This is a genomic window from Mesorhizobium sp. P3_A8 (assembly GCF_056402995.1).
This window is the reverse complement of sequence record NZ_JBFUGI010000009.1, coordinates 168,730-282,385: the sequence shown is the minus strand read 5'-3', so window position 1 is coordinate 282,385 and position 113,656 is coordinate 168,730. Positions and strand designations below refer to the sequence as shown.

Below are 113,656 nucleotides of genomic sequence, written 5' to 3'. Positions count from 1 at the left end.
CGCCATGATCGAGGACGATGCCTGGCCAAGCGCACAGGCCTTCACATCATGGGCGAAGTCGGTGACCACGCCGTCTTCCATCTTGAGGTCGACGGTAACGGTCGAACCGCACAGCTTGGAATGCGCCTTGGCGGTCGCGTCGGGATGATCGAGCCGGCCGATGCGGGCGATGTTTCCGGCAAAACCGAGAATTTTCGCATTGTAGACGTCGTTGATCATATTTTTCCAATCCGTCGCCGCCAAGCGAACAGCGATTGCCGCTGCTGCGTCTTCCTTTCGCTCGCTACGATCTTATATAATGCTGGCAGTCCGGTAACGACAAGGCGATGAGCGCCGCTGTCCTAGCCGGGAAGTTCACGCCGCTTACGGGGCTGGAAACGGGGCGAGTTTCCGACACCGAAAGGTCGTGGTCCGTTCAACTCGTTCCTCCTTGGAGAGGAACTACGGGAGACGCCTTTTATGGATGCCGTCATCAAGAAACTCATGCCCCAGTCCGCCTATATGGAAAAGCCGGTCACCGACCGTCCGAGCGAAGCCGAAGTCGAAGCCGCCGTGCACACGTTGCTGCGCTGGACCGGCGACAATCCGGACCGCGAGGGGCTGATCGACACGCCCAAGCGCGTGGCCAAGGCCTACCGCGAAATGTTCGGTGGCTACGACATGTGCCCGGCCGAGGAACTCGGCCGCACCTTCGAGGAGGTTGCCGGCTATGACGATCTCGTCATCGTCAAGGACATCCAGTTCCATTCGCATTGCGAGCACCACATGGTGCCGATCATCGGCAAGGCGCATGTCGGCTATCTGCCTGACGGCAAGGTCGTCGGGCTGTCCAAGATCGCGCGCGTCGTCGATATCTTCGCCCACCGCCTGCAGACGCAGGAAGCGCTGACCGCGCAGATCGCCGGCGTCATCCAGGATGTGCTCAACCCGCGCGGCGTCGCCGTCATGATCGAGGCCGAGCACATGTGCATGGCCATGCGCGGCATCCGCAAGCAGGGCTCCACCACGTTGACCTCAACCTTCACCGGCGTCTTCAAGGATACGCCCGAAGAGCAGGTTCGTTTTGTCACCATGGTGCGCGGCGGCAGGGCGTAAGCCCCCTGCCGGCATCACGGTCAACAGGAAAATAGACCGCGATGTCGGCACTGGAATTTCCCAAAGCTTCGTCAGACAAGAAGGCCGTGGAAGAAGGCGCGGTGTTCTCACCGCGCTTCGACGCCACCGGTCTTGTCACCGTCGTCGTCACCGATGCAGAAGACGGCATGCTGTTGATGGTCGGGCATATGAATGCGCAGGCCCTGGCGTTGACGCTGGAAACCGGCATCGCGCACTACTGGTCGCGCTCGCGCAATGCACTTTGGAAAAAGGGCGAAACCTCGGGTAATTTCCAGCACGTCATCGAGATGCGCACCGACTGCGACCAGGACGCATTGTGGCTTCGCGTAAAAGTGTTGGGCCACGACGCAACCTGTCACACAGGCCGGCGTTCATGCTTCTATCGGACGGTGGGGCTGGTTGACGGCAAGGCGACGCTTGCCGACGATGGCAGCAAGCCGCTGTTCGATGCGGAAACCACGTATCGGAAACCATCGTCTTGAACCTTCTGTCTCACACCAACCACACAGATTCATCTTTTCGATACGGCCCGTCCGTATATTAGCCTTGGGACAAGGGAGATCGTGATGCTCGAGTGGGCGTCATTGCGTAACAGACCGGATGTAAGGGAGGCCAACGGCCCCGCTTCGTCGGGCGGCGCGTCCGAGCAAAAACCGGCAAAGAAAACAGGCATTTCGCTGGCCCTGGGTGGCGGCTGCGCGAGAGGCTGGGCCCATATCGGCGTGCTGCGCGCGCTCGATGAAGCCGGCATTGAAGTTTCGATGATCGCCGGCACCTCCATCGGCGCGCTGGTCGGCGGTTGTCATCTCGCCGGCAAACTGGATGAGCTCGAAGAATTCGCCCGCAGCCTGACCAAGCGGCGCATCTTCGGCCTGCTCGATCTCAATCTACGCGGCAGTGGCCTGTTCGGCGGCATGAAGCTCGATGCGCGTCTGCGCGAGCATGTGGCGGGCATCCGTTTCGAGGACCTGCCCAAGCCGTTCGTCTGCGTCGCATCGGAAATCCGTACCGGTCACGAGATCTGGCTGTCGAGCGGTTCGCTGATCACGGCCATGCGCGCATCCTACGCGCTGCCTGGCGTGTTCGAGCCGGTGAATTGCAACGGCCGCGTGCTGGTCGACGGCGCGCTGGTCAATCCGGTTCCGGTGTCGGTCTGCCGCGCCTACGAACAGCCGCTCGTCGTGGCGGTCAACCTTCACTACGACCTGTTCGGCCGCGCCGCCGTGATAAAACACAGCGCCGGCGAACTGATGGTCGAAAAGGATGCGCCGCGCCCCGGCCAGGTCGACGCCGGGCACCAGTCGCATCAGACACGCCTCGGCATCACCGGTGTCATGATCGAAGCCTTCAACATCATCCAGGACCGCATCTCGCGCGCCAGGTTGGCCGGCGATCCGCCCGACATGTCGCTGCAGCCCAAGCTCAGCCATATCGGCCTCACCGAATTCCATCGCGCCGACGAGGCGATCCAGCTCGGCTACCAGGCGACGATGGCGCAGATCGGCGAACTGAGCCGGCTGCAGACCGTTTTGGCTTAGCCAGCCACTCTCTACGCCCGCGCCGCATCGACAATGCGGAACTGCACCGTGCGGTTGCCGTTCCAGTAATTGCCCGACAGCGAGCCGGCGACATGCACGGTCTTGCCCCGGTTCTTGAACAGGAATTCGCCAAGTGCGGTGTCGACGGCGCGAAAGGCGATCGCCTGGATGCGGCCGCCGCTGTCCGACTGCAATTCGCAGCGGATATGGTTGGTGCCGACCGGCCGGGCGTCGGCCAGCCGGTGACGCGGCAGCACGAAGACCGGCGCGACGTGGCCGGCGCCGAAGGGGCCGGCTTTTTCCAGCGCATCGAGCAGGCCAAGCGTCGCGCCTTCGGCGGCAAGCGCGCCGTCGATCGCCAGGCTCTCCTCGTCCTGCAGCCGAAACACGTCGGCGGCCGCCCGCTCCTCGAAAAACGCCCTGAGTTCGCCGAGCTTGGCGCGCTCAACCGTGATGCCGGCCGCCATGCCATGGCCGCCGCCCTTGACGATCAGCCCGGCATCGGCGGCTTCGCGCACCAATCGGCCGAGATCGAAACCCGACACCGAACGGCCCGACCCGGTACCGATGCCCACGGCATTGAAGGCGATGGCGAAAGCCGGCCGGCGCGCATGATCCTTCAGCCTCGAGGCGAGCAGGCCGACAATGCCGGGATGCCAGTTGTTGCTGGCGGTGACGATGATCGCCGGTCCGTTGCCACCGGCAAGCTCGGCATCGGCCTCGGCACGCGCCGCGGCCAGCATCTCCTGCTCCATCTGCTGCCGTTCCTGGTTCAGCCGGTCGAGCGTCTCGGCGATGGTCCGCGCCTCGACCGGATCGTCCGTCGCAAGCAGCCGGCTGCCAAGGGCGGCATCGCCGATGCGCCCGCCGGCATTGATGCGCGGCCCGATCAGATAGGCGAGATGGAAGGTGCTGATCGGCTCGCCGATGCGCGAAACACGAGCCAACGCAGCAAGCCCTTCGTTCTTCTGCTGGCGCGCCATTTGCAGGCCCTTGACGACGAAGGCGCGGTTGACGCCGGTGAGCGGCACCACGTCGCAAACGGTAGCAAGTGCGGCGAGATCAAGCAGCGAAAGCAGGTCGGGCGGCGCGACATCACTCAGGCCACGCAGGATTTTTGCGGTCTGCACCAGGGTGAGGAAGACGACACCGGCGGCACACAGATGCCCCTGCCCGGAAAGATCGTCGTCACGGTTTGGATTGACGACGGCAATCGCCGCCGGCAAGGCGCCGCCCACCTGATGGTGGTCGAGCACCACGACATCGGCGCCGGCTTCGTTGGCCGCATCGACGGAAACGGCGCTGTTGGTGCCACAATCGACAGTGACGATCAGCGACGCGCCACGCGAGACGAGTTCGCGCATGGCATCGGGATTGGGACCGTAGCCCTCGAAGATGCGGTCCGGGATATAGATTTCCGACGGTATGGAGAAATGCGTCAGAAACCGCTTCAGCAAGGCCGACGAGGCGGCGCCGTCGACATCGTAGTCGCCGAAGATCGCCACCTTTTCCCGCGCCATCACCGCCGCGGCGATGCGGGTGGCGGCCTTGTCCATGTCGGTCAGCGAGGCCGGATTCGGCAACAGGTCGCGGATCGTCGGGTCCAGGAACCGCTCGGTCTCGTCGGCGGTAACGCCGCGTCCAGCAAGAACGCGCGCGACGATGTCGGGCACGCCGTGGCCCTGCGCGATGGCAAGCGCAACCATGTCCTGCCGTTCGGTCAGCCGATGCTCCCAGGAGAGACCGGTCGCCGACTGCCTGACATCGAGGAAGAGGCGCTTATCGCCCATCATGCGCTTTGCCAATTCATGGTTGGCCGCAGGATAATGCATGTCGCCCAAAACTGTGCATCGCGGCGGGGGGCATCGCGGGAAAATTCAAGAAGAACTACGCTTTCCGCTTTTCAGCCTGGCGCCGGATCCATTCGTCGGCTGCATCCCCCATCGTCTTTTCCCGGCCGTCCTTGAGCCAAGCCATGAAAGACCGGTCGAACCTGAACGTATCGCCGCATTCGCGGGTGAGAAAGCGGCTCACATTCTGGGTGTTGCGGTAGGATTTCGTGATGGGCGTCGCACGCGAAATCGGATCCGCGTGCCAGTCGAACGCATTCATCGTCAATCCTTGCACGGCCAGGGTTTAGATGCAGCCAAGGGCTAGCAACTGCGGCCCGGCTTCGCAAGCTGATCTAGAACTTATCCCGATCCTGGTGCCGGGCCTTGATCTCGCGCACGGTCCGTGACGAGGAGCGCAGCACGATCGTGTGCGTGGTGATATAGGTGCGGCCGAACTTGACGCCGGCCAGCATGTTGCCGTCGGTGACGCCGGTGGCGGCGAACAGCACGTCACCGCGCGCCATGTCTTCCGCATGATAGATCCGCTTCGGATTGGAAATGCCCATCTTCGCCGCGCGTGCGACCTTTTCCGGCGTATCAAGGATCAGCCGGCCCTGAATCTGGCCGCCGGTGCAACGCAGTGCAGCCGCGGCAAGCACACCTTCCGGCGCGCCGCCGGTGCCGAGATAGAGATCGATGCCGGTTTCGTCCGGGTCGGTGGTGTGGATAACGCCCGCGACGTCGCCGTCGCCGATCAGCCGGATCGCGGCGCCCGTGGCGCGCACCGCCTCGATCAGCTTGGCGTGACGCGGCCGGTCGAGGATGCAGGTGGTGATATCAGTCACCGCGACGCCCTTGGCCCGCGCCAGGCTGGCGATGTTCTCGGCTGGCGAGGCATCGATGTCGATGACGCCTTCGGCATAGCCCGGACCAATGGCGATCTTGTCCATATAGACGTCGGGTGCGAACAGCAGGCTGCCCTTCTCGGCGATGGCGATGACGGCCAGCGCGTTGGGCAGGTTCTTGGCGCAGATCGTCGTGCCTTCGAGCGGATCGAGCGCGATATCGACGGCGGGTCCTTTGCCAGTGCCGACCTCCTCGCCGATATAGAGCATCGGCGCCTCATCGCGCTCGCCTTCGCCGATCACCACCGTGCCCTTGATGGCAAGACGGTTGAGTTCCTGACGCATGGCGTCGACAGCGACCTGGTCGGCCGCCTTCTCATCACCGCGGCCGCGCAGCCTGGCCGCTGCCACAGCTGCCCGTTCGGTGACGCGCACCAGTTCCATGGTGAGTATCCGGTCAAGACCGGCGACAATGTTCTGGGCCACATTCATTTTCGGGAAATCCTCGTTCGCACGTCGCCTCCCGCCGGAGGCGCGCCTGTTTTGTCAAACGAGCATGACAACGGCAAGACCTGCCGAATGTTTTATCGAAAAGTCAGCAATATCAATCGATTGAAGCGCATTCCCAACAAGATTGCGGCCCGGTCGCAAACGACCGGACCGCCTTGTAGATGACCAAATTGTGGGTCTCGCGACCTAGAAAACCGCAAGGTATTTGAGCAGCGAAATGATGCCGATGATGATGACGATAACCTGCACGATCTGCCGCATCTTGGCGTCGAGCGGCAGGCGCTGCACCAGATAGAGAACGAGAATGATGACGAGAAATGTGATCAGAATGCCGATCAGCATGGATGAAGCCACGATGCCCTCCTAAAAATGATTTCTTGAAACGGGAGCCGGCAACGCCGGCTCAAGGCCGACACGCTCAATACCAGCGGCGCGATGTGTCGTTGTTCAACGACTGGCCGACGGCAATTCCGGCCAGAAAGCCGAGCAGGCCGATGACGCCGACCACGGCGGTCGTCGTGCCCGGATTGTCGCGCGCGACGTCCGAAACCGCCTGGGCCTGGCTGCGCAGCTGCTGTGCCGTCCGCGATGCACGCGCCGACGCCGTCTCGTAGAGATCCGACGCCTGTTCGCTGGCGTCATCAAGCATTTCCGCGCCCCGTGCCGAAATGCTCTTGTTGATCTTGGTGATCTCCTTGCGCAGTTCAGCGATCTGTTTTTCCAGCGTTTTCTGGATATCGTCGATGTGAGGGGTGTCGGACTTGTTGCTATCGGCCATGAAGTGGCTCCCTTGGTTACTGACCAAGAGAACGGTGCCGCAACGATTTCGTTCCGGTCTATTCGCGGCTCGTCGCCAATCGGATCGACCGCTAGGCCGGCGGGGATTCTTCCTTCGGGACGGAGCTACCCTGCCCGCTCGATGCGGATGACCTGCGGCTTGTCGGTCAGGTGACCGTCCTTGGTGATGCCGTCGACGGCCTTGCGCACGGCGGCCTCGGTGGTTTCGTGCGTGACGAGGATCACCGTCTTCTGCACGGCGGCCTCACCACTGACCGCGTGCTGGACGATCGATTCCAGCGAAATATCGTTGTCGGCCATGCGCTTGGCGATTGCGGCAAAGACGCCGATGCGATCATGCACGGTCAGCCGGATGAAATAGCCGCCGGCATGGCTGCGCATCTGCGCCTTCTTGTAGGGCCTGAGCTCCTTCGCCGGTCGGCCGAAGACCGGACCATGCTGGAAGCCGGGCCGGCTCTTGGCGATATCGGCGACATCGCCAATGACGGCCGAGGCGGTGGCGTTGCCACCGGCGCCGGGACCGGAGAGCAGCAGTTCGCCGAGAATGTCGGTCTCGATCGCCACCGCATTGGTGACGCCATGCACCTGCGCGATGACGGAGGCCGTCGGCACCATGGTCGGATGCACGCGCTGCTCGATGCCGCTTTCGGTGCGCTGGGCAACGCCCAGCAGCTTGATCCTGTAGCCGAGATCGCCGGCCGCACGGATGTCGGCCTGGGTGATGTTGGAAATGCCTTCCATGTAGATATCGTTGGCGGCGATCTTGGTGCCGAAGGCAAGGCTGGTCAGGATCGACAGCTTGTGCGCCGTGTCGTGGCCCTCGATGTCGAAGGTCGGATCGGCCTCGGCATAGCCCAGCCGCTGCGCGTCCTTCAGGCAGGCATCGAAGGAGATGCCCTCGGCTTCCATGCGGGTCAGGATGTAGTTGCAGGTGCCGTTGAGAATGCCGAACACGCGGGTGACCGAGTTGCCGGCCATCGCCTCGCGCATCGTCTTGATGACGGGAATGCCGCCCGCCACCGCCGCCTCGTAGTTGAGCAGCACGCCCTTCTTCTCGGCGATCTCGGCCAGCGCCACGCCATGCTTGGCGAGCAGCGCCTTGTTGGCGGTGACGACATGGCGGCCAGCTTCGAGTGCCGCCTTCACCGATAACCGCGCCGGCCCTTCGTCGCCACCGATCAGTTCGATGAACACGTCGATATCGGCGCTCTGCGCCATCTTGACCGGGTCGTCGAACCATTTTGCCGAACTGACATCGACGCCACGGTCGCGCTTCGGGTCGCGCGCCGAAACCGCTGACACGACAATGTCGCGCCCGCATTGCCGGGTCAGCTCAGCCGCCTTGTCGCGCAGCACGCGCGCCACCGACGCACCGACCGTGCCAAGACCGGCAATTCCAACACGCAATGCTTCAGCCATGGAAGGCGACGTCCCTCAAATCAGATCGAATTTTTGCTTACCGGTGGGCGGACAGCGGCACCACATTGTTGGGCTGCTTGGCGCTGGTCGACAGGAAGCGCTTGATGTTGCGCGCCGCCTGGCGGATCCGGTGCTCATTCTCCACCAGCGCCACGCGCACGAAATCATCGCCATGTTCGCCGAAGCCGACACCGGGCGCCACCGCCACGTCGGCATGCTCTATGAGCAGCTTGGAGAATTCGAGCGAGCCGAGATGCTTGAACGGCTCGGGGATCGGCGCCCAGGCGAACATCGAGGCCGCAGGGGCCGGAATGGTCCAGCCGGCGCGGCCGAAGGCATCGACCATCACGTCGCGGCGCTTGTGGTAGATGTCGCGCACCTCGGCGATATCGGCGCCGTCGCCATTCAGCGCATGCGCCGCCGCCACCTGGATCGGTGTGAAGGCGCCGTAGTCGAGATAGGATTTCACCCGGGTCAGCGCCGAGATCAGCCGCTCATTGCCGACCGCGAAACCCATGCGCCAGCCGGGCATGGAGAAGGTCTTCGACATCGAGGTGAACTCGACGCAGACATCGATGGCGCCTGGCACCTGCAGCACCGAAGGTGGCGGATTGCCGTCGAAATAGATTTCGGAATAGGCAAGGTCCGACAGGATGATGATGTCGTTCTTCTTCGCGAACGCCACCACGTCCTTGTAGAAATCGAGCGAAGCGACCAGAGCCGTCGGGTTCGACGGATAGTTGAGGATCAGCGCCAGCGGCTTCGGGATCGAGTGACGAACACCGCGTTCCAGCGCCGGGATGAAACCATCATCAGGCTCGACCTGCAGCGAACGGATGACGCCGCCCGACATGATGAAGCCGAAAGCATGGATCGGATAGGTCGGGTTCGGGCAAAGGATCACGTCGCCCGGCGCGGTGATCGCCTGCGCCATGTTGGCGAAGCCTTCCTTCGAGCCAAGCGTGGCCACCACTTGCGTGTCGGGGTTGAGCTTCACGCCGAAGCGGCGGGCGTAGTAAGCGGCCTGCGCGCGGCGCAGGCCCGGAATGCCGCGCGAGGAGGAATAGCGATGCGTGCGCGGATCGCGCACCACTTCGCACAATTTGTCGACGATGGCCTTGGGCGTCGGCAGGTCCGGATTGCCCATGCCGAGGTCGATGATGTCGGCGCCGCGCGAACGGGCGCTGGCCTTGAGCCGGTTGACCTGCTCGAACACGTAAGGCGGAAGCCGGCGGACCTTGTGAAACTCTTCCATGGCAGTTCCAGACAGCAAAAGGAGTGTTGGGCGCGCGCTATATACTCATTTGCAGGTAGGGTCGAGGGCGGGGTCGCATTTGCCTTCGATCTGCTTCAGCGTCTGCGGGCCATGCTTCTTGGCCAGATCCGTCAGCGCCGCCTGATTGCTGGCAGCGCCACCACCGCGTTTGGCGCCCTGCGCGTTCTTTTCGGCCTGGAGTTCGGCGAGCTTGGCCTTGCTCTCGGCCGCGGTGAACTGCGGCGCGGCCACTTGCGGTTTTATGTTAAGGTTCGGAAACGAGCCGGTATCCTTCGGCCCCGCGTCCACGGCGATAGGCGTCGGCCCGCTGGTATTGCTGCTCGAACACCCGGCAATCCCCAGCAGAACAATCGCCGCGCCGATGCGGGAAAACCGTGCGGCGCCAAAAAAAACAGTCTCGCCAATATTAATCGTCATATTGTTTCCTTGGCAGCCGAGGTAGAGCGAGATTGGACCCTGTCGGATGTCCCATGTTAATATGTCAAGAAAACGCTTCGGGAGGAACCCCGCGAACCATGTCCAAAACACCCGATTCGGGCAAAACGGAAGATGACGAGCCTTCGACCGTCGAGCAATATCTGGTTAAGGACCCGGAACGTTTCGCGTTGAATATGGCGCGCATGGTCGAGCAGGCCGGCAAGGCGGCGTCCGCCTGGGCCGAACCGCGCGAACGCGGCGAAGTGCGCGACCACGTCGCCGAGCCGGTCGTCGACATGGTCAAGACCTTCTCCAAGCTCAGCGAATACTGGCTTGCCGACCCGCAGCGCGCGCTGGAAGCGCAGACGCGGCTGTTCGCCGGCTATATGACCGTGTGGGCGAACGCCATCCAGCGCGTCAGTCCCAACGCCGAAGGTCAGGATGTCGCGGTCAAGCCGGAGCGCGGCGACAAGCGCTTCCAGGATCCGGAATGGGGCCGCAATGCCTTCTTCGATTTCCTCAAGCAGGCCTATCTCGTCACCTCGCGCTGGGCGTCCGAACTGGTCGATCACGCCGAAGGTCTGGACGAGCACACCCGGCACAAGGCGAGCTTCTACGTCAAGCAGGTGTCCAACGCCATCTCGCCGTCGAATTTCATCTTGACCAATCCGGAACTGTTCCGCGAAACCGTCGCGTCGAACGGCGAGAACCTGGTGCGCGGCATGAAGATGCTGGCCGAGGACATCGCCGCCGGCAAGGGCGACCTGAAAATGCGCCAGGCCGACTATTCGCCCTTCGAGATCGGCAGGAACATCGCCACCACGCCCGGCAAGGTGGTCGGCCGCAGCGATGTCGCCGAGATCATCCAGTATGATCCCTCCACCGAGACCGTGCTGAAGCGGCCGCTGCTTATCTGCCCGCCCTGGATCAACAAGTTCTACATACTCGACCTCAACCCGCAGAAATCCTTCATCCGCTGGGCGATTGAGCAAGGCCACACCGTCTTCGTCATCTCCTGGATCAATCCGGATGAACGCCACGGCGCCAAGGGTTGGGAGGCCTATATCCGCGAGGGCCTGCAATACGGCCTCGACACGATCGAGAGGGCCACCGGTGAACGCGACGTCAACGCGATCGGTTATTGCGTCGGCGGCACGCTTTTGGCGGCGGCACTGGCGCTGATGGCGCAGGAGGGCGACGACCGCATCAAGTCGGCGACCTTCTTCACCACGCAAGTCGACTTCACCTATGCCGGCGACCTGAAAGTGTTCGTCGACGAGGACCAGGTCGCGGCGGTGGAAAAGTCGATGAACGAGAAGGGCTATCTCGACGGCACCAAGATGGCGACAGCCTTCAACATGTTGCGCTCCGGCGACTTGATCTGGCCGTATGTCATCAACAACTACATGCGCGGCAAGGATCCCCTGCCCTTCGACCTGCTCTACTGGAACGCCGATTCGACCCGCATGGCTGCCGCCAACCACTCTTTCTACCTGCGCAACTGCTATCTCGATAACACGCTCTCGCAGGGCACGATGGAACTCGCCGGCCACACAGTCTCGCTGGGCGACATCACCATCCCGGTCTACAACCTCGCCTCGAAGGAAGATCACATCGCGCCGGCGCTGTCCGTCTTCCTCGGTTCGAAATATTTCGGCGGCAAGGTCGACTATGTGATGGCCGGATCCGGCCACATCGCCGGCGTCGTCAATCCGCCCGCATCCAACAAATACCAATACTGGACCGGCGGCACGCCAACAGGCGATTTCAACCAGTGGATAGCCAGCGCAACCGACCATCCGGGCTCGTGGTGGCCGCACTGGCAAAGCTGGATCGAGGCCAAGGACAACACCCGCGTGCCTGCCCGCAAACCCGGCAAGCATATGAAAACCTTGGGGGATGCTCCCGGCAGCTATGTGAAGGTGCGTGTGTAACGGATTGTAATGTGTGGTGAGTTGACGGCCCGGTAAAAGCGGGCGAAATGGTGTCGTCAACCATCAAGCAGCCGTAATTCGGCAATCACTGCAAAAATACTTTCAGGCTTGCGGATTTGACACAGGTCTCGTTTCCGGATCGGAGACAACGGTCACCTCGACGCACATCTTGGTTCTGCGTCAAGGACATACCGACCGGACATCGAGGGGGAATTTGACTTTGAAATCAGCAGGATGGAGCCTCGCAAAGGGAGAACGCCGCGCCATCGTGGCAGCGCTCTGCTCCGTGCTCCTGGCCTCCTGCACCTCGGCCGGCGACCCGACAATGTCGGTCGGCATGCCCGGCTACAATGCCTCTGCCTCGAACATCAATGCGGCCGCCACCGGCAAGCCGGTCATGACCGCCGATTCGTCGTCGCAGACGGCGACCGAGCAGACGACCGTGATGACGGCAAGCGATACGGCGCTGCCCGAAAAAGTCGCCTACGTGCCGATGGCCAAACCCCAGGCCGCCTTTCCGCTGACAACGCCAGCCGGGGCTGAGACGATAGTGGGACAAACGCCGCAGGCCTTGCAGCAGCCGGTCCAGACGGCGCAGCAGACCGACCCGGTCGCCCAGAAGATCGCCGCCGCCGATGCCACCGTGACGACGCCGAAGCCGGCCGCGGCACCGGTGATGAACAATCCGGTCTATGTGACATCAGGCGAGGCGCCGCAAGCCGAGGCGCCGAAGAAAAAAGGCTTCTTGGCCTCGATGTTTGGCGCCACGCCCGCTTCGGCAACGCCCGCGCCCCTGGTCAACACCAGGTCGGGCGAACAGCCGGCCGCGCAAGCCAAGCCGGCAGCGGCGGCAAAGCCGATCATCACGCTGGCCTCGGCCGACTCCACGGCAAAGCCGATACAATTGGCCTCGACCGGTGACGAAGCCGGCCACATCACGGGCGGCGATGCTCTGCCCGGCGTGCGCCAGACGGCGCTGTTTGAGATCAAGCGCAAATCCGGCCTCGACGACGAAAGCGACGTCGACCTCAATGAGGACGAGGGTCCAATCGGCGGCAGCTATCAGGTTGCGTCCGCCGCCGGCATGGCTCGGCTCGCGCCCAACGGGCTGCTGAAGCAGAACGAGACCGTCGACGTCGCCTGCCTGAAGCCGTCGCTGGTGCGCGTGCTGAAGACGATCGAAGGCCACTACGGCCGCAAGATGGTGGTCACCTCGGGCTATCGCGACCCGGCCCGCAACCGCCGCGCCAACGGCGCCAAGAATTCGCTGCACATGTACTGCGCCGCCGCCGACATTCAGGTGCCCGGCGTCTCCAAATGGGAGCTGGCGAGCTACATCAGGACCATGCCCGGCCGCGGCGGCGTCGGCACCTACTGCCACACCGAATCGGTCCACGTCGACGTCGGCCCCGAGCGCGACTGGAACTGGCGCTGCCGCCGGCGCAGCGGCGGTGGTGATGGTGGTGGCGACGGCTAACGGCGTGCACGCGCATGAGCCCTTTTAGCAGCCAGGAACCGTTCGCTGATATCGCTCCCGCCTGCTGAGTTTAGCCGAAGCATCCCCGACTTCGTCATCCACGGGCGTAGCAGGAGCGAAGCTCCGTCGCGAAGACCCGAGGATCCATGCCGCGCCCCTGGCCGACGCGCGCAGCGGAACAGAATTCTGCACCGCTGCGGCGTTCAAAAGTCGCGGCATGGATTCCAGGGTCTGCGCCGCGTCGCTTCGCTCCTTGCTCCGCCCTAGAATGACGAAGCGATGGATATCGCCGCTAATGATCAGCCGTGCAGCCGTGACGAAACACCCGTGTTTCCATAGCCCGCAAAAAAGTTGTCCAAGGCGTCAACTGACGGGTTGCCGGTTATGCTCAACGTGAGTATAAGCCGCTTCGTCTGAGCGCGCCCATCGTCTAGCGGTTAGGACACCGCCCTTTCACGGCGGTAACAGGGGTTCGATTCCCCTTGGGCGTACCAGACTTTTCAAGCACTTGGCTGGTTTGTTGATTGACACATCGAATATGGGGCGAATAAACGCCCGCGAACGTCCATGAACGCCAGCAAAGAAAAGCCAGCCACCGAAGCAGCGGGCCAACCATAACGCCCGCCGTTTGGCCGCGTGCCACTGCCACGCGGACGGCTCGGCAACAAAGTCGCCACCGTGGCGAATGCCCTGTTGCAGACCTTAAGCTGGGATCAAGAGTGCAATTCGATGGATGCCAACCACGTTGCTGATGTTGGTGGCTTTGTCCGACTTTCCCTTGCCGCAGCTGTAGATGCCGCCGTCCTTGACGGTATATGCTGGAATACCTTTCTTCTCTATTTTGAACTCACCGGCAATGATGTGACAGACCATGTCCATGTCCATCATAGGCTGGTCGTCTGGATCGGAAGCTCCAGGTTGATAGATCACATCGATTATCTTGATGCTCTTGTAAGCACTGATCTGCGATTCCTGCTCCCCGACCTCCACCATCCGTCGCCCATGCCCCATATCCATGCCATCTGTGGCGCTATAGGTGGGAGCTGCCGCCCCCGCCGGCGCTGCCAATACAAAAGCGGGTGTCGCGGCAGTCGCTGCGAGACCAAATTTAAGGGCTGATCTGCGATTAAGGTGTTCCATGTGCGGTCCTCCCTTTGAGCAGTAGTACGATTAATTCGCGGGGGGACTCGGCGCTTAAGTTCGAAAGCTGTCAACCGTTTCTCTCTTCGTCGGGAAGACGCTCTATGAGCCGCTGGAGGCAGAGACCGAGGCGACGGCCCTACAATTTCGCCCAAGGAAATAAGACGCCGCCAGCGCGCGTTCACCCTTGGGCGCTGTTCAGACCGTATGCGGCCCATGCGTCTCCAGGTGGCTCGCTGTGGCCTCCAGGCAGCGTTTTTGCACTCGTTCCACGTACTGTCGAAAAATTCCGATCGATCAGAGATCAATTACCGGGACAGGGTGAAAAATATATATCGGGTTATACCGCAGTGACGTGCAATAACACTGAGCTGAACGGCGCCTTGCAGGGATGGCAAAGGGAGCTTATTATCGTTTAACGGGGAACTATTTGCGGCATGGCTTGGGGAATATGCTATGCGTAGGATCTTGCGCGAATTCTGGAATGATCAGCGCGGTATCGCGATGCTGCTGGTTGCAATTATGCTGCCGGTTCTCATAGGCTTTTCTTTGCTGGCCTTCGACATGAGCCGCGCTACAGGGCTTCAACAACAGCTCCAGAAGGGTATCGACGCCATCGCTCTGGCCGCTGCCGCGGAACTGGATGGCAGATCGGATTCGATCACGCGGGCCAACCGCGCAGTGACGACCCTTATTGCCAACCAGACCCTGTATTCGGACGTGGCCGGTCATACACTCGTTCCAGCAGACGTGACCGTCACGTATTTGACCGGAATACCGGCCAGTGACGAGACGACATTGACCGCAGCAGGCGTCGATGCCAACAGCGTGAACTGGGCCAGCACCGATCCTAAAGTGGTGTCTTTCGCCGAAGTGACGATAAATGCATCCGGCGTGGCGAAGGGTGCCGGGGCATTCGCAACCATCTTCCCGGCAAGCCTCATCGGCAGCACTGACACGATGGACATCCGGCCCCAGGCGGTGGCCGGTTTCGTTCAGTCGATATGCGAAACCGTCCCGCTATTCATGTGCAACCCGTTCGAGACGACTGACCCGCTGACCAGCAAGACGATCCAGCAGTCCTTTGCCTCGGGAGACACCTACGCCCGTGAGTTCCGCGTCCTCAAGGTCGATTCCAACCCCGGCCCAGGCAATTTCGGACTGATCGACAACAATCTGAGCTCGCTGCGCGATGCTATCGCCATCGGAAACTCCGGCACCTGCTACAACCGCGATGCTCTCACGACGAAGACGGGCGTCACGCTTGGCCAAGTCAATACCGGCCTCAATGTCCGGTTCGATCTCTATAGCGGCTCGCTGAACAAGTACAATAAGGACTTCAATTATCGCCCTGCGATGAATGTCCGAAAGGGTCAGAAAAACGGCTGCAGCAAGTATGACCCGGTCACTGACAACACAGCGCTGCCCCTGCCGCCAGGAACCAACTATGTCGACGCGAAAGGCATGTCCGACGCGATCGGTTCTCAAGGCTTTTGGACGAACTATTGGCAGATCAACCACGGAGGGACTTATCCCAACGTCCCGAGCGCCACCAACCCGACAGGCACCAAAACCGCTCCAGCTTCCCGATATGACGTCTACAAATACGAGCTCTCGAACGGATCCTACAAGGACAAGTCGAAGGCGCCGACAAAGGAATCTGGAGAGACGGCCTGCTTCAAGGGGGACACACCAACGCTAGATCCTGACCGCCGGCTGCTCAACATGGCAATCGTCAACTGCATCGCCAACCAAGCGAAGCTAAACGGCCACGTCCAAATCAAGCCTGACGGGTATGCAAGCGTTTTCATCAACACGCCAATCCAGAAGCAGGACAACAGCAAGGACGATGAGGACAGTTCAGCAAACGAAAAGCCCATTAGCCTTGAGATCGTAGACGTCGACGGCGGTTTCGCCAACAACACCCTTGTCGACAAAGCTTTTCGCAACGAGGCGCAGCTCTATCGATGAGACGCCTTGCTCTGGCTTTCCTGCTGATCTCAAACCCCGCTGCCGCTGAGATGTCCGTGACAGGTTGCAATGCCCTAAGCGATTCTGCCGGCGCGGCAGCTCTGCAACTGCGATCCACTGTCAGAGTCGTCAAGGGTGAAGCTTTCCATGAAGCAGTGCCGATGATGCCTGCAAGCGCTAGAGATGAGGCGGCCGATCTGGAAGATGCCAGAATTGGTGCCGAGTCCGCACTTCGCGAGTATGGGCTGTCTCTGGAGGCCTTTGCAAAAGCGATAAAGGATTGCGGCAACTAGAGCAATTCCAGGAAAAGTGCGATCGGTTTTCCGTCCGGAATTGTGTGAAAACAAAGAGTTAGAGCAGTTCATCGTTTCCGTGAAACGGTGAACTGCTCTAGAACGGCTGTGCAGCAGCGTGACCAGACGAGCCCTTAAGCCGTTGGCGTCGGCATCGGGATGGCGATCGCCGGTTAGCCAGCCCCGATCAGGTAAACCAAAGCGCTGACTACCGCTGCGATTGATGCCCCAGCTATCAGCATGAGGCGGCGCTGCCGTTTGCGCCGATTGACGGGCTTCTTTGTGTCCGCCGGAGCATAGGCGCTGTAAATGCGCCTTCCGTCCTCTTCGAACCGATCGCTGTTCGGGTAAGCCTTCTTCGGCTTAGGGCGCGGTCGAAGTATTTTCATCGCCCTGCCTTAATGTTGAGCCTTCATTCGCGGCAGTTTAGCGACCTCTCACATATGGACTCAAGCGCTGATTGGAAGCATTCGTCCGTCGCTTGGCACAGCAGATGCGCAGTGGTTCCTCCCACGGACGTGAAACCCTTGCCAGGGCGCGCTATCAAGTCGCTGTCGCGCACGCCCGCACCTCGCTGAAATAGCGGGTTATATCGATAGCCATAGACCATGGTCGCCTTTTGGCCTCCTGTCGCCTCGGCTTGCCTCTATGGTTAAGTCGCTAATATGTGTCGCAAAATCATACCCTTACCGTTCTAACCCAGCAACGCGGCAAGTCTTCGCGGTTAACTTTCCGTTAAATCCCTTTGACATAACCATATAAGCAAAGGCTAATAATCATCGACCGGGTGGCTTTGGGGGCATCAATTGCCGGCAACTCCGGGGGTTCGAAGTCAACAAAAGGGGTAATTACATGCGTAATATGATGAAGCAGTTCCGCGATGACGAAAACGGCGCCGCTATGGTCGAATACTCAATCCTGATCGGCATCATTGCCGCAGCATCGATCGTTGCGGTTATCGCCATCGGCGGATGGGTCGGCAGCCAGTTTACTGGCCTTTGCGCGAAGCTGAACACCAAGGGTCTTTCCGCAACAGGTACTGCCGGCGGCACTTGCTAGTCTTCGATAACGCGCCTCTCAAAGCAAGGCGCCTTGCGATAGCGGATGGTCTCATTCTTAGAGGTTAGCGACCATCATCTGTTATCGGTCTAGAAGGGGCTGGTGTTTGTCGCGCCGGCCCCTTTCGTTACGCCCTCGGGAGCGGCAGGGCCGGCACCGTGACACCGGCATCGCTACCGCACCGGAACTGACCCTTGGTGATGCGGACATCCGTTGAGGTCCCATCCGCTCATTCCAGCGGTCAGGAGACTGCCGATTGCCAATGTATGCGGCCATAACCGGTCTGGCAGTCATGCTGGCCGTACACGTTGAAGATAAACCCGTTCCGCCAAACGGCGAAGGAACGCCCGATCAGACGCCGGGCCCGGAGATCCAAAAGGTCAAGTAAATGGCTTCGGCCAGTTTCTGAGATTCCGTGAGAGCCGAGAAACCCGCACTGGCCTTGGATCAATCCGGAACCATCGGTGCCGGCTCTTCGCACCGGTACACCATGCACTGGCCGTCACTGGCCGGAACATGGTCAACCATCGGCACGTAAGGACGATCGCACTCATTGCCGAACTGGCGGACATAGCGATCATAGGTGTTCGGTCCGGTGCTCAGCACAGCGGCATGTTGGCGCTGAATCAGGGCCTCGGTCTGCGCACACGTCATTTTGCGCGTGTCAGGCCGAGCGTTGGCGAAACTTGTAGCGGCAATCACCATCGCTGCCGTGCAAAGCATAGTCCTGCATGTGGGCATCATGGCGTCCTCGCAAAATCCGGTACCATCCAAATTCGCATCTTGCGACGCAGTTCCGCAACCGTGGTGCTGTCACGATGCAGCGAGCGAGCCGCCATCGCCTCGATTTCGGCACGGCCTGAACTTCCACCGCAGCGACGAGCCGATCAGCTTCATTCCGGACCACATTTGGTCATGGACGAGACTGCGGAGGAACCATCAGCGCCTGCTTGCGCAACCACTCCCATGCCCCCCGCACATCGACATCCCGCAACCGATCCTGCGTGGAAATCGCATACCATCCGCGCCCCGCATCAAGGACATGCTCGTATGGCTGCACGAGGCTCCCCGAAGCGATCGCCTCTGCCGCCAAAGTCAGGCTGCCCAGCGCCACGCCCTGGCCTTGTTCGGCGGCCGCGAGCGCCAGGTCGCTGTCGCTGAAATTGGTTCCGTGCCAGGTGCCGTTCGGCTCCATACCGACACTGCGCAACCAGTCCGCCCAGCCAGTCGGGCGCTCGTCATGGATGAGCGAAGCGCCAAGCAGGTCGGCGGGTGTGCGCAGCGTCCTGGCCAGATCCTTCGCCGCAACGGGTGACAGAAAATCCCTGGCGATCAGCAAGCTTTCGCAGCCTTCAGGAGGCGCATCCGCGTAGACGATGGCCAGATCGAGCTCCATGGTCTCGAAATCGACAGGCGTGCCGCTGGTGTCGAGCCATGGTTCACAGGCCGGAACCGCCGCCCGCAAAGCCGGCAGGCGATGCAGCAGCCAGCGCCGGCTGAAATCGCGCGGCGCGTAGATCACGACGCTGCCGGGTTTTCTATAGGGTTCCAGCCGCCGGTAGCCCTCCTCCATCATTTCGAGGCAGCGGCGCACGGTGCGCTGATAATCGCGTCCGGCATCCGTCAGCCGCACCTCGCGGCCGAAGCGCATGAACAGAGGCTGGCCGATATGGCCTTCGAGCAAGCGCATCTGGTGGCTGATCGCCGACTGGGAGAGGCCGAGCTCTTCAGCGGCGCGGCTGAAGCTTTCCAGGCGCGAGGCGGCCTCGAACCCTTTCAGGAACTGCGTCGGCGGAATATGCCGGAACTTCACCATTCATGAATTCCATTCACTGAAGTCAGGAAACCTTCTCAGTTGTACGGCGGCTGGCGTCGATTAACAATGAGTTCGATACATGAATGGAGAGTTTGATGAACGCCATCGAATGGCCGGCGCAGCATTTGAAGATCCGCCGTCCGGCGGAGTTCGAGCCGCATGCCAGGACATGGATGGCCTGGCCGCATAGGCGCGACATGTACGGCGCCACCTTGCCCGCCATGCAAGAGGCCTACGTCGATGTCGCCCACGCCATCGCTGAGTTCGAGCCTGTCACCATGGTGGCGCATCCTGATCATGCCAGCGGCGCTCGTGCCCAGCTTGGAACGCGGATCGAGCTGGTCGAAATTCCGATCGACGATTGCTGGATCCGCGATTCCGGCCCGACCTTCCTGAAACTGGCCGATGGGAGCCTGGCCGGCGTGTCCTGGCGCTTCAATGCCTGGGGCCGCAAGCATGAACCCTATGATCAGGACAACGCGCTGGCCGAGCGGTTGCTGGCTCGCGAGGACGCATCCATCCTGCGCTCCTTCCTGCATTGCGAAGGCGGCTCGCTGACGACCGATGGCCAAGGCACGCTGATCGCGACCGAAACCAGCCTGCTCCATTCCAACCGCAACCCCGGCATCTCCAAAGCCTGGGTGGAGAAGGAGCTCATACGCATGCTCGGCCTGAAAAAGGTTGTATGGCTGCCCGGCGATCCGCTGGATCTGGAGACCGACGGCCACGTCGACGGCATGTGCTGCTTCGTCAGGCCCGGCGTGGTGATGTTCGAATTCAATCCCGACCCGTCCGACCTGCACGGTCGCATCCTTGCCGACAATCTTGCCGCACTTGCCAGCCAGACCGACGCGCACGGCCGCAATTTCGAAGTCATTCCTATCCCCGAAGCCTATGACGTCGAGGCGACCAGTGCTGTCTTTGCCCGCTCCTACATCAATTTCGCGCTCGCCAATGGCGGCGTCGTCATGCCTGGGTTCGGGCGCCCGTCAGGTGAGGAAGCCAAGGCTGCGATTGCCCGCGCCTTCCCCGATCGCCGCATCGTCACCGTCGATGTCGGCGCCGTCGTGCCGGCAGGCGGCGCCATCCATTGCATCACCCAGGAACAGCCGGTGTGATGAGATGGACACGACGTCAAATCATCATGGCAACGGCAGGGTGGGCACTCATGCCTGAGATTGCGATCACCGCAGCCAGGGCCGAAAGCTGGAAGGTCACCGTGCCTTCGGAGGCAGAGCCGCATGCCGGGACCTGGATGGCCTGGCCGAGCACGCCGGCCGTCTATGGCGGACCGGGAGCCTATTACGAGAGCGTGCAGGAAACGCTGGGCCGGTTGGCCGCGGCGATCGCCGAGAACGAGCCGGTGACGATGGCTGCCCCTGCAGCCGAACATGAACTGGCGGCAAGGTTGTGCGGTCCAAAGGTCCAACTCGTCGATATCGCGACCGACGACATGTGGATGCGCGATTCCGGCCCGGTGTTCGTGCGCGCCGACAACGGCGCCATCGCCGCCGTGGACTTCGGCTTCAACGGCTGGGGCGACAAGCAGGCGCATGCCAGCGATGCCGGGATCGCCGCCAGGGTCGCGCAACACCTCAATGTGACCCGCCATCGCGCCGCGATCCGTGGCGAGGGCGGCGGCATCGAATATGACGGCGACGGAACCTTGCTGCTGGCCGAAAGCTGCTGGGTCAACGACAACCGCAATCCAGGTTTCTCCCGCGCCGATATCGAGCGGCATCTGAAGTCGATACTCGGCGTCGAGACGGTGATCTGGGTTCCCGGCGTGCGCGGCCTCGACATCACCGATGGCCATATCGATGGCTCGCTCCGTTTCGTCAAACCGGGCCTGCTAATCGCCAGCAGCTTTCCCGGCGACACCTCCGAATGGGGCCGCGCCCATGCCGAAGCGCTTGCCATCCTGGCGAAGTCCAGGGATGCGCGCGGGCGGAGCTTCGAGGTGGTGTCCATCCCAGCCGCCACCGACGTGCGCTCGACAAGCGACGACTTCCTGACCAGCTATGCCAACTACTACATCGGCAACGGCGCGCTCTACACGCCGCAGTTCGGCGACAGAAAGGCCGATACCCTGGCCAAGGAAACGCTTGGCCGGCTGCACCCGGACCGCCGCATCGTCGAGCTCGACATGGACCGCATCTACGAGAATGGCGGCGGCATCCACTGCGTCACACAACAACAACCCAGGTGAGGTGACCCATGCGCCAACTGATCGCCGCCGCTGTCCAGATCTCCTGCACCGATGAGGTCGAAAGCAATCTCGACAAGCTCGAAAACCATGTCCGCGAAGCCGCAAGGCGCGGCGCCGGGCTTGTCGTGCTGCAGGAACTGTTCGAAGGCGTCTACTTCTGCATGGATGAGGATATCAGCCATACCATCCGCGCCCTCCCCCTTGAAGGACACAAGACCATCGCGCGCATGGCGGCGCTGGCGCGGGAGACAGGCGTCGTCCTGCCGGTCTCGCTGTTCGAGCGCGACGGCTCGAGATTGTACAACACGCTGGTCATGATCGACGCCGATGGCACGGTGCTCGGCCACTACCGCAAGAGCCATATTCCGAACAGTCCGGGCTATTCGGAAAAACTCTATTTCGCCGACGGCGACACCGGCTTCCGCGTCTTCGAAACCGCCGCCGGCAAGATCGGTGCCGGCATCTGCTGGGATCAGTGGTTTCCCGAAGCCGCCCGCGCCATGGTGCTGATAGGCGCCGAGGTGCTGATCTATCCCACCGCCATCGGTTCGGAACCATCCTTTCGCGGCTGGGATTCCCGCGACCATTGGCAGCGCGTGATGCAGGGCCACGCCGGAGCCAATCTGACCCCGGTGATCGCCGCCAACCGGGTCGGCGTCGAGACGGGCGAAGCCAACGAGATCGTCTTCTACGGCTCATCCTTCATTGCCGACCACACCGGCGCCAAGCTGGCAGAAGCCGACCGCGTCAGCGACGGCGTGATCACGGCGGCACTCGACCTCGACGAGATCGCCGCCGCGAGGCGCAGCTGGGGCGTGTTCCGCGACCGGCGTCCCGATCTCTACGGTGTGCTGCTGGAGCCGACGCCGGATCGCCTGCTTGCCAAAAATGCAGCCTGACTGAACAGCCCCGCCCGGGGCCACCAACGGAGGACATGATGAAACATTGGCTCGCGCTCGCCGCGGCATGCCTTTTTGCGACCTCGGCCCAGGCCGAGGAAAAGATCCTGCATCTCTATTCCTGGGAGTCCTATTTCGGGCCTGGCAGCATCGAAAAATTCGAGGCGCAGACCGGCATCAAGGTCACCTATGACATGTTCGATTCCAACGACATGGTCGAAACCAAACTGCTCACCGGCGGCTCGGGTTACGACCTCGTCACCATCAATCTCGCGCCGCATCTGCAGCGCGAGCTGCCGACAGGCGTCTGGGCGGCTCTCGACAAGAGCCGCCTCTCCAACCTCGGCAATCTCGACCCCGCCGTCGCCGCCCGCCTCGACGAGGTCGACAAGGGCGGCGCGCACGGCGTGCCCTGGATGTGGGGAACGACCGGTGTCGGCTACAACGTCGAGAAGATCCGCGCGATCATGCCCGATGCCCCGGTCGACTCGCTGCGCATGCTTTTCGACCCTGAAATAGCCGCCAAATTCGCACCGTGCGGCATCACCATGCTCGACGACGCCGAGCAGGTGCTGGGCCTGGCTCTGATCTATCTCGGCCTCGACCCGGACACCACCAATCCCGACGAGTTGCAGAAGGCGGTGGACGTGGTCGCGAAGGTCCGCCCCTACGTGCGCAAGTTCCACAGTTCCAGCTACATCAACGACCTCGCCCAAGGCGATGCCTGCCTGTCGCTCGGCTTTTCCGGCGACATGCACATCGCCGACATCAGGGCCAAGGAAGCAAAGCGCCCGTACTCCATCACCTATCGCCTGTCGAAGGAAGGCAATCTGGTGTGGGCCGACATATTGGCGATACCGAGCGACGCCCCGCACCCGGAAGCCGCGCACGCCTTCATCGACTTTGTGTTGCGCCCGGAAATCGCCGCCTCAGCCGCCACGGATACCGGCTTCTCGACCGCGAACAAGGCGGCCCTTCCACTGCTCGACGAGGCATTGCGCGCCGACCCCAATCTCTATCCCTCGGAGGAAGCCCAGAAGCGCTTGCATCTGCCGAAAGCGCTCGACCAGAAAGCGCTGCGGATGTGGTCGAAAGCCTGGGACCATGCCAAGGGTCTTGAATAGTGAACGAGATCGCGGCCGGCAGGCCTAACCACCGACCAACGGCACGGTAACGGTGGTCGCGTAATTGATCGGAAAGGCGCTGAAATAAGGGAAGTCGATAACGAAGGCGTAGGTGGCGGTCAAATGTGCCATGCGGAAGCCCCCGCTCGCCGGATCGATGGCGATCGTCACGTTCACATCCTTCAAACCCAGGGCCTGCAATTTCTGCGTGGCGATCGATTGGATGTCGGCCTGGGTCAGCGTGTTCTGAAGCTGCAGCGAGCGCGATGACGTCTCCAGCGTATAGCGGACGCTGGAGACGGAGTGCATCGACCAGCCCAGGGCGAAGATCCCGAACAGCAGTATCATGAGGAACGGCGCGATCAGCGCGAACTCCAACCCGGCCCCGCCTGATCGATCCCGCCTGAACGCGCTTGCCCCAGAGCTAGCGGACACGGATCACCTCCAGGTGGCCAATGACGCTTGGAGCAGAGAAGACGCCGAAGGTGAAGGGCGGTGTCCAGGTGGCCGATGCCTGGATCTGAACAAAGACCGACGGCACCTTTGGCCCACTGCACAAGGTGGAAGCGCCGACCACGGTCGTCCCGCACATATAGATCCGGCTTAGCGTGACCTGGCCGTCCGACGGCCGCTTCTCCCAGCTCGACATGGCCACGGCCTGGGTCGCCGTATCATTGGTCGATCCCGCCATCACCAGATTTGCCGCTGTCTTGACACCGGCGCGCATCGACAGCGAGCTCGTCACATAGGACCAGCCGTCGATGATACCGAGCAGCGCCGCGCACAGGAAGGGCAGGACCATCGCGAACTCGACCGCGGCAACGCCCGCTTTGTTGCTCAAGATCGGCACAGATCGGAGTTCCACGGAGGCTACTCTACCAGCGCCACGGACTGCCCCGCCGGAATGTCGCGCATTCCGAGGCTCGTGCAATCCTGATTGATGGTTGTGCTGCCGGACCATTGAATCGTATTGGCGACGACCTGGGTGCAGCCGCTGTTGCCCGAGAAGTTGCCAAGATAATTCACTTGCTGTTTGGGGAAATAGATGGCCCCGGTTAGCAGCGAATCCGCTGTGCCATTGAATGTGCTGGATGCGCTGCTGCCGGTCCTGTCGCCGTAGAACAGCACACCGGAATAGGTGCCCGAGGTCGGCGCACTGAGCTTCACGGAGGCGTTGCCATTCAAGCTGACGGTCGAACTGCCCGACATGAAGATCGTCACACCGCTGCCGATGACGGCCGCGTTGGCGTTTACCTTGAGATCGCCCTGAACGACATAGACGCCGGGCGAGAGGGTGACATTGCCCTTCAGCGTCATGCCGCTGCAATAGGTGCCTGGGCTCAGCGTTGCCTTGTTGTCGTTCTGGCAGGGGTTCGAGGCCGCCGGGGTCGGCAGGTCCGCAAATGGATCGGCGGCGGGCAGCGCTTGCGTGATCGGGGCCGCGCAAATGGTCGTGACGGGATTGCTGAGAGAGACACCGCCACCTGATATCAGGCAATCGGCCTGAAGGCCCGCCGAGCCCTGAAGCTTGATGGCGTCCGAGGCGATCGAATTGGCCATCACCGAGCAGCCTGTGATTTTCACGCTGGTGTTGCCTGAAAACAGCGCCGCCTGCGAAGCGGATGCATCGAGCGCGAGCACGCAGGCCTTGGAGGCATTGATGATCAGGGCCACCGCCCTCGCCTGCTCGGGAACCTTGCCTTGCGTGAAGATCGAGGTGAAAATCCGGTCGAGCTGCTGGCCGACGATGACTTCGACCGCCTTCTTCGCCGTGTTCGGTCCAGACGCCGGCGGCGTGTTGACGACGATCGTGCCCGAGCCCAGCCCATTTGTCGCCGCCGACTGGGTCGCGGCCGCGACGATCGTCGGCTTGTCGGAACCTGAAATCTGTTCAAGCGCCCCGGCATAGGCCGCGGCATCGGCCGTCGCCTGCAGTTTCAGGCTGCTATAATACCAGTATGAGGTCTCCACACCGAACCCCGCGGCGCCGACAACGATCGGCAAGGTCAGAGCAAAGATGGTGGCAACATTTGCGCTGGCACTCCGGCGGATACCGGTCGCCATCAGCCGAATTCGGGTGAAGCAATTGAAAGCCATAGCTTAAATTAGAAAGCATGCATATATGAAGGAACGGCTAAAAAGTTCCGTTCATTTTTTGAATTGGCTCCAAACAGCCGGACGTTGGCTGATCGATGGCCGCGCAGCGACGGCATCGACGCTTGCCTCCGCTGCGCGGCTCCCGGGTCACTTGTCGCCTGCCGCGCAATGGTGCCGTCAACGAACGCTAGGCCGCTCCGCCGCACCCGGGCGCGGGTTTTGTTCATCGCGATGTCTGCCTGCACCGATAGGGTCGCCGTGTATTTACCGGCGAGCTATCCTTACCCCCGCCTACCAGTTCACCCGGAACCCGACATTGCCGCCATAGGTCTGCACCTTGTCAGCGAACTTGCCATCAAAAGTGGCGAACACCGACGTGTTGGAGCTCCAGTTCAGCTTGACGCCGGCGTTGACGGCAACCGCGTCTTCAGCGGCCGCAGCGCCCTGAACGACGAAGGAATAGCCGGGCGCTGCCTGGAAGCCCGGCTCGACCGAGCGGTCCGGCTTGAAGTCGTGCACCCAGGCCGCGCGGCCCCAGGCCTGCAGCGTCTTGCTCTCGCCGATAGCCACCGTGGTGTCGAGTTGCAGGCCGAGCGAGACCGGCAGCGAGATGACCGTGCGGCTGTCGAAATCGAGGCCGAGCGCTCCGTCGCTGGTCGACTTTTCCGAGAAGGCCTGCATCGCCAATGCCTGGAACTGCAGCCCGGCGAAAGGCGTGATGGCGCCGGCGCCGAATGGCTGCCGCCAGCCGGCTTCGAGGCTGGTGCCGAAGCCCGCGCTCATGAAATCGCCGGTCCAATGTTCCCTGGTGATGGCCGGCACCGGATTGAGCGGATCGGGCGCGCCCGGAACCGAGGTGTAGCGATCGGTCGTGTTGCTGTACAGGTCCATCGCCAGCGAGCCGTTGATGTAGAACTGGCCCCATTTGCGCGCGCCATAGGCGCCGGCATGGCCACCGATGATGTTGCCGGAGGTTTCGCGATCCGGCACGGCGAAGGATCCGGCGACGCCGCCCAGCGCGAAGCCCATCAGGACATCGGGATCGCCCTGTGAGTCCAAGCCGACGGCGAAGTTGCCTGACTTGTAGCCAAGGGTCGCGCTGCCGACCACGGGATCGCCGGAAGCTACGCCCGAATTGCCGCCAGCTGTCGCCCAGTAATTCCAGCGCTGCTCGTTGGGCGCCTTGGTCAAGGCATCGAACGCGTTGGCCTTGCCGGGCGGTTCGGCATAGGCCGCCTCCGGCACTTTCAGCGACTGGCTCATCGGATCCGTCGCCATGCCCATGCGCCAGGTGTCGGCCTGCCGGTTCATCTGCCCCAGGAAGGTGCTGTTGGCGTCGAACTCCGGTTGCTGGAAGCCGCTGATGCCCTCGCCCGAGATCGTGTCGTAGACGGCGCCGAGCTGGTCGAGGGTCGGGATGTAGAAGATCGCATTGGCGATCTTGGTAAAGTTGGGCGATGTCAGATCCGTCTGGATCGCATTGATCGCCGAGCCCACCGCGGTCTGGTTCTCGGTCAGGCCGGTACGGGCGAAATTGATGTCGACATTGAGGATGACATCCAGGTTCGTGTATTTCAGCGAATACTGCGCCACCGCGCTCGGGATGGTGTCCAGCGCCAGCCCATAGTTGGTGACACCGCCCTGCGCTTCCAGGATGATGTAATCCTTGTTGCCGGGCGAGGCCGCGCCGGGGTTCATGATGTTGATGCTGACCAGGCCATTGACGTCGGCGGTCCCGCTCACATTGATGCGGTCCGCCTCGGGATCAAGGTCCAGGTCGAGCAGATAGACGCCGCCGAGCGACTGCGACCAGTTGCCGGTGACTTCGGTGGTCATGACGCGGTCGAGGTCGCCAGGCGCGACATAGCCGTCATTGCTGAACTGGCCGGTCAGCCCAAGACCGACTGTGTCGCCCATCCGGTAGATGGCGCCTTTCTCGTTGTTGAAGGCATTTTGGCCGTCGCCGAGGGCGATGGAGCCCATCGTGTCGTTGAAATTGTTGTACGTATCATTGCCGACGCCGCCGCGCATGGCATAGCCGTCGATCTTGCGCACGCAACCTGTGTCGACCCCGGGGATGCAACCATCAGCCCCGGTGACCGCGCCGACGAAACCGTTGTTGGTCAGCACATTGTTCCTGCCGTCCAGGTAGCTGACACCAGCGCCGGCGCCTGAGCCGCCGATGATCATCACGTCCTTGGCGATGGTGACGTTGATATCGCCATTGTCGGCGATATCGCCACTGCCGCCGGAACTCTGTTCCATCAGCGCCGAGGAGTTCTTGCCGGTGACATAGAGGTTGGCCGTCTGCTCGAACTTCACGTCACCACCGACACCGCCACCGCCGGCGCTACCCATGAACCCTTGCGGTGTTGCGACCATGGCCATCATCATCATGCTGCTTGCAGCCGGTGCCTGGTCGAGGCCGAGATAGTTGCCGGAGAAGCCGCCGACACCGCCGCCGCCGCCGATGCTCTGGCCGAAGACGCCGACAGAGTTGTCGCCGGTGATCAACATGGCAACGTTGCTGTTGATCGTCACGACGCCGCCATCGCCCTTGCCGCCGTTGACTGCCTGGATGATGCCATCGGTGCCCGCCGTCACCACGCCGCCGCCGCCGCCGACCGACTGCGCGAAGATGCCGACCGAGCCGTTGCCCTTCAGCACGATCTGTCCCGTATTGGTGACGGTGACATCGCCACCCTTGCCGGTCGCGCCGCTATCGCCACCGATAAACACCGGCGGGCCGATGGTCGCCGCGATCGCAGTGCCGCCGCTGCCGCCGCCACCACCAACCGATTGCGCGAAGATCGCCACCGAATTGTCGCCGTCGAGCTGCATCTGGCCATTGTTGACGACGGTGACCACACCGCCGTCGCCGCCGGCCGCACCCTTGCCGCCGAGCGCGAGCGAGAAGCCGGGACCGCCACCGGCCACCGAATAGGTAGCGCCGCCATTGCCGCCACCGCCGCCGACTGACTGTGCCATGATGCCGGTCGAGCCGAAGCCCTGCGTGTGGATGAAACCGTCGCTGAAATTGGTGACGTTGACATTGCCGCCCTTGCCATTGGCGCCGCCATCGCCACCGATGCCGAATGTCAGGGCACTTGGGCTCAGAGCCGCGGCAATGCTCATGGCGCCATTGCCGCCGCCGCCGCCGATCGATTCGGCGAAGATCGCCACCGATGCGGCGGACACGGTCGTGATGTCGCCATGATTGTTGACGGTGACCACACCGCCATCGCCCGAACTGCCGCCGTTGCCGCCAACGCCAACCGAGGTCGGCACGATGCTGGCGCCAATGCCACCGCCGCCGGAACCACCACCGGCGCCGATCGATTGCGCGAAGATGCCATGCGCGCCGACGCCTTCGACCGTGATCGTGCCCGCGGCATTGTTGTTGACGGTGACCGTCCCGCCAGAGCCGGTGCTGCCGGCCGTGGTGCCGTCGCCGACATCGCCACCTTTGCCGCCGACCGCTATGAAGCCGATCGCGCGGCCGCCGGAACCACCGCCGCCGCCGATCGACTGGGCGTTGATGCCGTCGGCGCCGGCGCCGTAGGTGTGCAGGCTGTTGTTGTTGGTGACATTGACGATGCCGCCGATGCCGGACGAGCCGCCGGCGCCGCCGATCGAGATAAGGGCCGGGATCGAGCCGGTGATGCCGCCATTCTTGCCACCGCCCGAACCACCGCCGCCACCCACCGACTGCGCCTGGATGGCGTAGGAATCGATGCCGTGCGTCTCGATCATCGCGTCATTGATGACATCCACCTGGCCGCCGGACCCGCTGGCGCCGCCCGAACCGCCGACCGCGATCGCGCTGATGCCGAGTGTGCCGCCCGCGCCACCGCCACCGCCGATCGATTGCGCGAAAATGCCAACCGAATCATCGGCATGGGTGAGGATGCCGCCATAATTGTCGACCGTGACGTGACCACCGGTGCCGCCGGCCTTGCCGGAGCCGCCGAGCGACAGCAAGCCGCCGGCGCCACCGCCGGTGCCGCCACCGCCGCCGACCGACTGCGCAAAGATGCCGGCCGAATAACCCTGCTCCGGATCGGCGCTTGGGGCGCCGTCCGCTGGCGGGGTCGGCGATGTGCCGTGCGTCTCGATGATGGCCAAGCCGGTCTGGCTGAGGTCGGTCTTGCCGTTGGTGACGGTGACCGAGCCGCCATTGCCGGCGGCTTTGCCCTGGCCGCCAATGCCGACCGTGCCAAGCACGCCGGCCTGGCCGTCGCCGCCGTCGCCGCCGCCGCCGCCGATCGACTGGGCATGGATACCGTCGGACTTGGTGCCGAAGGTGGTGATGACGCCTTCATTGGTGACGATGACAGTGCCGCCATTGCCGCCGCCGGCGCCATTGCCGCCAATGGCGACCGCGCCGGAGCGCGTCAGGCTGGAGGTGCCGAGCGGCTTCAGGAGCAGCGTCGGGTCGACCGGCACATAGGGTATGGCGAAAAGGCCGCCGGTGCCCATATAGGCGTCGCCGCCGATGCCGCCGCCGCCGCCGATCGACTGCGCCACGATGCCGGACGACTTGTCGCCATTGGTGGTGATGAAATCATAATTGCCGACATCGACCTGAAGGGCGTCATTGCCGGTTCCGCCGCTGCCACCGACCGTCGCCTGCAGGTTCCAGTTCGGCTTGCCGCCGGCCGGTTCGCAGACCTTTGGCAGGGTGCATCTTGCGCCCAACTGCAGCGAGATGGAATTGGCGCGACCGCCGGTGCCGCCGCCGCCGCCAATCGACTGCGCCAGGATGCCGAAGGCGCCCATGCCGTTGGTCTCGATGCCGCCATACTGCCTGATGGTGACGTTGCCGCCCTTGTTGCCGTCGCCGGCCGCGCCGCCGACCGCGACGCTGACATTGACCTGCGTGCCCTCGTTGTTGCCGTTGAGGCCTAGCAGACCGGTTATGGCGTTGCCGCCGGAACCGCCGCCGCCGCCGATCGACTGCGCGAAGATACCGTAGGCGCCGTCGCCATTGGTCACGGTCTGGCCGGCGGCGAGCAGGCCTGTCTGCAGCAGGCCGTGATTGGTCACGAAGACGTCGCCGGCAAAACAGGCGTCACCGCCCAGGCCACCGACGCTGACGCCGACATTGAAATTGGATCCCGTGCCAAGCGAACCGACCGCCGCCGAGATCGCCATGCCGCCATTGCCGCCACCGCCACCGATCGACTGCGCCTGAATGGCGTGCGATTCGAGGCCATAGGTCGAAATGGCGCCGGTGTTGTCGATCGTCACCTTGCCGCTGTTGGTGCCCGCACCGCCGAAGCCGCCGACGCTCGCCGACAGGGTCTTGGCGTCAGTGCCGGCGATCGCGCCGGAGATCGCCATGCCGCCATTGCCGCCGCTGCCGCCGACCGACTGCGCGAACAGGCCGACCGACTTGTCGCCGGTGGTGATCGTCGCGCCGTGCCGTGTCAGTTGAACCTCGCCGCCCGTGCCGCCACCGCCACCCTCGCCGCCGACCGCGACGGTGATCTGGTTGCCACCCTCACCGAGATTGAGGGCCGCCGCGACGCTCAAGCCGCCATTGCCGCCGCCGCCGCCGATCGACTGCGCCAGGACGCCAAAGGCCTGGCTGCCGCCGGTCTGGATGATGCCGGTGGAATCGACCGTGACCTTCTCGGCGTCGCCGCCGGACCCGGCGCCGCCGCCGAGCGACACCGAGACAGCGCCATTCTTGCTCGGATTCTTGCCGAGCGAGCCCTTGATCGTCGCGGCGAAGGCGAAGCCGCCATTGCCGCCACCGCCGCCGACCGACTGCGCCAGGATGCCGTTCGCGCCGGCGCCTTCGGTCAAAATGTTGTCCACCGAGGTGACGTTGACGGTCTTGCCGTCGCCGGAGCCCGCGCCTGAGCCGCCGATGGAGACGCCGATCGCAGCCTTGGCATTCTGGCCGGTGACCGAGACAGCGCCGGAGAAGCCGCCATCGCCGCCGCCGCCGCCGACCGATTGCGCGAAGATGCCGTTGGAATCGCCGCCGACGGTGTGGATGGTCTCATTGTTGTTGGCGAGTGTGGTGCCGATATTGCTGTTGACGACGACCTGGCCGCCATCCTGGCCGGCGCCACCAGTGCCGCCGACGCTGACAGCGGCGCCACCGGCGCCGTCGACGACCATCTCTCCAGAAATGGCGAAGCCACCGGTGCCGCCGCCGCCGCCGATCGACTGGGCAAGGATACCGTTCGACTTGTCGCCGGCCGTCGCGATCGTGCCGATATTGTTGACCGTGACCAGTTGCGAAGTGCCGCCCTTGGCACCGCTGCCGCCGACGGAAACCGCCGCGGCTGCCTGCTGCGCGGAGCCGGCGATGGTCACGGCAGCGCCGCCATTGCCGCCGCCGCCGCCAACCGATTGCGCCAGGATGCCGTTCGACGCGTTCTTGATAGTGACGATGTTGCCGGTCGAGGTCACGGTGACCTTATCGGCATTGCCGCCGCCCGCGCCGGAACCGCCGACACCGACGCTGACCGCGCCCTGCCCCGCGGTGATCGCGAGTGCGCCCGAAAAGCCGCCATTGCCGCCGCCACCGCCGATCGACTGTGCCAGGATGCCGTCGGCCTTCAAACCTTCGGTCCTGAGATCGCCGGTCGAGGTGACGGTGACCGCTTTGGCGTCGCCGCCATTGTCACCCGAGCCGCCGACACCGACTGCCAGGCTGCCGGTGCCTTGGCCGGTCAGGGTGCCGGCCACGGCGCCGCCGCCATTGCCGCCACCGCCGCCAACCGATTGCGCGAAGATGCCATGCGAGCCGTCGCCCGTGGTCTTGATGTTGCCGGTGCTGTTGACGGTGACGATCTGGGCATTGCCGCCGCTTGAACCGGAGCCGCCGACCGAGACGCTGGCCGCCATATCCTTGCTGCCGGACAGCGCGATGGCAAAACCGCCATTGCCGCCGCCGCCGCCGACCGACTGCGCCAGGATGCCGAAGGAGTCTTTTCCTTCGGTCAGGATGTTGTTGTAGCTGGTGACGGTGACCGTTTCGGCATTCGAGCCGGATCCGGCGCCGCCGCCGATGCTGACGCCAAGCCCGCCACCGCCGAGACCGACGCCAAGGCTGCCGGCAAAACCGCCTGAACCGCCGCCGCCGCCCACCGATTGCGCGAAGATGCCTGACGAATCGTCGCCCTTGGTCCAGATCGAAATCACGTTCGAGGGCGGCGCCTGCAGCACAGGATTGCCGTTGGAGTCGAGCAGGCTGTAGCTGTTGACGATAACCTTGCCGGCAGTCGAGCCGGTGGCGCCGGAACCACCGACACCGACGCCGATGCCGGCATTGCCTGTCGTCGCCGAACCCGCGATGGCAAAGCCGCCGGTGCCGCCACCGCCGCCCACCGACTGCGCCAGGATGCCGTTGGAGAACTTGCCGGTGGTGATGATCCCCCCGGTGCTGGTCACCGTTACGTCCTTGCCGACACCGCCGACGCCGCCCTTGCCGCCGATGGCGACCGCGGCCGTTGCCGCGTCGGGATCGCCGATCGCGCCGGAAACCGCAACGGCAAAGCCGCCATTGCCGCCGCCGCCGCCGATCGATTGCGCGATAATGCCGGACGAATTGTCGAAATTGGTCGAGATGTTGCCGGTGCTGGTCACCGTGACGATGTCGGCGCTGCCGCCGCCGGCGCCGTTGCCGCCGAGCGAGACGCCGACCGCGATCGACTTGCCGCCGCCGAGCGATCCGGCAAAGCCGCCATTGCCGCCGCCGCCGCCGACCGACTGCGCCAGGATGCCGGCGGCACCCGTGCCGCGCACATCCCCGTCAGTGAAGCCCGCGCCGGTCGAGATGTCGCCGGTCGACACGACCGTGACGTCGAGGCCGTTGCCTGCCGCGCCACCCTTGCCGCCAAGACCGACCGCGATGCCGGCGTCCAGCCCGAGCGCAAGCGCTACGGACGAACCGCCATTGCCGCCGCCGCCGCCGACCGATTGCGCCAGGATGCCGATCGATTGGTCGCCATAGGTGGTGATATCTCCGGTCGAGGTGACCTTGACCGTCTTGGCGCTGCCGCCGCCGGCGCCGTTGCCACCGAGACCGACCGCTGCGGCCACGCCCTGCAGCGTGATCGCGCCGGAACCGGCAAAGCCGCCATTGCCACCGCCACCGCCCACCGATTGCGCCAGGATGCCGGCCGACTGATCGTCATGCGTTTCGATGTTGCCGGTCGAGGTGACCGTGACTGGGCCCGCGTTGTTGCCCGTACCGCCGCCGCCGCCGACGGCGACCGAAGCGCCGAAGGCGCCGGTGGTGAAAGTGCCGGCGACGCTGAAACCGCCGTTGCCGCCGCCGCCGCCGATCGACTGCGCCAGGATGCCTGCCGACTGTTTGCCGTAGGTGGCGATGTTGCCGTAGTTGGTGACGACAACGTCCTTGCCGATACCGCCGCCGGCGCCTTTGCCGCCGATCGATACCGATGCCGCGCCGCCGGCGCCTTCGACCGAGCCGGAGCCGCTCAGCGCGATTGAAAATCCGCCATTGCCGCCGCCGCCGCCGATCGACTGGGCGAGGATGCCGATCGAATTGTCGTCGATGGTCAGGATGCTGTTCTGCGTGACCGTGTTGCCGACCTTCTTGCCGTTGTTGACGGTCACCGTGCCGGCGTCGCCGCCGCCCGCGCCCGTGCCGCCGAGGCTGACACCCGCGCTGGCGACGCCGCCAAGCGACAGGCTACCCGCAAATCCGCCATTGCCGCCGCCGCCGCCGATGCTCTCGGCCTGGACGCCGGCCGCGTTCTTGCCTTCGGTAATGAGGTTCCATGTGCCGGCATAGCCGGCCTTGGTTATGATGTGGCCGGCGCCGTCGGCACTGACAGTCACGTTGCCGGCACTGCTGCCCTCGGAACCGGCGCCACCCAGCCCGACGCTTGCAGCCGCGGCACCAAGCGAGGCCGAAACGGAGAAGCCGCCATTGCCACCACCTCCGCCGATCGACTGAGCGAGAATGCCGGCCGAGTTGTCGCCTTGCGTATGGATCGAGCCGGAGCTGCCGACGATGACGTCCTTGCCGGCGCCACCGCTAGCGCCCTTGCCGCCGATGCTGACGGCAAGCCCGATGCCGCCGACCGCGCCGCCGATCGAGTAGCCGCCATTGCCGCCGCCGCCGCCGACCGACTGCGCGACGATGCCTTGGGCATTGTCGCCGCCAGTGAAAATATCGCTGAGACTGGAGACGGTGACCACGTCGGCGTCGCCGCCCTTGCCGCCTGTGCCGCCGATGGCGATCGCCGCGGCAAAACCGGTGCTGTTGCCAGCAATCGCGATCGCCGCGCCGCCATTGCCGCCGCCGCCACCGATCGATTGCGCGAAGATACCGCGCGAGCCCGCGCCATAGGTGGTCAGCGTGCCGGCTGTCTGGACGGTAACCGTGCTGCCCTTGGCGCCGTCGGCGGCATTGCCGCCCGTTGACAGCGCAAGCGCACCGGCGGCAGCCGAAACCGCGAAGCCGCCATTGCCGCCACCGCCGCCGATCGATTGCGCGAAGACGGCATCGGACTGGTCGCCATGGGTGATGATGGAATAAGCGGTGTTGTTGGCGTCGCGCAGCACTTCGACAGCGCCGGCTGCCCCGCCGCGGCCGCCGGAGCCGCCGAGCGAAACGCTGAAGCCGACGCCGCCGGAAAACGCACCGCCGCCATTGCCGCCGCCGCCGCCCACCGATTGTGCGAAGATGCCCGCAGAATTGATGGCATCCGCCGATGTGTGGCCAAACTGGGTCGCCAGCAAGCCGGTCTCGATATCGCCCGCATTGATGACAGTTACGAGAGCGCCGCTGCCACCCGCACCACCGCTGCCGCCGGCCGAGAAAAGGCCGCCGGACACGCCGCCATTGCCGCCGCCGCCGCCGACCGATTGCGCAAATATGCCGGCCGACTGCTTGCCGTCGGTGAAGATGGAGCCCGCGGCGGTGTTGGTTACCTGGACGATACCGCCATTGGTGGTCGAGCTGCCGCTGCCGCCCAGCGAAACGAGGCCGCCCGAACTGCCGCCATTGCCGCCACCACCGCCGATCGACTGAGCAAGGATGCCGTTCGATTCCTGGCCATGCGTGGTTATCTGGCCGGAATTGGTGACGCTGACGCTCACGATAGGAGGAGAATTGGCTGGCGCCGTCGGACCGCCATTGCCGCCGAGACTGCCGCTGCCGCCGGAGGCGAACAGGCCGAAATTCGAGCCGCCGTCGCCGCCGCCGCCGCCGATCGTCTGGGCGAGAATGCCCTGTGAATTGTTGCCGTAGGTGGTGATATTAGCGTTGTTGATGACCTGGACGATGCCGCCATTGCCGCCATTGGCGCCGCTGCCGCCGGACGAGGAGAAAAGCCCGAAGCCGCCGGCGCTGCCGCCGCCGCCGCCACCGATCGACTGGGCGACGATGCCGTGAGAATAGATGCCATGGGTGACGATGGTCGTGCCGACCCCGGTGAAGACGTTGGCGTTGCCGCCGGCGCCTGCCGGGCTGCCGCCGCCTGGATTGAAGACCAGCCCGCCACCGCCGCCGCCATTGCCGCCGTGACCGCCCTGGCTGATGGCAATGATGCCGGCCGAATAATTGCCCGTTGTTTCGACGCTGCCGGCATTGAAATTCACCGCGGCGGTGCCGCCGCTTCCGCCCAGGCCGCCGTCGCCGGCATCGCCGGAAATACCCTTGGCATCGCCGCCGTCGCCGCCATCGCCACCAACGCTGCTGGCTACGATGCCGGCATCCGCGCAAACTGTCGGAAGCACGCAATTGTTGCCGGTCTTGACGGCGCCGCTGACATTAACGGTGATCGAACCGCCATCGGCGCCGTTGGAGCCGTCACCTCCATCTGAAAAGACATAGCCGTTGCTGCCATTGCCGCCGCGGCTGCCATTCGAGGCACCGACAACACCGATGGTGCCCGTCGCGATCACCGCGCCACTGTTGGGGGTATTGGCGTTGGCTGTGGGCTGATTGTAGTTGACCACAAGCGTCGGCCCGGAATTGCCGGAAGGTCCGCCAGCGGCCTTGACCGGCGGCGCCACGCAGCTTGTTCCGGAAGGCGCGCCATTGGCGACCGCGCAGCTCTCGGCCACGGCGGGATTGCCGTTCTGGGCGGGTTTTTCCGGGGTGATGACGCAGTCGGCCGCGTTGCCGGTGCTGCAGGTGTAGTGTTGGATTTCCGTTGCCGCTGACGGGCTCGCGCCCGAACCGGTCAGGGATATCCGGCTGGGATCGATCGTCAGCGTGTTGACGTTGAGCGTGGTAACGCCAGGCGCGGTGTAGCTGATATCAGACTGTGTTCCGGCCCCCGCGCAATTCTCGACGCCACCACTTGGCCCCGTGCAAGTCGCTTCGGCAGGGCCCGTCGAACCGACGAACAGCGTCAGCGCCATGAGCATGGCCGCTACCGCCACGAATGATGAAAGGCCGAAAAATCTCTGCTTCAGCCACCCAGAAACAAAGCGAGACTCGGCTGCGCCCCCCCGAACACGAGTCATCGTCATCCCCCCTGACCCGCACCGCAACGGCGCGAATCTCCCCTTGCTAATGCAACCTATCAGATTGCAATGGCGATGGGGGCTCCTAACAATAAAGGTGATGCAAATTGGGTGCACTGTTGCCGTTAAAGCACAGAAACCCACAAGAAAACCCAGCGCTTACGCGCTATTGGAGTAAGCAGCGTAACGTCCTAGAACAATATTTGCTTTCAGGCGGAAAGAACTGGAGCCGGCTCAGCGACCACTCTAGTCGAAAGTTCTCTCTGTACGGCCAGGAAAAACCTGCGTACTTCATCACTGGCTGCTGCTCTGTCTCTGCCTGACCCGACAGCGAGGTCAAGCAACTCGGCTGCTTTAGCCCTCCAGAACGAGGCTGCGGGTTCGCCATGCAGATGGTCAAGCTTGGCTGCAACTTCTCTGACTAGGAATAGCTGACGATCGATCGGGAATGCACGGACTTTTTCTGGGGACATCTTCCAAACCCTGAGACTGACGCAACGAATCAACCATCGCCGAACAAGCAATGGCGTAGCCGCCAAGGTGGAAACGGAAGCTTAACGCCGCCGTCGGTGCGTCGTCATGGAAGGACACGCACGCAATGATCCGCACACGAGATCATCACGCGTTCAGGCAAAGTTGGTTGAGAGGCGAGTTGGTCGATTGGGCAGGCGAAAGCGGCCCTCAGGCCTGCAGCACCCTCGCCTCGCCGCCACGCTTGCGCGGCGCCATCATGTCACTGGCCATCAGTCCGGTGACACGGCAGAACGCCATGAACGCGCGGCAGGCGTCCTCTGTCTTGACCACGTCCACCGTGGCGCCAAAGCAGGCATTGAAGGCTTTCTGATACATCGGCCCCTGCCGGCGCGCCGGCCAGTCCTGGAGAAAATCCAGCGCCTGCTCGACGCTGTAAATCTCCTCGACGGGCAAGCCGGGGCCTTGCGCAATGCGCACCGGCACCTCGAATTGCAATCTGTCCATCAGACATCTCCCGAACTGGCGTCGCCCAAGCAACGCCGTTCGTCATCAAAAGTTGCGTTGCCCGACTTATGGCACGCAAATGTGTCGTCACTGCGGAAACCGCCGTTTCTGCTGCAAACGGGCCAAGGAAAGTTCTGCCGGCACCAGGTGGTCCGGCAGCACTTTCCAAGTTGGCGACGCGATTACTGGTTGGCCGGGTCGGTCTCCGCCTCGAAGGCCATGCGCACCACCATCAGCAGAACATAGGCCGACGGCAGGGCGAACAGGGCGCCAAGGACGAGCGCTCCGCTTCCCGACAGATAGAGCGTCTCGGCGATCGCCCAGTACACGGTTCCGATACAGATGAACGTCTGGACGGACAGAAACGAAGCAGCCGATACGGCGCGCGACAGGCTTTTGAATGTCTTGATACGTTGTTGCATTGCAATGATCCGAAAATGGTGCGCCACGCCACGCATGCGCGGCTGATGGCCGCCGCACGGGTCACGACGCGAATAGCTTCTAAAGAAGGGTGAAGGGTGCGGTCCTGGACCGCTCAGGCCTGCGTGAACGGCGGCGCACGTGGCTGGTTGGTGCTCGCTCTAGGGGCGGAGACCGTGCCAGATCCGGCAACAACCACCTCCGGCGACATCGGAGCGAGCCAAGGGAAAACAGCTTGCGGCACCGGTAGCGCCGGATGACCGCCGGCGAACTTGGCCAGCACCGCCCGGGCGGTGCGAATCTCCAGGGCCTGGGCCTTGTTGGTGACGCGCAGCAGCGCCGCGACCTCACCCGATCGTTCCAGGCCAACGCTGGCGCCGCCCTGGGCAGGGTCCGCGAAGGCGGGCACATCAGGCCGGCCGAGACACAGCATCGCCAGCAGCACCAGGCCCATCAGACATGAGCAGGCTGCCGTCAACGGCGCTTCAAGCGATCTGGCGCGCTTTTGGGCTGGACGCGATCTCCAAAACATCGTTCCGCCCTAGCGCACGATGGCTGGAAAGGAAAGCAAACCGTGCAAAAACCGACCAGAGATCGCCCCGACGCGACGAATATCGCGACGGCTCGGGCCGCATCAGGCAGTTCTTCCTTGAACCTTTTGCCCTCAAGTGCCAAATCTGGGGAGATTTTCACGCCAGCACTCCTGCAGCGCACACCTTTCTACACGGACAAAATGGTCACCTATCTCGACGCCGCGACGGCCCCCCTCAGAAACACCGGCCAGATCCGCCTCTATGGCGAGGACGGTTTTGCCGGCATGCGCAAGGCATGCGACCTCACCGCGCGTTGCCTGGACGAACTGGCGCCGATGGTCGCGCCCGGCGTCACCACCGACGCCATCGACCGTTTCGTCTTCGAGTTCGGCATGGATCACGGCGCGCTGCCGGCGACGCTCAACTATCGCGGCTACACGAAATCGTCCTGCACCTCGATCAACCATGTCGTCTGCCATGGCATTCCCGACAACAAGCCGCTGAAGGATGGCGACATCGTCAACATCGACGTTACCTACATCCTCGATGGCTGGCACGGCGATTCCTCGCGCATGTATCCAGTCGGCACGATCAAGCGCGCCGCCGAGCGACTGCTCGAGGTCACCCATGAATGCCTGATGCGCGGCATTGCCTCGGTCAGGCCGGGTGCCCGCACCGGCGCCATCGGCGCCGCCATCCAGACTTTTGCCGAGGCGGAGCGCTGCTCGGTGGTGCGCGACTTCTGCGGCCATGGCGTCGGCCAACTCTTCCACGACGCTCCGAACATCCTGCACTACGGCAGCGCCAATGAAGGCGTCGAGATGCGGCCCGGTATGATCTTCACCATCGAGCCGATGATCAATCTCGGCCGCCCGCATGTGAAAGTGCTGTCGGATGGCTGGACGGCGGTGACGCGCGACCGTTCGCTGTCGGCGCAGTACGAGCACACGATCGGCGTGACCGACACCGGCTGCGAGATTTTCACGCTCTCGCCCAACAACCTCGACCGCCCCGGCCTGCCGGCCTGATCGATCCCCTTTTGCACGAACAGTCTGCCGCGCACCACAGCACAGCAAGTAATTGCTGCTTTGCTGTCAGCGATATCTCTTTGCTTGCAAAGAGAACCGACTGACGTAAGGTCATGCAGGCAAAAGCAAGCCACGTTCGGTGAATGTCGAGGCGACCAGATGAGCGATCGCAAGCGGGTCGTGGTGACGCTCCATGGCATCAGGACTTTCGGCGAGTGGCAAGACCGGCTGAAGAATTTGCTCGTCGCAGCCGATTCATCGACAATCGTCGCGACCTATAACTATGGCTTTTTCAGCGTAGTGGCATTCATCTTGCCGGTGTTGCGTTGGCTCGCGGTGCGGACCTTCCGGAAGCAGCTCGAGAGTCGGATAAGAAGCAATCCTGGCGCACTCTTCTCCTTCGTCGGTCATTCATTCGGTACTCATTTGCTGGTCCACGGGCTGCGAGGGATCGACACAGATCTCATCAAGACCATCGAAGTCGACACGATCATTCTCTCAGGCAGCGTACTGCGCTCGCGCTTCGATTGGGACCATTTTCTGGAACGGATACCGGCGCGTCGGGTTGTCAATGATTGTGGCCTCAACGACGTCGTCCTGATCCTCAGCCAGTTTTGTGTGCTGTTTACGGGTATGGCCGGGCGCTCGGGCTTCTATGGTTTCACCGGCATCGAGGTGGTCAATCGCTATTTCGCTGGTGGCCACAGCCATTATTTCCAGCCCGCAGGCCCCGACCCCGATTCGTTCATGCGCCAGTATTGGCTGGAGATACTAGCGCGCGGCGCAGATCCGGAAAATGTCACGCCAAGGGGACCGCCAACGCTGCTCACCGGCATTGTAGCGACGCTGTTGCCGTTTATGGATGTCGCCAAGCTGGTGGTCTATGGACTGATCGCATGGCTTGCGCTCGACGCGCTCTACCTTAGGCCCCGAGCCGATGCGCAGACTGAGCGCGCGACCCGCGAAATCGCTTCAGCGGCTAGCCTGTTCGAAGCCGACAGCCTTGTCCCCAGCGCCTACTCGTCTCTTGCCAGATTGATCTCGACCAATTCCATTCCGGATGACGCCCAGAAACAGCAGGCGCTGAGAATTGCGGGTTACACCCTCCAGCGACTTCTGACATTCGATCGGGCCTACGCCCAGGTAGCGGGTGGCAGCTTGTTCCGGTGGGAAGGCGCCATCTATCTGAAGGCGGATAGTCCGGTTCACCTCGACACGCCGAAAGCGTTCTCCTACGCATCGGTTCCGGCGCTCAAACGCATCGTGGTGGTCGAATCCGACACCACCGTGAGCATACTCGACGCGCGATCGGGTGCCGTCATCGCACGCAAGACGTTCGGTCGCACCGGCGAACCCATCGACGCCTTGGATTATTACCTGCTGCCCAAATCGCCGACCAAGATGGCAGTCTACTTTCACGAGCCAAATAACGACCAATTCGGCGGTTTTTCGCATTCGGTGGTGATCGACGTGGCGGAAGCGACCTTCAACGAACTGGGTCACGGATTCACGACCACGACCGATTGCAGGGAATTCGTTTTGCAAGTCGTCGACGACACTTTTCCGGACGATCTCGAAGAGGACGAGCAGTCAAAACTAAATGAAGAAACAAGACAGCTTGCGGCCTGCACGATTCCAGCTGAACTAAAGATCAACGCATTTGAATTGCCCGCGACAAGGACCGAGGGCAATGTCTGGATAAGATCGGGGAATTCCCATCCCCTGAAATCCGACAAGCCGGCTGATGATCCACAAGATTGCAACCGCTTGGTTAGCGCCGTTCACTTCCCGCATCGAATAAGGCGTGATGGCCTCTCCCTGGATTTCACTCAGCTCGACCAGACAGATTCTTCACCAGGTCGCGAATGGGTCGAGGGCTTTTTCGTGAACCGCCTCTCCGGCGAGCGCCGTTGCTTTGCCGAATTCAGCGGTCTTCAGGAGCGGCGCTTCATTGTAGCTGAACCTGACATCGACGCGGATGGCTACCACAGCATGTTGTGCGAAGTTGTTGGAAGCACTCGGGTGCGCCGTTGTTGGCATCTTCTGTATTCCTTGGACAGCAGTGGCGGTCTGTGGCTGTCGCCGGACCGAGCCCGTCTCGCCTTCGCAACCGATCTGGACGGAGGCTGGGAATGGATTGGGCTCGACAAGCTGGAAGCAGCCCCCATTGCCGGGGAGATGGTCAGAGGAATTGCTTCAATCGCCATCAACCAATTGGCTGATCAGGTCATGGTCGCAAGCCTGGTTGCCGGTCAGCCGGGTGCGATTGAGATTTGGGCTTATCGGGTCGGCGATGGAGCCGGACTGGCGGCGCGCAGAGTATTCGACATGCCTCACGGATTTGCAGCACCGACCCGACAGGATCCAGCCGTGGCCGCGATGCTGTTCGTGGCGGACAATCAGTTCTATTTGGCCACGCCTTTCGAGCAAGTCTTTGCGCTGTCGCTCAGCGATGACAGCGTATTGCCACGCTGGATACGAGACCTTTGGCGTGGATGGACAAACGGGGAGAGGATACGCGAAACAGTAGGCTTGGTATGGGCAACACCATCCGCCGGGTTTGGCACGAGGGTACAGTACACGCCGTCGCCGGAGACGGAGGTCCTCGCCGTGTATTCGAGCGACAACTTGCGACTTCTCAATCTGGCGGACGGGCGTTTTCTGACGCCGATCATCCGCCTCAACGATCTTGCGCGATGCCATGGAACGGTCAGCAAGATCGAGCTGCCGTCCGACGGGGCCGTCATCGCCCAAATTGCAACCACGCCTGACAAGCCAGAATCTGATCGTTGTGCGATCTGGCGTCCTGCACCACCGCCGCAAGCTTTGCTGCTTGATCTGATCAATGACGACAACGACAGCATGTATTTCGGAGAAGGACCACCCTGGGCGCGCAAGCTGCCCGGCGAGATCGCGGCGCCTCACTAGCCGCCAATCGGCATCCTTTGATCGGTGGCGCGAGGATTTTCAAGCGCGCCGGCAAGCGAGATGGCTTGGCTAAGGTAACCGCCTCCCCCCTCACGAAAAGCCCTTCAAAGCTGTCGACAAAAGACCTCGACCGCCCCATGCCCGCCGTCCTAGTATTCTGTCGATCTGGGGCAAGTATATTGCCTAGGTTCGTACTTTAGCACAGGCGGGGGTATGGCGACATCAGGCGACGACGACGAGCGGAGTTTCTTCTCCGAGGTGCCGATCCGGCCCGCGGCGAAGGCGAGGCCGGCTCCAGCCGAAAAGCCTAGCTATCTCGGCCATCGCGACCGCTTGCGCGAGCGCTTTGCCTCGGCGGGTCCAGACGCCCTGCCCGATTATGAACTCCTCGAGCTCTTGCTTTTCCGGCTGATCCCGCGCGCCGACACCAAGCCAGCCGCCAAGGCGCTGCTGGCGCGCTTCGGCACGCTGGCCGAGGTACTCGGCGCACCTATCAACCTGCTGCAGGAGGTCAAGGGCATCGGCCCGGCGGTGGCGTTCGACCTTAAGGTTGTCGCTGCGACGGCGCAGCGCATGGCGCATGGCGAGGTCCATGGCCGCGAAGTCCTTTCGTCCTGGACGCAGCTTCTCGCCTATTGCCGCTCGGCCATGGCCTTCGAGGCGCGCGAACAGTTCCGCATCCTGTTCCTAGACAAGAAGAACGCGCTGATTGCCGACGAAGTGCAGCAGACCGGCACTGTCGACCACACGCCCGTCTATCCCCGGGAAGTGGTCAAGCGGGCGCTCGAACTCTCGGCCACCGCGATCATCCTGGTCCACAACCACCCCTCGGGCGACCCGACGCCATCGCGCGCCGACATCGAGATGACGAAAGAGATCATCGAAGCCGGCAAGCGGCTGGGTATTTCCGTTCACGACCACATCATCATCGGGCGCAAGGGATACGCCAGCATGAAGGGGCTGCTGCTGATCTAGGGCCTCGGTCTGCCTCTCGAAATGCCATCAAGCCCTTCTTACGCATCCCTAAGAGCAGAAGAAATTCATCTCCGCCAATGGGCTTTCGTACGGTCATTTCATCTGGCTAATCACCTAGAAAAAGTTGCAGAGAGTGTTTGCGAAACTTGGTAGCACCCGCTTTCTCGCGGGAGCCGAGCAGACACGATTCGCCGCGCAGCAATTGCGGCGCACCTGACACGGCCATTCTGTTGCACAGACTGGACCTGAGGGCACCCGCCGACAATGAAATCTAATGGGGAAAAGTATTCCCTACGCCATCTCCTTTTTTTCTTCAAAACTCTCTATCGGCTTCTTCCAAGGCGAGCATTCGTCAGGTAATTTGCAACCGAGTTCGCGCGCTACATTGTGCAAACGACAAGACCATCGGCCGTACTTCGGGGGAACGCTATGGCAGCTGTGAGGACGGCCATCATCGCCATCCACGGCGTGGGGGAACACATCAACGGCCAAACAGCGAAGGCCGTCGCACAGCAACTACAGCGTAACGCACCTACCATATATCCTGGGCCCGAGTTGACCTCGATCTCAATTCCAGTGACCGGAAGCAACCTACCGATAGAACCGGATAAATCCGTGGAGTCGCGGAAAGCCTGGAGGCTTCGCTTGGGTATGGGATCGCCATTCAGGGCCCGTGCAGAGAATGCCGGCCCAGATGTCGATGTTGAATTCTCGGAATCCCTTCTCAAGGGCGGCACGACTTACAACGAGATTTACGAAACCGTCCGATACAGCATGGCGCCGGGCGACACGAGAGTCGAAGTTTTCGAGCTTTACTGGTCCGACTTGTCCCATGTTGGCAAGAATGCAACCGCATTGATCGGCGAGATCTTTCAACTTGTCATTCACCTTGCGAGCCTTGGCCGGACGGCGGCGATAACTGCCTTCCCGGCCGCCGAAGCGTGCGGGATCAAGAATTCGTGGAACAGATTCTATGGGCTGAATGCTTTTTCGTACTGGCTGCTGGCAACACCGATCGTCCTCGGAAACCTGGTCCTTGTGCTGCTCGGGCTCTTGACCGTGCCGGCGCTGCTGCTGTTACCGAAGAGCGGCCTGGACATTCTCACGAATGCCTCCGTGCAGGCGTTCGCCTGTCCAGGCATCGTCGCCTTGTTGGTCGCCGCACTGTCCATGCGCTTGTGTATTGGCAACCACAACTACACCTCATTTTCCAAGCAGTTCATGGTGGTCCTGCCCTTTGCTCTGGGAGCAGCGGCGGGAGCCATATTCTACGGCCTTCAGGGCTGGCTCTCAAATGCACAGGTGGGCTTTCCCTATATCCTCACCGGCTTGGTATTCTGCCTGCTGGCGGTTGCAGGTGACACTGCCATGAAGGCTTATGACCGAATCCGGCCCGGCGTGCTTTTTCTCTGGCGCATCGTGGGGGTTGTGTTGGTCTTTTGGATGGCAGGGGTGGCCTACAAGCTGCCTCTGTTCACGACGGATCCGGTGCCGAGCCTGTTAAGTTGGATCGGCCACAGCGCCGAAGGTCCTTTCGTTGTCCTCGTTCTCGTCTGGAGCGGGCTCTACATAACAAACTTGGCGATGTTCGGCTTTGGATGCGTGATCCCATGGATATTCTCGAAGGCAGCCACCGCGGGTAACCGCGCAGTCCTCAAGCGCTCAATTCACACTTCTTTTATCGCGGCGTCGCTGCCAGCGCCTGTCTTCCTTGCAGTGGTTCTGACCCTATGGGCCGCAGTTTACAACATATTCAAGACGCTCCTGCCGAACTATCCATTTCAGCCATGGGCGACGTGGTTTCTCGGCAGCGAAACGGTGCCCATCGACAAGTTCGTCGTCAAGCTCATAGATCTCAGCGCCAACTCCCTGTTTTTCATTTATGTTTTAGCGATGCTGCTTGCTGGTCTGGTCGCTTTTTGGGGACTCGCACCCTCCATTTTCCGTGAGCTTTTTCCAGGCGATCTGTCAGAGGCGAGGCCGTCTGCGGGGCCAATGCAACGTCTCAGCCTGTGGCTCGACGGGGGCTACTCGCTCCTGGGGGTAGCCGCCGTCCTCGCCGGAGCTGGATTTTTCATTATTTTCCCCTGGGGATCGCTGGAGGCCTTCTGGCACGTCAGCGTTATCGGCGACGATCTGGGCACTCAACCGCCGCTATGGAACTCTTTCGTTGCTCTCGCCCGGATTTTCGCTGGTGGCGCCGCTGTTGGGCTTATTGCTGCGTCAAAGGGTCTGCTCCAGCTTTTCGGCGACTCTTTAAGCATCAAACCGTCGCCATGGTCCTCTTTCGCCACTTTCGTCGGGATTTTCGTTGGTAGTGTGACTGTCGGATTTATTGCCGCGTCAAAGCTCCTGCTCAAATCCTTCACTGAGACGATTAATCGCTTTCGAGTTTTGATAGACGTCGCGCTCGACGTCGATAATTGGTTGCGGGAGAGGCCGCGCGGCAAGACGCCCCGCCTACGGATTTTCGCGCGCTTTGCTGCTTTGCTGAATTTCATCGCGGAAAACAAATATGACAGGGTGATCATTGTAGCTCACAGCCAGGGCACGGTCGTCGCGACAGACTTCCTTCGCTATATGAAGGCGAAGAAATGCCTCTCCAGATATCCACCAATCGATCTGCTCACCCTCGGATCGCCGCTCCGGCAGCTCTATGCATGGCGCTTTCCTGCCCTTTACCAATGGGTCAACCGTCCGGTCACGCAAGGCCAGCCCGATGCAGGTCCCGTTCCCAAAGACTGTGGCCTTGGGAAATGGATAAATATCTATGGCAGCGGCGACTACGTCGGACGCGAGTTGTGGAATGGCGAAGGATCGATCGACGGCACCGGCTTGGAAACCTGCATCGGAGCGGAAGCCCACACCCACTATCTCGATCAGAATTGCAAGGTGGTCGCCACTCGGATGGCTGCGTTGATATAGCGACTAGGCAGCCGAGCCCAAGGAGTACGCCAGCATGAAGGGCCTGTTGCTGATCCAGGTGACGACCAATAGGGCGACCAAGTCGTGATCGCCAAGAGGAAAGCTAGGGCGTTCTCGCTTGATGCATCTGGCCATGATTTCGTCATCGACTTCCTTATTTCAAAGCCTTTCCGATAAACCACTCGACCACGTTGGGTTGACAGCCAGGACCATGGTCTTGGCCGGCATGGGACTTCAGTGCCATGGCGGTCGATTGGCGTTGATTTATCTGGGATATCAAATGCTTACGGATCTCGCGGCTACCAGGCTCGCGTATTGAGACTGTATTTGTCTAAAGTTTACTCTGTACCGTTAGCGATTCCTCATACGACGCTTCCTTAGCTGTCGGGCGGATGGCGATTCCCCGAGGAGGTTACCCCATGACAAACCGAAAAACTCTGTTCGCCGCACTTGCCGCGTTGGCGCTTCTGGCATCTCCGGCACTCGCCGGAGCCGGCGGCAACGGGCACGGGGGTGGCAATGGTGGCGGCAACGGCAATGGCGGGGGCAACGGTAACGGCGGGGGCAATGCTGGCGGCAATGGCAATGGCAAAAGCGGCGCTTCGCACGGCAAATCGTCGTCAGCCCCGGGACAGGTGGCCAAGTCGGAGACGGACACCACGGTCGATACGACCGAGGTCTCGTCCGTGCACAAGGAAAAGAACATCCACGCCAAGCTTGGCCGGCTGAACTCGCTGCAGCGCAACTTCAACGCCTATATGAACTCGAAGAGCAAGAAATTCGCCGCCATTCAGGCCTATGCGACGCAGTCCGCGAAAGCCAAGGTCGCGCAGGCAACGGCCGCCGCCGCCCAGGCGCAACTGGCTACGCTGAAAGCGCAACTGACCGCGCTGCAGGCAGACTCGACCGCCACTGCCGCACAGATCCAGGCTGTGCAAGATCAGATCACCGCTCAGCAAGCCGTTGTCGATGCTGACAACGCGGCGGCTGCCGCTGCGACTGTCGGCACAGACCAGGCATCGCTCGATGCAGCGCTGACGGATATGGCCAACAAGCCGGTCGATCCCGAGGTCACGGCCTGGGCCCAAGGCGTCCTTGCCGGCAAGATCGATCAGATGGCTACCAAGATCGAAGCGGAGACGACGCCTTAAGCGTCGACTAAAACGGCAGCAGCCGATCGAAGAAGAGCCGCCGGGCACCACCCGACGGCTTTGCTATTTCTTGACCATCGAAGAAAGCCGGCCTGTTGCGGTCTCCGGCGCCCTCGGTCCTGCCCGGCACGAAATGGAGATCGGCGCGCACGACATCATCGTCGGCCGGAAAGGCCATTCCAGCATGAACGGCCTGCTGCTGATCTAGCCTCGCATCACTTCAGCCCGACCAGCCGCCTCAGGCGCCGACGCAAGCTCATTGCAATTACTTGGCGACGAAGGCGGTCGATTTCGGCGTTGAGTCCGGCTCGCTCTGCGGCGTGCGCCGCTGCGGCCGCACTCAGCTCTTCCTGACTGACCCTGGCCCGATCGAGCGCTGCATTCGCGGCGAGCTTTTCCTCATTGATCCCTGCGTCCTGGATTGCCGCATTCGCGGCCAGCTTTTCCTGGTTGATCCTGGCTCGTTCGAGCGCCGCATCTGCGGCCAGCTTTTCCTCTCGAACGCTGCGGAGCTCGCGGCGTAACGCAATATTGTCTACCTCCACAGGGCTCGGATATCGGATTTGCGGCTGGGGAATCACTGTACCCGCTGCCGATAGCCCTTTTTGTGTTGCAACCTCGTCGCCGATCCTGACCTTGGCAAGCGAAGCAACGCTGGCATGTGCCTCACGAGCAGTTTGCGGAGATACGTCTATGGGCAGGATGGGTTTCAGCGTGCGGTAGAGATATTCCCAGTCTTCGACCATCCGCGGGAAGACTGGAAAAACCAGTGGGATTTGGGCCTCGGCGGCACGATGAACCAACCTGTGGAAGCTGACGGCCAGCAGTCTGGCCTGATCGAGCGGATTGAGTGAAAAAACCAGCCCGCCGGGGGTCACCCCGGCTACTTCCCAGGTTCGATCCAGCTTGTCCGCAACCCACGGCTGGGTCTGATGAATCGATCGATACTCCGCCACGGCGCGGCTGGTAGCGGCCTCGACAAGATCCCGAATAGGAACCACCAGCGCATCGATCGCAAATCGCTTGCTGCCCAGGATCTCCTCAATATATTCCCCAGCCCACGGTGACTTGAGGACATAGGGCAGATCCTGGTCCGGCTGGACCAGCAGCATTTGTTCCAACCCGGCATTGGCGGAAGAAGACCAGCCAGCCCCCGCTTCACCGTAGCGTCCGAAGCTGGTGTCCAGACCAAGGGCAGTCAGATACTTGACGAGAAAGCTTGTCCCAGCCCGGCCTGTTCCAGCAATCAAGAGATGACGCCGGGGCGACGCTGGTTCGGCACCTGAACTGGTAGAGGTCTCGGTCATCGCGAAATTCCGATCTCACGTCTGTTGTGAATCGCCATGCCGTTCTCAGGCGTCATTTTATCGACGCTGGAGCCGTCATGGGCCGACTCCGGACGGCAAACCTTCAGCAGCAGGGTCATAAGAAGCCGATCCGTTGGAAACAAGAAACTCTACGGCAATTGCAGCAACTGGAATTTGTCAGCTACGTACCAACCGGATTTGAATGTGGCAACGCCCTCAAACTTCAGTCTCGGGCGTCGAAACCAGAGAACGCGCCTTGCCCATAAAACGCGCCGCGTCTCGGTTTCTGTGGGCCGCTTGCGGCTGACGAAATGGCAGCTGCGCCGAGCACCGATCAGGCTGGCCGGCCAAACAAAGTGCAAAAGATGCGAATGCACAATCTTTTTGCCGAAAATTGAAAAACGTTCAAATTTGGTAACGCGAATTCGGGTTTCGGCCACATCATGGTTTTGGTTTCTAAATCCAGACCTACACTACCCGCTTTTTGGAAGATAATTCCGTTGAGGTGTCGCATCTCCCCTGTTACCGTTTGAAACGCTTCAATCGGAACCAGGCAATTGCAACGCAAGCGCCCTACCATAGCGGATGTCGCACGAACCGCCGGTGTCTCCATCGGCACGGTTTCGAACTTCATCAATGGCACTGCCGGCCTTAGGGAAGACACCCGCGACCGCATCGAGAAGGCGGTTGCCGCGCTGATGTACCGGCCGAGTTCGTTCGCCCGTTCGTTGCCAGGCCGAGCACCCCGCAGGCCCAAAAATCTCGACCACCTGCCAAGGCTTCTGGTCGCCGGACGCGTCAGCGTCGACTTCCTGTGCCGCGTCGACGTGCTGCCGCATCGAGACGACCGCATCACCGCCAGCCATATCGAAAAGGCGCTGGGCGGACCGGCGGCCAATCTCGCGGTTGCCGCGGCTGGCGTTGGGGTGCCCTATGCCCTTGACGTGGAACTGGCGACTGCGGTCGGCAGGGATGCAGAGAGCGACTGGGCGCTGGGCGAGCTCGCCAAACTCGGTGTCCACGCCCTCCCCATCCGCAGCACGCCCAACAACCGGCTTTCGCAGGCGATCGTCATCATCGAGCGCAATGGCAGCCGCACCATCATCAGCGAACCATTCGAACTGGGTGAGGTCGACCTGACCGCCAATCTGGACATCCAGCCCGAGCAGCGCCCGGCCTGCCTGCATATCGAGGGCTTTCACTATGAGACGATGACCGCCTCCATCGCGCGCTTTCATCATGCCGGCTGGAAGGTGAGCCTGCATTCGGCCGGCCTGCCCAAAAGCGCGCGCACGCCGGAGGCTTTTGCGCAGATGGTCAGGCAGATCGACCTGACCTTTATCAACGACGTGATGATGCGGGAGATTTTCGGCTTTCGCACCGGGATGGCGACCATGATCGAAGAGGTGCGGTTGATGCTGTCGCGCATCAAGCCGCGCGGAACGGTCGTGCTCACTCTTGGCGAGTTTGGCGCGGTCGTCTTCCCGTCGGGCGGCGGCCCACAGATCGAGGTCCCGGCACTGCCGGTCAACCGCGTCGACGCCACCGGCGCCGGCGACAGCTTTGCCGGCATCTTCCTGAGTCTGTGGCTGCATGGCGCGTCGCTGGATGCTGCCGCCCGCTATGCCGCGATCGGTGCGAGCCTGACGACCACCGTCGAAGGCGCGCAGGGCTACATAGCGGATTTTGCGACCCTGAAGGCCACCGCCTTGGCGAACGACACTGTGATGGCGAGTTAAATCAAAGACTTATCGATTTCCAGACACCCGCCCATGGGCGAAATCAGGAGAATATGATCATGGCGAAAGCAAAAGTCCTTCTGGTCGGCGAGAGCTGGATGAGCTCGGCGACCCATTACAAGGGCTTCGATCAGTTCGGCAGCGTCACCTTCCATCTCGGCGCAACGCCCCTCGTCAATGCCTTGAAGGACAGCGAATTCGATCTCGACTACATGCCGGCCCACGAGGCTGTTGAAAAGCTGCCTTTCACCATGGAGGGCCTGTCGCAATACAAGGCGCTCATCCTCTCAGACATCGGCGCGAATTCGCTCCTGCTCCACCCCGATGTCTGGCTGCACGGCAAGACGGTCCCCAACCGGCTCAAGCTTCTGCGCGACTGGACGCTGGCCGGCGGCGGCCTGATCATGATCGGCGGCTACTTCTCCTTCCAGGGCATCGACGGCAAGGCGCGCTGGCATCGCACCGCGGTCGAGGATGCGCTACCGGTGACCTGCCTGCCCTACGATGACCGCCTGGAAGTTCCCGAGGGCTTTCGGCCTGAGATCATTGCCCCCAGGGATCACCCGCTCTTTGCCGGTATCGACGGTGAATGGCCCATTCTTCTCGGCGCCAACGAAGTCGTTGCCCGCGACCGGGACGACGTCGAAGTCCTGGCACGGCTGCCGCAGGACCAGGGCGGCCACCCGCTGCTGGTCACGGGACGCCATGGCGAAGGGCGCACCCTGGTCTGGACATCGGATATCGGCCCGCACTGGCTGCCCAACAGTTTCGTCGAATGGCCCGGCTATGCCCGCCTTTGGACCAATGTGCTGCGTTGGGTGAGCAAGACCATCTAACCGATCCGCAATCGCTGGATGACCGTCATGACAGAACCCTTTCTTGTCGCCAGGAACATCGCCAAGCGCTTCGGCGCGCTGACGGCGCTTTCAAATGTCGACCTGGAAATCCGCTCCGGCGAGGTGCTGGCGCTGCTCGGCGACAATGGCGCGGGCAAATCGACCTTCATCAAGATCCTAGCGGGCGCCCACCCGCCGAGCGACGGCGAGCTGGTCATCGAAGGCAAGCCGGTCGCGTTTTCCTCGCCCAAGGATGCGGCGTCATCGGGGATTGCCACGATCTTTCAGGAGTTGGCGCTCTCGGAGAACCTGTCGATCGCCGAAAACGTCTTTCTCGGCCGCGAATTGAAACGCTCCATTTTGGGCATTCCATTTCTGAAGCGTCAGGAAATGCGCCAGCGCGTCGATGGCCTGCTGAAGGAGCTCGATGCTCATATTTCGGATCCGGAAGCGCCTGTCGGCAGCCTGTCGGGCGGTCAGCGCCAGGCCGTCGCCATCTGCCGGGCGCTCAATCTGAACGCCAAACTGGTCATTATGGACGAGCCGACGGCGGCTCTTGCCGTCGCCGAGACCCGCAAGGTCCTGGCCTTGACGCGGCGGCTTGCCGCGCGCGGCTGTGCCGTCGTCCTCATCAGCCACAACATTTCCGAAGTCTTCGACGTTGCCGACCGCATCGTCGTGTTCCGGCGCGGCCGCAAGGTCGCCGAACGGCTGGCGGCCGAGACCAATCACGAGGAAGTCGTTTCGCTCATAACAGGCGCTCATCCCGACGTGCGGGCGCTCGAAAAAACAAACTGAAACGCACGTCATTTCCAGAGAGGATCAAACCACAATGCTTTCACAGTTCAAGAAAGTGCTCGCCGCCTCCGCCCTGTCACTCGTCATTGCCACGGCAGCGCACGCCGCCGACAAACACAAGGTCGCCTTCGTCCCGCAGTTGATCGGCATCCCTTATTTCAACGCCATGGAAGCCGGCGGCAACCGCGCCGCCAAGGACCTCGGTGTCGATTTCATCTATTCCGGCCCCGTCGACACCAACCCGGTCGACCAGTTGCAGATCGTCCAGAACCTGATCGACCAGGGTGTCGAGGCGATTTCGGTCAGCGTGCTCGATGCCTCCAGCATCGCCCCCGTTGTCGAGAGCGCCAAGGCGAAGGGCATCAAACTGTTCACCAGCGACAGTGATGCGCCCGACAGCGGCCGCGCTGTCTATGTGGCCCAGGCGACCGACGAAGGCCTCGGCACCACGATCATCGACGAACTCGTCAAGCGCGTTGGCGAGGACGCAACGATTGGCATCGTCTCCGGCGAGGCGACGGCGTCCAATCTCAATGCCTGGATCGGCTTCATGCAAAAGCAAGCCACCGCCAAATATCCGAAGCTGAAGCTGCTCGCGCCGCAATTCGCCGGCGGCACGGCCGAACGCGCCGCGCAAATCTCCGGCGATCTCATGGCCGCCAACCCCGATATCAAGGCCATCATTGCCGTCGCATCCTCGACCTGCCCGGGCGTTGCCCAGGCCATCGAAACCGCCGGCAAGATCGGCTCCGTGATCGGCGCCGGCTACTGCAGCCCGAACACGGCGCGCTCCTACCTGAAGAGCGGTGCCTTCGGCTTCACCGTGCTCTGGGACCCCGAACAGCTCGGCTATCTCACGGTCTGGGCCGGCAAGCAGCTGATCGACGGCAAGGCCTTCGAGGCGGAGAACAAGATCGCCGGCCTGGAAAAGCCCGTCACCTACGATGCCGCCAAGGGCATCCTGCTGCTCGGGCCGCCGGCTGTCTTCACCAAGGACAATGTCGACAAGTTCAACTTCTGAGCCTGACATGAGCGCGGTGCGACAGTCTGCAAACGGTGTCTTCTCCATGAACGGACGCGAGTGGTCTCTGCTTGTCGCCTGTTTGCTGGCGATCATCATCTTTTCTGTCGCATCGCCCCACTACGCCACCTCAGGCAATGCGGCGACGGTGCTGCGCAACAGCGTCGAACTGTTGCTCATCGGCCTTGGCATGACCTTGCTCCTGGCCATGGGCGGCATCGATGTGTCGATCGGCATCGTCATGGGGCTCGCGGCCATCGCCATCGGCCGCGTGCTCGGTGCCGATGGCAATCCGGCGCTGGCAATCATTGTCGGCCCGCTGGTCGGGGCATTGCTGGGATGCGTGACGGCAACCGTCGTCGTGCTGGGCCGCGTTCCGGCCATCGTCGCAACGCTCGGCCTGCTCGGCGTCTACCGCACCGCCGTCTTCGTCCTTCTCGGCGGGCAATGGCTTTCCGGCCTGCCATCGAGCCTCACCAATATTCTTGCAACGACCGTACTCGGTGTCCCCGTTCCTGCCCTGGTGATCGCCATTGCCTATCTCATCGTCTGGCTGGCGTTGCGGCGAACGCCTTATGGGCTGAATTTGCTGGCGATCGGCAATTCGGAGGAAAAGGCGCGGCTGTCCGGCATACCGGTCATCAAGACCCGCTTCATGACCTTCCTCATCAGCGGCTTTCTGACCGGCATTGCCGCCACTTTCTATGTCGCCACCTACCGCAATGTCGAAATGACGATCGGCAGCACGCTGGCGCTCGATGCCATTGCCGCGGTCATTCTCGGAGGCACAAGCATATTGGGCGGCAAATGCAGCCTGATCGGCACGGTGCTCGGCGTGCTTCTGTTGCGAATCCTGCAGAACGGATTGCTTTTGATTGGCGTCCCCTCGCTCTGGCAGCCCGTCGTCACCGGTGTTCTCATCATCGGCGTGCTTGGCTTTGAGGCTGTCTCCAACCGATTGTCGCTTGGCCTGATACAGCGAGCCCGCGCATGAAAACGCTCCGCAACCTGCAGGGCCCAGCCCTCACCTTGGCCTTGCTCTGCGGGCTCTGGCTGATCGTGATTGTCGGCCTGTTGGCGCTCCGGCCTTCGGTTTTCAACCTCGGTACTGTCACCACCGTCCTTCAGTTCTCGACGATCCTGGCGCTGGTCGGCCTTGGCCAAGCGCTGGTCATCCTGGCTGGCGGCGCCGGCATCGACCTGTCGGTCGGCGGCGCAGTGTCGCTCTCGGCCATCCTTGCCATGCTTTGCATCAAGCTGGGCTTGCCGCCTGTCCTGCTGCCGGCCGTCTGCATCCTGGCAGGCGCCCTGCTCGGTGCGTTGAACGGATGGCTGGTGAACGGGCTCGCCCTTCTCCCCTTCATAGCAACGCTCGGCACATTCTTCGTCTATTCCGGCGCGGCACTTGCCGTCACCGGCGGTGGAGCCCAGGCGGGCGTGCCTTCCTGGCTGCTTGCGTGGGGGCGTGGCGTTGTCATGGGCATTCCCATGCCTTTTCTCACCCTCGCCATCCCGTGCTTCGTGCTGGCCGGCCTGGTGCTGATCTCGACGGCCTGGGGGCGCTGGATCTATGCCATGGGCTTCAATGAACGTTCGGCCAAACTGGTCGGCATTCCGGTCGATCGCGTGCGCTTCATTCTCTATTGCTTGAGCGGCGCTCTCGCTGGTGCTGCCGGCCTCGTTTCGCTCGCCTGGCTCGGCAGCGGCCGGCCCAACATCGGCCAGAACCTCGAACTGGAATCGCTCACCGCCGCCATGCTCGGAGGCATCGTCATCACCGGCGGCCGTGGCGGCGTCGGCGGCGTGTTCGCGGCCGTCCTGCTGCTGGTCACGCTGAAGACCGGCCTTCTGCAATTGAACATCAACACGGTTTGGCAGGTGGGGATTGTCGGCGCCCTTCTGGTGTTCGTCCTTCTCGCCGACCGACTTTCCCAACGTTGGAGATCATGATGCCGTCCAAAGAAGAGATCATCGCCGCGCGCGTCGAGGCAGCCGCCGACCGCATCGTCGCAACGCTGAGCGATCTCGTCGCCTTCCCCTCGATCGTGAAATCCAATCCGAAGGAGGCCGGCCCCGGCGAGCGTGATTGCCAGCTCTATCTGCAAAAGCGCATCGAAGCGCTCGGCTTCTCGACCGATCTCTGGGATCCGGACGGGCCGGCGCTCTACGAAAAATACAAGGGCCGCGCCGGCGCCAACAAGGGCAGGACTTTTGAAGGCCGGCCCAATCTCGGCGGCGTCCTGAAGGGTACAGGCGGCGGACGCTCCATCATGCTCACCGGCCACATCGACGTCGTCCCGCCGGGCGCCGCCAGCCACTGGACGACCGACCCGTTCCAACCCGTGCTCAAGGATGGCTTCCTGCACGGCCGCGGCACGGTCGACATGAAAGGCGGTGTTGCCTGCATGCTCATGGCCGTCGAAATCCTCAGGGAACTCGACATGCCCCTGTCCGGTGACATCGTCTTCACCACCGTCGTCGACGAGGAAATCGGCGGCATGGGTTCGCTCGCCATGGTCGATCGCGGTTTTCACGCCGACGCCGGTATCATGACCGAACCGACGGCAAACAAGATCGCGCCGCTCTGCCACGGCATCCTGTGGGGCAGGATCATCATCGACGGCATAGGCGGCCATGCCGAACTCACGCCGAATGCCTGGTATTCGAGCGGCCCGGTCGATGCCGTCCAGCTTTGCCGGCAAATCCTCGACGGTATCGACATTCTCAACCGGCGCTGGATGTTTGATCCCCGGAAAAACCATCCGCTGATGGACCTGCCCAACCAGATCATCGTCACCCAGATCAATGCCGGCGAACACCCCTCCTCCATGGCAGGACGCGGCGAGATCATCATCGACGCGCAATATCTGCCGAGCGAGCATGACGAGTTCAGGCTGGGCGGCAACGTCAAGCGCGAGATCGAAGAGCATATCGCCAATGTCTGCCAGGCGGATCCCTACCTGCGAAAACACCCGGCCCGTATCGAATGGATTCTCGACGCGGACTGCGCCGAGATCCCGTCGGACAATCCGTTCGTCGGTGTCTTTCAGCAGGCCGTCGAGGAAGCCAATCTGTCGCCCGTTCTCAGTGGTTTCGGCGCGCACAGCGACATCGGCCTGCCGACCGGCCTTGGCAACACCCCGACCGTCAACTTCGGCCCGGGCGACCCGGCGCAGGCGCATCAGCCGAACGAACGCGTTTCGGTGCGCGATCTCGTCGATTGCACGAAGGCGATTGCGATTGCCGTCGAGAAATGGTGCCGCTGAACTCGCAGCGGGTTGAAGTCACCCGCCAAACCGCGGCTCCGGAACACCGGTCACCCCCAGGCCTGTAATCGCGAACAGGCTGCCGCGCAGCACACCGTCGCCGGGAAAGCGCGGCAGCGGCGGCTTGGCCATCGAGGTGACGTAGAGCGTGTCGAGCTTCGGCCCGCCGAACATTACGCTGGTGATCTTCTTCACCGGCATGTCGATGATGCGATCGACGGTACCGTCAGGCGCATAGCGCACCAGGCGGCCATCATAGACCAGCGCATTCCACAGATAGCCCTCGGCATCGACGGTCGAGCCATCGGCCGCGCCGCCCTTGCTGGTGTCGACGCGCACAAAAGTACGGCGGTTGGTGGCCGCACCGGTGGCGATGTCGTAGTCATAGGCCCAGATCTCGCCGGTCCAGGTGTCGGCGAAATAGAAGGTGCGGTCGTCGGGGCTCCAGCACGGACCGTTGGAGCAGATGATGCCGGAATCGATCCTGGTGACGGAGAAATCCGGATCGAGCCGGTAGAGCCCGCCTGATGGCCCCTCCTCCATCGTGTCCATCGAGCCGGCGAAGAAGCGGCCGCGCCGGTCAACCTTGCCGTCATTGAGGCGGTTCATCGGCCTGTCCGGCTCCGGATCATGGATCAAGGTCACATCGCCAGAGGCAAAATCGAGCAGATGGAAGCCGCGCTGCAGCGAGACGACCGCGCCGCTGCCATCCTTGCGCAGCGCCATCGAGCCGATCTTCATCGGCACGTCCCAGGAGCGTATCTCGCGCCCGTCAGCGGTGGCGCGGAACACGCGGCCGTCGAAACTGTCGATCCAGTACAGGCGCTCCTGTTCGACGTCCCATAGCGGGCCTTCGCCCAGCGTCGTCTTCACGTCCACCACGACTTCGATCTTCATGCCATCCTCCTCTGTTTCGACGACTGCAGCGACTGGTCAGAAGGCGACCTTGTCGCCGCCCTTCAGCGACAGCATCTCGCGCGCCTCGTCCGGCGTCGCCACCTCCATGCCAAGCCCCTCGATGATCTTGCGCGCCAGCAGGACCTGCTCGGCGTTCGACTTGGCGAGCTTGCCCTTGCCGGCCCACAGGCTGTCCTCCAGCCCGACCCGGATGTTGCCGCCAAGCGCTGCCGATTGCGCTGCGATGCGCAACTGGCTGGCGCCAGCGCCGAGCACCGACCAGCGGAACTGGTCGCCGAACAGCCGGTCCGCGGTGCGCTTCATATGGGCGACGTCTTCGGGATGAGTGCCGATGCCGCCGAGCAGGCCGAACACCGACTGCACGAAGAATGGCGGCTTCACCAGCCCGCGATCGGCGAAATGGGCGAGGTTGTAGAGGTGCGCAATGTCGTAGCACTCGAACTCGAAGCGCGTGCCATTGTCGTAGCAAGTCGCCAGGATGTACTCGATGTCCTTGAACGAGTTGCGGAAAACGAGGTCGCGCGTCGCCTCCAGATGCGGCTTTTCCCAGTCGAACTTGAAGGTCTCGTATTTGTCGGCGAGGTGATAGAGCCCGAAATTGATCGAACCCATATTGAGCGAGGCGACTTCCGGCTTGAACTGGGCAGCCGGGCGCACGCGCTCCTCGACTTTCATGTAGGGACTGCCGCCTGTGGTGATGTTGATGGCGGCATTGGTGCCTTGCTTGACGCGCGGCAGGAAGCGGGCAAAAGCCTCCGGCGTCTGGTCGGGCTTGCCGGTTTCCGGGTCACGCGCATGCAAATGCAGGATCGCGGCACCGGCCTCTGCCGCGGCGATCGCCTCCGAGGCGATCTGATCCGGCGTGATCGGCAGATAGGGCGACATGGTCGGCGTGTGGATCGCGCCCGTCACCGCGCAGGTGATGATGACTTTGCCCCTGGTTGCCGTGGCGCCGGGCTTGCGGCTGGTTTCTGTCATTGTCCGAACTCCTGATCCGATTTTTTCTTGTGCGCCGCCAGCGCCATCAGCCGGCGATCCCGCCACACCTGCCGCTCACCCAGGCCTTCCCTGGGCAAGCGCTTGCCGCGCTCGGCCTCGACGGTTTTCATGACCTCGCCGGCCCAGTCGACCCGGCGCAGCATTTGCGGGAAGATGTTGGAATAGATGCCCTGGTAGCGTTCAACATAATCTCGCACGCCGCCGGGCGCATTGAGGTCGATGGTTTCGAACGGACCCATGAACGACCAGCGCAGCGCCAGCCCGTCGCGGATGCCGATGTCCACATCCTCGACGCTGGCATAGCCATCCGCGACAAGCCGGAAAGCCTCCTCCAGCAAGGCGCCCTGCAAGCGGTTCATGATGAAGCCGTCGAGCTCGCGCTTCATCACCAGCGGCGCATGGCCGGCGTCGATGAGGAAGGCGCGGGTTCTTTCGAGCGTCTCGGCTGAGGTCCACGGCGCCGGCACCACCTCGGCCGCCGGAATGAGATAGGGCGGGTTGATAGGATGCACGACCAGGCAGCGGTGCCGCCCTTGCAGATGGTCGGTGAATTTCGACGGCAACAGCGCCGAGGTGGAACTGGCAATGACCGTATGCGGGCCGGCAAGGCCATCTATCAGGGAGAACACCTGCCGCTTGATCTCGAGGTTTTCAGGCGTGTTCTCCTGGACATGGACTGCATCGGCCAGCGCCTCCGCCAGCTCCGTTACGATGGCGATGCGGCCAAGCACGGTGTCGACGGATTGCCCGCGCAGCAGATCGTTCGCGGCAAGGTCGCCGAGCACGCCGGCAATATAGTCGCGCGCACCACCCGTCGCGGCAGGCGACTGGTCCCACATGCGTACATCATGGCCGGCGCGGGCGAAGCTGATCGCCCAGGCCCGCCCGATGAACCCGCTTCCGACAATCGCGACATTGGCCATGGATTGTTCCTCAGAGTGTTTCGACGTTGCCGTCGACGCCGAGCGACTGGCCCGAAATGTTGATGCCTGCATCGGACAGCAGGAACGCCACCATCGAGGCCACGTCATAAGGACTGGTCATGCGGCGCAGCGAGATGTTCTGCAGATAACGCCCGGTCATCTCCTCGTGGCTGATGCCGACCTGCTTGGCACGTGCCGAGATGACGCCTTCGATGCGCGGTCCCTCGATGATGCCGGGCAGGATGGCATTGACCCTGATGCCATGCGGCCCGAGCTCCTTGGCGAGGCTCTGCGTGAAACCGATGACGCCGAATTTGGCCGCAGAATAGGGCGTGCGGAACGCATAGCCGTGACGGCCGGCCGCCGATGACATCGACACGATCGAGCCGCCGCCCGCCGCCTTGATCAGCGGCACGGCGCGCCGCGCGCACAGGAACTGGCCGGTCAGGCAGATATCGATGCAGCGCCGCCAGTCGTCCGGCTCGATCTCGTCGACGCCGCCGGTCGGTCCGGCAATGCCGGCATTGTTGATCAGCGCGTCGAGCCCGCCGAGCTTCTCCTTGACCGTCTCGAACAGCCGGTCGACATCATCGTCGCGCGAGACATCCGCCTTGACCGCCGCAACCAGGTCGATCTTGCCCGGCGCGGCGGCCAGCGCTTCGTCGGAAACATCGCAGACGACGATGCGTGCGCCGAGCCGCGACAGCGTGTCGGCGATGGCGAAGCCGATGCCGCCGGCGCCCGCCGTCACCAGCACGCGCTGGCCTTTCAGCCCGGCCAGAAATTCGTCCGCCGATGCGGGTGCCTTTGTGCTCATCGTCCTGTCCTTTTCAATGCAGCCGCCGTTCGCGCAGCGCCATGACGGCACCCAGAACGACCAGCCCGTAGAGAATTGCCCTTGTGGCGTAGGGGAGCGTGGTGCCGGCCAGCAGCATCTGCAGCGCCGTCAAAAGCAGCACGCCGCCGAGCATGCCGAGATAGTGGCCGCGCCCGCCGGTGATCAGCGCGCCGCCGACCACCACCACCGCGATCGACGGCAAGAGATAATCGTCGCCCATGCCAAGGCTCGCCTGGCCGGAAAAGCCGGTCAGCATGATGCCGACGATAGCCGCGCAAACGGCCGACAGCATGTAGACCAGGATCAGTGTGCGCTCGACGCCGATGCCGGACAGCCGCGCCGCGCGCAGCCCGTTGCCGATGCCGTAGACCCGGCGCCCGAACGGCGTGCGTCCGAGCAGCAGCACCGCCCCGACCACGAAGACGACCATCAGCAGGACGATCGGCGTAACGAAACCGAGCTTGGCTGTCATGAACCAGCGCAGCATCGGCGAGGAGAACCCGGCCGGCGTTCCCTGCGAATAGATCAGCGCGAAGCCCTGCAGAATGCCGTTGGTGGCGAGCGTCATGACGATCGGCGAGATGCCGAGATAGGCGATGCCGAAGCCATTGGCGAAGCCGATGGCGCAGGCCATCACCAGCACAACCGGCAAGGCGTAGAGAAGCGCCGAGTCGGAGCCATTGACCATGCCGGCCAGGATGATGCCGGAAATGCCGATCGTCCACGGTACGGAAAGATCGAGGCCGCCGGTCAGGATGACCGTCCCCTGCCCCAGCGCCAGGACGGCGAGGAAGGACGACAGCACCAGCAGGGAATTCCAATAACCCGGGTTGAGGATGGCACGGCCGAGCCAGATTTGGGTGACGATGACGATGATGAGCAGGCAGACATAGGCGGGCAGCGCATAGCGCAGCGTCTCGGCGTTGCGCAGGCGGAAAGCCGGGCGCGGCGCTGCCGAACCGCGCTGGCCTTGCGAAGGCCCAGTGATCTTCAGCCGCCGGTCGATCGGTTCGAGCTGCGAGGGCAATATGCCGGCGCGCCAGGCGGCGATCCGCGCTCGGGCCGCGCGCAGCTGCACGGCAAGCACCGACGCGTGAGACAAGGATCCGGCAAGGGCCGCCAGCACCAGAATGGTGCCTTCCGCGATGGTCGCATAGTAGGCCGATACGTTCAGCACCAGCAGGATGTTCACCACCATCATCAGGATATAGGCGCCGAAAACGCTGCCCACCAGACCGCCCTGCCCGCCGCCAAGGCGCGTGCCGCCGACCACCACTGCCGCGAACATCGACAGCAGCAACGGATTGCCGACCAGCGGGTCGCCACTGCCGGTCTGCGCGCTGATGAACACGCCGGCAAGGCCGTAGCAGCCGCCGGCGATTACATAGACGGCAAAGCGCACCAGCACGACATTGATGCCGACGGCAGCCGCCGAATCCGGGTCGCTGCCGACGGCATAGAGCGCTGTGCCGAAACGGGTTCCCTTCAGCCAGAACCAGGCGAGCAGGACGACGCCGATCACGACCAGCGGCATCGGCAGCCAACCGGTGATCGCGTCGCCCAGATAGAAGGTGCCGAGATCGGGCGAGACGAAGCCGCCGGGCTTGTCCATCACCAGCAGCGTCACACCTTGCAGGATGAACATGGTGGACAGCGTCACCACGATCGGCTGCATGCGCAGCACCGCGATGAAGAAGCCGTTGAAGGCACCCACCGCCATGCCGACGCCGATACCGACCACGCTCCACAGCAAGATGCTGGCGCCCGGCGCCATCGGGTCCATGCTCGATGCCAGCACGGCGTTGACCAGCGAGATCACCGCGCCGGCGGACAGGTCGAAGCCGCCCGACAGGATGACGATGGTCTGGCCGATCGCCGCCAGCGCCGAGGTCGCGCCGCCGCTCGACAGAAACGACACGTCGAAATAGGTCAGCGGACCGGCACTGATCCCGTCAACGATGAAAAGCAGGTTCGCAAGCACGGCTGCGGCGATCAGCGCGCCGCGATTGCGCATCAGCGCTCGGCGCAACCCGAAACCAGCGGAAGCAGGAGGTGAAACGCTGCTCATGCGGCTTCTTCCCCGGCATGGCCGAGCGCCGGGCGCATGATGGCGGGCTCGGTGATGGCGTCACCTTCGAGCTCGGCCGCGATCCGCCCGTCATAGAGAACCAGGACCCGGTCGCATTGGTGGACGAGTTCGGGAATCTCGGTCGAATGCAGCAGGATCGAGCCGCCGCCGGCGACGTAGTTTCGCATCATCACATAGAGCTCATGCTTGGTGCCGACATCGATGCCGCGTGTGGGGTCGAACAGAAGCAGGATGCGGCTCTGCGCCACCAGCCATTTGGCAATGGCGATCTTCTGCTGGTTGCCGCCCGAAAAAGCCCCGGCCCGTGTCCACAGCGCGCGGCGGTCGACCTCGACGGTGGCGAATGCCTCCTCGACGGAGCGGGTCTCGGCCGCGGCATCGACAAGGCCGAAGCGTGTGAAGCGCGACACCACGGGCAACGTGGCGTTCTGGCTGCCCGACAGTTTCAGGAACAGGCCTTCGGATTTACGGTCTTCCGGCACCAGGCCGATCGCCATATTGGGCCGCAAGGCATCGGCAGGCGAGCCGAGCCAGACCTTGCGGCCGTCGACAAGGACGTCGCCACGGATGATTTCGGCCATGCCGAAGCAGGCCAGGAACAGATCCTGCTGACCCATGCCTTGCAGTCCGGCAACGCCGAGGATCTCGCCCCGGCGAAGGTCGAAGCGCGCGCCGTCGAGCTTGCGTCCGACCTTGAGGTCGCGCACGCCCAGAACCGGTGGACCGAAGGCCTGGGCGCCGTCGGGTTTGGGCGGGAAGGTCTGCTCGATGCTGCGGCCGATGATCTTCTCGATGACATCACCGTCGGTGACATCGGCAACCGGCGCGGTGACGATGTGGCGGCCGTTTCTCAGGATCGTCAGCGTGTCGCAAAAGGCGCGCACCTCGCGCATGCGATGGGTGATGAAGACGATGGTCGTGCCCGCAGCCTTCAGCCTGGCGATGATGTCGCCCAGCCAGTCGACATCGCGGCCGGCGAGCGTCGAGGTCGGCTCGTCGAGCAAAAGGATGCGCGGCTTGCGGTAGACGGCACGCGCAATCTCGATCTTCTGCCGCACCGAAAGCTCGAGTTCGCTCACCTCCGCGTCGAGATTGACGGAAAAACCGAGCTCGTCGATGTGGCTGCGGACTGCCTTGCGGGCCGCATTGCGGCGGATCAGGCCGGAGACGCCGACGGGAGCGTAGGGCAACAGCATGTTGTCGAGGACCGAGAGATCGCGCACCAGGGTCATCTCCTGGAAAGCCGTCTGCACGCCGAGCGCATGGGCCGTGCGCGGCGCGCCGTAGCCGATCTCCTTGCCGAAGACCCTGATATGACCCGCACTCGGCCGCACCAGTCCCGACAGCAGTTTCACCAGTGTCGACTTACCGGCGCCATTCTCACCCAGCAGCGCATGGACGCTGCCGGGCGCGATGCGGAACGATACGCCGTCCAGCGCGACTGTCGCGCCGAACGCCTTGCCGATACCGTCAATCTCGATGGCGGGGAGCTGTTCTGTCATATCCTCGATCGCAGGCTGCGCACTTTTGGGCGCCACGCATTGGCGCCGATCGACGATGCACGGACAAGATATCCGTGCATCGTCGCGATTGGCCTTGGGAGGCTCAGTTCTCCGGCTGTCCGACGAGCGCGGCGTTCAGGCCGATCTCCGGCGTCTGGTCGGAAAAGATCGAAGCGAACCAGCCGGGATTGGACACCAGCGACGGCTTGAAGACATTGCAGCCGGCCTTCATCTCCGCCCATGTGCCTTCGTCGCATAGCTTGATCGTCTCATTGGTGACGAGCGGCAGCGGCAGGATCGTGGTCTTCGGCACGTCCTTGCCTTCGATCGCCTCGACGGCAAGTTTTAGCGCCAGCGCACCGGAATATGGTGGAGAGGCATAGGAAATGCGTTGCGCGCCCGATGGTGCATAGGGCGGAGCCGCACCCTCGACGTCGGTGCCCTCCGGCAGCATCTGGATGCGGCCGCCATTGGAGCCTTCGCCGGCGCACGGCAGGAGTTCGCTGGCCTTCTTGCCGGCCTCGAGCTGCATTGAGTTGGCGGTGAAGCAGCCGACCTGCATCCACAACCCGTTGATGTCGCCCCAGCTGCGCGTGGCGAGGATCTTGGAGAGCTCGGTGCGGGCGACTGCCTGGCTCCACATGCCGACAGCCTCGCCGACAATCTTGATGTCGGGATATTTGGCAAAGACTTCCTTGGCGGCCTTGGTGCGCTGGTCGTCGACCGATGTGCCGGGAACGCCCGTAATGGCGATGATGTTACCCTTGCCATTGAGCTTCTTGACCAGCCATTCGGCGGTTACCCTGCCCGCTTCCAGCTGGTCGATGTGGACATTGTAGGCACAAGGTTCGGTGATCTCGGCGTCATAGGCAAAAACCTTCACGCCCTTGTCGCAGGCATTCTTCACAACCTGATTGAGCGCGGTCGGCGAGATCGGATAGACGACGATCGCCTCGGCGCCGCTTTGCACCATGGCGTTGATCTGCTGGATCTGGCGTTGTGCGTTGGGCCCGGCGACCTGGACCTGCAGGTCGACCTTGTCGGCAAGGCTCTTGTGAGCGGCCATGGCCTTGACCATGTTTGCCGCCTCGGCCTGCCAGTCATTGCCGATGTAGCTCATGCTGAGAAAGATCTTGTGCTTTTCAGCGGCTTGCGCGCCCGACATGCCAACGGCGCAAGCAGCCATGCCCGCCAGCAGCGCGAGCCGCCGGACTTTCAATCCGATACCCATGTGAATTCCTCCCGAAACGAACGACCGAATGCCTCCCGAGGACACGAAACGTAGCCCTCGCCATCCGATGTCGATGACCCTAACATCATTTGATCAAAGATCAATGATGAATTCACTTTGTATCAAAACAACGATTGCCAGCGCTTGACGCCGCGGCGGGAACCTTGCATTCCGGACACGGGTGATGGCGCAGCCTTTGCGCGGGAAGGTTGACGGGAGATGACTGGATCGGCGTTCAGGAAGCCCGGTGTCGAGATCGTTCCACTGTCCAAGGAAACTCTGCAGGACAGGGTTTATAGTCAGGTCACTGAACTGATCCTCGACGGCAGCATCGTACCTGGCGAAATGGTCACGGTGCAGAGTCTCGCCGACGCGTTTGGCGTCAGCCCGATGCCGGTCAGGGAGGCGCTGCGGCGGCTGACGGCCGCCAACGCGCTGACAGTGGTGTCGGGGCGCTCGATCGGTATTCCGGCACTCAGCCGCGAGCGGCTCACCGATTTGCGCAATGTGCGTTTTGAGATAGAGGCCATCGCTGCCGGCTGGGCCTCGCAGAAGCGCAGTGAGGCGGACCTTGCGATTTTCGCGCGCGATCTGGACTCGCTGGAACGCGCGAATGGCGCGGACGACGTAAAGGCTTATCTCAGGGCGAACTACACCTTCCACTTCGCGATCTACCGGGCGGCAGGCTCCGAGACCCTGCTCAAGATCATCAAGGATCTATGGCTGCAGATCAGCCCCTATTTCAACATGCTGCATGGTTCCTACTCGACCGCGAACACGTACCATAAACAGATGTTTGCTGCCCTGCGCGACCGGAATGAGGAGGCGGTGCGGATCGCGATCCGCGCAGACATCGACGCGGCGTTCGACGTGCTGGTCGATCTGCTGAAATAGGATTGCTAAGCCGGCTAAGGTGTTTTGAGATTCAGATCAGGCCGAGCCGAAAATGGTGGCTTGCGAGAACCGGAGCGGAGCGGACATTTGGGTCCGTGAGCACCGGAAGCGCAGAGAGCCGCCATTTGCAGGCCGGCATCACCTGAATATCAACACACCTTAAAATAAGCGCATGCCTCCGCTCACATTCTCCTCGAGCGCGGTTCGGAATTCCCGCTCGAACGCCTGCTGCAGCATGGAAGAAACCTGGGCTCTGTTTCTGACCATGTAGATGTCGCAGAGAAGATCGGGGCTGAAGGGGCGTATCGTCAATTTACCGGCCCATCGTGCCGCCGAGAACGGATCGACGATCGACACGCCCAGGCCCTGTGCGACCAGCGCGCACGCCGTATCGGCGAACGGCGTTTCGAAACGGTGGTCGACGGCAACGCCGGCATGATCCAGAACACGCTCGATATCCTGCCGCGTGCGGTCCTCGCGGCCAAGCGCGATGAATTCCTGACCTTCAAGCTGGGCTGCGAAAATCACGCTATCATTGGCGAATGCATGGTCGAGCGGCGCCACGCAGACGCATTCCGTCTGGAAAATCAGATCGCAGGCAATGGCTGGATCCACCACCGGCATCTGAATGAGGCCGATGTCGATCTCCTTGTTTGCCGTCAACTCCGCGATCCGCAGCGAGGCCGCCGGAAAGATGCTCATGCGCGCTTTCGGGTGATGCCCGGCAAATGATTTCAGGAAACGGGGCAAGACGATGCTGGCAAGCGCCGGATAGACACCGATCATCAGCCGCCCGGCTTCCAGTTGCCTGATATCTCCTGCCAGGCGCCGTATCCTTCCCATTCCCTTGACGATCCGCCCGACCTCTTCGTTGAGAAGCATGGCTTCCGCCGTCGGAACCAGACGTCCCGCCCGACGAATGAACAGCGGGATTTTCAGCGCATGTTCCAGGTTCGAGATATGCGCGCTGACCGAAGGCTGGGCGATGTGCAGAATCTCGCTCGCGCCGGTCACCGTTCCTGCCTCCATGACCGCCCGGAATGCTTCAAGCTGCTTGTAGTTCATCAGCGACCCCCAGCTCGATTGAGGCAAAACCTATAGGAAAAAGCTATATTCCGCGCAACATTTCATATTGGAATGCGTCGGAAGTTTCCTTTCTAGTCGAGCGAATAGCCTGCCCCAGTCTGTTCTGGATAGGCATTCGCCGACAGCGGAAAAAATCGATACCCCCGCCTGCCCTGTGTGAGGATATCGGTTTTTCCTATCGCCGGCGGTGAGGCTGCGGGCGTTTCAAAAACAAGAGAGGGAGCTTCAAATGATCAGAAACACCATCCTGGCGGCAGCGCTATCGCTGGCTGGCCTTTACTCCTGTGGTGAGGCGTTGGCGCAGGACGCGCTCCACATCCGCATCGCAACCGAAGGCGCCTATGCGCCGTGGAACTATACGCTCCCCGATGGCACGCTTGCCGGCTATGAGATCGACCTAGCCAAGGAATTGTGCAAGCGCATGAAGGCGCAATGCGAGATCGTCGCGCAGAACTGGGACGGGATGCTGCCGGCACTGAACGCCGGAAAATTCGATGCGATCATCGCCTCCATGGGCGTCACCCCCGAGCGAGCGGAAGTGGCCGCATTTTCGGATCCCTATTCCACCGCGCCCAACGCTTTCCTGGCGCTTAATGGCAGCGGTTTGGCTGAGGCTCTCCCCTGGCATGACAAATTCGATCTCCGCGACAAAGCCGCAGGATCAAAGGACATTGTCGAAAAGCTCGACGCGGCGCTCAAGGGGAAAGTCCTCGGCATCCAGGGATCGACGACGGCAGGCAAATTTGTCGACGAGTATCTGAAGGACGCGGTCACGGTCAGATCCTACAAGACGCAGGATGAAGCCAATCTCGATCTTCTGGCGGGCCGCATCGATCTCACCATGGCCAACATCACGGTTCTCGCCGAGGCGCTGAAAAAGCCTGACATGGCCGAGGCGGAACTCGTAGGACCGACTTTTCTCCTGGCCAGCGGAACAAGCGTGGCCTTTCGCAAGAGCGACACCGCGTTGAAGGACAAGTTCAACGCTGTGATCCATGAAGTCAACGCCGACGGTTTCAACAAGGCGCTGACGGAAAAATGGTTCGGCGTCGATATCTCCGTGAACAATTGAAACGGACGAGAGCGGGCGGCTTTGCGCCTGTCCGCGATTGTCGCCACCTCACGCGATGAGCGACCCGGCGGCGGGTCGCTCACTTCGTACCTCCCATGCAGCTGGTTTCAGGGATGTCAGCCCGCAATGACAGCTTTCGATTTCGTTCTGGGATTTGGTGAGGCCGGCTGGGGACCGGCACTGCTTCAAGCCGCGATGATGACGCTCGCCGTGGCATCGACAGGCTACGCCTTCGGCCTCCTGGTTGGCAGCTTCGGCGCGTGGGCAAAGATCAAGGGTGGCGTTCTTCCGCGGTTGCTCGCCGACGCCTACACCACGGTGCTTCGCGGCATACCAGACATTCTCGTCATCTATCTCTTCTACTTCGGCTCAAGCGCGGTCCTGACACCGTTGGCCGGCCTGTTCGGCATTTCGGGTTTCGTCAGCCTGCCCGGCTTCATGGCCGGTGCATTGGCGATCGGGCTGGTGTCCGGCGCCTATCAGGCTGAAGTCATGCGCGGCGCCTATCGCGCGGTCTCGCCCGGAGAGATCGAAGCGGCGATCGCCGCCGGCATGTCCCGCCTGACGATGTTTCGCCGCATCATCGCTCCGCTGGTCCTGCGCCATGCCCTGCCGGGTCTCGGCAATGTATGGCAGCTGGTGCTCAAGGAATCTGCCTTGGTCTCGGTCACCGGGCTGGTGGAAATCCTGCGCCAGGCGCAGATCGGCGCCGGATCGACCGGCCAGCCATTCACTTTCTTCTTCGCCGCCGCCCTCCTGTACCTGGCCATTTCATCGTTCTCGACATGGCTTCTGCGGTGGACCGAGGGACGGCTCGCACTCGGCGCGAGGCGGGCCTGATGGATCTTCCATTCCTGTACGAGACACTGCTGAAGCTTCTGACGGGGGTGCCGCTGACATTGCAGCTCGCAATATCCTCCGTGGCGCTGGGTGCCGTTCTGGCCGTCGCGCTCGCTTTGGCGCGGTTGTCAGGTCTGCGGCTCCTGGCTTGGCCCGCATCCTTCTACGTCTTCATCTTCCGCTCCACGCCGCTGCTGGTGCAGATTTTCCTGATCTATCATGGCCTTGGCCAGTTCCATGCGGTGCGGGCCAGTTTTCTCTGGCCTCTCCTGCGCGAACCCTATTGGTGCGCGCTCATCGCCTTGACCTTGAACACCGCCGCCTATTCCAGTGAAATCATTCGCGGTGCATTGCTCTCGGTTCCATCAGGTCAGATCGAGGCCGCACGGGCGTGCGGCATGTCTGACTTCACGCTCCACCGCCGCATCGTCTTCCCGCTTGCCTTGCGCCATGCCTTGCCGGGATACAGCAACGAATTCATCCTGATGATAAAATCGACGGCGCTGGCCTCCATCATCACCCTGATGGAGGTGACCGGCCTGGCAGCACAGCTCATTTCCGAATCCTTCCGTGCCATCGAAATCCTGATCGTCGCGGCCGCGATCTATCTCTTCCTCAATTTTACCGTCACGCGGCTCGTTCAGTGGGCCGAATACGCGCTGAGCGCCGAGCTGAGGCCGCCTCCGGCTGCGGCGCCCGGGCAAGGAGGAACCTCATGACTGACCAGCTCAAGCCGGCCGTGCGCCTGACGGAACTCCGCAAGAGCTTCGGCGCCCTCGAGGTGCTCAAAGGCATCTCGCTCGAAGCGATGGAAGGTCATGTCGTCTCCATCCTAGGCTCATCCGGCTCCGGCAAGTCGACGATGCTGCGCTGCATCAACATGCTTGAAACGCCCGATAGCGGGCAGATCGAGGTCGGCGGAGAGACCATCGGGCTGAAGAAGGTCGGTGGCAGGACGCGGCCAGCCGACAGGCACCAGTTGCAACGCATGCGCGCAAGCATCGGCATGGTGTTTCAAAGCTTTAATCTCTGGTCTCATATGACGATCCTGGAAAACCTGATCGAGGCCCCGATCCATGTCCAGAAGCGTCCCCGCGCCGATTGTGTGGAGGAGGCTGAGGCACTTCTGGAGAAGGTCGGCATTGCCGAGAAACGCAATCATTATCCCGCCCATCTCTCAGGCGGTCAGCAGCAGCGTGCGGCCATCGCCCGGGCGCTGGCACAGCAGCCGAAGGTCATGCTTTTCGATGAGCCGACCTCCGCGCTCGACCCCGAGCTTGTCGGCGAGGTCCTGCGTGTCATGCGCGCGCTCGCCGAGGAAGGCAGGACGATGCTGGTCGTTACCCATGAAATGGGCTTCGCCCGTGACGTCTCCAGCAAGGTCGTGTTCCTGCACAAGGGCGCGGTCGAGGCGGAAGGCTCTCCCCACGACATGTTCGCTGCCGGCCGGTCCGAATGCTTCCGGCAATTCCTGTCCGGCGGCAACGGCTTGAAATGAGCCGACCTTCCCACACATGCGATACACACGAAAGAATATCGAGAAGGAACTGACAGCATGACCACACAGGCCACCGCGTCTGAAATCGTGATCGTCGGAGGCGGCATCTACGGTACCAGCCTTGCCTACAACCTGGCGCGGGCCGGCCGGACCGTTACCCTGATCGAGGCCGACGAGATCGCGGCCGGCGCATCGGGCGGTTCCGGCGAACGGGGCGTGCGCGCCAACAGCCGCGACTTGCGCGAACTGCCGATGGCGACTGTCGGCTTTCCGCTCTGGGCGAGATATCAGGAACAATTCGAAGGCGGCGTCGGCTACCGCCGGATCGGCGGCCTTCATCTCTTCAATATCCCGCGCGGCGGCCATGAACATGAGGTGCGCGGCACCATGGAAGCCATGGCCATGGCACAGAACGCGCTTGGCGTTCCCTCCCAGCTTCTCAACCGTGACGAAACGCTGGAACGTGAGCCGGAACTGTCGGGGGATCTGATCGGCTCGATCTATTGCCCGAATGACGGGGTGTGCGATCACACCTTCGCCACGCAGGCCTTCGCCAAACAGGCGCGCAAGGCCGGAGCGAACCTGCGCACCGGCACGCGCGTCACCGAAATCCTCCACGACAAAGGGAGGGCAACAGGGGTCAGGCTGGCGAGCGGCGAAGTCGTGCCGGTTGGCGAGAAGCTCGTTCTCCTGGCCAACAACGGCGTCGTCCCGCTGCTGAAACCGATTCTCCAGCCGCAAGAAATCCTGCCCGTCACCACCCTGATGCCGCAGATGATGTTCGTCACCAACCCGCACGGCAAAAGGATCAATCATCTTCTCGGCCATGCCCACCGCACGCTGTCGGTGAAGCAGATCCAGGATGGGACGTTGATGCTTTCAGGCGGCCAGAGCGTCGCCTATTCGCCGGAGGGCCGTTGGAAGGGGTCGCTCAGTGCGACAGCGCTAGGCCTGACCGATGCCATCGCGACCTTGCCCTTCATCGACGAATCCGCCTTCCTGAAAGTCGATGCGTCCCGCGTCGAGAGTTGTGCGATCGACGGCATCCCGATCGTCGACACGCCTGCTGCCTTGCACAACACCATCTATGGATTTGCCTGGACCGGCCATGGCTTCGCCATCGCCCTTGGCGTCACCAAATACCTGACGGACTGGATTGTCGGCGGTGAAAAGCCGCAAGCGCTCGAAGTCTTTTCGGGGAAGCGGTTTCGTGGGTCATTTTCCGGCTAGACCGCCCGAGGTCTGATCACGGCGGATCGGTATGGCAGGTCCCGGCGATCTGCTCGACCGCCTCTTCAAGCCCGGCAAGGTCGAAATCCGCTTGGCCGCGGCCTGACAACAATCCGAACCGCCAGGAAAGCGACAGCCGGCTTGCGGGAACAAGGCGCTTGATGCCGTCGGCGCCGTCGCGCATCAGCATTCGGCCGCGCGATCCGACCGACCAGCTCTCGTCGAACTTGCCGCCGCCGTCGACGGTAACCGACATGGTGATCTTGCGGCTGGCCGAAACCCCGTCATTCAATTGCAGCCATTCGGTCCAGCGCGGTTCGCCGTCTGCCCGGCAGGCAATGGTCAGCACCGGGCTGTAGCTCAGGGCGCCGCCACCGGTGATAAGTTTGTTGGTGCCATGAAGCGACGCGGTGACAAGGCCACCGTCATCCGTGCCGAAGCGCCAGTCGCCGGCAAGCGCGTCGGCTTGGGCAACATCACAGGCGAAGGCCAGAACGAGCGCCAGGGCAACGGTACGCCCCGTTTCGAAGAATAGGCTCAACGCCCCCTCCAGGAACCACACGGTTTACAGCAACAGCGCAGATAGTGATTAGCGCTTGGTATAGCCAAGTGCTGCCTCCCGCGAAGCGAATCGGCTGTTGCAGTTTCGCAACGAAAAAGGCCGCCCCGAGGGCGGCCTTCGTCGATTTCATCAAACGCGAGAACTTATTCGGCGTCCTTGGCGGCCTTCTTCTTCGGCGCAGCCTTCTTCTTCGGCTCTTCCGCCTCGTCGCCAGCCTCATCAGCCTTGGCTTCGGCCTTCTTGGCCGCGGCCTTCTTCGCCGGCTTGGCCTTGGTCGTGGTTTCCGCTTCCTCGTCGTCGGCCATCAGCTCTTCCTTGCTGACCTTGACATCGGTGACCGAGATCTGGCCGAGCAGATGATCGACCACCTTCTCCTCGAACATCGGCGCGCGCAGCGCATTCAGCGCCTCGGGATTGTTGCGGTAGAACTCGAACGCTTCCTGCTGCTGGTTGGCCGGGAAGCGGCGAACCTGCTCGAACAGGCCGCGCTGCAATTCCTCGTCCGATACGGTGACACCGGCCTTCTCGCCGATCTCGGCCAGCACCAGGCCGAGGCGCACGCGGCGTTCGGCAAGACGCAGATATTCGGCGCGGGCTTCTTCTTCGGTCGTCTCTTCGTCGGCGAAGGTGCGGCCAGCGGCTTCCAGATCGCGGTTGACCTGCGCCCAGATGTTGTTGAACTCAGCCTCGATGAGCTTCGACGGCGCCTCGAACGAGTAGGCCGCGTCGAGCTGGTCGAGCAGCTGGCGCTTGACCTTCTGGCGCGTCATCGAACCGAACTGGTTCTCGATCTGGCCGCGCACGATCTCACGCAGGCGCTCCAGCGATTCCAGGCCAAGATTCTTGGCGGTCTCGTCGTTGATTTCCAGTTCGCCCGGCTTCGACACTTCCTTGACGGTGACGTCGAAGGTGGCTTCCTTGCCGGCCAGATGGGCCGCCTGGTAGTTTTCCGGGAAGGTCACGGTGACCTGCTTTTCGTCGCCAGCCTTGGCGCCGACCAGCTGGTCCTCGAAGCCCGGAATGAACTCCTTGGAGCCGAGCACCAGCGGCTGGTCGGTGCCGGCGCCGCCGGCAAAGGCCTCGCCGTCGATCTTGCCGACATAGTCGATGCTGACGCGGTCGCCTTCAGCCGCCTTGCCGGTCTTCGGCTCGTAGCTGCGTGCCGATTCGGCAACGCGCTTGACCTGGTCGTCGATCTCGGTGTCCGGCACGTCGAACACCTGACGCGTCACCTTGATGTCGGAGAAATCCTTGATCTCGATCGCCGGAATGATCTCGTAGTTGAGGCGGAACTCGAAGTCGGTGCCGCCGGCCAGGATCTTCTCGGCTTCCTTCTCGTCCTCGGTCATGATGACTTCGGGCTGCATGGCGGCTTTTTCGCCGCGGCCAGTGATGATCGAACGGGTCGAATCGTTGAGAATCTCGTTGACCACTTCGGCCATGAACGACTTGCCGTAGACCTTGCGCAGGTGCTGCACCGGCACCTTGCCCGGCCGGAAGCCGTTGATGCGAACCTTGTTGCGGGCGTCCGACAGCCGCGCCATCAGCTTGGCTTCCATGTCACCCGCCGGCACGGTGATCTTGATCTCGCGCTTGAGACCGGAGTTGAGCGTTTCGGTGACCTGCATCGTAAAACCTTTGTTTTCACCAATGAGACTGCCACGGCCTCTGCCGTTTACAGCCTGCCGGTATAATCTTGCCGGGAATGGCTTTTGGTACGGAACCTGGCGATTTGACCGAAATTACGGCTCAAACTCTCCCAAACTGCGTTCCAAAATGTGAATAAGTTCTTGTTTTTCCTACTTCTTATCACATTCTGCAGAAGCGGATCGTCGCGTCCCGTCACATTTGACACGCCTTTTGTCACAGGCGAGGCTAATTTTCAACAGTCTTCGCGTTTAGGTGAATAACCACCATTTTGGCCCTCACCCGACATTCTGGCCCTCACCGACATTTTGGACCTGACCCAACATCTTGAACCTGAGATTGACAGAATGATGGCTACATGGGATTGCCGGACCACGCGGGTATGGCGGAACTGGTAGACGCACCAGATTTAGGTTCTGGCGAGAGATCGTGGGGGTTCGAGTCCCTCTACCCGCACCACCCTTCGCTCTTCGAGCGGGGTGGCAGGCCATCCATAAAATCCAACTCTCAAGCAAGGCCCTTGAAATAGTTCGTTGACAGGTTCTTATTTGCAGCAGCAGGTTGGGGCTCTGTCGTGCGTGTAGTTTCTCTAGTTCTGGCGGTAGGGTCAATTGTCGCGGCAGCAACATGTAAGGTTGAGGCCCTGGAATACACGCCTGTTTCGCCTCCAGGGCAGCAGCCGTTTCTTGTTGTTTCCGGCGAGTTCAACGAACATGAACCTGTGAACGCTTTTAGCAACGCGGTTGTGAGCAGCGGGGCCCGGAGGATCGTATTCAACTCCCCCGGCGGCAATGTCGGCAGCGCGCTTCGGTTGGGGCGTATGATCCGTGCGGCAGGGTTGGATACGCTTCAGGTTCGCCAATTGCAGTGCGCTTCAGCCTGCTCACTGGCCTTCTTGGGTGGCGTCCACCGCGTTGCCGAACCAGGTTCTATCGGCGTTCATCGGGCGTTTTTGAAACCGGCTGACGGGATGTCCCGCGAAGAAGCAAAGGCCCGTGTCCAGCTCGGAACGGCCGCAATCACATCCTATGTAGTCGAGATGGGAGTGGACCCCAAGCTGATGGAATTGGCTTCGAGCTATGACAAGGATGACATAAGATACCTATCGGCCAGCGAAATGGCAGAGTTGCGTGTGACCAATGTCGCAGCGAACCAATCGCCCGCAGATACATCGCAGGTGTCGACCAGGCCAGATCCTGCGGCGATGCCTGTGCCTGCACCCGACGCAGGGCAACAGGCGGAGAGCGTTGCGGTCGCCTTCGTCAAGGATCTGATCGAGCATCATGGCGACAACGACGATTTCGCTCTTGCTCAAGTTCAGGCGTCCTACGCTCGCACGGTCGACTATTATGGCAAGTTGACGAACCTGAGTTCGATCATTCAGGACAAGAGGAACTATTACCGGCGATGGCCTGAACGCGTGTATAACGTCCGCAATGACAGCATTGTGGTCACCTGTGCAAACGATCGCTGCATGGTTTCTGGCGTCTATGACTGGGTTGTGCGCAGCCCCTCGATACACAAGCAGGAAAGAGGCGTAGCAGACTTTAGCTACACAATATCGATTGGTCCCTATCCCAAAATCACCGCCGAGACGAGTAAGGTCCGGAGTTGATCAGCGGAGTTCTCCATCCCTGAGTCGGTGAACTTCCTTGCGAAAAATCTGTTTGGCTATTTCGTATAGTGGCACACGCCCCCGGCGGGGTACCGCAGTTGATACAAAAATGAGTCCATTCCGGTGCCGCGCCGCCGCAACGCTTGTACGGCAAGGCCCTTACACCCGATTTAGGGGTTCTGGTCTCTTGATTCGCACCGATCACCGGCATCCATCGTTATTAATATAGCGGTTCCTCGAACAGCATCTTGTCGCCGTCGACCAGCGCCTTGATCTGGGCGGTGCCGTCGCTGGCAAGCGCCAGCCTTATGCCGAACGGGCGCACCCGCATGTCGTTCTGGATCGCCATGCCCTGGCCTTCCGGCAGGTAGAAACGCTCGATACCGTAATCCGGCGCGATCGTCGTGCCCTCGCTGCGCAGGTCCCAGCCCGCTGCGACATGGCCCGATATGTCCGCCTCATCCGCGGCAGCCGGCGTCGGTGCCTTGCCGAACCAGGCGGTGGTCGGCGTCCAATAGCCGTCGGCACCTTTCTTCAGGCGGACGACAATCGACGTGTCGTCGCTGGAAAGTTTATCGGCTGGAATGTTGGCAATCATTTTCACCGGTATGCGCGAGATGTCATAGCCGAGGATAATATAGTCGCCGCGCAGCAGATCGCGCGGGTCGACGGGTTCGATCTTCAGCAGCACTTCCTTGCCGTTGCGCAGGATCGCCGCCCGGCCGGCGATGATCCAGCTCAGGAAGCCGATCTGGACGAGCGCCAGCACCAGCGCCGAGATAACAAGCCGCTTTCCGGTCATCATGCCGTGTCTCCCCCGGTGGCCGGACCCTTCATGCGTTTTTCGACCCGGATGATGACGATCGCCAGCATGCCGAGCAGCACCGCGGCGGCAAGGAAGAAGCCGGCCGTATCGAGCATCGATTGCAAGGTGACGACATAGATCATGGCGAGTTCGAAGGCGAAGCCGAGATAGGCAAGCCAGCGCAGGCCTCGGCTCTCCCGTCCTGCCAGCACGATAGCGGCGACGATGCCGGCCAGCGCGACGACCGAGGCGATGGTGAAACCGCTGTTGTAAGTGCTTTCATCGGCCAGTTCGAACTGGATGATGGCCAGACCTGTGAGGAAGCCGAGCAGCGCGTGCAGCGGCAAGCGGCCCCCAAGCTGCACGACACGGTCGACCGGCTCCGGTGCGAAGACGGCAGCCGCGAAGAGCACGACAGAGACGATGACCAGGGGGATCGCCACCGGCAGCGTCGCGTGGTTCCCGGCCAACAGCACGAGATAGAAGAGCAGCGACAGGATGATCAGGTGCCGCGCCGGCTGGCTGCGGGTCCAGAACGACACAGCAAACAGCACGACCGCCATGACGACGAAGGCATGCGGAAACTCACTACGGCTGTAATAGTCGAACCCTTTGAGGAACAGCCATGCGTCGGCGATACCGACCGAAGCGACGGTCAGCGGGTTCGACCGCAGCGCCACCGCCGCCAGCGCCGTGCCGGCGCCCCATGTAATCAGCGCGGACGCCTCGTCGCCGGACAAATGATACATCTGGCCGATCAGCGCGATCGAACCACCGAAGGCCGCCGCCGCCACGATCCATAGAGCTTCGCCGATCGCCGCATGGTCGCGCGACTTCAGCACCGCGCCGCCGACATAGCTGCCAAGGATGATGGCAAACAGCGCTGTCACCCGCGCCAGCCGCGGGATCGCATCCCAGTTGGCGGCGACGAAGATCAGGATGGCCGCGCCAAACAGCAGCGCCGCCATCATCGCCAGGATCGAGCCGAAGCTCAGTGATTTGCGTTCGTTGGCCTCGACGTCGCGCGTCAGGGAATCGGCTGTCGCGGCGTCGATCAGGCCTGCCTGGAGCCACCGCGCAATATCGGACCTGACCCGTGTCGAGTAGCCCGCCATGTCCTGCCTCCCCCGCTAGGTCGTTTTTTCAGCCGAACCAGCCAAACCGTTGACGTCACGGCACTTTCTGATTCTGGCTTCTTTGTGTCCGGTCCGTGAGGCGCGTTAATGTTGCATTGCACAATTTGCATTGCTGCCATGCAGCCATAGCGCTTTTAAATCGATATGAGCCCGCTTATTTATGGTTCGTACACAAACGGAATGATCCGCAAGAAAGACGAAACGAGAACTACCATGAACCTGATCCGCAACTACCGCAACTGGCGCCGCTACCGGGACACCGTGTCCGAGCTGAGCCGCCTGAGCAACCGTGAACTGACCGACCTCGGCATCAGCCGCAGCGACATTCCTTACGTCGCTCGCAAGGCGGTCTAATTCTTCGGACCGCAAATGGTCCGAACAAGTTTCTGAAAAGAGAACGACAATGAACCTGATCCGCAACTATCGTAACTGGCGCGTTTATCGCGAGACGGTTACCGAGCTGGGTCGCCTTTCGAACCGTCAGCTGCATGATCTCGGTATCGTCCGCGACGAAATCAAGATCATCGCCCGCCGGGCGATCTAACAGAATTTCGCTGGGGTCGACCTCCTCCCCGACCTCCAGCGAACGGTCAGCCCTTATCCTCCTCCCGAGGGTTGACCACCAAAACGGCGCCCGCCGCACCTCCTCCCGCGGCGGGCGCTGTTTCCCCGGAGCAAAACGAGTTTTTGCTCCCGGAGCAAAATGAATTTTGCTCCAAAAGGGTTTCGCCCCTTTTCAAAACGCGAAAGAGATTTCGTCAAAGCCGACCTCCTCCCCGGCGATGACGAATAGGCCCGACCTTCACCTCCTCCCGAGGGTTGGCCACAAAAACGGCGCCCGCCGCACCTCCTCCCGCGGCGGGCGCTGTTTCCCCGGAGCAAAACGAGTTTTTGCTCCCGGAGCAAAATGAATTTTGCTCCAAAAGGGTTTCGCCCCTTTTCAAAACGCGAAAGAGATTTCGTCAAAGCCGACCTCCTCCCCGGCGATGACGAATACGGTCGATCTTCACCTCCTCCCGAGGATCGACCCCCAAAACGACACCCGCCGGACCTCCTCCCCCGGCGGGTGTTGTTGTTTTCAGGGCAGGCTTCTCGACCGAGCGTGTCCCGTTACCGCAGCACGGCAATTGCAATCGCCGCACCAAGCGATTATTCCGGCGCTCATGAGCAAAAACCCCATCCACATCATCGGCGGCGGTCTCGCCGGTTCCGAAGCCGCATGGCAGGCGGCGCAAGCCGGCGTTCCCGTTGTGCTGCATGAAATGCGCCCGGTGCGCGGCACCGACGCGCACAAGACCGATAGCCTGGCCGAGCTTGTCTGTTCCAATTCCTTCCGCTCCGACGATGCCGAGAACAACGCGGTCGGCCTGCTGCACGCCGAGATGCGGCTGGCCGGCTCGCTGATCATGAGCGCCGGCGACGCCAACCAGGTGCCAGCCGGCGGCGCATTGGCCGTCGACCGCGACGGTTTCTCCGAAGCGGTGACGAAAAAACTCGAAGCGCACCCGCTGATCACCATCCAGCGCGAGGAAGTGCCCGGCGTGCCGCCAGCGGATTGGGATCAGGCGATCATCGCCACGGGTCCGCTGACTGCGCCTGCGCTCGCCCAGTCGATCGCCGAGACAACCGGCGCCGATGCGCTGGCTTTCTTCGACGCCATTGCCCCGATCATCCATTTCGACACGATCGACATGGACATTTGCTGGTTCCAGTCGCGCTACGACAAGGTTGGACCGGGCGGCACCGGCAAGGACTACATCAACTGTCCGATGGACAAGGACCAATACCTTGCCTTCGTGCAGGCACTGGTCGATGGCCAGAAAACCGAGTTCAAGCAATGGGAAGGCACGCCCTATTTCGACGGCTGCCTGCCGATCGAGATCATGGCCGAGCGTGGTGTCGAGACACTGCGCTACGGGCCGATGAAGCCGATGGGGCTGACCAATGCGCACAATCCGACGGTGAAAGCCTATGCGGTCGTCCAGCTGCGGCAGGACAATGCGCTGGGTACGCTCTACAACATGGTGGGCTTCCAGACCAAGCTGAAGCATGCCGAGCAGGTGCGCGTGTTCCGTACCATTCCGGGCTTGGAAAACGCCGATTTCGCCCGCCTCGGCGGCCTGCACCGCAACACCTACATCAATTCGCCGACCTTGCTCGACCAATCCCTGCAGCTGAAGTCGCGCCCCGGCCTGCGCTTTGCCGGCCAGATCACCGGCTGCGAAGGCTATGTCGAAAGTGCTGCCATCGGCCTGCTCGCCGGCCGCTTCGCCGCGGCCGAGAGGCTCGGCCAGGCACCCTCGCTGCCGCCGCTCACCACAGCCTTCGGCGCCTTGCTCAATCACATCACCGGCGGTCACATCGTTTCCGACGATGAGCCGGGCAAGCGCTCTTTCCAGCCGATGAATGTCAATTTCGGCCTGTTCCCGCCGGTGGAAGCTGTGAAGATCGAAGGCAAGCGCCTGCGCGGCAAGGACAAGACGGTCGCAAAACGGCACGCCATCACTTCGCGCGCGCTGGGCGATTGCCGCGAGTGGCTTGGGTTGCCGGCGCGGGCGCAAGCAGCGGAGTAGCAAACCTGGGGATTGGACCGAAGCAGAAAGTAGGATACTATCCTACTTTCTGCCCACCGGAGGCGCTCTATGGAATCCGCCGAAAAACTGTCCGTCACCGTCACGCCCGCCATGGCGCGCATGATCCGCGAGAAAGTCGAGGACGGTTCCTTCGGCTCGGCGAGCGAAGTCATCCGCGCGGCGCTCCGCGCCTTCCAGCGCGAAGAGGAAGAACATGCTGAACGCATGGCCTCGATCCGGGCCCGGGTGAAGGCGTCGATCGAGGATGCGAGGCCAAGCCACTCGGGAGAAGAGGTTCGCAAGCACCTCCGGGGGCTCTTTGACCAATATTCGAGCCGCGCTGATGATTCAGCGGCTTGATGTCGAGTACCAAGAGGACGCCAGGGATGACCTGGCCGACATTTTCAGACACATCGTCGAGGCCGGCGGAAGTCCTGACGTCGCACTGTAATTGGTTTTGCGTATCGAAGACCGCTGCCAGAGCATCGGCAATGCGCCTCGAGGCGGCCGCTCCCGCGACGACATCGTGCCCGGATTGCGAACAGTTCCGTTCGAGCATTCCGCCGTCATCACCACATCGTCGACGGCGATCTCGTCCGCATCGTCAATATCTTCTATGGCGGCCGCGATTACGAGACACTGATGCGCGATGGCGGTTCGAGCGACCCCTCTTAGCGGACAAAACAGCTATTCAGCCGGCTCAGCACGCGCCATCGGCAACCCCGGCTTGCCCGCCTCACCCGGATTTCGCCTGACATAGGCCGCCTTCAGCGTCTCCGATGTGTCACGCGAGCCGTCATGGCTCCAGCCGGGCGGCTTGATCAGGTAATTCAGGCGATCGCTGAGCGTCAGCCCCCGCGCAAACGCATCCCTGAACATGCCGATCCACTCATGAAACGCCACTTTCAGCGGGTTGAAGGTGCCGAGATTCCTAACGATGCCGTAGCGCGGCCGGTCGTCCTCCAGCTCCTCGACGAAGGTGCCGAACATCCGATCCCAGATGATCAGCGTGCCGGCATAGTTGGCGTCGAGATAGCGCGGGTTGGTGGCGTGGTGGACGCGGTGGTGCGACGGCGTGTTGAAGATAAGCTCGAACCAGCCCCACATCTTGCCGATCGTCTCGGTGTGGATCCAGAACTGCCAGACGAGGTTGAAGCCGAAGGTGAAGGCAATCACCGCCGGATGGAAGCCGAGCAGCACCAGCGGCGCCTGCAGCACGAACATGAAGGTGAACAGCCCGGTCCAGCTTTGCCTGAGCGCCGTCGACAGATTGTAGTGCTGGCTGGAGTGATGGTTGACATGCTCGGCCCACACCCAGCGCACCCGGTGCGCGATGCGGTGGTAGACGTAGTAGCGCAGATCATCGAGCAGGAAGGCAGCCAGGAACACCCACACCGACAGGCCAAGATTGAAGACGCGGAACTGCCACAGCCAAAGCAGCGCCCAGTAGGAGACGACGCCCAGCAGCAGCCCGGCGACGACATTGCCGGTGCCCATCATCAGGCTGGTCAGCGTGTCACGCGTCTCGAACGAGCCCTTGGCGCGACCGGTGCGCACCAGCCAGAGCTCGATCAGGATGGCGGCGACGAAGAACGGAATGGCCAGTTGGGTGACCTGTGGAAAATCATAGCTGTCCATCACGCGGCCTCCCTGGCGGAACTTGCATGGTGCGGCCCGAGAACATTCAGCAAGGCCTGCGCATCGCTGGCACCGGCGAAGCGGAATCGGCCGCCTTTCCAGGTGAAGTCCGTCAGCCGCATCAGAATTGTGTTCGTCTCGTCGGAATTGGACATCGAGACGTCGGCAGCCGTGACGATGCGGGTCAAAAAGCAGTCGCCGATGCTGTGAACGATGCCGATTCGCCCTCGTCCAAGGTCCAGAAATGCTGTTTTGGCATCCGCCGTCAGGCGGACTGTAGAAGCCATCTCGTCAGGATAATCCTCCGCGAAACGGCGCAACGCCTGATCCGCGTCGGCCAGCGTCGCCGTCTTGCTGCCGCCGGTGAAATGCACGGCGGCGACCGACAGCGCAATGCCAAGGGCGACGATCGCGACCAGCACGGGCAAGCTCATGGATTTCCTCCGGGCCAGCCTGTCGTCTTCGGCGACAGTTCTCGGCTCGGCCGAATCCTTAACACGATTGACGTTTACGTCAAAGTGCCGGCCAGCCCTTGCTCGCGCGTCGCAACAGCAGCCAATGCCGGCGCAAGGCGGATAGCCGCACGACGCCTTCGAGCGGGCGCGACCCTTCCATCTTGTCGAGATAGGCACGCGACAGGGTCAGCGGCAGGAATGCCGGGCGCAACGCCACCGGCAGCCCAGCTGCGCCCCGCTCGAAAGCCGAAAGGTGTTCGCGCGCCAGCGCGATCATAGCCGCCACGGCGCGTTGCGCGCCAGGCCCGCCATCGCGGGCAACAAACTCTTCCGGCGACGATCCCGCCGCGGCCAGGAGATCAGCCGGGATAAAACACTGCCCGCGCTTGCGGTGCAGCGGCAACAGCAGCAAGAGGCCGGTCATCGCCTGCGCACAGCCCGCCCTGCCCGCCAGTTCGGCGAACGTTGGCGCCTCGTCGGGATCGAGCACCATCGCCGCAAGCTGGATGAGCGCGGCTGCCGTCTCGCCGCAATAGCCTTCGAGATCGGTGCGCGAGGGCATCGGATCGTCGTAGAGATCGAAGATGCGCGCTTCGAGCATGTTGTCGAATGCCAGCTTTGGCAGGCGATCGGCAGAAATTGTCGCCTTCAGCGCGTCGGCGACGGGATGGCCGACGCCCGCGCCATCATTATCGGCGGCGATGAGGTCACGCCACCATTGCAGCCGCACCTCGCCCGGCAACGGCTCGTGGATGCGGTCGCGGATGCCGGCGATTTCGGCATTGAAAGCGTAGAGCGAAAACAGCGCATCGCGCTTGTCGGCCGGCGCGTAGAGCGCCGTGAGATAGCGGTCGTGGTCGGCGGCGCGCACCGCGTCCATGACGGTTTCTGCATTCTGCGCCATATCAATCGACGGCGATGAGCGCGGCAGCCACGGCGCGATCTTCCGCCAGAAGGACATTGTAGGTCCGCACCGCAGCACCCGTCGACATCGGATCGGACGCAATGCCTGCTTCTTTCAGCGCCGCCCGCAGCGCCGCCGGCAACGGCCGGAGATCCCTGCCCATGCCGACCAGCAGGATCTCGACCTTGTCGGCCTCCGCCAGCAGTCTTTCGAAATCCGCCACCGTCAGCGCCAGCGGATCTGCCGGCTCCCAGCCATGGATGCCTGTGGGCAGGCACAGCAGCGAGCCGCGATGCGACATGTCGGCAAAGCGGAACCCGCCATTGCCGTAGGCCTCGATCGGCGCGCGGCCGGGGAAATGCGCCTCGCGGATGACGATGCCTTTGCCGGTCACCACTCTGTCACCCCTTCGGGGCCGCGCGTCAGGTCGCGACCGCCTTGCCGCCGCTGACCGGCTTCTCCTCATCGGCCGAAGCCTGCGGCCGCAGCTTGAACAGGATCAGCAGCGGTGCGGCGATGAAGATCGACGAATAGGTGCCGAAGACAACACCGAACAGCATCGCCATGGTGAAGGAGCGGATGACTTCGCCGCCGAACAGCACCAGCGCCAACAGCGCCAGGATTGTCGTCACCGAGGTCAGCGTCGTTCGCGACAGCGTCTCGTTGATGGCATTGTTCAACAACTGCGGCAGCGGCATTCGCTTGTATTTTCGCAGATCCTCGCGGACGCGGTCATAGACCACGATCGTATCGTTCAGCGAATAGCCGATAATGGTCAGGATCGCCGCCAGCGACGACTGGTTGAACTCCAGCCCGGTGATGACGAAGAAGCCGAGCGTCATGACCACGTCGTGCACCGTCGCCACGATAGCACCGACCGCGAACTGCCACTCGAAACGGAACCAGACATAGACCAGGATGCCGATCAGCGCGACCAGCATGGCCATGGTGCCTTGCTTGGCCAGTTCGCCGGAGACCGTCGGTCCCACCACTTCGACGCGGCGGAAATCATACTGGTCCTGCAGCTCGCCGCGCACCTTGTCGATGACCGTCTGCTCGGCATTCTCGCCGCCATCCTGCGTGCCGACGCGGATCAGCACGTCGTTCGGCGCGCCGAACTGCTGCACCTGCACTTCGCCGATGTTGAGCTCCATCAATCGGCTGCGGATGTCGCCGATATTGGCATCGCCGCTCTTGGCCTTCACCTCGATCATCGAGCCGCCCTTGAAGTCGATGCCGTAATTGATGTCGACCGTCATGAACAGCACCACGGACAGCACCGACAGGAAGCTCGACAGCGCGAACGTCCAGCGGCGAATGCCCATGAAGGGAATCTTCGTGCCCGGCGGAATGAAGGTCACCGGCGCCTTCGGCAGTTCCTTCGGACGGGCGCGGCGCAGCCAGATCGACACCAGCAGGCGCGTGAAGGTGAAAGCGGTGAAGACCGTGGTCAGGATACCGATGGCGTAGGTGATGGCAAAGCCCTTCACCGGGCCGGTGCCGAGATAGAACAGCACCACCGTGGCGATCAGCGATGTGACGTTGGAATCAACGATGGTCGCCAGCGCCTTCGAGAAGCCGGTGTCGATCGCCTGGATCACAGAGCGGCCGGCACGTCGTTCCTCGCGGATACGCTCGTAGATCAGCACGTTGGAATCGACCGCCATGCCGATGGTCAGCACGATACCGGCAATACCAGGCAAGGTCAGCGTCGCCCCAAGCAGCGACAACAGCCCGACAATCATCGCCACGTGCACCGCCAGCGCGATGTTGGCGAGGAAACCGAGGAAGCCGTAGGCGACGAACATGAACGCAACGACGAGGATCGAGCCGATGATGCCGGCGACCTTGCCGGCATGGATCGAATCCTGGCCAAGGCCCGGACCTACAGTGCGCTCTTCGATGACCGTCAATGTCGCCGGCAGCGCGCCGGCGCGCAACAGTACGGCCAGGTCGTTGGCGCTCTGGGCGGTGAAATTACCGGAAATCTGGCCGGTGCCGCCGAGGATCGGTTCACGGATCTGCGGCGCCGAGATCACCTGGTTGTCGAGGATGATGGCGAACAGCTTGCCGACATTCTGCGAGGTTGCCTGGCCGAAGCGGGCGGCACCTTTCGAATCGAAGCGGAACGAAACCACCGGCTCGTTGTTCTGCGAATTGTATGTCGCCTGCGCGTCGACCAGGTTTTCGCCCGAAACGATGACGCGGTTTTCAATCAGATACGGAACCGGCGGATCGTCCTGGGAATAGAGCACCGAGGAGCCGGCGGGCGGGCGCCCCTTGAGCGCGTCCTGCACCGGCATCGACTGGTCGACCATCTGGAAGGTCAGCTTTGCGGTCTGGCCGAGAATTTCCTTCAGCCGCTGCGGATCCTGCAGGCCCGGAACCTGGACAAGGATGCGGTCGTCGCCTTGCCGCTGCACGATAGGCTCGGTGGTGCCGAGTTCGTTGACGCGGCGCTCGACCACTTCGATCGATTGCGCCAGTGCGGTCGATGTGCGGTATTTGATGCCGGCGTCGGTAACGGTGAACTTGAGCAGGCCCGGTTCGGAATCGTCCAGCGCCATTTCCTGGATGGAACCGCCGGTGAACAGGCCGGCGGCGACAGGATCGGTCAAGGTCTTCAACGCCGTCTTTGCGGCGTCGAGTTGGGCTGGATCCGTGATGCGGACCTGCAAGGTCCGCCCGGTGCCGGCAAGGCCGGTATAGCCGATCTTGGCGTCGCGCAGCAGCGTGCGGATTTCGTCACGTGTCGTCTCCAGCCGATCCTTGATCAGATCGTTCTGGTTCATCTCGAGCAGGATGTGCGAACCGCCCTGCAAATCGAGGCCGAGCGTCATCTGCCGCTTCGGCACCCAACTCGGCAGCTGAGCCAGCGTGCTGGTGGGGAACAGATTGGGCGCGGCGAGGATCACTGTGATGGCCACGGCCACCCAGATCAGGATCATCTTGAAGCGCGAAAAATACAGCATATGGCGTCGTCCGTCAGAGCGTGTCCGCGGATCGCTCCGCCTGGAATTGGATTACTTCTTGGCGTTCTGGTTGGCTACCGGTTCGCCCTTGACGCGCACATCGGCGATCGTCGAGCGCAGCGCCGTGACCTTGGTGCCGCCACCGAGGTCGATCTCGAGCTCGTTGTCATCGATCACCTTCGTCACCTTGCCGACGAAACCGCCGCCGGTGACGACCGTGTCGCCGCGACGGACCGCCGCCAGCATCTCGCCGCGCTTCTTCAGCTGCGTGCGCTGCGGGCGGATGATCAGAAAATACATGATCACGAAAATCAGGACAAACGGCAAAATGCTGATGAGCATATCGGGAGAGGCGCCGCCGATGCCTTGGGCGTATGCCGGTGTCACGAACATCGAAAGTACTCCTGAATTTTGAAAACAGCCGCCAACCGTCCTGCGGAGTTTGGCGGCCCCTTGAAATTTGGCCGGAATATAGTCGGTAAAGTTGTCAATGCAACTGCGCGGCCAGCCAAATCGGCTGCTTTTCCGGCTTGTTGAGCCGTGTTAGAGCATGACCGCGAAAAGCGCGAGCCGGTTTTCCGAAAAGATCACGCTCGAACAAAAGGTTGGAACCGGTTTCGAATCCGACGGATTCGAACGTGCCCAACCTGCCCGCCCCAGGAAACGAACCAAAAAGACCTGAAATGACCGACAGCAGCATCGACGCCCTCAACAAGAAACTTGACCGCCTGATCGAGGCTGTCGGCCGTCTCGCCCCGCCGCCGGTGCCTCAAACCGACCTCGGCGAGGCCGACTGCTTCGTCTGGCAGGCCGATCCGGGCTATCTGGAGCCGGTGCGCAAGGTCAACCGGGTCGATATCGGCCTGATCCGCGGCGTCGACCGTGTCCGCGACATCCTTGTCGACAACACAGAGCGCTTCGCCGCCGGCTTTGCTGCCAACAACGTGCTGTTGTGGGGCGCGCGCGGCATGGGCAAATCGTCGCTGGTCAAGGCCGTGCATGCCGAGATCAATGCCAAGGCCAAGTCCGACCTGCCGCTGAAGCTGATCGAAATCCACCGCGAGGACATCAACACGCTGCCGAAGCTGATGGGTTTGCTGAAGGCGGCCCCCTTCCGCGTCATCCTGTTTTGCGACGACCTGTCCTTCGATCATGACGACACCTCCTACAAGTCTCTGAAGGCGGCGCTCGAAGGCGGCGTCGAAGGCCGCCCGGCCAACGTCATCTTCTACGCCACCTCGAACCGCCGTCATCTGTTGCCGCGCGACATGATCGACAATGAGCGTTCGACCGCCATCAACCCGTCCGAAGCGGTCGAGGAAAAGGTCTCGCTGTCCGACCGTTTCGGACTTTGGCTCGGCTTCCACAAATGTTCGCAGGACGAATATCTCGAGATGATCAACGGCTATGCCAGCCATCACGGCCTCGACATCGATCCCGAGCAGTTGCGGGCAGAGGCGCTGGAATGGGCGACCACGCGCGGCAGCCGCTCGGGTCGCGTCGCCTGGCAGTTCACGCAGGACCTGGCCGGCCGGCTTGGCAAGCCGCTGAAGGATTGACCGCGTCGCTAAAGCACAATCCAGGATGTCATTTGGGCGGCCGCGCCCGCCGCAAATCGCGCGGCGTCTGGCCGATCTCGCGGCGCATCCAATGCGCCAGATGCGACTGGTGCGCGAAGCCCGTCAATTCCGCAACCTCGCTTGTGCTGAGATCGCCCTGCTGCAGCAGCATACGCGCACGTTCGACGCGACGATGCAACACGTAGCGATGCAGGGTGACGCCCGTCGCCACCTTGAACCATGTCCGCAAATGCGAGCTGCTCGCACCGGCAACCCGGCTTAGCCGATGGATTGAAAGCGGCTCATGGAGAGCGTCCTCGATGTATTCCAGGACGCGCTTGAGCTGGGTATCCGACAGCCGGTTCGTTCGATCGGTGTCTATATCGTCGACGCCAAGCAGCCTCACCGCGAGCGCAGCGCCAATGCTGTCGGCAAACAGTGAGCCGCTCGGCGCGCCTACATCGAGATCGCTCTGAAGTGCTCGAGCAAGATGCTCGATGCGCTGGTCACGAAGCAAATGGCGCGTGTCGAGCCGCGTCACCAGCGCCCTGCCGCCAAGTTCCGCCGCTACCCTTTCCATCAAGGCTGGCTGCAAGTCGATCTCGATCGTCTCGAACGCGGTCTCAGCCTCGAAACCACCCTCCTCGCCTGCCGGCACCAGGTCGATATCGCCGGCGCGCCTGACGAAATATCGTCCAACCTGATTGCAATAGGAGCGTGTCGCCGCGCTTGCGTGCACCATGATGCGATGGTGTGGCGCCCGGGCAAGACGATGGACGCCCGCCTCGATATGCCGGGAAACCATTGTCACGTCGGACGGAGATCGGGCCGGAGCGAATTGCGGACGCATGCTCTCTCGATTCATGGCGAAACCTGCTCAAGATTTGGCAATTCCCGCGCGATTTTCAATGCCGCGAACATGTACTCACGCCTCTCCATCAAGCTTGGAAGAGAGGTTGCCATGAGTTTCTATGTTGTTGTCGGAGCAGGCCCGGTTGGTCGCGAGACCGCTCGCCTTCTCAGCGAAGAAGGACATGAGGTCGTTCTCACAAGCCGAAGCGTCGGTTCAAACGCGTTGCGGAACGTGCGAGCCGTGCAAGTCGACGCCACGGATGCTTCGGAACTGTCGCGTATCTGCCAAGGCGCCGATGCGATCTTCATGTGTGCCATGGCCACATATCATCGCTGGCCGACCGACTTTTTCCCCATCATCGACGGTACCGTGCGCGCGGCCGAAGCGGCCGGCGCCAAGCTCATCGTGCTCGGAAACCTTTATGGTTATGGGGAAAATGCCGACAGCCCGCTTCGCTCCGACCTGTCGCTGGACCCGACTTCGAAGAAAGGAACCGCCAGGACGATGATGTGGCAGCGGGCGGTCCGTGCCGATGTGCCGGCGATCGAAATTCGCTCCAGCGACTATCTCGGGCACGGCGCGATCAGCTACTTCTCACTGGTGGCGCTGCCCTCCATCATCGAGGGCAAGCCCACCGCCTTCATTGGAGACCTCGACGCAACTCATGCCTGGAGCTTCACTAGGGACGTCGCGAGCACACTTGTCGCGGCTTCCCGTTACACGGGCGAATGGGGACGGGCGTTTCACGTTCCCTCGCAACACGCCTCACCCCGGAATCTCATCCAGAAAACCGCGGCGATGCTCGCACGAGAGGTTTCAGCTATACGTTCCTATTCCGTCCCGGAGATGGAATCCTTGGGCATGCATGAGCTCATCGAGATGAGCTACCTCTTCGAGAGCCCCCTGCTGGTTGATTCCTCCGACACCGAGGCGCTTCTGGGCGTGAAGGCTAGCAGCCTTGAGGAGATGATCGCCGACACGCTTCGCGATCATATGTGAAACCCTACGAGCGGGCTTTTGGACAAAACTGAAAAAGCCCGCTCCTTGCGGAACGGGCTGAGCCGGCGGGCCGGACTGGAGGTCAGACGGCCCGCAAATCGCTTTTTTTATTCTATTCGAGATAGCCTGACGGATCGACCGGGGCAGAGTTCTTGCGCACTTCGAAGTGCAGCTTCGGCGAGTCCGTCGTGCCGCTCATGCCCGACAATGCGATCTCCTGGCCGCGCTTGACCTTCTGGCCGCGCTGCACCTCGATCGAGCTGGCATGGCCGTAGACGGTGACCAGGCCGTTCTCGTGGCGCACCAGCACCGTGTTGCCGAATTCCTTGAGCCCGTCGCCGGCATAGATGACGACGCCGTTCTCGGCCGCCTTGACCGGCGTGCCCGTGGGCACCGCGATGTCGACGCCGTCCTTGCCCGCTCCGAAGCCGGAGATCACCCGGCCGCGCACCGGCCAGCGCATCTTGCCGATACCCGTGGCGTCCGGCGCCACCGCGTCGTCGTCCTCGGCCTGCTGAATGACCTTCGCGTCTTTTTTCGGCGGCGTGTAGGATGCCAGCGTTTCCGACGGCGTGGTCTTTGCTGCCGGCTGCGTCGTGGCTGTGGTTACCGGATCGACCTTCGCCGGCTTGGCGCTGGCGACCGTCGCGGTTCCGCCGGCCGGCACCTTCAGGGTCTGGCCGATCTTGAGCAAACCATCCTTCATGCCGTTGGCCTGCTTCAGCGCAACGACGCCGACGCCGGTCTTCCTGGCAATCGAAGACATCGTGTCGCCCGATTGGACCGTATAGGTGCCCGCAGCGCCGGTTGCCTTGGCGACCTGCGCCGGCTTGGGCTCCTTGGGCTGGCTTGCGGCCGCTGACGCATCGACCTGAGCGGCGGCCTTACCTTCCTTGAGCTTCGGCTGCTGCGGCAGCACGGCGACCTTGTCCGGCGCGGTGGCCGGCAGATCATGCTTGCCGTCCTTCGCCGGTTTTGCATCGGCGACTTTCGGCTCGGCCTTGCTCGAATACGCATAGGCAGGGATGACCAACTTCTGGCCCGTCTTCAGCCCTTTGGTTGCGCTCAGACCGTTCACCTTCATGATGACGTCGGCCGGCACCTTGTAGTGCAGCGCGATGCCATTGATCGTTTCGCCGTCCCGCACGACGATTTCGGTCGCGTGCGGCCTGCCCACTTCTGCCATCTTCGGCGCGTCGGGCTGGGCATTCTTGAACGGTTTCGCAGCCGGCTCGACAGTGCCGGTTGTCGTCCTGTCGACATGGGGAGCAGGCCGAACCATGGCCGGTGCCGATGCGACACGCACCGGATTGGCTGCAGGCGCGAGTGCTGGCGCGGCCTGAGCTGAAACGGGCGGCGGCAACGGCCGGCTCGAAACCGGCTCGAGGCTGGAGCGGCTGACCGACTGGGTGTGGCTGCCGTCAAGCGGAGCGGCCGAGACATCACCCGGATAGGGCTGCACGGCATCCTGCTTGTTGATGATGGCGCGCTGATTGTTGGTCGAGGAAGTGAAGACATCGTCGACACTGTTGAACCGCGAAGCCTGGGAACTGCACCCGGCGGCAGCACCCGCAATCATGAGAACAGCGCAGCCCCGCGCCAGATTGCGACTGTTTGTCTTCAAAACACTGAGTTGCATCGCACTAACCCGCACAAACGCTGCACCAACTGAGACAGGATTAAAGCGCGTTAATGTTACTGGGCGGTTAACCCATTAGAATCCGACGAAAATTTTCTTAAAACATTTGGGGCCACCTCGGAGTGGCCAGCGGCCCGGGCTTGGTCGGTCGGGAATGCTGGTCTGCGGCAACCGAGCCTGGCATCCCTTGAAGATGTAGCGCAGACCTGGATCATCGGTACGGACCCAGTGCGAGGATCGAGCGGCAGCGCCACCTGTTCAAGGATGCTTCGTATTTCAGCAAGCTTGTTCATGTCCGTGCGACACTTCTGAAATAACCCCACCTGTTGCGTTGGGGTAACGGTACTTCGGGGTTGAGTTCAGATAGGGTCGGGGCGGGCTTGGGGGGTACTTCTATGAAACGTTTTCTGATTGCCGTGACGGCTGCCGCTGCTTTGGGTGCCGTTGGGCACGCATCCGCCGCCGATCTCACCGAGGCGCAGGTCGCCGCCAGCTATGACTGGAGCGGCCTCTATATCGGCGCCAATGGCGGCTGGGGATCGAGCCACTCCTGCTGGGACGCATCGTTCTTCGGCCTGTCTTTCAGCGAAGGCTGTCACAACGCCACCGGCGGCGCACTCGGCGGGCAAGTCGGCTATCGCTGGCAGCGCAACGACTGGGTGTTCGGGGTGGAAGCGCAAGGCGATTGGGCCGATCTGAAGGGCTCCAATCAGTCCGAATTTATCCCGGTCTTTACAAATCGCTCGCGCGTCGACGGGTTTGGATTGTTGACTGCCCAGGTCGGATACAGCTTCAGCAACGCCCTCGTCTACGTCAAGGGCGGGGCCGCCGTAACGCGCAACCATTTCGAGGTCGTCACCACATTTCCTCCCAATACGCTTGCCGGCACGACCGATGACCAGACCCGCTGGGGTGGCGCTCTAGGCGCCGGTGTTGAGTACGGTTTTGCTCCGAATTGGTCGCTTGCGATCGAATACGATCACCTGTTCATGCCCGACAAGACCACCGATTTCGCGTCCGTCGGGCTGCCCTTCCCCTTCGGCACGGACAACATCAGCCAGAGCGTCGATCTCGTTGGCTTGCACCTGAACTACCGCTTCGGCGGTTGAGCCTAGATCACCGCTGCGACGCTGCGCAGGATCGGCTGCAGGCGCACCATGCCGATGTCCTCGCGCTCGAAACGGCTGCCGACCTTGGTTAGCTTGGCCAGCACCTGCTCGCCCTCCTCCGGCCCGATCGGCGCGATGACGATGCCGCCGCTCGACAATTGGTCGAGCAGGAAGCGCGGCAGGTTGTCGAAGGCGGCCCAGACGACGATGCGGTCGAACGGCCCTTCGGCAGGCAGGCCGCCAGAGCCGTCCGCCTGGCGCACGATGACATTGCCGATGCCGAGTGCCTCGAAACGCTGTCTGGCTTGCTCGACCAGCGTCTTGTAGCGATCGACGGTCACGATACGCGCCGCCAGCCGCGACATCACCGCCGAAGTATAGCCGGAGCCGGTGCCGATCTCGAGCACACGGTTTCCCGCCTCGATGGCAAGGGCCGCGATGACCGCCGCCTGCATGTCGGCGCCTTCGATCGCCTCGCCGCATTCGATCGGCAGCATACGGTCCGACCAGGCGATCTGGTGGAAGTGGGGCGCCAGGAAACCGCGTCGCGGCGTCGCCTCGAACGCCGCGATTAGCGCCTTCGGCACCGTTCCCCTGCCGCGCAGGCGCAACAGGAAAGCGGCAAATCCTTCGCGGTCATCGATTGGCAGGTTCATGCAAGCGCCTTGCTCAGCTGGTCACGGATCTCATGCGCGGTGAGGTCGAGCTGCAACGGCGTCACCGACACCAGGCGGTTGCGCAGCGCGTAGAGGTCGGTGCCTTGCTTGCCTTCGACCGGCTCGCGGCCAAAGCGCAGCCAGTAGTAAGGCAGGCCGCGCCCGTCACGGCGCTCATCGACCCACAGGCTGTGCACGAGCTTGCCCTGCGTGGTGACCACCGTGCCGGCGACCTCCTCGGGAAGGCAGTTGGGAAAATTGACGTTGAGCAACACGCCGTCCGGCAATGGCGTCGCGACCAGCTTCTTCAGCAGTGCCGGCGCCAGCGCCTCCGTCGTCTCGTAGGGCACGACGCGATCCTCGCCGACATAGGAATAGCCCTGGCTGAGCGCGATCGAGCGGATGCCGAGCAGCGCGCCTTCCATGGCGCCGGCGACGGTGCCGGAATAGGTGACATCGTCGGCGATGTTGGCGCCGGAATTGATGCCGGACAGGATCAGGTCCGGCGCGCCGGGCAGGATCTTCTTCACCCCCATGATAACGCAGTCGGTCGGCGTGCCGCGCACGGCAAAATGCTTCTCGCCGATCTTGCGCAAGCGCAGCGGCTCCGAGATCGACAGCGAATGCGCATAGCCGGACTGATCCTGCTCCGGCGCCACCACCCAGACATCGTCCGACAGGGTGCGGGCGACGCGCTCGAGCGACGCCAGGCCCTCGGCATGAATGCCGTCATCATTGGTCAGAAGAATGCGCATTATTTCGCTTCGATCTTTGCCAGACCGCCCATGTAAGGCCGCAGCACTTCAGGAATGGTTACGCTGCCATCCTCATTCTGGTAGTTTTCGATGACAGCTATGAGCGCGCGGCCGACGGCGGTGCCCGAACCGTTGAGCGTGTGGACGAAGCGATTGCCCTTGCCATCCTTGTCCTTGTAGCGGGCATCCATGCGACGCGCCTGGAAATCGCCGCAGACCGAGCAGGACGAGATTTCGCGATAGGCGTTCTGGCCGGGCAGCCAGACCTCGATGTCATAGGTCTTGCGCGCGCCAAAGCCCATGTCGCCGGTGCACAGCACCATGGTGCGGAACGGCAATTCCAGCCGCTTCAGCACTTCCTCGGCGCATTGCGTCATCCGCTCATGCTCGGCGAGCGAGGATTCCTGGTCGGTGATCGACACCAGCTCGACCTTGTAGAACTGGTGCTGGCGCAGCATGCCGCGCGTGTCGCGGCCGGCCGAACCTGCTTCCGAGCGGAAACATGGCGTCAGTGCGGTGAAGCGCAACGGCAGTTTTTCATGCGCCGTGATCTCTTCGCGCACCAGGTTGGTGAGCGGCACTTCGGCGGTCGGGATCAGGCCGAGCCTGCCCTCCCCATGCTTCACAAAGAACAGGTCTTCCTCGAACTTCGGCAGCTGGTTGGTGCCGAAAAGCACCTCGTCGCGCACCATCAGCGGCGGGATCACTTCCTCATAGCCATGCTCGGTCGTGTGCAGGTCGAGCATGAACTGGCCGATGGCTCGTTCCATCCGCGCCAGGCCGCTCTTCAGCACGGTGAAACGCGAGCCCGACAGCTTTGCCGCCCGTTCGAAATCCATCATGCCGAGCGCTTCGCCGATCTCAAAATGCTCCTTCACCCAGTTCGGCCGCGTCGGCACCGTGCCGACAATGTGTTTGACGATATTGTCGTGCTCGTCCTTGCCGACCGGCACGTCGTCGAGCGGCACATTGGGCAGCACTGCCAACGCGTCGTTCAGAGCCTTGTCGAGTTCGCGCTCGCGCGCCTCGCCATTCTGGATGAAGGTTTTTATCTCGCCGACTTCGGCTTTCAGTTTCTCCGCAAGCGCTGCATCGCCCGAACGCATGGCGTTGCCGATCTCCTTCGAGGCGGCATTGCGGCGCTCTTGCTTGGTCTGCAGTTCGGTGACGTGTTCGCGCCGCGCCTCGTCTGAGGCGATCAGCCCGTCGACCGTGGACTGCGCCTCAGCCGCCGACCACGAGCGCTTCACCAGCGCCTCGACAAGGGCCTTCGGGTTGTCGCGAATCCATTTGATATCAAGCATGGTTTTTTCGTCCTCAAGCTAGGCCAGAGGGCGTAAACCGCATCCTTGATCGATGCAAGATGAGGCTGGGCGGCAGCTGTCGTTTTCCGCCGCCGCTGACCTCTTAGGAAGCGGCCGGCGCTGGAGGTTCGTCCGGTGTTTTGTCAGCCACGGTCTCGCCGGCTTCCTGCTTCTCGCGCGCAACCCGCTGCTTTTCCTGGTCACGCTCGATCCAACGCGCGGCCCAGATCGAGACCTCGTAGAGAAGGATGGTCGGAATGGCCAGGCCGATCTGGCTCATCGGATCGGGCGGTGTCAGCACGGCAGCAACGATGAAGGCGATAACGATCGCCCATTTGCGCTTCTCGGCCAGCGCCTTGGACGACAGCATGCCGACACGCGTCATCAGGCTGGTCACCACCGGCAGCTGGAACACCAAGCCGAAGGAGAAGATCAGCGTCATGATCAGGCTGAGATATTCCGACACTTTCGGCAGCAGCGAAATCTGCACCTGATCGTCGGTGCCGGCCTGCTGCATGGCGAGGAAGAACCACATCACCATCGGCGTGAAGAAGAAATACACCAGCGAAGCGCCCATCAGGAACAGGATCGGCGATGCGATCAGGAACGGCAGGAAAGCGTTGCGCTCGTTCTTGTAGAGGCCGGGCGCGATGAACTTGTAGATCTGCGTGGCGATCAGCGGAAAGGCGATGACCATACCGCCGAACATGGCGAGCTTGACCTGCGTGAAGAAGAATTCCTGCGGCGCGGTGTAGATCAGCTCGACCTTGTGCGGATCGAGACCAGCCCATTTCGTCGCCCATTTGAACGGGACGACCAGAAGGTTGAACAGCCGCTTGGCGAAGAAGAAACAAACCAGGAAGGCGACGAAGAAGCCACCCAGCGACCAGATCAGGCGCCGGCGCAGCTCGATCAGATGCTCCATCAGGGGAGCGGACGATTTTTCGATCTCGTCCTTTTCCTTGTCCGAAACGCTCACTTGGCGGCTCCAGCCGTCTTTTTGGCCGCTGGCTTCTTCGCCGCGGCAGGCTTCGGTTCGGCTTTCGCCACGGTCTTGGCACCAGCCGGCTTGGCGGCAGGCGTCTTGGTTGCGGCAGGCTTTGCAGCGGTCATGGCCTTTGCCGACACCTTGGCCGCGGGCGCAGCTTTTGCAGTCACCGCGGGTGCGGCTTTTGCCGTCACCGGCTTCGCGGCAGTCGCGACCTTGGACGGCGCTTTTGCTGCCGGCGCGGCCTTGGTCGCTTTCTTGGCCGCAGCTGCCTTCGGCACCACGGATGCCGTCACCACCGATTCATCGGTCATCGCCGGGAAAATTGGGGCCGCTGGCGTGGTTTCTGGCCCGCTGACGCCAGGCATTTCCGTCGCGCCATTCTTCAGCGGTTCGGCGGCCTGTGCCGTCGAAGCGGCGGGCGTTGCCGGATCGGCGGCCGGCTTCGGCTTCATCGCTGCGTCGACACCGGCGCGCACATCGGACGCCGCCTGCTCGAACGGATTGAGCTGCTTCTTGATCTCGGCAACGGGGCTGAGGCCCCTGAGCTCGTCGACCGACTTCTTGACGTCGTCGAGCTCGGCTTCCTTCAGCGCTTCGTTGAACTGCTTCTGGAAATCGGCCGCCATGGCGCGCAGCTTCGCCGTCGTGCGCCCGAAGGTGCGCAGCATATTGGGCAAATCCTTCGGCCCGACGACCACGATCATGACGATCGCGATCACCAGCATTTCGGTCCAGCCGACTTCAAACATGGCAATCTGTTCCGACTAGAACTTTTGGCTCAGCTCTTGCTGGCTTTTTCCTTCACGGCCGAAACGGTCTCGTCGGCACGGTGTTCGACGGTGCGCTTGTCCTCAGCGACGTCGTCGTCCGCCATGCCCTTCTTGAAGCTCTTGATACCCTTGGCCATGTCGCCCATCAGTTCCGGAATCTTGCCGCGGCCGAAAACCAGCAGCACGATCACCAGCACGATCATCCAGTGCCAAATCGAAAATGAACCCATAGCAAATCTCTCTCGAATGTTTTCCCTGGCGATGATCTATGCGTTTTCGCGTTGGGATTCAAACACAACAGCGACAGAGTTTATGAAAGGGTGACGGATGTCACGCTTTTTCGACTCGCTGGCCCGCTACCAATCGGCGCATCTACGACCTATCGGCGCGCTTGGACAGAGCGCCAATGGTCAATCTTCCGTGACGCGCGGCGTCAAAAGGCCGAGTTCCTCGAGGTCGATGTCGGTCAGCGGATCCTCGTCCTCGGTCAGCGCATCCGGGTCGGCCGGCGGCTGCGGAATGGAGAAGTTCGACGGCATGCGGCCCGAAAGCAGGCCCGCCCCCTTCAGCTCCTCCATGCCGGGAAGATCGCGGATTTCCTCGAGCGCGAAATGGTCGAGGAAGGTTTCGGTGGTGCCGTAAGTGACGGGACGGCCAGGCGTTTTGCGGCGGCCGCGCATGCGCACCCATTCCGTCTCGAGCAGCGTGTCCAGCGTGCCCTTCGACGTCTCGACACCGCGGATGTCCTCGATCTCGGCGCGCGTCACCGGCTGGTGATAGGCGATGATCGCCAACACTTCGAGCGCCGCGCGCGACAGCTTGCGCTGCTGCACCGTGTCGCGGCTCATCAGGAAGGCGAGATCGCCGGCGGTGCGGAACGCCCAGGCGTCGCCGACGCGCACCAGATTGACGCCGCGCCGCGCATAGACCTGCTGCAGCTCGGCCATGGCAAGGGCGATGTTGATGCCGTCGGGAAGGCGCGCGGCAAGCTGCTTTTCGCTGACCGGCTCGGCGCTGGCGAAAACAATCGCCTCTGCCATGCGCACGGCTTCCGCCATATGCAGGCGCTCGGCCGGGTTCTGTGCCGGATTCTGGACGGAAGCCTCGTCGAGATCGCCCTCTTCCGGCCCATCATCCACCTTGAAGGGGATAACCGAAGCGTTGGCGCGTTCGCTCATGATGCCACCTCGACTGCCTTGATTGCCTGCACGCGGCCGCGCAGATAGATCGGTGCGAACGTCTGATCCTGCCGCAAATCCATCGTGCCGTCGCGCACCAGTTCCAATGTTGCCGCAAACGAACTGGCGATCGCCGTACGCCTTTCCTCTGGGCTGGTCATGTACACGATCAGGAAGCTTTCCAGCGTCGTCCAGTCGCTGACAGCCCCGACCAGCCGGGTCAGGATGTCGCGCGCGTCCTTGAGCGACCAGACACCACGCCTGGCGATGGTCACATTGTTGATTGCCTGCTTCTGCCGCTGCTGGGCATAGGCGGTCAGCAAATCATAAAGCGACGCCGAATAGGCGTTGCGCTTCTCGATGATGACCATTTCCGGCATGCCGCGCGCAAACACGTCACGGCCGAGCCGGTTTCGGTTGACCAGGCGCGCCGACGCGTCACGCATGGCTTCCAGCCGCTTCAGCCGGAATTGCAGAACCGCCGCCAGTTCCTCGCCGCTTTCGCCCTCTTCACCCGGCTGTTTTGGGATCAAGAGCTTCGACTTGAGGAAGGCAAGCCACGCCGCCATCACCAGATAGTCGGCCGCGAGTTCGAGCCGCAGCGCCCTCGCCGTCTCGACAAAGGTCAAATACTGCTCGACCAGCGCCAGGATCGAGATGCGTGCCAGATCGACCTTCTGGGTCCGGGCAAGATGCAGGAGAAGATCGAGCGGACCTTCGAAGCCGGCCACGTCGACGACCAGCGACGGGTCGCCGGTGACGCGTGAATCGTCGTTCTCGGCCCACAGGCGGTCCATCGGTGCGGCCTTCGCAGCCTTGCTTTCCAATGTTTCCGCCACTGCCCTGTCACTTCCCTTCGTTAGGCCACCGCATCGAAATAGGTGGCGAATTCAGCGCGTATCTCGGTTTCCTCGACCGCGTCGTGTTTCTTTATATAGGTCAGTGCCCGCTTTGCGCGCTCCAGCGACTTGCCCTCAAGCCCCTTGGTGCGCGAGGCGATGCCCGCCATCTCCTCGAAAACGCCATTGCAGTGAAGGACCAGATCGCAGCCCGCCGCAAGGATCGAGGCAGCCTTTGTGGGGAAATCCCCAGAAAGTGCCTTCATCGAGGTATCGTCGCTCATCAGCAACCCATCGAAGCCGATCTCGCGGCGGATGATCTCGTCGATGACCTTGCCGGATGTGGTCGCCGGGTTGTTGGGGTCGATGGCGCTGTAGACGACATGCGCCGTCATCGCCATCGGCAGGTCGTTAAGCTCCCGGAATGGGGCAAAGTCATGCCGTTGCAGATCGCTGAGCGAGGCGTTGACTATTGGCAGCTCGAAATGCGTGTCGGCAAAGGCTCTGCCATGCCCCGGAATATGCTTCATCACCGGCAGCACGCCGCCGGCCATCAGCCCTTCCGCCGCCGCGCGGCCGAGTTCGGTGACCGGGCGCGGCTCCTTGCCATAGGCGCGCGCGCCGATGACGTCGCTGGCGCCTTCGATCGGCACGTCGAGCACCGGCAGGCAATCCGCCGTGATGCCGTAGCGCAAGAGGTCGAAGGCGTGCAGGCGCGCCATCAGCCATGCGGCACGGGCGCCGGCGTCGTGATCGTCGCGCCACAGCGCGCCAAGCGCCCCACCCGCCGGATAGTTCGGCGCCAGCGGCGGCCGCAGGCGTTGCACCCTGCCGCCTTCCTGGTCGATGAACACCAGCGCGTTCGGGCGTCCGATACAGTCGCGCATCTCGGCGACCAGATCGCGGATCTGCTCGGTCTCGCCAATGTTGCGGGCAAACAGGATGAAGGCCCACGGGCATTCATTGCGATAGAAATTGATTTCTTCGCGGGTGAGCGATTTCCCGGCACAGCCGAGGATCATGGCTTTTGATTCGGTCATATCAGGAGTTTAGGGCTTCGCGCGGCCAAAGGGAATCGTCTCTGGACACATGCGTGGAAGCACGTGACTTGCTTCCACATGAAAAAGCACTGGGCACATGAAAAAGCACTGGGCACATGAAAAAACGCTGGGCACATGAAAAAGCCGGCGCGACCTTGGGCCGCGCCGGCTTTGATTGATTGAAACGCGTTTAGCGCGACACGAAGCAGTTGCCGCCGGCAGCCTTGTAGCTGGTGCACAAATTGATGGCATCGTTGCGCGACTGGGCCACGACACGGACGCGGTAGAACGTGCCCTTGCCGGCAATCTCGGCCTTGACGATGTTGGCGGTGCGGCCGGCAAGCACGCTGCCATAGCGGCGCTGCAGATCCTGGTAGGTCGACTGGGCGCTTTCCACCGTCGGCTGCGAGGCAACCTGCATCGACCACGAACCACCACCGGTCGCAGTCGTTGCCGGATCGATGGAAGCAACCTGGTCGGGCTTGACCTCGCCGACGACGTCGACCGGCTGATCCGACGGACGCTGCGGCGCGATCGCAACCTTGGCCGGAGTGTTGGCTGACTGCGCCTTCGCCGGCTTGGCTGCAGGCTTGAGGGCCGGCTCGTCGTCCGCCTGGGCAGCGGCGGGCGCCACGGTGCCGGTCTGGTCGGCATCGGCCTGGGCCGACGGCGCGACATGCTGCGGCGCCGGATCGCTCGGCTCAGCCGCCGCCACCTGCGGCGCGGCCGGTGCTGGATCCTCGCGCGGCACCAACGAGCCGTCCGACTTGACCACCATGGTCCTCACCTTGCGCGGCGCAACGGCGACGACATCGGTGTTGGTGCCCTTGTCTGTATCCTGCAACACCTGCGCGATGCGATCCTCGCCCTTGGGCGCGGGCACCGCCGCATTGTCGGCAGGCGCCGCATTGTCGGCAGGCGCTGCATTGGCGGACGGCGCCGCGCTGGCGGTCGGCGCGGCATTGCCGTCATCGGCGCCGCCAACGGCAGCGCTCTGATCAGCAGAAAGATCGATGGCACGGGCCGGATCCTTCGCCTGCACATCCACCGGGACCTCGGTGTTGGTGACAAGCTTCTGCTGCACGGGTTCAGCGGGCTTGGCGCCCTTGACCACCGCGTCATAGACCTTGTTGTCCTGGTTCGGCACCACGGTGCCGCCCGGATTTTCCGGCTTGACCTTGATCGGTGAATTGTCGGCCTTGACGATGACAGGCGCTTCGCTGCCGCCCTTGCCGCCGAAGGACAGGGCAAAGGCACCAAGGCCGCCTGCAATCGCCACGGCGCCGACAATGGCAGCGATGAACAGGCCGCGGCGGCCCGACGGCCTGGCCGCTTCCCGCTCGCCGAGACCCGGAACAGACATCGCTTCGTCCAGCTCGGGATCATAGTCGAGTTCATCGACGGTGAAATCGTCCGCCTGCGAGACCGGCTGGCTGCCGGGCAGACTGTCGAGATCGAAGCCATCGGCGGCGTCGGCATAGCCTGTGTTCGCCACAGCACGGGCCGGCATTTCCGCCGGACGCGCCGCATAGGTCCGCGCTTCCGGCTGGAAGGCCGGCTTGGGCTCTTCGTATGTCGGCGCCGCATATCCGGGGTTAAATCCGGCGTTGTAGGATTCATCGGCATAGGCAGCGCTGCTTGCGGGAGCAGCAGGAGCAGGCGCGACCTCCACCGAATTCATTTCCGTCAGCAGGCTGGAGAACTCGGCGTCGAGATCGTCATAGCCAGGCGAGGCCGGCTCATCTTCCTCGAAATGCAGTTCAGGAATGTCGAGATCGTCCGCCAGCGCCACGACGCGCTCCGGCACATCGACCGTTTCAACGTCAGGCATCTCTTCGTAGCGCGAGGACTGGTGCGGCGGCAGTGCGGATACGGGGGCTGCATAGGCAGCAGCCGCAACCGGCTCGGGCGCACGGTAGGACGGCACAAAGGCCACTGCTGGGGCCACATCAGGCGCGGCGACCCTGGCCGCCATAGCGGCGGCTGGCTGCGCGGCGAATGCCGGCTGCTGGGGCACCGGCGTCACGCGGCTCCACGAACGGGTCGGCTCGGTCGGCGCGGAGCGTTCGGCCAGCCAATCGAGGGAATCGTCCTGATCCTGCTGGGAAGCGACCTCGTCACGCGGATCGAGGTTCCTGGCCAAGGCAGCGTCGAACGCATCATTGTCGAAATCGACATCGACATGACCAGCGGCGTGAACGCCAAGATCCTGGCCCTGGAGCTCATCGAGCAGCAGATTGTCGAGATCGACATCGGCGGCGTGAGCCGCACTGGAGGGATGCAGATCCTCGGGCGCTTGTTCGTCGAGATCCCAGTCGAGATCGCCGACGAGATCGGCAGGTTCCTCGGCAGCCGTTGCAGGCGCGGCGGTATACGACTGAACGGGAGCAGCAGGCGGCTGAGCCACAAAGGGTTGAGCGACGACGGGCTGAGCCACGACAGGCTCCTTGGCCGACGGCAGCGTGCGCGCCGTCATGGCGCCCAGAAGCGCGTTCAGCTCGTCTTCGAGGCTTCGTTCGTCCGCCACGGGGGCCCGCACCGGCTCGGCCATGATCGCTGCCGGAGCTATCGGCTGGACAGCGGCGGTCGCGACCTCGGCGCCCGGCTCTTCGACAGGCTCGGCGAACGCGTCGTCCAAGTTCAGATCGAACGCATCATCCGAAACGGCCTCAGGGCTTGAGAAGTCGCCCCTGGCGTCCACGGCATCGGCGAGCACTTCGTGCGTTTCCGCTGCAAAGGCCACCGGCTCGTCCGCCTGAACGTCAAAATCCATATCGACATCGGCCATGGCGTCGTCGAAGTGACCCTCGAAACCCTCGTCGGAAATCGCTTGGGTCTCATTCGCGGCGGCCAGAACCGGCTCTGGATAGTCGATCGCGGTCGCAGCCACATGGTGCTGATCCGCGGAATGGTCGTCCAGCATCAGCTCGTCTTCCAGCGAACGCGCGACCGCATCATCGAATTCATGCTCGGGCGCCGGCTCGACAGCCACCGGCACCTCGGCAACGGCATGCTGGGGCTCGACGGCCTCGTCTTCGATCTGGACGGTATGGTCCTCGATGTGGAAATCCTGATCGAGCGACGCGGCAAGCTCGTCCTCCATCGGCAGATCGTCCTCGAAGGGCGAAACATCCTCGAGCGAACTGGCGACGGCATTGTCGAAATCGACGTCGAAGGCAGGTTCGACGGATGGCGCGGCTTCGGCAGCGCCGGGAATTGTTTGGCTGGCGACGACCGAATGGTCATCGGCACCCGTGAAGTCCAGATGGAAATCGTCATCGAGCGACAGCGCAAGATCGTCGTCGGCAGCGTGCGTGGCCGCCGTTTCGAATGCCGGCTCATGAACTTCGACAACCGGAGCGGCAGCGCTATCGCCAGCGTCGAAATCGCCCATCAGTTCCTTTTCGAGGTCGATATCGAAATCGTCCTCTCGCACGGACTGATCGGCGACAGCGGGCTGCGGCTGGGCCGGCGCCGGCTGCTTGACCGGCTGGCGCGGGTCGAATCCCATGATCCTGGTCAGCTCCGCGAACGGATCATCGTCAGCGATGTCGTTGTTGTCGGCTACTCTCAGCTGGGTTCTGTCTGCCATTATTGTTCCCGAACTCGCACTCATTCGGACGCCATGGACGTCGCGCAGGGTTGGCCCTTACCAGCGCAATGTGGGCAAAAGGTGACAGGTTATTTAGTCAAACCTAACGCATTTCGGCGGGCGCGGCGGCCCCGATCAGCGTCAGGCCGGACGTGAGAACGTCCGAAACAGCCTGCACCAGCCCTAGTCTGGCATGCGTCAATTTACGATCGTTAACCTTAACAAACCGTAAGTCCGGATTATCCGTGCCCCGGTTCCAGTGTCCGTGGAAACTGGAAGCCAGATCGTAGAGATAAAATGCCAGCCGATGCGGCTCCAGCGCAAGAGCGGCGGACTCGATCAGGCGCGGATATTCCGCAAGCTTGCGGATCAGGCCAAGCTCGCCCTCGTCGGTCAGCAAAGCCGCCGCGGCGGACAGGTTGTTTCGATCGAAGTTCGCCTCGCCCAACTGCTCGCTTGCCTGCCGGAACACCGAATGGCAGCGCGCCGAAGCGTACTGCACATAAAACACCGGATTGTCCTTGGACTGCTCGGTCACCTTGGCAAAGTCGAAGTCTAGCGGCGCATCGCTCTTGCGGTAGAGCATCATGAAGCGGATCGCGTCGCGGCCGACCTCCTCCACCACTTCCCGAAGCGTGACAAAATCGCCGGACCGCTTCGACATACGAACCGGCTCGCCTTCGCGAAACAGCTTGACCAGGTTGCACAGCAGGACGGTTAGTTTTACGTCATCGCCGCCAATTGCCCGCGCCAGAGCTTCCAGCCGTTTGACATAGCCGCCATGGTCGGCGCCAAGCACGTAGATCAGGTCGACGAAGCCGCGATCGACCTTGTCCTTCAGATACGCCACATCGGCGGCGAAATAGGTGAACGCGCCATCGGACTTGACCAGCGCCCGGTCCATGTCGTCGCCGACCGCGGTCGAGCGGAACAGCGTCTGCTCGCGGTCCTCCCAATCGTCCGGCTTCTCGCCCTTGGGCGGCGGCAGCTTGCCCTTGTAGATATGGCCCTTCAGCGTCAGGTCATTGATCGCCAAGCGGATTTTCTTGGCACCGTCGGCATGCAGCGTGCGCTCGGAGAAGAACACGTCGTGGTGCACGTTGAGCAGCGCCAGATCCTCGCGGATCATCGCCATCATCGCATCGATGGTCCGGTCCTTGACGATGGCCAGCGCTTCGTCATCAGGCATCTGCAGCAGCTTGCGGCCAAATTCCGCGACCAGCGCCTGACCGACTGGCACCAGGTAATCGCCGGGATAGAGACCAGCCGGTATTTCGCCGATATCGTCGCCCAGCGCTTCGCGGTAGCGAAGGAAGGCCGAGCGCCCGAGCACATCGATCTGCGAGCCGGCATCGTTGATGACATACTCCTTGGTCACGTCGTAACCGGCAAACGCCATCATATTGGCCAGTGCGTCGCCAACCACGGCACCCCGGCAATGGCCGACATGCATCGGGCCCGTCGGGTTGGCGGAGACATATTCGACATTGGTTTTCCTGCCGGCGCCGATCGTCGAGCGGCCGTAGTTGCGGCCCTCGCCCAGAAGCGCAGACAGATGGGCCTGCCAGAAGCCGTCCTTGAGCCTCAGATTGACGAAGCCAGGGCCGGCCACGTCAACGGCGGCGACATCCTTGTCGTCCCGAAGCGCCAGTGCCAGCCTTTCGGCCAGCGCGCGCGGATTCTGCCCGGTGGGCTTAGCCAGCACCATTGCCGCATTGGTCGCGAGATCGCCATGGCTGGGGTCGCGCGGCGGTTCGACGGCAATGCGCGACAAGTCCGGCGAAACGCCGTCCTTGTCTTTCAGATCAAGCGCTTCGACAGCCTTTGTGACTCGCGCGGTGAAATCGGCGAAGATGTTCATGGGTATTGCTCTGGCGGCTTTATGGCGAATCCGGCTCGTTGGCCGGCAAAATCGCGCCCGCCCTAGCTCAAATCCGGGGTGCGGTCAAACAAACGCCGGTGTTCCTTGAGCGCGTAGGTGTCGGTCATCCCTGCCAGGAAATCGGCCACGCTGCGCGCCTTGATGCGATCCTCGGCCCGGTCCAGCCCCTCGCGCCAGCCGTCCGGCATGGCGCGCGGGTCGGCGAAATAGACGTCGAACAGGTCCCTGACGATCTGCTCGGCGCCGGCGCGCACCCGCATCACCTCCTTGTGCCGGTAGAGGTGCTTGTAGAGAAAAGCCTTCAGTTCCTTCTCGGCCGCGGCCATCTCGGCGGAAAAGGTCACCATCGTCTCGCCTGCCGCCCTCACCGCGTCGGCGCTTCGCGGTCCGACGCGCTCCAGATTGGTGGTCGTGGAGACAATAACATCCTCGACCATGGCGGTGATCTGCCGCCGCATCAGTTCGTGGCCGGTACGCACGTCATCAAGCACCGGATAGCGCTCGCGCACACCCGCCAGGATCGTCCCCGGCAGCGAGACGGTCTTCAGCATATCGAGCGTCAGCAGCCCTGCCCGCAGGCCGTCGTCGATGTCATGCGTGTTGTAGGCGATGTCGTCGGCGATCGCAGCACACTGCGCCTCGATGCCGGCGAACCGGTCCAGTTCGAGATCCTGCAGTTCCGAATAATCGCGGATTGCCTGCGGCACCGGCCCTTTCAGGCCTTTGCCGCCGGCGTCCGTCAGCGGGCCATTGTGCTTGACCAGGCCCTCCAGCGTCTCCCAGGTCAGGTTCAGCCCATCGAATTCGGCGTAGCGCGCTTCCAGCCGCGTCACGATGCGCAGTGACTGCGCGTTGTGGTCGAAGCCGCCCCAGGCGGCCATCTTGTCGTTCAGCGCGTCCTCGCCGGTGTGGCCGAAGGGCGTGTGGCCGAAATCATGCACCAACGCCACCGCTTCGGCGAGATCCTCGTCGCCGCGCAGCGCCCGCGCCAGCGCCCGCGCGATCTGCGCCACCTCGATCGAATGGGTCAGCCTTGTGCGATAATGGTCGCCTTCATGGGCGATGAAGACCTGGGTCTTGTGCTTGAGCCGCCGGAACGCCGTCGAATGGATGATGCGGTCGCGGTCGCGCTGGAACGGCGTGCGGGTCGGGCTTTCGACCTCGTCGAACAGTCGGCCGCGCGAGCGCGCCGGATCGGTGGCGTAGGCCGCGCGTGGCCGGTAGCCGAATCCGATGTCGCCCAACTCATTGGTCATGATCGATGCCGCAATTGACGTGGTTAGTTGACTTGGCCGCTTGCGCTTCATACCTATCATGTGAAACCGAAAGCAAGGTGACGCCCATGGGCGCTGATGCCAAGACCGCAATGAAAGTCGAAATGACCGACTCCGCCGCCAAGCGGATCGCGAAAATCGTCTCGGGCGAGGCCGGCAAGACGGCGCTGCGCGTTTCCGTCGAAGGCGGCGGCTGCTCCGGCTTTTCCTACAAATTCGACCTGGTCGACGCCCGCAACGATGACGACGTCGCCATCGAGAAGGACGGCGCCACGGTGCTGATCGACGATTTGTCGCTGGTCTATATGGGCGGCTCGGTAATCGACTTCGTCGACGATCTGATGGGCCAGTCCTTCCAGATCCGCAATCCGAACGCTGTCGCCTCCTGCGGCTGCGGCACGAGCTTCTCCATCTAGCGGCATGCCTGGCATCGGCGCGGTCCGTCAGATCGCGCTTTCGGCCGGACGCAACCTTGATTCGACGCTGGCCTTCTGGCGCGATGTGCTCGGCATGGGCGTTCACGCCCGCTACGATCCCCCCGGCATCGCCTTCATCATGGCGGGCGATGTGCGCCTGCTGTTCACCGACGGCGTTCCGGCCGGCACGGTCTATCTCGACATTACGGGCCTCGAAGCCTTCCACGCCGACGCCAAGGCATCCGGAGTTCCCTTTACCGCGCCGCCCGCGCTTGTCCATCGAGACACCGAAGGCACATTCGGTCCGGCGGGGGAAAGCGAGTGGATGGCCTTCCTAAAGGATCCGGCAGGCAATACGATCGGGCTTGTCGAACGCCACGCGCCGCAGGAAGAATAGACCGTCATGAAAATCGTCACCTGGAACATCAACGGCGTTCGCGCCCGCATCGGTAACCTCACCCATTGGCTGACCGAAAGCGCGCCCGACATCGTCTGCCTGCAGGAGATCAAGACGGTCGACGAGCAGTTCCCGCGCGCCGAGATCGAGGCACTGGGCTACAATGTCGAAACCCATGGCCAGAAGGGTTTCAACGGCGTGGCGCTGCTGTCGAAGCTACGCTTCGACGAAGTCAATCGCGGCCTGCCGGGCGACGACACCGACGAGCAGGCACGTTTCATCGAAGGCGTGTTCTCGACCGACAAGGGCGCGCTTCGCGTCGCCTCGCTCTATCTGCCGAATGGCAATCCGATCGATGACGAGAAAAAATTCCCCTACAAGCTGTCCTGGATGGCGCGGCTGGAGCGCTGGGCCGAGGAGCGGCTGAGGCTGGAAGAAGCGCTGGTGCTGGCCGGCGACTACAATGTCATTCCCGAGCCGATCGACGCGCGCTTTCCGGAGAACTGGCTGGGCGACGCGCTGTTCCAGCCGCAGACCCGGCAGGCCTTCCGCCGGCTGCTCAACCTCGGTTTCACCGAAGCGGTGCGCGCGGTCACCGATGCTCCCGACACCTACACCTTTTGGGACTATCAGGCCGGCGCCTGGCAGAAGAACAACGGCATCCGCATCGACCATCTGCTGCTGTCGCCGGAAGCCGCCAACCGATTCTCGTCGGCCTCGATCGAGAAGCATGTGCGCGCCTGGGAAAAGCCCTCCGATCACGTGCCGGTGGCGATCGACCTCGCACTGCTGCCAGCCTGACGACCTCTGCGGCCTGAGGTCGGGCACGCCCATGCTGGACCTCATATCGCCACAAATCAGGCGCATGATTGAAAATCATCATGGCGGCCGGGGTTCCCATGACCATTCGATTTGTCGTTTGTCCGATCGGCTTGGCATTTGCCACGGCCGCCATGGTGCCGGCTTTTGCCGCCCAGGAATGTCTTGCCAATGGAAAATCCTATCCGGTCGGTCAGGTCGCCTGCCTGACGGTTGCCGACCAGAGCCATCTGGCTCGTTGCGAGATGGTGCTCAACAACACATCCTGGACGAAGGTCGGCGACAGCTGCCCTGAAAACACGATGGCTCCGCACCTGCACGTCACGCCGATCTCGACGCCCTCGCCAAGCATGGTGCCGACGGAGCCGACCGAGAACTGATTTTTTCTGATCAGCTGATCTGCCCCCGTTGTGTGGAGATGACCGGCAGGCCAGAGGTGGGCGCGAAGGAACTCTACCTCTCGTCCAAGCTACGAAGTGCCGAGACTTACCCAGCTGTGATTGACCGATAGGGGCGGCGGGACAGCGCCCCCCTCTGGCCTGCCGGGCATCTCCCCACGAGGGGGAAGATCGGCAGACGACCCTACTGTTCCGTGTTGGCGGTGCCCTTGGTCAGGATGTCATCCGCCAGCGAAATCGCGGTACGGCGGTCGGCTTCGCCGGCGGCGGCGAAGGCCTCTTCCTGCATGCCACGGATCCAGGGCTGATCGGCCGGCGAGGCGCGTTCGAGCGCCGCGGTCATCATCGCCAGGCCACGAACGATCTTGCCGCTCTGGAACAGGAGATGACCAAGCGTCGCCTGCGCGCCGGCATGGCCCTTTTCGGCGGCGAGTTGGAACCAGCGCCCGGCCTGCTTGACGCTGGCCTTCACACCGCCCTCACCCTTCAGGAACATCTGCCCCATCTCGAACTGGGCGTTCGGGTTGCGGTAGTTGGCGGCGGCGCGCATGTAATATTCCTGGGCAGCCACCTCGTTCTCGGTGACCGGGCTGCCGGGAATGCCCGTGCGCAGATAATCGCCAAGCGCCACCAGCGCGTCGGAGACATAGCTTTCTTCCGGCGAACCGGGCTCGACATCCTGGTCGACGATCTCGGAGAAGAACTTGAACGCCTCATAGTCGTCGCGCGCCACGCCGTCGCCCTCGGCATACATACGGGCAAGCTTCCAGGTGGCGCCGATCTGGCCGTTTTCGGCGGCGTATTTATAGGCTTCGGCCGCCTGTTCCTTGTGGCCGTTCTTGTAGGCGGAAAAGCCGAACTGGAACACGGCCCAGGGGCTCGACTGCGGCTTCACGCCGGTCTTGTCGTCGAACACCTTGTCGTCGAAGGCCAAAGCCTGACCCACGGCGCCAAAGATCGCGACAGCGACCAGTGCCGGAAGGACAGATGACCTCAACAACTCTGGTGTTGACTTCAACAACTCAGATATCCGCATAGCAGTGTGTTTCTTTCGCACCGCCCGGATGGGTGACCGCGCCGTCGCGGGCAGACCCGACCGTCTGTGCGTATTTCCATATCGCGCCCGACTGGTAGTCGGTCGTGCGCGCCTTCCAGGTCTTGGCCCGCGCCGCCAGTTCTTCATCGGACAGCGCCACTTCGATCGTGCCGTTCACGGCATCGATCGAGATCACGTCGCCATCCCGGATGAGACCGATCGGGCCGCCCACGGCTGCTTCAGGCCCGACATGGCCGATGCAGAAGCCGCGTGTCGCGCCCGAGAAGCGGCCGTCGGTGATCAGCGCCACCTTGCCGCCCATGCCCTGGCCGTAGAGGGCTGCCGTCGTCGACAGCATCTCGCGCATGCCCGGGCCGCCGCGTGGTCCTTCGTAGCGAATGACGAGAACCTCGCCTTCCCTGTAGTTGCGATGCGTCACCGCCTCGAAACATTCCTCTTCCGAATCGAAACAGCGCGCCGGGCCGGAGAATTTCAACTCCGCCATGCCCGCGACCTTCACGATCGCGCCTTCGGGGGCGAGGTTTCCCTTCAACCCCACGACACCGCCGGTTTGGGTAATTGGTCTGTTGGCCGGGCGGACCACATCCTGATGTTCATTCCAGGCAACATGTTCCATGTTTTCGGCCAAAGTACGGCCAGTGACCGTCAGGCAATCGCCATGCAGATAGCCATGGTCGAGCAGCGTCTTCATCAACAGCGGAATGCCGCCGGCCTCGAACATGTCCTTGGCGACATATTTGCCGCCCGGCTTGAGGTCGGCGATGTAAGGCGTCTTCTCGAAAATCTTTGCGACGTCGAAGAGATCGAATTTGATGCCTGCCTCATGCGCGATCGCCGGCAGATGCAGAGCTGCGTTGGTCGAGCCGCCGGTGGCGGAAACCACGGTGGCCGCATTCTCCAGCGCCTTCAGCGTGATGATGTCGCGCGGCCGGATGTTTTTCGCGATCAGCTCCATGATCTTTTCGCCGGAGGCGAAATTGAAACGGTCGCGCATTTCGTAAGGGGCCGGCGCACCGCAGGAATAGGGCAGCGCGAGACCGATCGCCTCGGCGACGGTGGCCATGGTGTTGGCGGTGAACTGGGCGCCGCAGGAACCAGCCGACGGACAGGCCACCTGCTCGATCTCGAGAAGCTCGGCATCATTGATCGTGCCGACAGAGTGCTGGCCAACCGCCTCGAACACGTCCTGCACGGTGATCTGGCGGCCGCGATAGCTGCCGGGCAGGATCGATCCGCCATAGATGAAGATCGACGGCACGTTGAGCCGCACCATGGCCATCATCATCCCGGGCAGCGACTTGTCGCAGCCGGCCAGCCCGACCAGTGCATCGTAGCAATGGCCGCGCATGGTGAGTTCGACCGAATCGGCAATGACCTCGCGCGACACCAGCGATGACTTCATGCCCTGGTGGCCCATGGCGATGCCGTCGGTGACGGTGATGGTGCAGAATTCGCGCGGCGTGCCGTTGGCGGCAGCTACCCCCTTCTTGACCACCTGCGCTTGGCGCATCAGCGAGATGTTGCAGGGAGCGGCTTCGTTCCAGCAGGAGGCGACGCCAACCAGCGGCTGCGCGATCTCGCCGGCGGAAAGCCCCATGGCATAGAGATAGGAGCGGTGCGGCGCACGCGCCGGACCGACAGTCACATGGCGGCTAGGGAGCTTAGCCTTTGAAATGACCTTGGCGTCCATTCTCATCCTTGCCGCGGGCGGTGCGGCCTGTCCCATCGCCGAGCCTTTTGGCGCGTGTCCCGAGACAAGATCGAGGTGCGCCGGGTTTATGGCGGGAAATGGGCAATTTCCTCGGCCTGACTTCTAGCGCAGGGGTTGTTCAGAAAGTGTTGCCGAAACGTCACAATCACACGAAGCGCCCGCAGTGCGGCTTATATGCAACGCAGCTTGGATAGAGGACACGGCGATGATGCCGGCTCAAATGAAAAAGGCCGGGCAATGCCCGGCCTTTCCTATTCAATTTCAGTCACTTACCATTTGATCTTCAAAGAAGTCGAAAGTGCTGTGACAAGGTCGTTGCCAAAGTCCGCAGTGTAATCGGTGCCGTAAGTTACACCATCGCTGCCGAGGACAGAATGTATCGACCCGCTTGTAAGCACACCAACCGCACCGCCGAGCCGAACCTCGATGTTTTGAGTTGGCGTGTAGGCCACGCCACCGCTAAGGGTCCAGGTATCGGTCTGCGAGCTCAAGCCGGTCGTCGTCCCGCGATCCCAGGTGATAACCGCAGCACCGCTCCACTGATCGTTGAATTTGTGGCCGATACCGCCGGAAACCGTCCAGCCGTCGCGATAGAGCAAATCAAGCGACGTGGCACGCACAGGGCTGGTCGTGGTGCAGGCCACGAGCCCCTGGGTTGAGGTCGGGCAGAACGGAATGCTCTGCAGATCACTCCAATTCACCCACTTGATGGATCCAAAAGCCAGCCAGCCCGGCGCTATGCCTGACTGAAGTTTGAGTTCAACAGAGTCCGGCACCTGCGAGGAACCGTAAACATCGGTCACGCGTCCAAGAAGTGGGTTTGCCGGGTTAATAAATCCAGGAACTTGAGTCAGATCGAGTGTTCCGGTCAAATTGTCGAGCTTGACCGCCGAATTGTAGACCAGGCTGGCGCGCAGCGCGATGTCCGGGATTTCATAGGCGACACCCGCACGCCATCCCCACCCATCACCTTGGAGATCGAGGCGACCGATGCCTGTGCCGAAGAAGGACGGAATTGGAGCGACCAACTGCTCCTTGAAACCCGAAACATCCTCGTGAAACACGCCGCCGATGAAACGAAACTGTCCCTTGCCGAGGTCCATTTTGTACGAGCAGGTCGCTCCAAAGGCTTCGCTCTTTACCTGCGTGTCGACATTGCTTTGTGCACCCGCCCAGTTCGCACCAGGATTGCTGGAGGCACCGATGGGCTGAGAGTAGTCACCCAGGCAATCGATGGGACCCATGCCGATCTTGATGCCGGCGTTGGGCACCCAATAGCTCTCCGTATCGCGAGCCGTGCTGGAAAATGTGGGACCAGTCAGGGTACCGTCAGCAGGGTCGGTATCCTTTGCGTTTTTAAGATTTCGCTGCGGCATCACATAGGTGCCACCGACTTCGCCCGTGACTTGCGCCGGATCGAAAAGCAGGTCGATGTCGTACCAACCGCGCTCGAGGCCGCCGGCATGCGCCGGAGTGGCTACCGAGCCAATCAAAGCCAGCGAAAAGCACCCTGCCCCCAGCAGTGCTTTCAGACGCAAATTGTTCATGGATGTCCTCCCCGAATAACTAGTGCATCAAGCTAGAACCAATTCAGGTTAACGGTGCAACAACGAATTCAAGGGGCGTACATGTACATGCTTGCCAAACGCATTTTCGACAAAATGCGGATAGGCACGGCAAGGCCGAAAAACGGCCCAAGGCGTGGTTGCCCAACCAGAAAATGAGGAAAACTCGTCCAAAAGGGCTCAAAAACAGCCACTTTCGGGGCGTTTTGGCCCCATTGTTACATTATGGCAACAATGGGGCTAAAACTTCCGTTTACGTCAACAATAACGCAACGGAATGCCCAC

General features: G+C 62.5%; 101 protein-coding genes and 2 tRNA genes (1 of these 103 cut by a window edge). 45 read left to right on the top strand and 58 right to left on the bottom strand.

Annotated features, from left to right (window positions below; translation table 11 throughout):
• On the bottom strand, positions 1–219 hold the 5' portion of the coding sequence (locus AC1DX4_RS22360) for an iron-sulfur cluster assembly scaffold protein (protein WP_477222341.1). It extends 228 nt beyond the left edge of the window; the window shows 219 of its 447 coding nt (coding positions 1–219); it begins with the start codon at positions 217–219; its stop codon lies beyond the left edge, outside the window.
• A 240-nt stretch (positions 220–459) separates the two neighbouring features.
• Here AC1DX4_RS22360 and folE point away from each other — a divergent pair, with 240 nt between their 5' ends.
• From folE to AC1DX4_RS22345, 3 genes are all read left to right on the top strand, one after another.
• The gene (gene folE / locus AC1DX4_RS22355) at positions 460–1,095 is read left to right on the top strand and encodes a GTP cyclohydrolase I FolE (RefSeq protein WP_477222340.1); all 636 of its coding nucleotides are present in this window, start codon (positions 460–462) and stop codon (positions 1,093–1,095) included.
• Between the two features lie 41 nt (positions 1,096–1,136).
• Complete coding sequence (gene hisI / locus AC1DX4_RS22350) at positions 1,137–1,598, top strand: phosphoribosyl-AMP cyclohydrolase (RefSeq protein WP_477222339.1); 462 nt, start codon at positions 1,137–1,139, stop codon at positions 1,596–1,598.
• Between the two features lie 84 nt (positions 1,599–1,682).
• Positions 1,683–2,654 carry a patatin family protein gene (locus AC1DX4_RS22345; RefSeq protein WP_477222338.1) on the top strand — a complete coding sequence of 324 codons (972 nt, stop codon included), beginning with the start codon at positions 1,683–1,685 and terminating at the stop codon, positions 2,652–2,654.
• 11 nt (positions 2,655–2,665) lie between these two features.
• On the opposite strand, the gene recJ is transcribed toward AC1DX4_RS22345, so the two are convergent.
• The 8 genes from recJ to AC1DX4_RS22305 form a co-directional block, all read right to left on the bottom strand.
• The gene (gene recJ / locus AC1DX4_RS22340) at positions 2,666–4,447 is read right to left on the bottom strand and encodes a single-stranded-DNA-specific exonuclease RecJ (protein WP_477222337.1); all 1,782 of its coding nucleotides are present in this window, start codon (positions 4,445–4,447) and stop codon (positions 2,666–2,668) included.
• A gap of 94 nt (positions 4,448–4,541) precedes the next feature.
• Positions 4,542–4,766: a DUF6434 domain-containing protein gene (locus tag AC1DX4_RS22335; protein WP_477222336.1), complete on the bottom strand. Its 225-nt coding sequence runs from the start codon at positions 4,764–4,766 to the stop codon at positions 4,542–4,544.
• A 73-nt stretch (positions 4,767–4,839) separates the two neighbouring features.
• Positions 4,840–5,823, bottom strand: coding sequence for a class II fructose-bisphosphatase (gene glpX / locus AC1DX4_RS22330; RefSeq protein WP_477222335.1), 984 nt, complete (start codon positions 5,821–5,823; stop codon positions 4,840–4,842).
• 204 nt (positions 5,824–6,027) lie between these two features.
• Positions 6,028–6,195, bottom strand: coding sequence for a Thivi_2564 family membrane protein (locus tag AC1DX4_RS22325; RefSeq protein ID WP_172228433.1), 168 nt, complete (start codon positions 6,193–6,195; stop codon positions 6,028–6,030).
• Between the two features lie 64 nt (positions 6,196–6,259).
• Positions 6,260–6,619, bottom strand: coding sequence for an ElaB/YgaM/YqjD family protein (locus tag AC1DX4_RS22320; RefSeq protein WP_477222334.1), 360 nt, complete (start codon positions 6,617–6,619; stop codon positions 6,260–6,262).
• Between the two features lie 125 nt (positions 6,620–6,744).
• Positions 6,745–8,058: a homoserine dehydrogenase gene (locus AC1DX4_RS22315; RefSeq protein WP_477222333.1), complete on the bottom strand. Its 1,314-nt coding sequence runs from the start codon at positions 8,056–8,058 to the stop codon at positions 6,745–6,747.
• Between the two features lie 37 nt (positions 8,059–8,095).
• Positions 8,096–9,313, bottom strand: a complete 1,218-nt coding sequence (locus tag AC1DX4_RS22310; RefSeq protein ID WP_477222332.1) for an LL-diaminopimelate aminotransferase — start codon at positions 9,311–9,313, stop codon at positions 8,096–8,098.
• Positions 9,314–9,358: 45 nt separating this feature from the next.
• Positions 9,359–9,751 (bottom strand): hypothetical protein, encoded by a 393-nt coding sequence (locus tag AC1DX4_RS22305; protein ID WP_477222331.1) that lies wholly within the window; start codon positions 9,749–9,751, stop codon positions 9,359–9,361.
• Between the two features lie 98 nt (positions 9,752–9,849).
• Here AC1DX4_RS22305 and phaC point away from each other — a divergent pair, with 98 nt between their 5' ends.
• The 3 genes from phaC to AC1DX4_RS22290 all read left to right on the top strand — a co-directional run bounded on the left by phaC (position 9,850) and on the right by AC1DX4_RS22290 (position 13,656).
• Complete coding sequence (gene phaC / locus AC1DX4_RS22300) at positions 9,850–11,685, top strand: class I poly(R)-hydroxyalkanoic acid synthase (RefSeq protein ID WP_477222330.1); 1,836 nt, start codon at positions 9,850–9,852, stop codon at positions 11,683–11,685.
• A gap of 214 nt (positions 11,686–11,899) precedes the next feature.
• A complete protein-coding gene (locus AC1DX4_RS22295) occupies positions 11,900–13,162 on the top strand; it encodes a YcbK family protein (protein WP_477222329.1) in 1,263 nt (420 codons plus the stop codon).
• A 419-nt stretch (positions 13,163–13,581) separates the two neighbouring features.
• A tRNA-Glu gene (locus AC1DX4_RS22290) sits at positions 13,582–13,656 on the top strand.
• Between the two features lie 208 nt (positions 13,657–13,864).
• On the opposite strand, the gene AC1DX4_RS22285 is transcribed toward AC1DX4_RS22290, so the two are convergent.
• Positions 13,865–14,302 carry a hypothetical protein gene (locus tag AC1DX4_RS22285; protein ID WP_477222328.1) on the bottom strand — a complete coding sequence of 146 codons (438 nt, stop codon included), beginning with the start codon at positions 14,300–14,302 and terminating at the stop codon, positions 13,865–13,867.
• Positions 14,303–14,758: 456 nt separating this feature from the next.
• Between AC1DX4_RS22285 and AC1DX4_RS22280 the strand changes: the two genes are divergently transcribed.
• From AC1DX4_RS22280 to AC1DX4_RS22270, 3 genes are all read left to right on the top strand, one after another.
• Complete coding sequence (locus AC1DX4_RS22280) at positions 14,759–16,273, top strand: TadE/TadG family type IV pilus assembly protein (protein WP_477222327.1); 1,515 nt, start codon at positions 14,759–14,761, stop codon at positions 16,271–16,273.
• Positions 16,270–16,566: a hypothetical protein gene (locus AC1DX4_RS22275; RefSeq protein ID WP_477222326.1), complete on the top strand. Its 297-nt coding sequence runs from the start codon at positions 16,270–16,272 to the stop codon at positions 16,564–16,566. The genes AC1DX4_RS22280 and AC1DX4_RS22275 overlap by 4 nt, the downstream gene beginning before the upstream one ends.
• Before the next feature lie 852 nt (positions 16,567–17,418).
• On the top strand, positions 17,419–17,625 hold the full coding sequence (locus AC1DX4_RS22270; RefSeq protein WP_477222325.1) for a Flp family type IVb pilin: 207 nt from the start codon (positions 17,419–17,421) through the stop codon (positions 17,623–17,625).
• Between the two features lie 447 nt (positions 17,626–18,072).
• On the opposite strand, the gene AC1DX4_RS22265 is transcribed toward AC1DX4_RS22270, so the two are convergent.
• Positions 18,073–18,330: a hypothetical protein gene (locus AC1DX4_RS22265; protein WP_477222324.1), complete on the bottom strand. Its 258-nt coding sequence runs from the start codon at positions 18,328–18,330 to the stop codon at positions 18,073–18,075.
• Positions 18,331–18,538: 208 nt separating this feature from the next.
• A complete protein-coding gene (locus tag AC1DX4_RS22260) occupies positions 18,539–19,441 on the bottom strand; it encodes a LysR substrate-binding domain-containing protein (protein WP_477222323.1) in 903 nt (300 codons plus the stop codon).
• A gap of 95 nt (positions 19,442–19,536) precedes the next feature.
• Between AC1DX4_RS22260 and AC1DX4_RS22255 the strand changes: the two genes are divergently transcribed.
• Genes AC1DX4_RS22255 through AC1DX4_RS22240 form a run of 4 tightly spaced genes read left to right on the top strand, consistent with a single transcriptional unit; the run spans position 19,537 to position 23,673 of the window.
• A complete protein-coding gene (locus AC1DX4_RS22255; RefSeq protein WP_477222322.1) occupies positions 19,537–20,559 on the top strand; it encodes an agmatine deiminase family protein in 1,023 nt (340 codons plus the stop codon).
• A 50-nt stretch (positions 20,560–20,609) separates the two neighbouring features.
• Entirely contained in the window at positions 20,610–21,650 is a 1,041-nt protein-coding gene (locus AC1DX4_RS22250; protein ID WP_477222321.1) for an agmatine deiminase family protein, read from the top strand.
• Between the two features lie 8 nt (positions 21,651–21,658).
• The gene (aguB, locus tag AC1DX4_RS22245; RefSeq protein ID WP_477222320.1) at positions 21,659–22,549 is read left to right on the top strand and encodes an N-carbamoylputrescine amidase; all 891 of its coding nucleotides are present in this window, start codon (positions 21,659–21,661) and stop codon (positions 22,547–22,549) included.
• Positions 22,550–22,587: 38 nt separating this feature from the next.
• Positions 22,588–23,673: an extracellular solute-binding protein gene (locus AC1DX4_RS22240; protein WP_477222319.1), complete on the top strand. Its 1,086-nt coding sequence runs from the start codon at positions 22,588–22,590 to the stop codon at positions 23,671–23,673.
• Positions 23,674–23,697: 24 nt separating this feature from the next.
• Here AC1DX4_RS22240 and AC1DX4_RS22235 read toward each other — a convergent pair whose 3' ends face one another.
• The 8 genes from AC1DX4_RS22235 to AC1DX4_RS22200 form a co-directional block, all read right to left on the bottom strand.
• The gene (locus AC1DX4_RS22235) at positions 23,698–24,051 is read right to left on the bottom strand and encodes a TadE family protein (RefSeq protein ID WP_246707071.1); all 354 of its coding nucleotides are present in this window, start codon (positions 24,049–24,051) and stop codon (positions 23,698–23,700) included.
• Between the two features lie 46 nt (positions 24,052–24,097).
• Positions 24,098–24,523, bottom strand: coding sequence for a TadE/TadG family type IV pilus assembly protein (locus AC1DX4_RS22230; RefSeq protein WP_477222391.1), 426 nt, complete (start codon positions 24,521–24,523; stop codon positions 24,098–24,100).
• Positions 24,524–24,543: 20 nt separating this feature from the next.
• Complete coding sequence (locus tag AC1DX4_RS22225; RefSeq protein WP_477222318.1) at positions 24,544–25,770, bottom strand: pilus assembly protein TadG-related protein; 1,227 nt, start codon at positions 25,768–25,770, stop codon at positions 24,544–24,546.
• Positions 25,771–26,061: 291 nt separating this feature from the next.
• A complete protein-coding gene (locus tag AC1DX4_RS22220) occupies positions 26,062–37,137 on the bottom strand; it encodes a hypothetical protein (RefSeq protein ID WP_477222317.1) in 11,076 nt (3,691 codons plus the stop codon).
• Between the two features lie 308 nt (positions 37,138–37,445).
• Positions 37,446–37,709, bottom strand: coding sequence for a DUF6074 family protein (locus AC1DX4_RS22215; protein ID WP_477222316.1), 264 nt, complete (start codon positions 37,707–37,709; stop codon positions 37,446–37,448).
• Positions 37,710–37,917: 208 nt separating this feature from the next.
• Complete coding sequence (locus AC1DX4_RS22210; protein ID WP_477222315.1) at positions 37,918–38,214, bottom strand: DUF982 domain-containing protein; 297 nt, start codon at positions 38,212–38,214, stop codon at positions 37,918–37,920.
• Between the two features lie 182 nt (positions 38,215–38,396).
• On the bottom strand, positions 38,397–38,636 hold the full coding sequence (locus AC1DX4_RS22205) for a hypothetical protein (protein WP_477222314.1): 240 nt from the start codon (positions 38,634–38,636) through the stop codon (positions 38,397–38,399).
• A 113-nt stretch (positions 38,637–38,749) separates the two neighbouring features.
• The gene (locus AC1DX4_RS22200) at positions 38,750–39,088 is read right to left on the bottom strand and encodes a hypothetical protein (protein ID WP_477222313.1); all 339 of its coding nucleotides are present in this window, start codon (positions 39,086–39,088) and stop codon (positions 38,750–38,752) included.
• A 279-nt stretch (positions 39,089–39,367) separates the two neighbouring features.
• Between AC1DX4_RS22200 and map the strand changes: the two genes are divergently transcribed.
• From map to AC1DX4_RS22170, 6 genes are all read left to right on the top strand, one after another.
• Positions 39,368–40,195: a type I methionyl aminopeptidase gene (gene map, locus AC1DX4_RS22195; protein ID WP_477222312.1), complete on the top strand. Its 828-nt coding sequence runs from the start codon at positions 39,368–39,370 to the stop codon at positions 40,193–40,195.
• 159 nt (positions 40,196–40,354) lie between these two features.
• Positions 40,355–43,123, top strand: coding sequence for a hypothetical protein (locus tag AC1DX4_RS22190; protein ID WP_477222311.1), 2,769 nt, complete (start codon positions 40,355–40,357; stop codon positions 43,121–43,123).
• A gap of 213 nt (positions 43,124–43,336) precedes the next feature.
• Positions 43,337–44,098 (top strand): RadC family protein, encoded by a 762-nt coding sequence (gene radC, locus AC1DX4_RS22185; RefSeq protein WP_477222310.1) that lies wholly within the window; start codon positions 43,337–43,339, stop codon positions 44,096–44,098.
• A gap of 645 nt (positions 44,099–44,743) precedes the next feature.
• Complete coding sequence (locus tag AC1DX4_RS22180) at positions 44,744–47,023, top strand: hypothetical protein (RefSeq protein ID WP_477222309.1); 2,280 nt, start codon at positions 44,744–44,746, stop codon at positions 47,021–47,023.
• A 419-nt stretch (positions 47,024–47,442) separates the two neighbouring features.
• A complete protein-coding gene (locus tag AC1DX4_RS22175) occupies positions 47,443–48,174 on the top strand; it encodes a hypothetical protein (RefSeq protein WP_477222308.1) in 732 nt (243 codons plus the stop codon).
• Between the two features lie 70 nt (positions 48,175–48,244).
• On the top strand, positions 48,245–48,382 hold the full coding sequence (locus AC1DX4_RS22170; protein ID WP_477222307.1) for a hypothetical protein: 138 nt from the start codon (positions 48,245–48,247) through the stop codon (positions 48,380–48,382).
• A gap of 7 nt (positions 48,383–48,389) precedes the next feature.
• Here the strand turns inward: AC1DX4_RS22170 and AC1DX4_RS22165 are convergent, their stop codons facing one another.
• Positions 48,390–49,481 carry a hypothetical protein gene (locus AC1DX4_RS22165; RefSeq protein ID WP_477222306.1) on the bottom strand — a complete coding sequence of 364 codons (1,092 nt, stop codon included), beginning with the start codon at positions 49,479–49,481 and terminating at the stop codon, positions 48,390–48,392.
• On the bottom strand, positions 49,478–49,600 hold the full coding sequence (locus AC1DX4_RS22160; RefSeq protein ID WP_477222305.1) for a hypothetical protein: 123 nt from the start codon (positions 49,598–49,600) through the stop codon (positions 49,478–49,480). The genes AC1DX4_RS22165 and AC1DX4_RS22160 overlap by 4 nt, the downstream gene beginning before the upstream one ends.
• 438 nt (positions 49,601–50,038) lie before the next feature.
• Here AC1DX4_RS22160 and AC1DX4_RS22155 point away from each other — a divergent pair, with 438 nt between their 5' ends.
• The 7 genes from AC1DX4_RS22155 to AC1DX4_RS22125 are packed head-to-tail and all read left to right on the top strand — an operon-like array spanning position 50,039 to position 57,141.
• Positions 50,039–51,220 (top strand): carbohydrate kinase family protein, encoded by a 1,182-nt coding sequence (locus AC1DX4_RS22155; RefSeq protein WP_477222304.1) that lies wholly within the window; start codon positions 50,039–50,041, stop codon positions 51,218–51,220.
• Between the two features lie 59 nt (positions 51,221–51,279).
• Entirely contained in the window at positions 51,280–52,056 is a 777-nt protein-coding gene (locus AC1DX4_RS22150; protein WP_477222303.1) for a glutamine amidotransferase, read from the top strand.
• Between the two features lie 27 nt (positions 52,057–52,083).
• A complete protein-coding gene (locus AC1DX4_RS22145) occupies positions 52,084–52,854 on the top strand; it encodes an ATP-binding cassette domain-containing protein (protein ID WP_477222302.1) in 771 nt (256 codons plus the stop codon).
• Positions 52,855–52,888: 34 nt separating this feature from the next.
• Positions 52,889–53,875 carry an autoinducer 2 ABC transporter substrate-binding protein gene (locus AC1DX4_RS22140; RefSeq protein WP_477222301.1) on the top strand — a complete coding sequence of 329 codons (987 nt, stop codon included), beginning with the start codon at positions 52,889–52,891 and terminating at the stop codon, positions 53,873–53,875.
• Positions 53,876–53,921: 46 nt separating this feature from the next.
• A complete protein-coding gene (locus tag AC1DX4_RS22135; RefSeq protein WP_477222300.1) occupies positions 53,922–54,869 on the top strand; it encodes an ABC transporter permease in 948 nt (315 codons plus the stop codon).
• Positions 54,866–55,825, top strand: a complete 960-nt coding sequence (locus tag AC1DX4_RS22130; RefSeq protein ID WP_477222299.1) for an ABC transporter permease — start codon at positions 54,866–54,868, stop codon at positions 55,823–55,825. Before AC1DX4_RS22135 ends, AC1DX4_RS22130 begins: the two co-directional genes overlap by 4 nt.
• The gene (locus AC1DX4_RS22125) at positions 55,825–57,141 is read left to right on the top strand and encodes a M20 family metallopeptidase (RefSeq protein WP_477222298.1); all 1,317 of its coding nucleotides are present in this window, start codon (positions 55,825–55,827) and stop codon (positions 57,139–57,141) included. Before AC1DX4_RS22130 ends, AC1DX4_RS22125 begins: the two co-directional genes overlap by 1 nt.
• Positions 57,142–57,159: 18 nt before the next feature.
• Here the strand turns inward: AC1DX4_RS22125 and AC1DX4_RS22120 are convergent, their stop codons facing one another.
• The 7 genes from AC1DX4_RS22120 to AC1DX4_RS22090 form a co-directional block, all read right to left on the bottom strand.
• Positions 57,160–58,038: an SMP-30/gluconolactonase/LRE family protein gene (locus tag AC1DX4_RS22120; RefSeq protein ID WP_477222297.1), complete on the bottom strand. Its 879-nt coding sequence runs from the start codon at positions 58,036–58,038 to the stop codon at positions 57,160–57,162.
• A gap of 36 nt (positions 58,039–58,074) precedes the next feature.
• Positions 58,075–59,037, bottom strand: coding sequence for a 3,5-dioxohexanoate:acetyl-CoA acetone transferase (gene kce / locus AC1DX4_RS22115; RefSeq protein WP_477222296.1), 963 nt, complete (start codon positions 59,035–59,037; stop codon positions 58,075–58,077).
• Positions 59,034–59,981 carry a 3-hydroxyacyl-CoA dehydrogenase gene (locus AC1DX4_RS22110; RefSeq protein ID WP_477222295.1) on the bottom strand — a complete coding sequence of 316 codons (948 nt, stop codon included), beginning with the start codon at positions 59,979–59,981 and terminating at the stop codon, positions 59,034–59,036. Before AC1DX4_RS22110 ends, kce begins: the two co-directional genes overlap by 4 nt.
• A 10-nt stretch (positions 59,982–59,991) precedes the next feature.
• Positions 59,992–60,798 (bottom strand): SDR family oxidoreductase, encoded by an 807-nt coding sequence (locus tag AC1DX4_RS22105; RefSeq protein ID WP_477222294.1) that lies wholly within the window; start codon positions 60,796–60,798, stop codon positions 59,992–59,994.
• Positions 60,799–60,811: 13 nt separating this feature from the next.
• On the bottom strand, positions 60,812–62,887 hold the full coding sequence (locus tag AC1DX4_RS22100; RefSeq protein ID WP_477222293.1) for an ABC transporter permease: 2,076 nt from the start codon (positions 62,885–62,887) through the stop codon (positions 60,812–60,814).
• Positions 62,884–64,410, bottom strand: coding sequence for a sugar ABC transporter ATP-binding protein (locus AC1DX4_RS22095; protein WP_477222292.1), 1,527 nt, complete (start codon positions 64,408–64,410; stop codon positions 62,884–62,886). Before AC1DX4_RS22095 ends, AC1DX4_RS22100 begins: the two co-directional genes overlap by 4 nt.
• 103 nt (positions 64,411–64,513) lie before the next feature.
• Positions 64,514–65,641: a sugar ABC transporter substrate-binding protein gene (locus tag AC1DX4_RS22090; protein ID WP_477222291.1), complete on the bottom strand. Its 1,128-nt coding sequence runs from the start codon at positions 65,639–65,641 to the stop codon at positions 64,514–64,516.
• A gap of 219 nt (positions 65,642–65,860) precedes the next feature.
• On the opposite strand from AC1DX4_RS22090, the gene AC1DX4_RS22085 reads away from it, so the two are divergent.
• Positions 65,861–66,535, top strand: a complete 675-nt coding sequence (locus AC1DX4_RS22085) for a GntR family transcriptional regulator (protein ID WP_477222290.1) — start codon at positions 65,861–65,863, stop codon at positions 66,533–66,535.
• A gap of 159 nt (positions 66,536–66,694) precedes the next feature.
• Here the strand turns inward: AC1DX4_RS22085 and AC1DX4_RS22080 are convergent, their stop codons facing one another.
• Entirely contained in the window at positions 66,695–67,600 is a 906-nt protein-coding gene (locus tag AC1DX4_RS22080) for a LysR substrate-binding domain-containing protein (RefSeq protein ID WP_477222289.1), read from the bottom strand.
• Between the two features lie 250 nt (positions 67,601–67,850).
• On the opposite strand from AC1DX4_RS22080, the gene AC1DX4_RS22075 reads away from it, so the two are divergent.
• From AC1DX4_RS22075 to AC1DX4_RS22055, 5 genes are all read left to right on the top strand, one after another.
• The gene (locus AC1DX4_RS22075; RefSeq protein WP_477222288.1) at positions 67,851–68,693 is read left to right on the top strand and encodes a transporter substrate-binding domain-containing protein; all 843 of its coding nucleotides are present in this window, start codon (positions 67,851–67,853) and stop codon (positions 68,691–68,693) included.
• Positions 68,694–68,819: 126 nt separating this feature from the next.
• Complete coding sequence (locus AC1DX4_RS22070; RefSeq protein ID WP_477222287.1) at positions 68,820–69,533, top strand: ABC transporter permease; 714 nt, start codon at positions 68,820–68,822, stop codon at positions 69,531–69,533.
• Positions 69,533–70,252, top strand: coding sequence for an ABC transporter permease (locus tag AC1DX4_RS22065; RefSeq protein ID WP_477222286.1), 720 nt, complete (start codon positions 69,533–69,535; stop codon positions 70,250–70,252). The genes AC1DX4_RS22070 and AC1DX4_RS22065 overlap by 1 nt, the downstream gene beginning before the upstream one ends.
• The gene (locus AC1DX4_RS22060; protein WP_477222285.1) at positions 70,249–71,031 is read left to right on the top strand and encodes an ABC transporter ATP-binding protein; all 783 of its coding nucleotides are present in this window, start codon (positions 70,249–70,251) and stop codon (positions 71,029–71,031) included. Before AC1DX4_RS22065 ends, AC1DX4_RS22060 begins: the two co-directional genes overlap by 4 nt.
• 57 nt (positions 71,032–71,088) lie before the next feature.
• Positions 71,089–72,261, top strand: a complete 1,173-nt coding sequence (locus AC1DX4_RS22055) for an NAD(P)/FAD-dependent oxidoreductase (protein ID WP_477222284.1) — start codon at positions 71,089–71,091, stop codon at positions 72,259–72,261.
• Between the two features lie 16 nt (positions 72,262–72,277).
• On the opposite strand, the gene AC1DX4_RS22050 is transcribed toward AC1DX4_RS22055, so the two are convergent.
• Positions 72,278–72,802 (bottom strand): hypothetical protein, encoded by a 525-nt coding sequence (locus tag AC1DX4_RS22050; RefSeq protein ID WP_477222283.1) that lies wholly within the window; start codon positions 72,800–72,802, stop codon positions 72,278–72,280.
• A gap of 164 nt (positions 72,803–72,966) precedes the next feature.
• On the bottom strand, positions 72,967–74,451 hold the full coding sequence (gene tig, locus AC1DX4_RS22045; RefSeq protein ID WP_477222282.1) for a trigger factor: 1,485 nt from the start codon (positions 74,449–74,451) through the stop codon (positions 72,967–72,969).
• Between the two features lie 395 nt (positions 74,452–74,846).
• Between tig and AC1DX4_RS22040 the strand changes: the two genes are divergently transcribed.
• Positions 74,847–74,929: transfer RNA gene (locus tag AC1DX4_RS22040), tRNA-Leu, on the top strand.
• 115 nt (positions 74,930–75,044) lie between these two features.
• Entirely contained in the window at positions 75,045–76,085 is a 1,041-nt protein-coding gene (locus AC1DX4_RS22035) for a COG3904 family protein (protein ID WP_477222281.1), read from the top strand.
• Positions 76,086–76,305: 220 nt separating this feature from the next.
• On the opposite strand, the gene AC1DX4_RS22030 is transcribed toward AC1DX4_RS22035, so the two are convergent.
• Positions 76,306–76,890, bottom strand: coding sequence for a GDYXXLXY domain-containing protein (locus tag AC1DX4_RS22030; RefSeq protein WP_477222280.1), 585 nt, complete (start codon positions 76,888–76,890; stop codon positions 76,306–76,308).
• Entirely contained in the window at positions 76,887–78,005 is a 1,119-nt protein-coding gene (locus AC1DX4_RS22025; protein ID WP_477222279.1) for a DUF2157 domain-containing protein, read from the bottom strand. Before AC1DX4_RS22025 ends, AC1DX4_RS22030 begins: the two co-directional genes overlap by 4 nt.
• A 234-nt stretch (positions 78,006–78,239) precedes the next feature.
• Between AC1DX4_RS22025 and AC1DX4_RS22020 the strand changes: the two genes are divergently transcribed.
• From AC1DX4_RS22020 to AC1DX4_RS22005, 4 genes are all read left to right on the top strand, one after another.
• Positions 78,240–78,380, top strand: a complete 141-nt coding sequence (locus AC1DX4_RS22020) for a DUF1127 domain-containing protein (RefSeq protein WP_013531315.1) — start codon at positions 78,240–78,242, stop codon at positions 78,378–78,380.
• 49 nt (positions 78,381–78,429) lie between these two features.
• Positions 78,430–78,570 carry a DUF1127 domain-containing protein gene (locus AC1DX4_RS22015; RefSeq protein ID WP_019858543.1) on the top strand — a complete coding sequence of 47 codons (141 nt, stop codon included), beginning with the start codon at positions 78,430–78,432 and terminating at the stop codon, positions 78,568–78,570.
• A 619-nt stretch (positions 78,571–79,189) separates the two neighbouring features.
• On the top strand, positions 79,190–80,599 hold the full coding sequence (trmFO, locus tag AC1DX4_RS22010) for a methylenetetrahydrofolate--tRNA-(uracil(54)-C(5))-methyltransferase (FADH(2)-oxidizing) TrmFO (RefSeq protein ID WP_477222278.1): 1,410 nt from the start codon (positions 79,190–79,192) through the stop codon (positions 80,597–80,599).
• Between the two features lie 69 nt (positions 80,600–80,668).
• Positions 80,669–80,959 carry a type II toxin-antitoxin system ParD family antitoxin gene (locus AC1DX4_RS22005; protein WP_477222277.1) on the top strand — a complete coding sequence of 97 codons (291 nt, stop codon included), beginning with the start codon at positions 80,669–80,671 and terminating at the stop codon, positions 80,957–80,959.
• Between the two features lie 327 nt (positions 80,960–81,286).
• Here the strand turns inward: AC1DX4_RS22005 and AC1DX4_RS22000 are convergent, their stop codons facing one another.
• The 7 genes from AC1DX4_RS22000 to AC1DX4_RS21970 all read right to left on the bottom strand — a co-directional run bounded on the left by AC1DX4_RS22000 (position 81,287) and on the right by AC1DX4_RS21970 (position 87,268).
• Positions 81,287–82,237, bottom strand: a complete 951-nt coding sequence (locus AC1DX4_RS22000; RefSeq protein WP_477222276.1) for a sterol desaturase family protein — start codon at positions 82,235–82,237, stop codon at positions 81,287–81,289.
• Positions 82,237–82,671 carry a hypothetical protein gene (locus AC1DX4_RS21995; protein ID WP_477222275.1) on the bottom strand — a complete coding sequence of 145 codons (435 nt, stop codon included), beginning with the start codon at positions 82,669–82,671 and terminating at the stop codon, positions 82,237–82,239. Before AC1DX4_RS21995 ends, AC1DX4_RS22000 begins: the two co-directional genes overlap by 1 nt.
• A gap of 79 nt (positions 82,672–82,750) precedes the next feature.
• Positions 82,751–83,596 carry a phytoene/squalene synthase family protein gene (locus tag AC1DX4_RS21990; RefSeq protein WP_477222390.1) on the bottom strand — a complete coding sequence of 282 codons (846 nt, stop codon included), beginning with the start codon at positions 83,594–83,596 and terminating at the stop codon, positions 82,751–82,753.
• A 1-nt stretch (position 83,597) separates the two neighbouring features.
• The gene (locus AC1DX4_RS21985) at positions 83,598–83,990 is read right to left on the bottom strand and encodes an Mth938-like domain-containing protein (protein WP_477222389.1); all 393 of its coding nucleotides are present in this window, start codon (positions 83,988–83,990) and stop codon (positions 83,598–83,600) included.
• A gap of 28 nt (positions 83,991–84,018) precedes the next feature.
• Positions 84,019–86,568: a protein translocase subunit SecDF gene (gene secDF / locus AC1DX4_RS21980; protein ID WP_477222274.1), complete on the bottom strand. Its 2,550-nt coding sequence runs from the start codon at positions 86,566–86,568 to the stop codon at positions 84,019–84,021.
• A 51-nt stretch (positions 86,569–86,619) separates the two neighbouring features.
• The gene (yajC, locus tag AC1DX4_RS21975) at positions 86,620–86,961 is read right to left on the bottom strand and encodes a preprotein translocase subunit YajC (RefSeq protein ID WP_027043763.1); all 342 of its coding nucleotides are present in this window, start codon (positions 86,959–86,961) and stop codon (positions 86,620–86,622) included.
• A 94-nt stretch (positions 86,962–87,055) separates the two neighbouring features.
• On the bottom strand, positions 87,056–87,268 hold the full coding sequence (locus AC1DX4_RS21970) for a hypothetical protein (RefSeq protein ID WP_477222273.1): 213 nt from the start codon (positions 87,266–87,268) through the stop codon (positions 87,056–87,058).
• Here AC1DX4_RS21970 and AC1DX4_RS21965 point away from each other — a divergent pair.
• Complete coding sequence (locus AC1DX4_RS21965) at positions 87,252–88,127, top strand: ATP-binding protein (protein ID WP_477222272.1); 876 nt, start codon at positions 87,252–87,254, stop codon at positions 88,125–88,127. The genes AC1DX4_RS21970 and AC1DX4_RS21965 overlap by 17 nt on opposite strands.
• Before the next feature lie 28 nt (positions 88,128–88,155).
• Here AC1DX4_RS21965 and AC1DX4_RS21960 read toward each other — a convergent pair whose 3' ends face one another.
• Entirely contained in the window at positions 88,156–88,977 is an 822-nt protein-coding gene (locus AC1DX4_RS21960; protein WP_477222271.1) for a helix-turn-helix domain-containing protein, read from the bottom strand.
• A 111-nt stretch (positions 88,978–89,088) separates the two neighbouring features.
• Between AC1DX4_RS21960 and AC1DX4_RS21955 the strand changes: the two genes are divergently transcribed.
• A complete protein-coding gene (locus tag AC1DX4_RS21955; protein ID WP_477222270.1) occupies positions 89,089–89,979 on the top strand; it encodes an NAD-dependent epimerase/dehydratase family protein in 891 nt (296 codons plus the stop codon).
• A 112-nt stretch (positions 89,980–90,091) separates the two neighbouring features.
• Here the strand turns inward: AC1DX4_RS21955 and AC1DX4_RS21950 are convergent, their stop codons facing one another.
• A complete protein-coding gene (locus AC1DX4_RS21950) occupies positions 90,092–91,618 on the bottom strand; it encodes a peptidoglycan DD-metalloendopeptidase family protein (RefSeq protein WP_477222269.1) in 1,527 nt (508 codons plus the stop codon).
• A 395-nt stretch (positions 91,619–92,013) separates the two neighbouring features.
• On the opposite strand from AC1DX4_RS21950, the gene AC1DX4_RS21945 reads away from it, so the two are divergent.
• On the top strand, positions 92,014–92,727 hold the full coding sequence (locus AC1DX4_RS21945) for an outer membrane protein (RefSeq protein WP_477222268.1): 714 nt from the start codon (positions 92,014–92,016) through the stop codon (positions 92,725–92,727).
• A 2-nt stretch (positions 92,728–92,729) separates the two neighbouring features.
• Here the strand turns inward: AC1DX4_RS21945 and AC1DX4_RS21940 are convergent, their stop codons facing one another.
• The 12 genes from AC1DX4_RS21940 to AC1DX4_RS21885 form a co-directional block, all read right to left on the bottom strand.
• The gene (locus AC1DX4_RS21940) at positions 92,730–93,383 is read right to left on the bottom strand and encodes a protein-L-isoaspartate(D-aspartate) O-methyltransferase (protein ID WP_477222267.1); all 654 of its coding nucleotides are present in this window, start codon (positions 93,381–93,383) and stop codon (positions 92,730–92,732) included.
• Positions 93,380–94,138, bottom strand: a complete 759-nt coding sequence (gene surE, locus AC1DX4_RS21935; RefSeq protein ID WP_027039151.1) for a 5'/3'-nucleotidase SurE — start codon at positions 94,136–94,138, stop codon at positions 93,380–93,382. Before surE ends, AC1DX4_RS21940 begins: the two co-directional genes overlap by 4 nt.
• Positions 94,138–95,442 (bottom strand): serine--tRNA ligase, encoded by a 1,305-nt coding sequence (serS, locus tag AC1DX4_RS21930; protein ID WP_477222266.1) that lies wholly within the window; start codon positions 95,440–95,442, stop codon positions 94,138–94,140. The genes surE and serS overlap by 1 nt, the downstream gene beginning before the upstream one ends.
• Before the next feature lie 103 nt (positions 95,443–95,545).
• Positions 95,546–96,421: a twin-arginine translocase subunit TatC gene (tatC, locus tag AC1DX4_RS21925; RefSeq protein WP_477222265.1), complete on the bottom strand. Its 876-nt coding sequence runs from the start codon at positions 96,419–96,421 to the stop codon at positions 95,546–95,548.
• Positions 96,418–97,182, bottom strand: coding sequence for a Sec-independent protein translocase protein TatB (tatB, locus tag AC1DX4_RS21920; RefSeq protein ID WP_477222264.1), 765 nt, complete (start codon positions 97,180–97,182; stop codon positions 96,418–96,420). The genes tatC and tatB overlap by 4 nt, the downstream gene beginning before the upstream one ends.
• 29 nt (positions 97,183–97,211) lie before the next feature.
• On the bottom strand, positions 97,212–97,433 hold the full coding sequence (locus AC1DX4_RS21915; protein WP_013895102.1) for a twin-arginine translocase TatA/TatE family subunit: 222 nt from the start codon (positions 97,431–97,433) through the stop codon (positions 97,212–97,214).
• Between the two features lie 180 nt (positions 97,434–97,613).
• Positions 97,614–98,381, bottom strand: a complete 768-nt coding sequence (scpB, locus tag AC1DX4_RS21910) for an SMC-Scp complex subunit ScpB (RefSeq protein WP_477222263.1) — start codon at positions 98,379–98,381, stop codon at positions 97,614–97,616.
• The gene (locus tag AC1DX4_RS21905; protein WP_475460436.1) at positions 98,378–99,178 is read right to left on the bottom strand and encodes a segregation and condensation protein A; all 801 of its coding nucleotides are present in this window, start codon (positions 99,176–99,178) and stop codon (positions 98,378–98,380) included. The genes scpB and AC1DX4_RS21905 overlap by 4 nt, the downstream gene beginning before the upstream one ends.
• A gap of 62 nt (positions 99,179–99,240) precedes the next feature.
• A complete protein-coding gene (nagZ, locus tag AC1DX4_RS21900; RefSeq protein ID WP_477222262.1) occupies positions 99,241–100,260 on the bottom strand; it encodes a beta-N-acetylhexosaminidase in 1,020 nt (339 codons plus the stop codon).
• 190 nt (positions 100,261–100,450) lie between these two features.
• Positions 100,451–103,852 (bottom strand): SPOR domain-containing protein, encoded by a 3,402-nt coding sequence (locus AC1DX4_RS21895; protein ID WP_477222261.1) that lies wholly within the window; start codon positions 103,850–103,852, stop codon positions 100,451–100,453.
• A 103-nt stretch (positions 103,853–103,955) separates the two neighbouring features.
• Positions 103,956–105,713 (bottom strand): arginine--tRNA ligase, encoded by a 1,758-nt coding sequence (gene argS, locus AC1DX4_RS21890; RefSeq protein WP_477222260.1) that lies wholly within the window; start codon positions 105,711–105,713, stop codon positions 103,956–103,958.
• A 62-nt stretch (positions 105,714–105,775) separates the two neighbouring features.
• On the bottom strand, positions 105,776–106,990 hold the full coding sequence (locus AC1DX4_RS21885; protein ID WP_477222259.1) for a deoxyguanosinetriphosphate triphosphohydrolase: 1,215 nt from the start codon (positions 106,988–106,990) through the stop codon (positions 105,776–105,778).
• Between the two features lie 86 nt (positions 106,991–107,076).
• On the opposite strand from AC1DX4_RS21885, the gene erpA reads away from it, so the two are divergent.
• The 4 genes from erpA to AC1DX4_RS21865 all read left to right on the top strand — a co-directional run bounded on the left by erpA (position 107,077) and on the right by AC1DX4_RS21865 (position 109,020).
• Positions 107,077–107,424, top strand: coding sequence for an iron-sulfur cluster insertion protein ErpA (erpA, locus tag AC1DX4_RS21880; protein WP_477222258.1), 348 nt, complete (start codon positions 107,077–107,079; stop codon positions 107,422–107,424).
• A 4-nt stretch (positions 107,425–107,428) separates the two neighbouring features.
• Entirely contained in the window at positions 107,429–107,821 is a 393-nt protein-coding gene (locus AC1DX4_RS21875; RefSeq protein ID WP_477222257.1) for a VOC family protein, read from the top strand.
• Positions 107,822–107,827: 6 nt separating this feature from the next.
• Positions 107,828–108,622, top strand: a complete 795-nt coding sequence (gene xth, locus AC1DX4_RS21870; protein ID WP_115142993.1) for an exodeoxyribonuclease III — start codon at positions 107,828–107,830, stop codon at positions 108,620–108,622.
• A gap of 80 nt (positions 108,623–108,702) precedes the next feature.
• Positions 108,703–109,020 carry a hypothetical protein gene (locus AC1DX4_RS21865; protein ID WP_477222256.1) on the top strand — a complete coding sequence of 106 codons (318 nt, stop codon included), beginning with the start codon at positions 108,703–108,705 and terminating at the stop codon, positions 109,018–109,020.
• Between the two features lie 202 nt (positions 109,021–109,222).
• Here AC1DX4_RS21865 and AC1DX4_RS21860 read toward each other — a convergent pair whose 3' ends face one another.
• The 3 genes from AC1DX4_RS21860 to AC1DX4_RS21850 form a co-directional block, all read right to left on the bottom strand.
• A complete protein-coding gene (locus AC1DX4_RS21860; RefSeq protein WP_172228228.1) occupies positions 109,223–110,074 on the bottom strand; it encodes a tetratricopeptide repeat protein in 852 nt (283 codons plus the stop codon).
• Entirely contained in the window at positions 110,061–111,785 is a 1,725-nt protein-coding gene (ilvD, locus tag AC1DX4_RS21855; RefSeq protein ID WP_477222255.1) for a dihydroxy-acid dehydratase, read from the bottom strand. The genes AC1DX4_RS21860 and ilvD overlap by 14 nt, the downstream gene beginning before the upstream one ends.
• Positions 111,786–112,075: 290 nt before the next feature.
• On the bottom strand, positions 112,076–113,353 hold the full coding sequence (locus AC1DX4_RS21850; RefSeq protein ID WP_477222254.1) for an OmpP1/FadL family transporter: 1,278 nt from the start codon (positions 113,351–113,353) through the stop codon (positions 112,076–112,078).
• Between the last annotated feature and the right edge of the window lie 303 nt (positions 113,354–113,656).

What these genes read in the sequence shown, in the direction of transcription:
- AC1DX4_RS21875 (WP_477222257.1), top strand. Translation starts at nt 107,429, where the DNA reads ATGCCTGGCATCGGCGCGGTCCGTCAGATCGCGCTTTCGGCCGGACGC.
- AC1DX4_RS22140 (WP_477222301.1), top strand. Translation starts at nt 52,889, where the DNA reads ATGCTTTCACAGTTCAAGAAAGTGCTCGCCGCCTCCGCCCTGTCACTC.
- AC1DX4_RS22215 (WP_477222316.1), bottom strand. Translation starts at nt 37,709, where the DNA reads ATGTCCCCAGAAAAAGTCCGTGCATTCCCGATCGATCGTCAGCTATTC.
- xth (WP_115142993.1), top strand. Translation starts at nt 107,828, where the DNA reads ATGAAAATCGTCACCTGGAACATCAACGGCGTTCGCGCCCGCATCGGT.
- nagZ (WP_477222262.1), bottom strand. Translation starts at nt 100,260, where the DNA reads ATGACCGAATCAAAAGCCATGATCCTCGGCTGTGCCGGGAAATCGCTC.
- AC1DX4_RS22255 (WP_477222322.1), top strand. Translation starts at nt 19,537, where the DNA reads ATGAACGCCATCGAATGGCCGGCGCAGCATTTGAAGATCCGCCGTCCG.
- erpA (WP_477222258.1), top strand. Translation starts at nt 107,077, where the DNA reads ATGGGCGCTGATGCCAAGACCGCAATGAAAGTCGAAATGACCGACTCC.
- AC1DX4_RS22130 (WP_477222299.1), top strand. Translation starts at nt 54,866, where the DNA reads ATGAAAACGCTCCGCAACCTGCAGGGCCCAGCCCTCACCTTGGCCTTG.
- AC1DX4_RS22070 (WP_477222287.1), top strand. Translation starts at nt 68,820, where the DNA reads ATGACAGCTTTCGATTTCGTTCTGGGATTTGGTGAGGCCGGCTGGGGA.
- AC1DX4_RS22125 (WP_477222298.1), top strand. Translation starts at nt 55,825, where the DNA reads ATGCCGTCCAAAGAAGAGATCATCGCCGCGCGCGTCGAGGCAGCCGCC.
- AC1DX4_RS22310 (WP_477222332.1), bottom strand. Translation starts at nt 9,313, where the DNA reads ATGGAAGAGTTTCACAAGGTCCGCCGGCTTCCGCCTTACGTGTTCGAG.
- AC1DX4_RS21995 (WP_477222275.1), bottom strand. Translation starts at nt 82,671, where the DNA reads ATGAGCTTGCCCGTGCTGGTCGCGATCGTCGCCCTTGGCATTGCGCTG.
- ilvD (WP_477222255.1), bottom strand. Translation starts at nt 111,785, where the DNA reads ATGGACGCCAAGGTCATTTCAAAGGCTAAGCTCCCTAGCCGCCATGTG.
- phaC (WP_477222330.1), top strand. Translation starts at nt 9,850, where the DNA reads ATGTCCAAAACACCCGATTCGGGCAAAACGGAAGATGACGAGCCTTCG.
- AC1DX4_RS21960 (WP_477222271.1), bottom strand. Translation starts at nt 88,977, where the DNA reads ATGCGTCCGCAATTCGCTCCGGCCCGATCTCCGTCCGACGTGACAATG.
- glpX (WP_477222335.1), bottom strand. Translation starts at nt 5,823, where the DNA reads ATGAATGTGGCCCAGAACATTGTCGCCGGTCTTGACCGGATACTCACC.
- AC1DX4_RS21860 (WP_172228228.1), bottom strand. Translation starts at nt 110,074, where the DNA reads ATGCGGATATCTGAGTTGTTGAAGTCAACACCAGAGTTGTTGAGGTCA.
- AC1DX4_RS22345 (WP_477222338.1), top strand. Translation starts at nt 1,683, where the DNA reads ATGCTCGAGTGGGCGTCATTGCGTAACAGACCGGATGTAAGGGAGGCC.
- AC1DX4_RS22020 (WP_013531315.1), top strand. Translation starts at nt 78,240, where the DNA reads ATGAACCTGATCCGCAACTACCGCAACTGGCGCCGCTACCGGGACACC.
- AC1DX4_RS22030 (WP_477222280.1), bottom strand. Translation starts at nt 76,890, where the DNA reads ATGATGACCGGAAAGCGGCTTGTTATCTCGGCGCTGGTGCTGGCGCTC.
- recJ (WP_477222337.1), bottom strand. Translation starts at nt 4,447, where the DNA reads ATGATGGGCGATAAGCGCCTCTTCCTCGATGTCAGGCAGTCGGCGACC.
- AC1DX4_RS22285 (WP_477222328.1), bottom strand. Translation starts at nt 14,302, where the DNA reads ATGGAACACCTTAATCGCAGATCAGCCCTTAAATTTGGTCTCGCAGCG.
- AC1DX4_RS22055 (WP_477222284.1), top strand. Translation starts at nt 71,089, where the DNA reads ATGACCACACAGGCCACCGCGTCTGAAATCGTGATCGTCGGAGGCGGC.
- kce (WP_477222296.1), bottom strand. Translation starts at nt 59,037, where the DNA reads ATGACAGAAACCAGCCGCAAGCCCGGCGCCACGGCAACCAGGGGCAAA.
- radC (WP_477222310.1), top strand. Translation starts at nt 43,337, where the DNA reads ATGGCGACATCAGGCGACGACGACGAGCGGAGTTTCTTCTCCGAGGTG.
- AC1DX4_RS21905 (WP_475460436.1), bottom strand. Translation starts at nt 99,178, where the DNA reads ATGGACCGCCTGTGGGCCGAGAACGACGATTCACGCGTCACCGGCGAC.
- AC1DX4_RS22160 (WP_477222305.1), bottom strand. Translation starts at nt 49,600, where the DNA reads ATGACCCTGCTGCTGAAGGTTTGCCGTCCGGAGTCGGCCCATGACGGC.
- AC1DX4_RS22275 (WP_477222326.1), top strand. Translation starts at nt 16,270, where the DNA reads ATGAGACGCCTTGCTCTGGCTTTCCTGCTGATCTCAAACCCCGCTGCC.
- AC1DX4_RS22075 (WP_477222288.1), top strand. Translation starts at nt 67,851, where the DNA reads ATGATCAGAAACACCATCCTGGCGGCAGCGCTATCGCTGGCTGGCCTT.
- AC1DX4_RS22265 (WP_477222324.1), bottom strand. Translation starts at nt 18,330, where the DNA reads ATGGTGATTGCCGCTACAAGTTTCGCCAACGCTCGGCCTGACACGCGC.
- tig (WP_477222282.1), bottom strand. Translation starts at nt 74,451, where the DNA reads ATGCAGGTCACCGAAACGCTCAACTCCGGTCTCAAGCGCGAGATCAAG.
- secDF (WP_477222274.1), bottom strand. Translation starts at nt 86,568, where the DNA reads ATGCTGTATTTTTCGCGCTTCAAGATGATCCTGATCTGGGTGGCCGTG.
- AC1DX4_RS22015 (WP_019858543.1), top strand. Translation starts at nt 78,430, where the DNA reads ATGAACCTGATCCGCAACTATCGTAACTGGCGCGTTTATCGCGAGACG.
- hisI (WP_477222339.1), top strand. Translation starts at nt 1,137, where the DNA reads ATGTCGGCACTGGAATTTCCCAAAGCTTCGTCAGACAAGAAGGCCGTG.
- aguB (WP_477222320.1), top strand. Translation starts at nt 21,659, where the DNA reads ATGCGCCAACTGATCGCCGCCGCTGTCCAGATCTCCTGCACCGATGAG.
- AC1DX4_RS22150 (WP_477222303.1), top strand. Translation starts at nt 51,280, where the DNA reads ATGGCGAAAGCAAAAGTCCTTCTGGTCGGCGAGAGCTGGATGAGCTCG.
- AC1DX4_RS21850 (WP_477222254.1), bottom strand. Translation starts at nt 113,353, where the DNA reads ATGAACAATTTGCGTCTGAAAGCACTGCTGGGGGCAGGGTGCTTTTCG.
- AC1DX4_RS21950 (WP_477222269.1), bottom strand. Translation starts at nt 91,618, where the DNA reads ATGCAACTCAGTGTTTTGAAGACAAACAGTCGCAATCTGGCGCGGGGC.
- AC1DX4_RS21965 (WP_477222272.1), top strand. Translation starts at nt 87,252, where the DNA reads ATGACCGACAGCAGCATCGACGCCCTCAACAAGAAACTTGACCGCCTG.
- AC1DX4_RS22225 (WP_477222318.1), bottom strand. Translation starts at nt 25,770, where the DNA reads ATGGCTTTCAATTGCTTCACCCGAATTCGGCTGATGGCGACCGGTATC.
- AC1DX4_RS22060 (WP_477222285.1), top strand. Translation starts at nt 70,249, where the DNA reads ATGACTGACCAGCTCAAGCCGGCCGTGCGCCTGACGGAACTCCGCAAG.
- AC1DX4_RS22025 (WP_477222279.1), bottom strand. Translation starts at nt 78,005, where the DNA reads ATGGCGGGCTACTCGACACGGGTCAGGTCCGATATTGCGCGGTGGCTC.
- AC1DX4_RS22205 (WP_477222314.1), bottom strand. Translation starts at nt 38,636, where the DNA reads ATGCAACAACGTATCAAGACATTCAAAAGCCTGTCGCGCGCCGTATCG.
- AC1DX4_RS22250 (WP_477222321.1), top strand. Translation starts at nt 20,610, where the DNA reads ATGCCTGAGATTGCGATCACCGCAGCCAGGGCCGAAAGCTGGAAGGTC.
- AC1DX4_RS22095 (WP_477222292.1), bottom strand. Translation starts at nt 64,410, where the DNA reads ATGACAGAACAGCTCCCCGCCATCGAGATTGACGGTATCGGCAAGGCG.
- AC1DX4_RS22240 (WP_477222319.1), top strand. Translation starts at nt 22,588, where the DNA reads ATGAAACATTGGCTCGCGCTCGCCGCGGCATGCCTTTTTGCGACCTCG.
- AC1DX4_RS22165 (WP_477222306.1), bottom strand. Translation starts at nt 49,481, where the DNA reads ATGACCGAGACCTCTACCAGTTCAGGTGCCGAACCAGCGTCGCCCCGG.
- trmFO (WP_477222278.1), top strand. Translation starts at nt 79,190, where the DNA reads ATGAGCAAAAACCCCATCCACATCATCGGCGGCGGTCTCGCCGGTTCC.
- AC1DX4_RS22280 (WP_477222327.1), top strand. Translation starts at nt 14,759, where the DNA reads ATGCGTAGGATCTTGCGCGAATTCTGGAATGATCAGCGCGGTATCGCG.
- serS (WP_477222266.1), bottom strand. Translation starts at nt 95,442, where the DNA reads ATGCTTGATATCAAATGGATTCGCGACAACCCGAAGGCCCTTGTCGAG.
- AC1DX4_RS22080 (WP_477222289.1), bottom strand. Translation starts at nt 67,600, where the DNA reads ATGAACTACAAGCAGCTTGAAGCATTCCGGGCGGTCATGGAGGCAGGA.
- AC1DX4_RS22270 (WP_477222325.1), top strand. Translation starts at nt 17,419, where the DNA reads ATGCGTAATATGATGAAGCAGTTCCGCGATGACGAAAACGGCGCCGCT.
- scpB (WP_477222263.1), bottom strand. Translation starts at nt 98,381, where the DNA reads ATGAGCGAACGCGCCAACGCTTCGGTTATCCCCTTCAAGGTGGATGAT.
- tatB (WP_477222264.1), bottom strand. Translation starts at nt 97,182, where the DNA reads ATGTTTGAAGTCGGCTGGACCGAAATGCTGGTGATCGCGATCGTCATG.
- AC1DX4_RS22190 (WP_477222311.1), top strand. Translation starts at nt 40,355, where the DNA reads ATGAGCGATCGCAAGCGGGTCGTGGTGACGCTCCATGGCATCAGGACT.
- AC1DX4_RS22000 (WP_477222276.1), bottom strand. Translation starts at nt 82,237, where the DNA reads ATGGACAGCTATGATTTTCCACAGGTCACCCAACTGGCCATTCCGTTC.
- map (WP_477222312.1), top strand. Translation starts at nt 39,368, where the DNA reads ATGGTCACCTATCTCGACGCCGCGACGGCCCCCCTCAGAAACACCGGC.
- AC1DX4_RS22220 (WP_477222317.1), bottom strand. Translation starts at nt 37,137, where the DNA reads ATGCTCATGGCGCTGACGCTGTTCGTCGGTTCGACGGGCCCTGCCGAA.
- AC1DX4_RS22315 (WP_477222333.1), bottom strand. Translation starts at nt 8,058, where the DNA reads ATGGCTGAAGCATTGCGTGTTGGAATTGCCGGTCTTGGCACGGTCGGT.
- AC1DX4_RS21895 (WP_477222261.1), bottom strand. Translation starts at nt 103,852, where the DNA reads ATGGCAGACAGAACCCAGCTGAGAGTAGCCGACAACAACGACATCGCT.
- AC1DX4_RS22135 (WP_477222300.1), top strand. Translation starts at nt 53,922, where the DNA reads ATGAACGGACGCGAGTGGTCTCTGCTTGTCGCCTGTTTGCTGGCGATC.
- AC1DX4_RS22090 (WP_477222291.1), bottom strand. Translation starts at nt 65,641, where the DNA reads ATGGGTATCGGATTGAAAGTCCGGCGGCTCGCGCTGCTGGCGGGCATG.
- AC1DX4_RS21970 (WP_477222273.1), bottom strand. Translation starts at nt 87,268, where the DNA reads ATGCTGCTGTCGGTCATTTCAGGTCTTTTTGGTTCGTTTCCTGGGGCG.
- argS (WP_477222260.1), bottom strand. Translation starts at nt 105,713, where the DNA reads ATGAACATCTTCGCCGATTTCACCGCGCGAGTCACAAAGGCTGTCGAA.
- AC1DX4_RS22005 (WP_477222277.1), top strand. Translation starts at nt 80,669, where the DNA reads ATGGAATCCGCCGAAAAACTGTCCGTCACCGTCACGCCCGCCATGGCG.
- AC1DX4_RS22200 (WP_477222313.1), bottom strand. Translation starts at nt 39,088, where the DNA reads ATGGGCCTGGTGCTGCTGGCGATGCTGTGTCTCGGCCGGCCTGATGTG.
- AC1DX4_RS21915 (WP_013895102.1), bottom strand. Translation starts at nt 97,433, where the DNA reads ATGGGTTCATTTTCGATTTGGCACTGGATGATCGTGCTGGTGATCGTG.
- AC1DX4_RS22175 (WP_477222308.1), top strand. Translation starts at nt 47,443, where the DNA reads ATGACAAACCGAAAAACTCTGTTCGCCGCACTTGCCGCGTTGGCGCTT.
- AC1DX4_RS21955 (WP_477222270.1), top strand. Translation starts at nt 89,089, where the DNA reads ATGAGTTTCTATGTTGTTGTCGGAGCAGGCCCGGTTGGTCGCGAGACC.
- AC1DX4_RS22145 (WP_477222302.1), top strand. Translation starts at nt 52,084, where the DNA reads ATGACAGAACCCTTTCTTGTCGCCAGGAACATCGCCAAGCGCTTCGGC.
- AC1DX4_RS22085 (WP_477222290.1), top strand. Translation starts at nt 65,861, where the DNA reads ATGACTGGATCGGCGTTCAGGAAGCCCGGTGTCGAGATCGTTCCACTG.
- AC1DX4_RS22120 (WP_477222297.1), bottom strand. Translation starts at nt 58,038, where the DNA reads ATGAAGATCGAAGTCGTGGTGGACGTGAAGACGACGCTGGGCGAAGGC.
- AC1DX4_RS21990 (WP_477222390.1), bottom strand. Translation starts at nt 83,596, where the DNA reads ATGGCGCAGAATGCAGAAACCGTCATGGACGCGGTGCGCGCCGCCGAC.
- AC1DX4_RS21885 (WP_477222259.1), bottom strand. Translation starts at nt 106,990, where the DNA reads ATGACCAATGAGTTGGGCGACATCGGATTCGGCTACCGGCCACGCGCG.
- AC1DX4_RS22335 (WP_477222336.1), bottom strand. Translation starts at nt 4,766, where the DNA reads ATGAATGCGTTCGACTGGCACGCGGATCCGATTTCGCGTGCGACGCCC.
- AC1DX4_RS21865 (WP_477222256.1), top strand. Translation starts at nt 108,703, where the DNA reads ATGGCGGCCGGGGTTCCCATGACCATTCGATTTGTCGTTTGTCCGATC.
- AC1DX4_RS22210 (WP_477222315.1), bottom strand. Translation starts at nt 38,214, where the DNA reads ATGGACAGATTGCAATTCGAGGTGCCGGTGCGCATTGCGCAAGGCCCC.
- AC1DX4_RS21940 (WP_477222267.1), bottom strand. Translation starts at nt 93,383, where the DNA reads ATGAACCTGCCAATCGATGACCGCGAAGGATTTGCCGCTTTCCTGTTG.
- folE (WP_477222340.1), top strand. Translation starts at nt 460, where the DNA reads ATGGATGCCGTCATCAAGAAACTCATGCCCCAGTCCGCCTATATGGAA.
- AC1DX4_RS22260 (WP_477222323.1), bottom strand. Translation starts at nt 19,441, where the DNA reads ATGGTGAAGTTCCGGCATATTCCGCCGACGCAGTTCCTGAAAGGGTTC.
- surE (WP_027039151.1), bottom strand. Translation starts at nt 94,138, where the DNA reads ATGCGCATTCTTCTGACCAATGATGACGGCATTCATGCCGAGGGCCTG.
- AC1DX4_RS22110 (WP_477222295.1), bottom strand. Translation starts at nt 59,981, where the DNA reads ATGGCCAATGTCGCGATTGTCGGAAGCGGGTTCATCGGGCGGGCCTGG.
- yajC (WP_027043763.1), bottom strand. Translation starts at nt 86,961, where the DNA reads ATGTTCGTGACACCGGCATACGCCCAAGGCATCGGCGGCGCCTCTCCC.
- AC1DX4_RS22320 (WP_477222334.1), bottom strand. Translation starts at nt 6,619, where the DNA reads ATGGCCGATAGCAACAAGTCCGACACCCCTCACATCGACGATATCCAG.
- AC1DX4_RS22100 (WP_477222293.1), bottom strand. Translation starts at nt 62,887, where the DNA reads ATGAGCAGCGTTTCACCTCCTGCTTCCGCTGGTTTCGGGTTGCGCCGA.
- AC1DX4_RS21945 (WP_477222268.1), top strand. Translation starts at nt 92,014, where the DNA reads ATGAAACGTTTTCTGATTGCCGTGACGGCTGCCGCTGCTTTGGGTGCC.
- AC1DX4_RS22305 (WP_477222331.1), bottom strand. Translation starts at nt 9,751, where the DNA reads ATGACGATTAATATTGGCGAGACTGTTTTTTTTGGCGCCGCACGGTTT.
- AC1DX4_RS22105 (WP_477222294.1), bottom strand. Translation starts at nt 60,798, where the DNA reads ATGAGCACAAAGGCACCCGCATCGGCGGACGAATTTCTGGCCGGGCTG.
- AC1DX4_RS22065 (WP_477222286.1), top strand. Translation starts at nt 69,533, where the DNA reads ATGGATCTTCCATTCCTGTACGAGACACTGCTGAAGCTTCTGACGGGG.